This window comes from Nocardiopsis algeriensis, assembly GCF_014203695.1.
GTDB classification, from domain to species: Bacteria; Actinomycetota; Actinomycetes; order Streptosporangiales; family Streptosporangiaceae; genus Nocardiopsis; species Nocardiopsis algeriensis.
Genome location: NZ_JACHJO010000011.1, coordinates 1 through 115,343, shown reverse-complemented (window position 1 = coordinate 115,343; position 115,343 = coordinate 1). Strand labels below are relative to the sequence as shown.

Annotated in this window: 95 protein-coding genes, 1 tRNA gene, 1 pseudogene and 1 riboswitch (1 of these 98 running past the window's edge); of the genes and pseudogenes, 51 read left to right on the top strand and 46 right to left on the bottom strand. The window is 68.8% G+C overall.

What is annotated here, in order from left to right; all coding sequences use genetic code 11:
• Window positions 1-528, bottom strand: the 5' portion of a protein-coding gene (locus FHS13_RS17985; protein ID WP_343065074.1) for an ABC transporter permease. Its footprint begins 312 nt before the window's first position; only the first 528 of its 840 coding nucleotides appear in the window; it begins with the start codon at window positions 526-528; its stop codon lies off the left edge, out of view.
• On the bottom strand, window positions 521-1,321 hold the full coding sequence (locus FHS13_RS17980) for an ABC-2 family transporter protein (protein ID WP_184293105.1): 801 nt from the start codon (window positions 1,319-1,321) through the stop codon (window positions 521-523). Before FHS13_RS17980 ends, FHS13_RS17985 begins: the two co-directional genes overlap by 8 nt.
• 204 nt (window positions 1,322-1,525) lie before the next feature.
• On the opposite strand from FHS13_RS17980, the gene FHS13_RS17975 reads away from it, so the two are divergent.
• A complete protein-coding gene (locus FHS13_RS17975; RefSeq protein WP_184293104.1) occupies window positions 1,526-2,236 on the top strand; it encodes a L,D-transpeptidase family protein in 711 nt (236 codons plus the stop codon).
• An 84-nt stretch (window positions 2,237-2,320) separates the two neighbouring features.
• Here FHS13_RS17975 and FHS13_RS17970 read toward each other — a convergent pair whose 3' ends face one another.
• A complete protein-coding gene (locus FHS13_RS17970; RefSeq protein ID WP_184293103.1) occupies window positions 2,321-3,088 on the bottom strand; it encodes a class I SAM-dependent methyltransferase in 768 nt (255 codons plus the stop codon).
• Window positions 3,089-3,369: 281 nt separating this feature from the next.
• On the opposite strand from FHS13_RS17970, the gene FHS13_RS17965 reads away from it, so the two are divergent.
• Window positions 3,370-4,479, top strand: a complete 1,110-nt coding sequence (locus tag FHS13_RS17965; protein ID WP_184293102.1) for a M20 family metallopeptidase — start codon at window positions 3,370-3,372, stop codon at window positions 4,477-4,479.
• A 147-nt stretch (window positions 4,480-4,626) separates the two neighbouring features.
• Here FHS13_RS17965 and FHS13_RS17960 read toward each other — a convergent pair whose 3' ends face one another.
• From FHS13_RS17960 to FHS13_RS17945, 4 genes are all read right to left on the bottom strand, one after another.
• Window positions 4,627-5,403 carry a class I SAM-dependent DNA methyltransferase gene (locus FHS13_RS17960; protein ID WP_184293101.1) on the bottom strand — a complete coding sequence of 259 codons (777 nt, stop codon included), beginning with the start codon at window positions 5,401-5,403 and terminating at the stop codon, window positions 4,627-4,629.
• 209 nt (window positions 5,404-5,612) lie between these two features.
• The gene (locus FHS13_RS17955; protein ID WP_221443150.1) at window positions 5,613-6,053 is read right to left on the bottom strand and encodes a DUF2269 family protein; all 441 of its coding nucleotides are present in this window, start codon (window positions 6,051-6,053) and stop codon (window positions 5,613-5,615) included.
• 31 nt (window positions 6,054-6,084) lie between these two features.
• Window positions 6,085-8,697 (bottom strand): multicopper oxidase domain-containing protein, encoded by a 2,613-nt coding sequence (locus FHS13_RS17950; protein ID WP_184293100.1) that lies wholly within the window; start codon window positions 8,695-8,697, stop codon window positions 6,085-6,087.
• A gap of 48 nt (window positions 8,698-8,745) precedes the next feature.
• Window positions 8,746-9,444: a helix-turn-helix transcriptional regulator gene (locus FHS13_RS17945; protein ID WP_184293099.1), complete on the bottom strand. Its 699-nt coding sequence runs from the start codon at window positions 9,442-9,444 to the stop codon at window positions 8,746-8,748.
• Between the two features lie 243 nt (window positions 9,445-9,687).
• On the opposite strand from FHS13_RS17945, the gene FHS13_RS17940 reads away from it, so the two are divergent.
• The 7 genes from FHS13_RS17940 (at window position 9,688) to FHS13_RS17910 (ending at window position 19,192) form a co-directional block, all read left to right on the top strand.
• Window positions 9,688-13,416, top strand: a complete 3,729-nt coding sequence (locus FHS13_RS17940) for a nitrate reductase subunit alpha (RefSeq protein WP_184293098.1) — start codon at window positions 9,688-9,690, stop codon at window positions 13,414-13,416.
• Window positions 13,416-14,951 carry a nitrate reductase subunit beta gene (gene narH / locus FHS13_RS17935; RefSeq protein WP_184293097.1) on the top strand — a complete coding sequence of 512 codons (1,536 nt, stop codon included), beginning with the start codon at window positions 13,416-13,418 and terminating at the stop codon, window positions 14,949-14,951. The genes FHS13_RS17940 and narH overlap by 1 nt, the downstream gene beginning before the upstream one ends.
• On the top strand, window positions 14,948-15,613 hold the full coding sequence (gene narJ / locus FHS13_RS17930; RefSeq protein ID WP_184293096.1) for a nitrate reductase molybdenum cofactor assembly chaperone: 666 nt from the start codon (window positions 14,948-14,950) through the stop codon (window positions 15,611-15,613). Before narH ends, narJ begins: the two co-directional genes overlap by 4 nt.
• Window positions 15,610-16,347, top strand: coding sequence for a respiratory nitrate reductase subunit gamma (gene narI / locus FHS13_RS17925; protein ID WP_343065073.1), 738 nt, complete (start codon window positions 15,610-15,612; stop codon window positions 16,345-16,347). Before narJ ends, narI begins: the two co-directional genes overlap by 4 nt.
• Window positions 16,344-17,519: an MFS transporter gene (locus FHS13_RS17920; protein ID WP_184293095.1), complete on the top strand. Its 1,176-nt coding sequence runs from the start codon at window positions 16,344-16,346 to the stop codon at window positions 17,517-17,519. The genes narI and FHS13_RS17920 overlap by 4 nt, the downstream gene beginning before the upstream one ends.
• A 111-nt stretch (window positions 17,520-17,630) precedes the next feature.
• Window positions 17,631-18,398, top strand: a complete 768-nt coding sequence (locus FHS13_RS17915; RefSeq protein ID WP_184293094.1) for a protein phosphatase 2C domain-containing protein — start codon at window positions 17,631-17,633, stop codon at window positions 18,396-18,398.
• Between the two features lie 383 nt (window positions 18,399-18,781).
• A complete protein-coding gene (locus tag FHS13_RS17910) occupies window positions 18,782-19,192 on the top strand; it encodes a hypothetical protein (protein WP_184293093.1) in 411 nt (136 codons plus the stop codon).
• A 434-nt stretch (window positions 19,193-19,626) separates the two neighbouring features.
• Here the strand turns inward: FHS13_RS17910 and FHS13_RS17905 are convergent, their stop codons facing one another.
• From FHS13_RS17905 to FHS13_RS17885, 5 genes are all read right to left on the bottom strand, one after another.
• Window positions 19,627-20,064, bottom strand: coding sequence for a hypothetical protein (locus FHS13_RS17905; RefSeq protein ID WP_184293092.1), 438 nt, complete (start codon window positions 20,062-20,064; stop codon window positions 19,627-19,629).
• Between the two features lie 380 nt (window positions 20,065-20,444).
• The gene (locus tag FHS13_RS17900) at window positions 20,445-20,858 is read right to left on the bottom strand and encodes a hypothetical protein (protein WP_184293091.1); all 414 of its coding nucleotides are present in this window, start codon (window positions 20,856-20,858) and stop codon (window positions 20,445-20,447) included.
• 22 nt (window positions 20,859-20,880) lie between these two features.
• The gene (locus tag FHS13_RS17895) at window positions 20,881-21,306 is read right to left on the bottom strand and encodes a hypothetical protein (protein ID WP_184293090.1); all 426 of its coding nucleotides are present in this window, start codon (window positions 21,304-21,306) and stop codon (window positions 20,881-20,883) included.
• Window positions 21,307-21,412: 106 nt separating this feature from the next.
• Complete coding sequence (locus FHS13_RS17890) at window positions 21,413-22,588, bottom strand: TIGR04053 family radical SAM/SPASM domain-containing protein (protein ID WP_246405407.1); 1,176 nt, start codon at window positions 22,586-22,588, stop codon at window positions 21,413-21,415.
• A 2-nt stretch (window positions 22,589-22,590) separates the two neighbouring features.
• Window positions 22,591-23,775 carry a hypothetical protein gene (locus FHS13_RS17885; protein WP_221443148.1) on the bottom strand — a complete coding sequence of 395 codons (1,185 nt, stop codon included), beginning with the start codon at window positions 23,773-23,775 and terminating at the stop codon, window positions 22,591-22,593.
• Window positions 23,776-23,861: 86 nt separating this feature from the next.
• Between FHS13_RS17885 and FHS13_RS17880 the strand changes: the two genes are divergently transcribed.
• Window positions 23,862-24,665, top strand: coding sequence for a DUF2249 domain-containing protein (locus tag FHS13_RS17880; protein ID WP_184293089.1), 804 nt, complete (start codon window positions 23,862-23,864; stop codon window positions 24,663-24,665).
• A 51-nt stretch (window positions 24,666-24,716) separates the two neighbouring features.
• On the opposite strand, the gene FHS13_RS17875 is transcribed toward FHS13_RS17880, so the two are convergent.
• Window positions 24,717-25,412, bottom strand: coding sequence for a helix-turn-helix transcriptional regulator (locus FHS13_RS17875; protein WP_343065072.1), 696 nt, complete (start codon window positions 25,410-25,412; stop codon window positions 24,717-24,719).
• 177 nt (window positions 25,413-25,589) lie between these two features.
• Window positions 25,590-25,958 (bottom strand): annotated as a pseudogene (locus FHS13_RS17870) (winged helix-turn-helix transcriptional regulator); the annotation flags it as partial.
• Between the two features lie 77 nt (window positions 25,959-26,035).
• Here FHS13_RS17870 and FHS13_RS17865 point away from each other — a divergent pair.
• The gene (locus FHS13_RS17865; RefSeq protein ID WP_184293087.1) at window positions 26,036-26,446 is read left to right on the top strand and encodes a Rid family hydrolase; all 411 of its coding nucleotides are present in this window, start codon (window positions 26,036-26,038) and stop codon (window positions 26,444-26,446) included.
• Window positions 26,447-27,002: 556 nt separating this feature from the next.
• Here FHS13_RS17865 and FHS13_RS17860 read toward each other — a convergent pair.
• The 3 genes from FHS13_RS17860 to FHS13_RS17850 all read right to left on the bottom strand — a co-directional run bounded on the left by FHS13_RS17860 (window position 27,003) and on the right by FHS13_RS17850 (window position 29,439).
• On the bottom strand, window positions 27,003-27,416 hold the full coding sequence (locus FHS13_RS17860) for a PIN domain-containing protein (protein ID WP_184293086.1): 414 nt from the start codon (window positions 27,414-27,416) through the stop codon (window positions 27,003-27,005).
• Window positions 27,398-27,682 (bottom strand): hypothetical protein, encoded by a 285-nt coding sequence (locus tag FHS13_RS17855; protein WP_184293085.1) that lies wholly within the window; start codon window positions 27,680-27,682, stop codon window positions 27,398-27,400. The genes FHS13_RS17860 and FHS13_RS17855 overlap by 19 nt, the downstream gene beginning before the upstream one ends.
• Window positions 27,683-28,437: 755 nt before the next feature.
• Window positions 28,438-29,439 (bottom strand): HNH endonuclease, encoded by a 1,002-nt coding sequence (locus FHS13_RS17850; RefSeq protein WP_184293084.1) that lies wholly within the window; start codon window positions 29,437-29,439, stop codon window positions 28,438-28,440.
• Window positions 29,440-29,661: 222 nt separating this feature from the next.
• On the opposite strand from FHS13_RS17850, the gene FHS13_RS17845 reads away from it, so the two are divergent.
• Window positions 29,662-30,732, top strand: a complete 1,071-nt coding sequence (locus FHS13_RS17845) for a tyrosine-type recombinase/integrase (protein ID WP_184293083.1) — start codon at window positions 29,662-29,664, stop codon at window positions 30,730-30,732.
• A 119-nt stretch (window positions 30,733-30,851) separates the two neighbouring features.
• On the opposite strand, the gene FHS13_RS17840 is transcribed toward FHS13_RS17845, so the two are convergent.
• Both FHS13_RS17840 and FHS13_RS17835 read right to left on the bottom strand, forming a co-directional pair.
• Window positions 30,852-30,927: transfer RNA gene (locus FHS13_RS17840), tRNA-Arg, on the bottom strand.
• A gap of 161 nt (window positions 30,928-31,088) precedes the next feature.
• Window positions 31,089-32,345: an aspartate aminotransferase family protein gene (locus tag FHS13_RS17835; protein WP_184293082.1), complete on the bottom strand. Its 1,257-nt coding sequence runs from the start codon at window positions 32,343-32,345 to the stop codon at window positions 31,089-31,091.
• A gap of 145 nt (window positions 32,346-32,490) precedes the next feature.
• Between FHS13_RS17835 and FHS13_RS17830 the strand changes: the two genes are divergently transcribed.
• Window positions 32,491-33,960 (top strand): NAD-dependent succinate-semialdehyde dehydrogenase, encoded by a 1,470-nt coding sequence (locus tag FHS13_RS17830; RefSeq protein WP_184293081.1) that lies wholly within the window; start codon window positions 32,491-32,493, stop codon window positions 33,958-33,960.
• Between the two features lie 150 nt (window positions 33,961-34,110).
• On the opposite strand, the gene FHS13_RS17825 is transcribed toward FHS13_RS17830, so the two are convergent.
• Complete coding sequence (locus tag FHS13_RS17825) at window positions 34,111-34,785, bottom strand: GntR family transcriptional regulator (protein ID WP_184293080.1); 675 nt, start codon at window positions 34,783-34,785, stop codon at window positions 34,111-34,113.
• A gap of 264 nt (window positions 34,786-35,049) precedes the next feature.
• On the opposite strand from FHS13_RS17825, the gene FHS13_RS17820 reads away from it, so the two are divergent.
• The 3 genes from FHS13_RS17820 (at window position 35,050) to FHS13_RS17810 (ending at window position 38,390) form a co-directional block, all read left to right on the top strand.
• Complete coding sequence (locus tag FHS13_RS17820; RefSeq protein ID WP_184293079.1) at window positions 35,050-36,069, top strand: NAD(P)-dependent oxidoreductase; 1,020 nt, start codon at window positions 35,050-35,052, stop codon at window positions 36,067-36,069.
• A gap of 22 nt (window positions 36,070-36,091) precedes the next feature.
• Window positions 36,092-37,543 (top strand): amidase, encoded by a 1,452-nt coding sequence (locus FHS13_RS17815; RefSeq protein WP_184293078.1) that lies wholly within the window; start codon window positions 36,092-36,094, stop codon window positions 37,541-37,543.
• A 175-nt stretch (window positions 37,544-37,718) separates the two neighbouring features.
• A complete protein-coding gene (locus FHS13_RS17810; protein WP_184293077.1) occupies window positions 37,719-38,390 on the top strand; it encodes a response regulator in 672 nt (223 codons plus the stop codon).
• Between the two features lie 52 nt (window positions 38,391-38,442).
• Here FHS13_RS17810 and FHS13_RS17805 read toward each other — a convergent pair whose 3' ends face one another.
• Window positions 38,443-40,179 carry a GAF domain-containing sensor histidine kinase gene (locus tag FHS13_RS17805; RefSeq protein ID WP_184293076.1) on the bottom strand — a complete coding sequence of 579 codons (1,737 nt, stop codon included), beginning with the start codon at window positions 40,177-40,179 and terminating at the stop codon, window positions 38,443-38,445.
• A gap of 293 nt (window positions 40,180-40,472) precedes the next feature.
• Here FHS13_RS17805 and FHS13_RS17800 point away from each other — a divergent pair, with 293 nt between their 5' ends.
• Window positions 40,473-41,258: a hypothetical protein gene (locus FHS13_RS17800; RefSeq protein ID WP_184293075.1), complete on the top strand. Its 786-nt coding sequence runs from the start codon at window positions 40,473-40,475 to the stop codon at window positions 41,256-41,258.
• A gap of 284 nt (window positions 41,259-41,542) precedes the next feature.
• Window positions 41,543-42,361 carry a hypothetical protein gene (locus FHS13_RS17795; protein ID WP_184293074.1) on the top strand — a complete coding sequence of 273 codons (819 nt, stop codon included), beginning with the start codon at window positions 41,543-41,545 and terminating at the stop codon, window positions 42,359-42,361.
• A 224-nt stretch (window positions 42,362-42,585) separates the two neighbouring features.
• Here FHS13_RS17795 and FHS13_RS17790 read toward each other — a convergent pair whose 3' ends face one another.
• From FHS13_RS17790 to FHS13_RS17780, 3 genes are all read right to left on the bottom strand, one after another.
• The gene (locus FHS13_RS17790; RefSeq protein ID WP_425491184.1) at window positions 42,586-44,067 is read right to left on the bottom strand and encodes an LCP family protein; all 1,482 of its coding nucleotides are present in this window, start codon (window positions 44,065-44,067) and stop codon (window positions 42,586-42,588) included.
• A 704-nt stretch (window positions 44,068-44,771) separates the two neighbouring features.
• The gene (locus FHS13_RS17785) at window positions 44,772-45,467 is read right to left on the bottom strand and encodes a hypothetical protein (protein ID WP_184293072.1); all 696 of its coding nucleotides are present in this window, start codon (window positions 45,465-45,467) and stop codon (window positions 44,772-44,774) included.
• A 283-nt stretch (window positions 45,468-45,750) separates the two neighbouring features.
• On the bottom strand, window positions 45,751-46,941 hold the full coding sequence (locus FHS13_RS17780; protein WP_184293071.1) for an ROK family transcriptional regulator: 1,191 nt from the start codon (window positions 46,939-46,941) through the stop codon (window positions 45,751-45,753).
• A 215-nt stretch (window positions 46,942-47,156) separates the two neighbouring features.
• Here FHS13_RS17780 and zwf point away from each other — a divergent pair, with 215 nt between their 5' ends.
• The 5 genes from zwf to FHS13_RS17755 all read left to right on the top strand — a co-directional run bounded on the left by zwf (window position 47,157) and on the right by FHS13_RS17755 (window position 55,284).
• Window positions 47,157-48,635 (top strand): glucose-6-phosphate dehydrogenase, encoded by a 1,479-nt coding sequence (gene zwf / locus FHS13_RS17775; RefSeq protein WP_184293070.1) that lies wholly within the window; start codon window positions 47,157-47,159, stop codon window positions 48,633-48,635.
• A complete protein-coding gene (gene edd, locus FHS13_RS17770) occupies window positions 48,632-50,458 on the top strand; it encodes a phosphogluconate dehydratase (protein WP_184293069.1) in 1,827 nt (608 codons plus the stop codon). Before zwf ends, edd begins: the two co-directional genes overlap by 4 nt.
• 334 nt (window positions 50,459-50,792) lie before the next feature.
• The gene (eda, locus tag FHS13_RS17765) at window positions 50,793-51,425 is read left to right on the top strand and encodes a bifunctional 4-hydroxy-2-oxoglutarate aldolase/2-dehydro-3-deoxy-phosphogluconate aldolase (RefSeq protein ID WP_184293068.1); all 633 of its coding nucleotides are present in this window, start codon (window positions 50,793-50,795) and stop codon (window positions 51,423-51,425) included.
• Between the two features lie 272 nt (window positions 51,426-51,697).
• A complete protein-coding gene (locus tag FHS13_RS17760; RefSeq protein ID WP_184293067.1) occupies window positions 51,698-53,713 on the top strand; it encodes a hypothetical protein in 2,016 nt (671 codons plus the stop codon).
• A gap of 26 nt (window positions 53,714-53,739) precedes the next feature.
• Complete coding sequence (locus FHS13_RS17755) at window positions 53,740-55,284, top strand: ABC transporter substrate-binding protein (RefSeq protein WP_246405406.1); 1,545 nt, start codon at window positions 53,740-53,742, stop codon at window positions 55,282-55,284.
• 10 nt (window positions 55,285-55,294) lie between these two features.
• On the opposite strand, the gene FHS13_RS17750 is transcribed toward FHS13_RS17755, so the two are convergent.
• From FHS13_RS17750 to FHS13_RS17730, 5 genes are all read right to left on the bottom strand, one after another.
• Window positions 55,295-56,023: a class I SAM-dependent methyltransferase gene (locus FHS13_RS17750; RefSeq protein ID WP_184293066.1), complete on the bottom strand. Its 729-nt coding sequence runs from the start codon at window positions 56,021-56,023 to the stop codon at window positions 55,295-55,297.
• Between the two features lie 117 nt (window positions 56,024-56,140).
• Entirely contained in the window at window positions 56,141-56,713 is a 573-nt protein-coding gene (locus FHS13_RS17745; RefSeq protein ID WP_184293065.1) for a DNA-3-methyladenine glycosylase I, read from the bottom strand.
• Between the two features lie 72 nt (window positions 56,714-56,785).
• Window positions 56,786-57,430, bottom strand: coding sequence for a hypothetical protein (locus tag FHS13_RS17740; RefSeq protein WP_184293064.1), 645 nt, complete (start codon window positions 57,428-57,430; stop codon window positions 56,786-56,788).
• A 67-nt stretch (window positions 57,431-57,497) separates the two neighbouring features.
• On the bottom strand, window positions 57,498-58,673 hold the full coding sequence (locus tag FHS13_RS17735) for an oxidoreductase (protein WP_184293063.1): 1,176 nt from the start codon (window positions 58,671-58,673) through the stop codon (window positions 57,498-57,500).
• A 15-nt stretch (window positions 58,674-58,688) separates the two neighbouring features.
• Entirely contained in the window at window positions 58,689-59,510 is an 822-nt protein-coding gene (locus FHS13_RS17730; protein ID WP_184293062.1) for an SDR family oxidoreductase, read from the bottom strand.
• Between the two features lie 193 nt (window positions 59,511-59,703).
• On the opposite strand from FHS13_RS17730, the gene FHS13_RS17725 reads away from it, so the two are divergent.
• Complete coding sequence (locus FHS13_RS17725) at window positions 59,704-59,955, top strand: hypothetical protein (RefSeq protein WP_184293061.1); 252 nt, start codon at window positions 59,704-59,706, stop codon at window positions 59,953-59,955.
• Window positions 59,956-60,036: 81 nt separating this feature from the next.
• Here FHS13_RS17725 and FHS13_RS17720 read toward each other — a convergent pair whose 3' ends face one another.
• From FHS13_RS17720 to FHS13_RS21205, 5 genes are all read right to left on the bottom strand, one after another.
• Window positions 60,037-60,612, bottom strand: coding sequence for a hemerythrin domain-containing protein (locus tag FHS13_RS17720; RefSeq protein WP_184293060.1), 576 nt, complete (start codon window positions 60,610-60,612; stop codon window positions 60,037-60,039).
• 125 nt (window positions 60,613-60,737) lie between these two features.
• Complete coding sequence (locus FHS13_RS17715; protein WP_184293059.1) at window positions 60,738-61,307, bottom strand: hemerythrin domain-containing protein; 570 nt, start codon at window positions 61,305-61,307, stop codon at window positions 60,738-60,740.
• A 325-nt stretch (window positions 61,308-61,632) separates the two neighbouring features.
• Entirely contained in the window at window positions 61,633-61,815 is a 183-nt protein-coding gene (locus tag FHS13_RS17710) for a DUF397 domain-containing protein (RefSeq protein WP_343065071.1), read from the bottom strand.
• Window positions 61,816-62,114: 299 nt separating this feature from the next.
• A complete protein-coding gene (locus FHS13_RS17705; RefSeq protein ID WP_184293188.1) occupies window positions 62,115-62,300 on the bottom strand; it encodes a DUF397 domain-containing protein in 186 nt (61 codons plus the stop codon).
• A gap of 20 nt (window positions 62,301-62,320) precedes the next feature.
• On the bottom strand, window positions 62,321-62,578 hold the full coding sequence (locus tag FHS13_RS21205; protein WP_246405403.1) for a Scr1 family TA system antitoxin-like transcriptional regulator: 258 nt from the start codon (window positions 62,576-62,578) through the stop codon (window positions 62,321-62,323).
• Between FHS13_RS21205 and FHS13_RS21775 the strand changes: the two genes are divergently transcribed.
• Window positions 62,556-62,684 carry a hypothetical protein gene (locus FHS13_RS21775; RefSeq protein ID WP_281388848.1) on the top strand — a complete coding sequence of 43 codons (129 nt, stop codon included), beginning with the start codon at window positions 62,556-62,558 and terminating at the stop codon, window positions 62,682-62,684. The two genes, FHS13_RS21205 and FHS13_RS21775, sit on opposite strands and share 23 nt — an antisense overlap.
• A gap of 882 nt (window positions 62,685-63,566) precedes the next feature.
• Here the strand turns inward: FHS13_RS21775 and FHS13_RS17700 are convergent.
• Together FHS13_RS17700 and FHS13_RS17695 are read right to left on the bottom strand one after the other, a co-directional pair.
• Entirely contained in the window at window positions 63,567-64,142 is a 576-nt protein-coding gene (locus FHS13_RS17700; protein ID WP_184293058.1) for a hemerythrin domain-containing protein, read from the bottom strand.
• Between the two features lie 332 nt (window positions 64,143-64,474).
• Window positions 64,475-64,783, bottom strand: coding sequence for a hypothetical protein (locus tag FHS13_RS17695; protein WP_184293057.1), 309 nt, complete (start codon window positions 64,781-64,783; stop codon window positions 64,475-64,477).
• Between the two features lie 237 nt (window positions 64,784-65,020).
• Here FHS13_RS17695 and FHS13_RS17690 point away from each other — a divergent pair, with 237 nt between their 5' ends.
• Complete coding sequence (locus tag FHS13_RS17690; RefSeq protein WP_184293187.1) at window positions 65,021-65,413, top strand: nuclear transport factor 2 family protein; 393 nt, start codon at window positions 65,021-65,023, stop codon at window positions 65,411-65,413.
• A 17-nt stretch (window positions 65,414-65,430) separates the two neighbouring features.
• Here the strand turns inward: FHS13_RS17690 and FHS13_RS17685 are convergent, their stop codons facing one another.
• The 3 genes from FHS13_RS17685 to FHS13_RS17675 form a co-directional block, all read right to left on the bottom strand.
• Complete coding sequence (locus tag FHS13_RS17685; RefSeq protein ID WP_184293056.1) at window positions 65,431-66,255, bottom strand: alpha/beta fold hydrolase; 825 nt, start codon at window positions 66,253-66,255, stop codon at window positions 65,431-65,433.
• A 115-nt stretch (window positions 66,256-66,370) separates the two neighbouring features.
• Window positions 66,371-67,684, bottom strand: a complete 1,314-nt coding sequence (locus tag FHS13_RS17680; protein WP_184293055.1) for an LLM class flavin-dependent oxidoreductase — start codon at window positions 67,682-67,684, stop codon at window positions 66,371-66,373.
• Window positions 67,684-68,472 carry a 3-oxoacyl-ACP reductase gene (locus tag FHS13_RS17675; RefSeq protein WP_184293054.1) on the bottom strand — a complete coding sequence of 263 codons (789 nt, stop codon included), beginning with the start codon at window positions 68,470-68,472 and terminating at the stop codon, window positions 67,684-67,686. Before FHS13_RS17675 ends, FHS13_RS17680 begins: the two co-directional genes overlap by 1 nt.
• 52 nt (window positions 68,473-68,524) lie before the next feature.
• Window positions 68,525-68,630, bottom strand: a riboswitch (TPP riboswitch).
• Window positions 68,631-68,763: 133 nt separating this feature from the next.
• On the opposite strand from FHS13_RS17675, the gene FHS13_RS17670 reads away from it, so the two are divergent.
• The 3 genes from FHS13_RS17670 (at window position 68,764) to FHS13_RS17660 (ending at window position 72,476) form a co-directional block, all read left to right on the top strand.
• Entirely contained in the window at window positions 68,764-69,426 is a 663-nt protein-coding gene (locus FHS13_RS17670) for a TetR/AcrR family transcriptional regulator (protein WP_184293053.1), read from the top strand.
• Window positions 69,427-69,460: 34 nt separating this feature from the next.
• Window positions 69,461-71,929, top strand: a complete 2,469-nt coding sequence (locus tag FHS13_RS17665; RefSeq protein ID WP_184293052.1) for an MMPL family transporter — start codon at window positions 69,461-69,463, stop codon at window positions 71,927-71,929.
• Window positions 71,930-72,077: 148 nt separating this feature from the next.
• Entirely contained in the window at window positions 72,078-72,476 is a 399-nt protein-coding gene (locus tag FHS13_RS17660) for a DUF6221 family protein (RefSeq protein ID WP_184293051.1), read from the top strand.
• A 36-nt stretch (window positions 72,477-72,512) separates the two neighbouring features.
• On the opposite strand, the gene nshR is transcribed toward FHS13_RS17660, so the two are convergent.
• Window positions 72,513-73,322: an NshR/TsnR family 23S rRNA methyltransferase gene (nshR, locus tag FHS13_RS17655; protein WP_184293050.1), complete on the bottom strand. Its 810-nt coding sequence runs from the start codon at window positions 73,320-73,322 to the stop codon at window positions 72,513-72,515.
• Window positions 73,323-73,501: 179 nt separating this feature from the next.
• Window positions 73,502-74,212, bottom strand: a complete 711-nt coding sequence (locus FHS13_RS17650; RefSeq protein WP_184293049.1) for a hypothetical protein — start codon at window positions 74,210-74,212, stop codon at window positions 73,502-73,504.
• Between the two features lie 824 nt (window positions 74,213-75,036).
• On the opposite strand from FHS13_RS17650, the gene FHS13_RS17645 reads away from it, so the two are divergent.
• Complete coding sequence (locus FHS13_RS17645; protein WP_184293048.1) at window positions 75,037-75,813, top strand: CPBP family intramembrane glutamic endopeptidase; 777 nt, start codon at window positions 75,037-75,039, stop codon at window positions 75,811-75,813.
• Window positions 75,814-75,983: 170 nt separating this feature from the next.
• Here the strand turns inward: FHS13_RS17645 and FHS13_RS17640 are convergent, their stop codons facing one another.
• Entirely contained in the window at window positions 75,984-77,105 is a 1,122-nt protein-coding gene (locus tag FHS13_RS17640; RefSeq protein ID WP_246405402.1) for a DUF418 domain-containing protein, read from the bottom strand.
• A 281-nt stretch (window positions 77,106-77,386) separates the two neighbouring features.
• On the opposite strand from FHS13_RS17640, the gene FHS13_RS17635 reads away from it, so the two are divergent.
• Window positions 77,387-78,007: a hypothetical protein gene (locus tag FHS13_RS17635; protein WP_184293047.1), complete on the top strand. Its 621-nt coding sequence runs from the start codon at window positions 77,387-77,389 to the stop codon at window positions 78,005-78,007.
• Between the two features lie 122 nt (window positions 78,008-78,129).
• Here FHS13_RS17635 and FHS13_RS17630 read toward each other — a convergent pair whose 3' ends face one another.
• Both FHS13_RS17630 and FHS13_RS17625 read right to left on the bottom strand, forming a co-directional pair.
• Window positions 78,130-80,616 carry a hypothetical protein gene (locus FHS13_RS17630; protein WP_184293046.1) on the bottom strand — a complete coding sequence of 829 codons (2,487 nt, stop codon included), beginning with the start codon at window positions 80,614-80,616 and terminating at the stop codon, window positions 78,130-78,132.
• A 760-nt stretch (window positions 80,617-81,376) separates the two neighbouring features.
• Window positions 81,377-81,958 carry a hypothetical protein gene (locus FHS13_RS17625; protein WP_184293045.1) on the bottom strand — a complete coding sequence of 194 codons (582 nt, stop codon included), beginning with the start codon at window positions 81,956-81,958 and terminating at the stop codon, window positions 81,377-81,379.
• Window positions 81,959-82,586: 628 nt separating this feature from the next.
• Between FHS13_RS17625 and FHS13_RS17620 the strand changes: the two genes are divergently transcribed.
• The 19 genes from FHS13_RS17620 (at window position 82,587) to FHS13_RS17530 (ending at window position 111,849) form a co-directional block, all read left to right on the top strand.
• Window positions 82,587-83,453: a hypothetical protein gene (locus FHS13_RS17620; RefSeq protein ID WP_184293044.1), complete on the top strand. Its 867-nt coding sequence runs from the start codon at window positions 82,587-82,589 to the stop codon at window positions 83,451-83,453.
• A 212-nt stretch (window positions 83,454-83,665) separates the two neighbouring features.
• Window positions 83,666-85,903, top strand: coding sequence for a hypothetical protein (locus tag FHS13_RS17615; protein WP_343065070.1), 2,238 nt, complete (start codon window positions 83,666-83,668; stop codon window positions 85,901-85,903).
• A gap of 25 nt (window positions 85,904-85,928) precedes the next feature.
• Window positions 85,929-89,066: a hypothetical protein gene (locus FHS13_RS17610; protein ID WP_184293042.1), complete on the top strand. Its 3,138-nt coding sequence runs from the start codon at window positions 85,929-85,931 to the stop codon at window positions 89,064-89,066.
• 296 nt (window positions 89,067-89,362) lie between these two features.
• Window positions 89,363-89,686 carry a hypothetical protein gene (locus tag FHS13_RS17605; protein ID WP_184293041.1) on the top strand — a complete coding sequence of 108 codons (324 nt, stop codon included), beginning with the start codon at window positions 89,363-89,365 and terminating at the stop codon, window positions 89,684-89,686.
• Window positions 89,687-89,848: 162 nt separating this feature from the next.
• Window positions 89,849-91,144, top strand: coding sequence for a hypothetical protein (locus tag FHS13_RS17600; RefSeq protein ID WP_184293040.1), 1,296 nt, complete (start codon window positions 89,849-89,851; stop codon window positions 91,142-91,144).
• A gap of 102 nt (window positions 91,145-91,246) precedes the next feature.
• Window positions 91,247-93,043: a phage tail tip lysozyme gene (locus FHS13_RS17595; RefSeq protein WP_343065069.1), complete on the top strand. Its 1,797-nt coding sequence runs from the start codon at window positions 91,247-91,249 to the stop codon at window positions 93,041-93,043.
• Window positions 93,044-93,140: 97 nt separating this feature from the next.
• A complete protein-coding gene (locus FHS13_RS17590) occupies window positions 93,141-94,136 on the top strand; it encodes a hypothetical protein (RefSeq protein WP_184293039.1) in 996 nt (331 codons plus the stop codon).
• Window positions 94,136-94,786: a hypothetical protein gene (locus FHS13_RS17585; protein WP_184293038.1), complete on the top strand. Its 651-nt coding sequence runs from the start codon at window positions 94,136-94,138 to the stop codon at window positions 94,784-94,786. The genes FHS13_RS17590 and FHS13_RS17585 overlap by 1 nt, the downstream gene beginning before the upstream one ends.
• Before the next feature lie 139 nt (window positions 94,787-94,925).
• Window positions 94,926-95,867 (top strand): hypothetical protein, encoded by a 942-nt coding sequence (locus FHS13_RS17580; protein ID WP_184293037.1) that lies wholly within the window; start codon window positions 94,926-94,928, stop codon window positions 95,865-95,867.
• Window positions 95,867-96,508: a hypothetical protein gene (locus tag FHS13_RS17575; RefSeq protein ID WP_184293036.1), complete on the top strand. Its 642-nt coding sequence runs from the start codon at window positions 95,867-95,869 to the stop codon at window positions 96,506-96,508. The genes FHS13_RS17580 and FHS13_RS17575 overlap by 1 nt, the downstream gene beginning before the upstream one ends.
• Window positions 96,509-96,547: 39 nt before the next feature.
• Complete coding sequence (locus FHS13_RS17570; protein WP_184293035.1) at window positions 96,548-97,036, top strand: hypothetical protein; 489 nt, start codon at window positions 96,548-96,550, stop codon at window positions 97,034-97,036.
• 39 nt (window positions 97,037-97,075) lie between these two features.
• Complete coding sequence (locus tag FHS13_RS17565; protein ID WP_184293034.1) at window positions 97,076-98,116, top strand: AAA family ATPase; 1,041 nt, start codon at window positions 97,076-97,078, stop codon at window positions 98,114-98,116.
• Between the two features lie 226 nt (window positions 98,117-98,342).
• Window positions 98,343-100,127, top strand: a complete 1,785-nt coding sequence (locus FHS13_RS17560) for an AAA family ATPase (RefSeq protein WP_184293033.1) — start codon at window positions 98,343-98,345, stop codon at window positions 100,125-100,127.
• 103 nt (window positions 100,128-100,230) lie between these two features.
• The gene (locus FHS13_RS17555; protein ID WP_184293032.1) at window positions 100,231-102,471 is read left to right on the top strand and encodes a coiled-coil domain-containing protein; all 2,241 of its coding nucleotides are present in this window, start codon (window positions 100,231-100,233) and stop codon (window positions 102,469-102,471) included.
• Between the two features lie 166 nt (window positions 102,472-102,637).
• Window positions 102,638-106,639: a type IV secretory system conjugative DNA transfer family protein gene (locus tag FHS13_RS17550; protein WP_184293031.1), complete on the top strand. Its 4,002-nt coding sequence runs from the start codon at window positions 102,638-102,640 to the stop codon at window positions 106,637-106,639.
• A gap of 1,252 nt (window positions 106,640-107,891) precedes the next feature.
• Complete coding sequence (locus FHS13_RS17545) at window positions 107,892-109,505, top strand: hypothetical protein (protein ID WP_184293030.1); 1,614 nt, start codon at window positions 107,892-107,894, stop codon at window positions 109,503-109,505.
• A 44-nt stretch (window positions 109,506-109,549) separates the two neighbouring features.
• Window positions 109,550-109,837 carry a hypothetical protein gene (locus FHS13_RS17540; protein WP_184293029.1) on the top strand — a complete coding sequence of 96 codons (288 nt, stop codon included), beginning with the start codon at window positions 109,550-109,552 and terminating at the stop codon, window positions 109,835-109,837.
• A gap of 110 nt (window positions 109,838-109,947) precedes the next feature.
• Window positions 109,948-110,265, top strand: coding sequence for an HU family DNA-binding protein (locus tag FHS13_RS17535; protein ID WP_184293028.1), 318 nt, complete (start codon window positions 109,948-109,950; stop codon window positions 110,263-110,265).
• A gap of 729 nt (window positions 110,266-110,994) precedes the next feature.
• On the top strand, window positions 110,995-111,849 hold the full coding sequence (locus FHS13_RS17530; RefSeq protein WP_184293027.1) for an NmrA family NAD(P)-binding protein: 855 nt from the start codon (window positions 110,995-110,997) through the stop codon (window positions 111,847-111,849).
• 153 nt (window positions 111,850-112,002) lie between these two features.
• Here the strand turns inward: FHS13_RS17530 and FHS13_RS17525 are convergent, their stop codons facing one another.
• Window positions 112,003-112,935 (bottom strand): LysR family transcriptional regulator, encoded by a 933-nt coding sequence (locus tag FHS13_RS17525; RefSeq protein ID WP_184293026.1) that lies wholly within the window; start codon window positions 112,933-112,935, stop codon window positions 112,003-112,005.
• Between the two features lie 217 nt (window positions 112,936-113,152).
• Window positions 113,153-114,400: an MFS transporter gene (locus tag FHS13_RS17520; protein ID WP_184293025.1), complete on the bottom strand. Its 1,248-nt coding sequence runs from the start codon at window positions 114,398-114,400 to the stop codon at window positions 113,153-113,155.
• Window positions 114,401-114,698: 298 nt separating this feature from the next.
• On the opposite strand from FHS13_RS17520, the gene FHS13_RS17515 reads away from it, so the two are divergent.
• Complete coding sequence (locus FHS13_RS17515; RefSeq protein WP_184293024.1) at window positions 114,699-115,139, top strand: GNAT family N-acetyltransferase; 441 nt, start codon at window positions 114,699-114,701, stop codon at window positions 115,137-115,139.
• Window positions 115,140-115,343 lie beyond the last annotated feature (204 nt).

The following is a 115,343-nucleotide window of genomic DNA, read 5'->3' as shown; positions in this document are numbered from 1 at the left end:
CACCCACACCGAGGCGGCGACAGCGGTCCCCGACACCAGCAGCACCGGCAGCATCAGTACCTTGCCGAGTGTCCAGTCGATGTCGCACAGGTGCAGGGCCGCGCCGGTCGTCACCGCGGCCGGCACGATCTTGCCCAGGCGCCGCAGCGCGAAGTGGTCGGTGGCCAGCTGCACCAGAGGGGGGACCGGGCGCACCAGCATCGTGTCCAGGCTTCCGGCCCGGATGTGCACGCCCAGCCGCTCCACCGCGCCCATGAGCAGGTCGGCGCAGCCGAAGGCCAGGTTGGCCGTGCCCGCCAGCAGCAGCCCCTCGGCCACGGTGAACCCGGCCAGGACCCCGGCGTGGTCGAACACGACCAGGACGGCGAGGATCTCGCTGACCGCGGCCAGCCCGGTGCCCAGGGCCGTCAGCAGCAGCGACACGGGGTACTGGGCCTGGGCGCGCATCCACGTCCGGGCCAGCAGGAGATAGGAGCGGAGCGGCCACAGCACGGAGTCGGCGGCCTGCCGGAACGAGGTGTCAGCCACCCTGGACCACCACCCTGCGCGTGGCCCGCGAGGTGGCCCACGCGCCCAGGGCCAGCAGGAGCGCGGCCCACGTCGCCTGCAGGAGCAGCCCGCCGGCGGCGCCTTCCCCGAGCAGGCCGTCCTTGCCCAGGACGATCTCGGTGGGGATCTGCGCGATCGACGCCCACGGCAGCGTCCGCAGCACGTCGGACACCCCGGGCGGGAAGAGGGGAAGCGGGATCAGCATTCCGGCTGCCACCGGGCCGAACACCCCCATGACCGCCCACACGCCCCGGGTGTCCAGGAGCCAGAACCCGGCCACCTCGTACAGGTAGCGCAGGGCGAAGGAGACCAGCGCGGCCAGCGCGACGGAGGTCAGGACCAGCAGCCAGCGGCCGGCCTCCCCGGGCAGGCGGAGGTCGAACAGCAGCGCCCCGGCTCCCAGGATCGGCGCCGACCGGAAGAGGAGGTTGAACGAGGCCCGGCCCAGGTCCTCGGCCAACCACCAGCCGAGCAGGGACACCGGGCGCAGCAGGTCGGTGCCGACGTCGCCGCTGCGGATGCGCTCACCCAGCTCCAGCGGCGGTCCCATGACGGCGACCACGCCGAGGAGGGCCTGGCAGACGAAGACCTGGGTGACGGCGTCTTCCGCGTCGTAGCCGTTGATCTCGGGACGGGCGGCGAACAGGGCGAGCATGACGGCGGCGTTGATGCAGCCGAAGACGGTGTTGGTGAAGAGCCCGCCGAGCGTGGCCGCACGATATGTGGAACGGCGGCGCAGCCCTCGGACGTACACCTCTGTGTAGACGCGCACGGGAAAGGAATCTCTGTTTCGGAACGTGCAGGGCAGGAAGTCCGGCACGTCCCTGATGCCTTCGTGCTCAGGTCCGGGGCGCCGCAGGGAGTGAACATAGCACAGCCGACCGTGGCCGCGGGGGTGTTTTCCGGTCCGGGGCCTCTTCTGTCCACAGTCGGAAAGTCCCGGAGGAAACGGCGGACATGTGGGTAAGCAGAACGTATGGAAACCCCCCTGTCACTCCCCGTACGGAGAACGGCGACCGCGCTCCTGTCCCTGGTCGCGGCGTTCGCCCTGCTGGCACTGTCCGCCCCGGCGGCGTCCGCCGCTCCGGCCTCGGAACTGCGCCGGGGCAGCAGCGGCGCCCAGGTGATCGAGGTCCAGGAGCGCCTGGCCGACCTGGGCTACTGGATCGACGGTGTGGACGGCGAGTTCGGCCTCCACACCGAGCACGCCGTGGTGGCGCTGCAGAAGGCCGCCGGAATCGCCCGCGACGGGATCGTGGGCCCCGACACCCGCGCCGCGCTCGCCGAGGGCGTGCTCCCGCAGGCGCAGAGCACCTCGGGCGACCTGGTGGAGATCGACCTGGAGCGCCAGCTGCTGCTGGTGGTCTCCGACGGCGAGGTGGAGCGCGTCATCCACACCTCCACCGGCTCCGGCAAGCCCTACGAGGGCTCGGACGGCTCCGAGCGGATCGCCACGACCCCGACCGGCACCTACACGGTTTTCCGCGAGGTCGACGACTGGGACCCCGGGCCCTACGGCGCGCTGTACCGGCCCCGGTACTTCAACGGCGGCATCGCCGTGCACGGCTACCCGGTCGTCCCGGCCCAGCCCGCCTCCAAGGGGTGCGCCCGCGTGAGCCTGGCCGCCATGGACTGGCTCTGGGAGAGCGGAAACCTCGACATCCACACCACCGTCCTCGTCCGCTGATCCGGAAGGCGGATGACGTCACGTCGGCGCTTGCCGCCCATGCCCTTGTCCGACCGGCCCGGAGGGCAGCCGGAACACGATCTCTCAACCCTTGACGCAGAGGAACAGCTCGGAGCGGTAGGGAAGGCCGACCGCTCCGTCCTGTGCGTACTCCTCGCACAGGCTCCTCACGCGCCGGAGGAAGGCATCGCCCTCCCGCGCCACGGCCCGCTGGACCTGGGTCGACGAGGAGGACATGCGCACGAAGTCGTCGACCCCCATCGACCGCGTCCACCGCTCGACCGCGGTCCGCACCCTGCCGCCGGACGGGCGGAAGACCGCCCCGAGTTCCGCCTCGATGTCGAAGTCCCGGTAGTGGCGGCTGTAGCCGGGGCTGTGCTTCTCCAGCAGCTCCTCGTAGGCGTCCAGGAAAGCACTGGCCGAGAAGTCCCGGTTGTTCTGCAGGACGGCCAGTACACCGCCGGGCACCAGCGCCGCGAGGGCGGCGTCGGCGTAGCGCGCCCGGTCCATCCACTGGTAGGCCTGGGCGGCGACGATCAGCTGCACCGGCTCACGCAGATTCTCCAGGAACTCCTCGGCGGGACCGACCGCCCACCGCACCTCCGGAAACTTCTCCCGTCCCCGGTCCACCATGCCCTGGGACACATCGACCGCGAGGTGGCGTGCGGAGCCGCCCAGGGCCGGAATCATTCCCTCCAGGGCGATCCCGGTGCCCGCACCGGTGTCCACGGCGGTCACCTCGTCGAAGGGGGCGAGTTCGTCCGCGACGGCCCGGAGAAGACCGCTCGGATACCGGGGCCGGTACCGGTCGTAGTCGTCCGACAGGCCGTCGAACTTCTGCTGCACGCTCATCATCGTCCTCCCGTGGCCATGTCCCCGTGCGGGAAGGAGGGAAACACGGGAACGTGGAACGAGAAGCCTCCTGCGGTGAGAGGGACGGGCGGTATTTCCTCTGCTCGGTCGGTGGAGCCCTGTCCGCGTCGCCGCCTCTGCCGGGGCCACCGGCCTGCCCGCTGCGGTGGAGGCCCTCTTTCACTGCCACACTGCTGCCGGGCCGCACCTGGTCCTGCGGGCGGTACGCCGGCACCGTTGCCGACAGCTTCTGACCTGACCGCAGGCACAACCGAGAGGACATGGGGATGCACAGAAGCGTCGATGTGAGCGTGGACGCGATGCTCCACGACCTGCGGGCACTTGTCGAGGTCGAGTCCCCGTCGCGTGATCTCGATGCCTTGGGCGCATCGGCCAGGACCGTGGCGGCGGTCATCGAGAGCAGACTGGGTGGTCAGGCCGTTCTGGTGGGAAGTGAGGCGGGGCCGCACGTGCACTGGTCGGGCGGCGGCGAACCTCGGGTGCTGATCCTCGGACACCACGACACAGTGTTTCCGCTGGGCACACTGGAGCGGCGTCCGTTCCGGGTGGAGGGCGGACATGCGACGGGCCCCGGGGTCTTCGACATGCTCGGTGGGCTGGTGCAGGCCGTTCACGGCCTGGCGGCACTGGAGGATCTGTCGGGTGTGGAGATCTTGGTGACCGCCGACGAGGAGGTCGGTTCGGTCTCCTCCCGGCCCCTGATCGAGGAACGGGCTCGTGCCTGTGGTGCCGTGCTGGTGTTCGAGGGCGCGGCCGAGGGCGGAGGGCTGAAGACGGGCCGCAAGGGATGCGGCACGTTCCGGGTGTCCGTCACGGGGAGAGCCTCGCATGCGGGGCTGGAGCCGGCCGCGGGGGTGAATGCGTTGATCGAGGCGGCGCACCAGGTGTTGGACATCGCGGCGCTGAACAACCCGGAGGTCGGGACGACGGTGACGCCGACGGTGGCCTCGGCGGGGACCTCGGACAACGTGGTTCCCGCCGAGGCGACGATCGTTGTCGACGTCCGGGTGGAGTCGGCCGAGGAGAAGGAGCGGGTCGAAACGGCGTTCGCGGCGCTGACCCCGCACCTGGACGAGGCCGAGATCGCGGTCCGAGGGGAGATCGGGCGTCCTCCGATGCAGGAATCGGCGTCGGCAGGACTGTTCGAGATGGCGCAGCAGTTGCTGCCGGGCATCGAGGGGAGAGCGGTCGGCGGTGGCAGCGACGGCAACTTCACGGCCGCGCTGGGAGTGCCGACACTCGACGGTCTGGGGGCAGTCGGCGGCGGTGCCCACGCCGACCACGAGTACCTGGTGGTCGGTGCGATGGAGGAGCGAGCCGAACTCGTCACCGGACTGGTGGACGCGATCCGGAACTCTCGCCTCGAGTGAGAGCGAACGATCTGCCCTCGGTCACAGCCGCCATCTCCTCGTCCTTTGCCGCCCAGGGTGCAGGCGATCTGCCTGCTGTCCATGCCTCCCCGGCCGACCTGCTGTACGTGCTCTCCTCCCGGGGTGTTGCCGCTCGGTGGCCGTACATCATCCGTTGCCGGTGGAGAGAGGACGCGCGAAGGTGATGATCTCCTCGCTGGTGTCGGTGAGCGGGCTCCGGTCCCAGTACCCGTACTGGGCACTCACCCGCAGCCCGGCTTCTTCCAGGAATCCGTTGAGAGTGTCGGCGTCCAGGAACCGCAGCGTGCTGCGGCTGGTCCTGGGGCTGTCCCAGCCCTCGACGCTGTAGTCGGAGGTGAAGGTGATCAGGTCGCCTTTCACCTCACGGAGTCGATGGACGCAGGTGGCCCTGCGTCCGCCGGGACCGTCCACGGTGCGCACCCGCTCAGGGTTCCAAGCCTCCCAGGCCCGCGCGCCCGGGTTGCGGGTCTCGAAGACGAAACGGCCGTCCGGAGTCAGCGCCCGGTGTACGGCTGCCAAGGCTGCGTGCAGCTCCTCGTCGGTGGTGAAGACCTGGAAAGCGTGTCCGGACATGGTGATCAGGTCGAACTCACCGATGAAAGGGGTCCCCTCCCCACGGCTGGGACCCGAGACCAGGTCGCCCTGTATCCACTCGATGTCGTCCCGCTCCCGGCGGCCGATCTCCAACATCGCACCGGCCGGGTCCAGTCCCACCAGCCGCCCCGTGTGCCCGCACTCACGCGCCACCCGCTGGAGCTTGCCCGTTCCGCAGCCCACGTCCAGCGCGCAGCGGGCGTCCATGACCAGTTCCAGGTAGAAGTCGTCCTGGGGTGAGCTCTGCCAAAAGCTGAAGTGGTCGTAGAGCTCGGCCAGCTCCGGTTCGGAGAAGTGTCTGTCAACCATCCAGGGATGGTGGTCAACCGCTGTACCGCAGTCAAAGGGTTTTCCGCTGCCGCTCATGTCGGTCGGCTCCTGCGGGGGTGCCGAGCCGAGCTGCAGGTGCAAGACCATCGAGGTCGGGGCTCGTGCACCTCACCGGGGAAACCGACGGCCGCCCCCGCTCGGGAGGAGTGGTGCGGGGACGGCCTGCTCTGTGTTCTCCGGGTCCGTGCTCAGGCGCCGCCGAGGACGACGGCGACGAGCACCACGCCCACCGAGGCGAACACGCTGGTCAGGGCCAGCACCCGCGCCAGGGTGGGGTGCCCCTTGCTGCTGGCGATGCCGTGGGAGGACGCCGCGGCCATCACCAGGCAGAACAGCAGCAGCTTGGCCACCAGGATGCGCCCGTACCCCGGTTCGGCCAGCGACTCCCAGGTCACTCCCGCACCCCAGGCCAGCAGGGTCCCCGTGATCAGCTGGATCGGCAGGAACACGGCCATGGTGAGCACGCCGAACCGCTTGCCCACCGCGGTGAGCATGGTCGCGCGGTTCTTGTCGTCCAGGCTGCGCGCGGCCAGCGGCCGCACCACCAGGGACACGGCCAGCTGTCCGCCGACCCAGAGCATGGCCCCGATGATGTGCAGGAACCGGACGACGGTCCAGGCGGTGATCAAGGCGTCCTGCCTTCCGTGTGCGGGAGGAACCTCACCGGTCCTCCACCTCGAAGTAGCCGTGCGCGCCATTCTCGGCGTGCCTGAAGTCGTGGTCGACGAACGGGTAGGTGCCCGCCTCCGGGAAGACGGTCTCCACGAACCCGCCCTGCGCGGGCGCCAGGTCCAGGGCCTGCGAACCGCCCGGGTCCTCCGGCCGCAGCAGGTAGTTCCCTTCCTTGTAGACGGTGTCGAAGCGCGCCCCGACGATGTGGAAGGCGGTTCCGCTGGAGGGCCCCGCGGCCACCACCCAGACACGCACCCGCTCGTCGACCTCGGCGGTCAGCGGGGCGTGGCCGTATCCGTTGGCCGATCCGTTGAAGACCCACGCGTCGGGCTCGGCCGCCGCGATCTTCTCCACCTGCTCGGCCCCGCCCGGTTCTCCCAGGTACAGCTCGCCCTGCACCAGAAGGTACTCGCGGTCCACCTCCGGCAGGTCCGGGGGGTCGACGACGACCGCGCCGTACATCCCGTTGCCCAGGTGGTGCGACATCGGCATGGTCGAGCAGTGGTAGAGCCAGGCCCCCGCCATGTCGGCGTGGAACCGGTAGGTGAGCTCCTCCCCGGGCGCGATGGTGCGCATCGGCTCGTCCGGTGCCAGCGATCCGGCGTGGAAGTCGATGCTGTGTCCCATGGTCCCGTCGTTGACCAGGGTGATCTCGAAGACGTCACCGAGCTTGCCGCGCAGCACGGGCCCCGGCACGGTTCCGCCGAAGGTCCACACCGGTTGGCGCACACCGGGGGCGACCTCGGACTCCGACTCGGTCACCACGATCTCCACCTCGTGGACCTCGCCGCCGGGCGCCGGCTCCAGCGCTGCCTCGAAGGGCTCCCAGCCCTCGGACCACTCGCCGCCCGGGTCGATGCCGCCGGAGGTGTCGCCGTGCGCGGCGTGCCCGCCGTGCTCCTCGCCTCCGGCGTCCGCACCGCCGGCCTCCGTGCCGCCCGCGTCGGCCAGGGCGACGTCGTCGCCGGTGGTCACCACGTTCATGGTCATCCCTGCGGCCCGGTGCCCCATGACCGTGCACCAGCCCTCCAAGGGGCCCGTCACCACACCCACCTCGAGGACGGCCTCCTCGCCGGGGGAGAGCAGCGGGGTCTGCACGCCGTTGCCCATGCGCAGGTCGTGCGGCTGGGAGTCGTTGTTGACGACCTCCAGCACGAGGCTGTCGCCCGGGTCGAGGCTGACGGTGCCGGGACTGATGGTCATGGCACCGAGGGACACCTCGACGGTGCGGGTCCGCCCCGTCGGTTCGACGCCCTCGGAGGTGCCGCCGCCGCTGAGGGCCAGCATCAGGGCCAGGGCGGTGGCCGCGGCTCCGGCGGTCGCTCCCATGGCCGTTGCGGAAGGGCGGGGCAGGTGCCCCGAGCGGATGACGGCCGTGGCGGCCAGGACCACGAAGGCCAGGACGGAGGCCGCCACCGCGACCCAGGCGAGGGTGCCCGCGACGCCGGGGAGCAGGGTCAGCAGGAGGGCGGTGTTGAGCACGGCCAGGCGTGCGGGCCACCACTTCTCGACGAGCCCGGAGTTGCGTATCAGCCTCTCGGGGCCTCCGCCCAGCACCACGGGGAGCAGGAAGGTGAGCGAGCCCAGCAGGATCTGCCCCGTGAACCCCACGAGGAAGACCGGAACGTAGGGCCTCAGCACCGTGTACACCTCGTGCGCCGGCACGAGGGAGATGACGGCGGCGTCGGCCACCAGCGCGACCGCGAACCACACCTGCGCGGCCAGCACCGTCCAGGAGGCGGCGGTGTGCGGCCTGCGCCGGAGGGCCACGCGCACCAGGGGCGCGGTGGCCGCCGCGAACGCCGCCGCGTAGACCAGCACGCCCGCGACCGCGGCCCACCGCCATCCGTGGGCGAGGCCGGCCACGGTGGCGGCCAGTCCCAGCGCGGCGGGCAGCAGCGTCCGGTGCGCCGTCTTCTCGCTGCCCTCCGCGACCCGCGTCCGCAGGAGGGTCGGCCAGAGGGTGAACAGCGTTCCGATGACGGCCAGGCCCACCCAGCCCAGCAGAGCGGCGTGCGCGTGCGCGGCGATGAGCTGCTCATGGGTCCGCGAGGACACCGAACCGAACAGCATGACGGCGCCCGGTACCGCTGCCACCACCAGGAACAGTCCGGCGGCGGTGTACCAGCGCGTCACATGGGCGAACCGGCCCCCCATCGCACTGCGGGCCCGCACCACCAGCCATCCGGTGTGCCAGGCGACCGTCCCGGCCACCACGGCCGCACCCGCCAGTGCCGTTCCCAGGACCGGTACGCCACCGGACGTGGTCGACAGCGCCACCGCCCCGGCGATCAGGGCCGCGATCCCCGCGTTCAGGACGGCCAGCCGGACGGACTGCATCCGCGCCGTGGGCTGCGCCATGCGCAGGAGGGCCACCGAGAAGTGCTCGGTCCAGGTGACGATCGCGTTGGTCACCGCTCCCAGCAGGAACAGGTGCACGGGCAGCCAGCGCGGGAGCCCCAGCCCCTCGCCGAACAGCAGCGCGAGCACGGCCAGCGCCGCCCAGGCCAGGACGACGGTGTTGGCGCGCGAGTGCCAGGAGGCCCGGGGCAGCGTCGGCGGCCTCGTGTGGCTCTCGATGCGGATCTGGACAGGAGGCATATCGGTTCCGTTCGGGTGGGTGGATCGCCCGTGGCCGAGGCGGCCGGATCAGGTGACCGCGGGTGGGGACGTCTTCGCGCGGCGGCGTGCGGGTCGCAGCTCCGCGACGCACCGGCCCGGTTCGGCGAAGGGGTGCAGCCCGACCGCCTCGATGGGCGCGCGCAGGCCGCTCAGGACCCCGCGCACCACGCCCAGGTGGACCCCGCAGACCACTTCGGGACAGGTCCGGGTCAGTTCTCCGAAGGGGCAGTGGTGCAGGACGATGCGGCGGCGGTCGGCCGTGGCGTAGGGCCGGAACCCGCACTCACGCAGGACCTCCACAACCCTGTGGACCGCCTCGTCGGCACTCACGGGGTGCTCCGGCCGACCGGAGATCCGCACCCCTTGCGCGTGCCCCGCCGCGATGGCGATCTGCGTCCGGTCACCGTCCATTCCGGAGATGTGGGCGACCAGGGCCTCGGCGAGGATCCGGTAGTCCCTCCAGCCGTTGTCCTTCTCCCGGGTGCTGTAGAGCATGCGGGGCCGCCCGGGACGGTCGCGGGACTCTGGTTCGACCGTCACGAGACCCCGTTCGGCGAGCAGCGCCAGATGAGCGCGGACGGTGTTGACGTGCAGTCCCACGGCTTCGGCGATGGCGCGGGTGTCCAGAGGCCGGTCCGACTGCCGGACCGTCTCCAGGACCGCGACCCGGCTCGCGTCGGCGAACACCCGGTGCTCGCCCGGGTCGATCGCTCTGTGCTCGGTCATATTGCGACGTTTACACGGTGCCAGTAGTAAATACAACGCCAGATGTCAATAAGGGCGAACAATGGGGCCAATTCCGAGCAGAAGGGGTCATCGGTCCCCTGTCTCCCAGGGCCTTCGCAGCTCAGAGGCGGACACATGCCCCTCACGACACGCCGATCTGCGCTGATGGGGTGGTGATGCAGGAGAAGACCGCACCCACACCCATCGGTCTCTCCGGAAAACCGAAGGAGAGAGGACCACCACGTGTCCCGCCGTAATCCGCGCAAAGAAGCCGAGAACGGGCCCGCACCGGGCCTGGACGGTCCGCTCTCGGAAGCCCTCCTCCGCACCCGGAGGTTCCTCAGCCCCGACGAGGTCTCCGAGGACCTGCGCACCGTCCACCGCGTGGGCGGCCGCGACGCCGACACCTTCTACCGGGACCGCTGGAGCCACGACAAGGTCGTGCGCTCCACGCACGGCGTCAACTGCACCGGATCGTGCTCCTGGAAGGTCTACGTCAAGGACGGGATCATCACCTGGGAGGGCCAGCAGACCGACTACCCGTCGGTGGGTCCCGACAAGCCCGAGTACGAACCGCGCGGCTGCCCCCGCGGCGCCGCGTTCTCCTGGTACACCTACTCGCCCACCCGCGTCCGCTACCCGTACGTGCGCGGTCTGCTGCTGGAGATGTACCGCGAGGCCAAGGAGCGCCTGGGCGACCCCGTCCTGGCCTGGGCCGACATCGTGAACGACCCCGAGCGCTCCCGCCGCTACAAGGCCGCCCGCGGCAAGGGCGGTCTGGTGCGCGCCACGTGGGAGGAGGCCCTGGAGATCGCGGCGGCCGCCCACGTCCACACGATCAAGGAGTACGGCCCCGACCGGGTCGCGGGCTTCTCCCCGATCCCCGCCATGTCGATCGTCTCCCAGGCGGTGGGGTCGCGGTTCTACGCCCTCATCGGCGGCGCGATGCTGTCGTTCTACGACTTCTACGCCGACCTGCCCGTCGCCTCCCCGCAGATGTTCGGCGACCAGACCGACGTCCCCGAGTCCGGTGACTGGTGGGACGCCGGCTACCTCGTCATGTGGGGGTCCAACGTCCCGGTGACCCGTACGCCGGACGCCCACTGGATGGCCGAGGCCCGCTACCGGGGCCAGAAGGTCGTCGTGGTCTCGCCCGACTACGCCGACAACGCCAAGTTCGCCGACGAGTGGCTGGCCGCCCGCCCCGGCACCGACGGCGCGCTGGCCATGGCCATGGGCCACGTGATCCTGCGCGAGTTCTTCGTCGAGCGCACCACGCCCTACTTCGACGGCTACGTGCGCCGCAACACCGACCTGCCCTTCCTGGTCCGCCTGGAGGACACCGGGGACGGCACCTACCGGCCGGGCAAGTTCCTCACCGCCGCCGACCTGGGCCAGGAGGGCGAGAACACCGCCTTCAAGACCGTCGTCGTCGACGAGGCCACCGGCGAGCCCGTCGTGCCCAACGGCTCCCTCGGCTTCCGCTACGGCAAGGAGGGCGAGGGCCGCTGGAACCTCGAACTCGGCGACATCCGGCCGCAGCTGACCCTCCACCCGGGTGAGGGGGAGGAGCCCGCCGAGGCCGCCGAGGTGGTCCTGCCCCGCTTCGACACCGGCCGCCCCGAGAGCCTGAGGCGCGGCGTCCCCGTCCGCAGGGTCGGCGGACACCTCGTCACCACCGTGTTCGACCTGCTCATGGCCCAGTACGGCGTGGGGCGCACCGGCCTGCCCGGCAGCTGGCCCGCCGACTACGACGACGCCGACCAGCCGGGCACCCCCGCCTGGCAGGAACTGCACACCGGGGTCCCGGCCGCCCGGGCCGCCCGCATCGCCCGCGAGTTCGCCGCCAACGCCGAGGAGTCGCGCGGCCGTTCCATGATCCTCATGGGCGCCGGCACCAACCACTGGTTCCACTCCGACACCATCTACCGCACCTTCCTCACCCTGACCACGCTCACCGGCTGCCAGGGGGTCAACGGCGGCGGCTGGGCCCACTACGTCGGCCAGGAGAAGTGCCGCCCGGTCACCGGTTACGGCCAGCTCGCCGGCGCACTGGACTGGGGGCGCCCGCCCCGGCAGATGATCCAGACCGCCTACTGGTACCTGCACACCGACCAGTTCCGCTACGACGCGTTCGGCGCCGACACGGTCACCTCCGCCGCCGGCGGCAAGGGCCTGTTCAAGGGCATGACCACCGCCGACGCCATCGCCCAGTCCGCCCGCATGGGATGGATGCCCTCCTTCCCGACCTTCGACCGCAACCCGCTGCGGATCAGCGAGGACGCCGCCGAGGCGGGACTCCCGGTCAACGAGTACGTGCCCCGCGAGCTCAAGGCCGGACGGCTCCGCTTCGCCGCCGAGGACCCCGACGCGCCCGAGAACACCCCGCGCGTCCTCACCGTGTGGCGGGCCAACCTGCTCGGCAGCTCCGCCAAGGGCAACGAGTACTTCCTCAAGCACCTGCTCGGCACCGACTCCTCACTGCGGGCCGAGGAGACCCCGCCCGAGGCCCGTCCCCGCGACGTGGTCTGGCGGGAGGAGGCACCCGAGGGCAAGCTCGACCTGCTGCTGTCCCTCGACTTCCGGATGACCAGCACCACGGTCTTCTCCGACGTCGTTCTCCCCGCCGCCACCTGGTACGAGAAGCACGACCTCAACACCACGGACATGCACCCCTTCGTGCACCCGTTCAACCCGGCCATCACGCCGCCGTGGCAGGCCCGCACGGACTTCGACTCCTTCCACTCCCTGGCGCAGAAGTTCGACGAGCTGGCCGCCGACCACCTGGGCACCCGGACGGACGTCGTCGCCGCGCCCCTGGCCCACGACACGCCCGACGAGATGGCCACCCCGCACGGCGCGGTCCGGGACTGGAAGGCCGGCGAGTGCGAGCCGGTCCCCGGCATCACCATGCCGCGCCTGGTCGAGGTGGAGCGCGACTACACCGCCATCGCCGCCAAGCTCACCTCGCTCGGCCCCCTCGCCGACAAGCTCGGCGCCACCACCAAGGGGATCACCTTCGACCTCACCAAGGAGATCGCCTACCTGGGCGAGAAGTGCGGCATCGTCCGGGGTGGCCCCGCCGACGGACGGCCCTCCCTGCGGCGCGACTCGGACATGTGCGAGGCCGTCCTGGCCCTGTCCGGAACCACCAACGGCCACCTGGCCACGCAGGGCTTCAAGACCCTGGAGAAGCGCACCGGCACGGAGCTGGCCGACCTGGCCGCCGAGCACGAGGGCAAGCAGATCACGTTCGCCGACGTGCAGGCCGCGCCGGTGCCGGTCATCACCTCGCCCGAGTGGTCGGGCAGCGAGACCGGCGGACGGCGCTACTCGCCCTTCACCATCAACGTCGAGCGCGCCAAGCCCTGGCACACCCTCACCGGCCGCCAGCACTTCTTCATCGACCACGACTGGCTCTCCGAGGCCGGCGAGTCCCTGCCGGTGTACCGGCCGCCGCTGGACATGAACGCCCTGTTCGCCGAACCCCGGATCGGTGAGGGCGACAGCAGCGCGGGCGTGGCCGTGCGCTACCTGACCCCGCACAACAAGTGGTCCATCCACTCCGAGTACCAGGACAACCTGCTCATGCTCAGCCTGTCCCGGGGCGGGCCCACGATCTGGATGAGCAAGCCCGACGCCGACCGGGCCGGGGTCAAGGACAACGACTGGGTGGAGGCGGTCAACCGCAACGGCGTCGTGGTGGCCCGTGCCGTGGTCACCCACCGCATGCCGGAGGGGACCGTGTACATGTACCACGCCCAGGACCGGCTCATCGACGTCCCGCTGTCGGAGGCCGCAGGCAAGCGCGGGGGCATCCACAACTCCGCCACCCGACTGCTGGTCAAGCCCACCCACCTCATCGGCGGCTACGCCCAGCTCTCGTACGCGTTCAACTACACCGGCCCCACCGGTAACCAGCGCGACGAGGTGACCGTGATCCGCCGCCGCTCCCAGGAGGTCGAGTACTGATGCGCGTCATGGCCCAGATGGCGATGGTGATGAACCTCGACAAGTGCATCGGGTGCCACACCTGCTCCGTCACCTGCAAGCAGACGTGGACCAACCGGGCCGGTATGGAGTACGCCTGGTTCAACAACGTCGAGACCCGACCCGGCCAGGGCTACCCCCGTACCTACGAGGACCAGGAGAAGTGGAAGGGCGGCTGGACGCGCCACCCGAACGGGCGCCTCTCGCTCAAGGCGGGCGGACGGCTCAAGAACCTGGCGACCATCTTCGCCAACCCGGTGATGCCCTCCATCCAGGACTACTACGAGCCCTGGACCTATGACTACCGGATGCTCACCAACGCCCCGCTCCAGGAGCACACCCCGGTGGCCCGGCCCAAGTCGCTGATCAGCGGCAAGGACATGCGGATCACCTGGAGCGCCAACTGGGACGACAACCTGGCGGGCGGCCCCGAGCTGGCCACGCAGGACCCGGTGCTGCGCAAGATGTCGGAGAAGGTCAAGCTCGAGTTCGAGCAGTCCTTCATGTTCTACCTGCCGCGCATCTGCGAGCACTGCCTCAACCCGGCCTGCGCGGCGGCCTGCCCCTCCGGCGCGATCTACAAGCGCAGCGAGGACGGCATCGTCCTGGTCGACCAGGACAAGTGCCGCGGCTGGCGCAAGTGCGTCACCGCCTGCCCCTACAAGAAGATCTACTTCAACCACAAGACCGGCAAGGCCGAGAAGTGCACCTTCTGCTACCCGCGCATCGAGGTGGGCATGCCGACGGTGTGCTCGGAGACCTGCGTGGGAAGGCTGCGCTACCTCGGGCTGGTGTTCTACGACGCCGACAAGGTCCTGGAGGCCGCCTCCGTCGAGGACGAGCACGACCTCCTCGACGCCCAGCGCGACCTCGTCCTCGACCCGAACGACCCCGAGGTCGTCCGGGCGGCCGAGAGCGAGGGCATCTCCCGGGACTGGATCGAGGCGGCCCAGCGCTCACCGATCTGGCAGCTCATCCACCGGTTCCGGGTCGCCCTGCCCCTGCACCCGGAGTACCGGACCATGCCGATGGTCTGGTACGTGCCGCCGCTGTCGCCGGTGGTCGACTCGGTCGCCCAGACCGGGTTCGACGGCGAGGACGGCGACAACCTGTTCGCCGCCATCGAGAGCCTGCGCATCCCCGTGGAGTACCTGGCCGAGCTCTTCACGGCGGGGGACCCCGCACCGGTCACCGAGGCGCTGCGGCGCCTGGCGGCCATGCGCTCCTACATGCGCGACGTCAACCTCGGACGGGAGAACCCCGACGCGTCGGTGGCCGAGGCGGTCGGCATGAGCGTCGAGGACGTCCACGACATGCACCGGCTCCTGGCCCTGGCCAAGTACGAGGACCGGTACGTCATTCCGGCCGCGCACACCGAGCAGGCCCACCGGCTGGAGGCCATCGCCACCGGCTGCAGCCTCGACGGCGAGGGCGGGCCGGGCATGGGCGGTCCGGGATCGTCCGGCGGCAAGGTCGGCCTGGGCATGCCGCGCCTGCGCCCGGGGAGCAAGCGGTGAACGTGCTGACGCGCCTGGCGCGCAAGGAGCAGGTCCCGGGCACCGCCCGGGACCGGGCCCTGGCCCGGCGGATCGCCGCGCTGGTGCTGGACCACCCCGACGAGCGGCTCCTGGCCGACCTGCCGGTACTGAGGCGGGCCGCCTCGGAGCTGCCCGAGCCGCTGCGCGAGGGCCTCCTGGAGACCATCGTCCACCTGGAGGGCAGCCCGCTGCCGGTCCTGGCCGAGGACTACGTCGAGATCTTCGACATCCAGCGGCGCTGCTGCCTTTACCTCACCTACTACGCCCACGGCGAGACCCGCAACCGCGGCGCGGCACTGCTGTCCTTCGCCAGCACCTACCGGACCGCGGGCTTCCTGCCGCCGACCGACGAGCTGTCCGACCACCTGTGCGTGGTGCTGGAGTTCGCCGCCACGGTCGACCCCGCCACCGGCGAGCGGCTGCTGCTGCGCTACCGGGCCGGCCTGGAACTCCTCCGGCTGGCCCTGCTGGAGGAGGAGTCCCCCTACGCGGGAGCGGTCGCCGCCGTGAGCGCCACCCTGCCCCCGCCGACCGACCGGGTCGCCCGATCCGTCGTCAAGCTCGCCGCCGAGGGGCCGCCCGGAGAGCAGGTCGGACTGGCCCCCTTCGCCCCCCAGGACACAGGGAGAGTGCCTCAGTGAACACGATCGACCTGGTGCTGTGGGTGATCGCCCCCTACACCTGCATCGCCGTCTTCGCGGTGGGCCACTACTGGCGCTACCGGTACGACCAGTTCGGCTGGACGACGCTGTCCTCGCAACTGCGGGAGAGCCGCCTGCTGCGCTGGGGCAGCCCCCTGTTCCACTTCGGGATCCTGGCGGTCATCGGCGGGCACGTGGTCGGCCTGTTCATCCCCAAGTCGTGGACCGCGGCCGTGGGCATCACCGACGAGATGTACCACGTCGGAGCGGTGGGCATGGGCCTGGTCGCCGGTGTGGCGACGGTGACCGGACTGGTCCTGCTGATCATCCGGCGCCGCCTGGTGGGTCCGGTCTTCCGGGTCACCAGCCGGATGGACAAGGCCATGTACCTGGCGCTGGGGCTGGTCATCCTCACCGGGATGATCAACACGGTCCACGGCAACATCATCGGCCACTACGACTACCGCGACGGCGTGGCGGTGTGGATGCGGGGCCTGTTCGTGTTCGACCTGCACCCGGAGCTGATGGCGAAGGCGCCGCTGAGCTTCCAGGCGCACACGGTCGCCGCCTACCTGCTCTTCGCCCTGTGGCCCTTCACCCGCCTCGTGCACGTCTTCAGCGCCCCTGTGGCCTACCTGTGGCGGCCCTATCTGCCCTACCGGTCCAGGGACACCGGGTTCGGCGGGCGGCGTGAGCGCCGCGGCTGGGAACGAATCGACGGGAGCACCCGATGAAGAGCGGTACCACGACCAACCTGGTGATGGCCACGGCGGCGTTCGCGCTCACGTTCTGGGCGTGGAACCTCGTCGGGCCGCTGGCCCCCTCCTACAGCGAGAACCTGGGGCTGAGCCCCACGCAGACCTCGGTGCTCATCGCGTTCCCGGTGCTCATCGGCGCCGTGGGCCGCATCCCGGTGGGCGCGCTGACCGACCGCTACGGCGGCCGCGTGATGATGGCGGCGGTGTGCTTCGTGTCGGTGCCGCCGGTGCTGCTGCTGGGCATGTTCAACGACTCCTACACGGCGCTGCTGGTGCTGGGCTTCCTGCTCGGCGTGGCCGGAACGTCGTTCGCGGTGGGTGTGCCGTTCGTCAGCCGCTGGCACGCGCCCGAGAAGCGCGGGTTCGCCACGGGCGTGTTCGGCGCGGGGATGGGCGGTACGGCCCTGTCCGCCCTGTTCACGCCCCGACTGGCCGAGTCGGTCGGCGTGTTGTGGACGCATGTGCTGATGGCCGCCGCCCTGGTCGTCATGGGTCTGGCGGTGCTGGCGGTGTGCCGCAACGCCCCTGACTGGGAGCCGTCGACCGACCCCGTGATGCCGCGCATCCGCAGCGCCCTGGGACTCAAGGCCACCTGGCAGAACGTGCTGCTGTACGCGGTCGCCTTCGGCGGCTTCGTGGCCTTCTCCACCTACCTGCCGACCCTGCTGGTCAACACCTACGAGTTCGCCAAGACCGACGCGGGTCTGCGCACGGCCGGGTTCGCGCTGGTCGCCGTGGCCGCGCGCCCGGCGGGCGGCATCCTGTCGGACAGGATCGGCCCGGTGAAGGTGTGCCTGACCTCGTTCCTCGGCACCTCGCTCATGGCTCTGGTCCTGCTGTTCGAGCCCCCGGCGGAGCTTCCGGCGGGCACGGTGTTCGTGCTGACGGCGGCCTTCCTCGGACTGGGGACGGGCGGCGTGTTCGCCCTCGTGGCCCAGCTCGTGGAGCCGCGCCAGGTCGGTACGGTCACCGGCCTGGTCGGCGCGGCCGGCGGCCTCGGCGGATACTTCCCACCGCTGCTGATGGGGATCGTGTACCAGTCCACCGGCGGCTACGCCCTCGGCTTCGGCCTGCTGGCGGCGGTCGCCCTCGGAACGGCCGCCTACACCGCCGCCGCGTTCCGGACGAGGAGAGCGGTACCCGCCTGAGAGCAGGGCGCCCCGGAGCGGCCGACCGCTCCGGGGTCCTTTCCGTCCGGGACGTCCTTCCTCCGGGGGACACTCTTCCGGGAGAGCGTCCCCGCGCGGGAAGGAGACCGCATGCCGTTCCTGATCGCCACGGAGCCGGCGGACCCCGGCCGCCCCAACGAGGACTTCGCCGCGGCCGGAGAGCGCTGCGCGGTGGTTCTGGACGGGGTGACCGAGGCCGCCGGCAGCGGCTGCTCCCACGGCGTGGCCTGGTACGTGCGGCGGCTCGGCGCACTGCTGCTGGCCGGAGCCGACACCGGGCTCCCCCTGCGCGAGGCGCTGGCGGAGGCGATCCGGGACGCCACCGCGCTGCACGCCGGCAGCTGTGACACGTCCCTCCAGGAGACGCCGTCCGCCACGGTGCTGGCGGTGCGGGTGGGTGAGAAGGGGACCGAATACCTTGTGCTGTCGGACTCGGTGCTGCTGGCCGAGACCCCGGAGGGGGTCCGGGTCGTGGCCGACACCCGCCTGGAGGAGCTGCGTGCCGAAATTTCCCGGCGCGGCGGGGCGCCCGGTGCGATCGGGACCCTGCGCAACGTGCCGGGAGGGTTCTGGACGGCCGGATCCGACCCGCGTGCGGCAGAGGAGGCACTCACCGGAACACTGCCTCCGGGCCGGCTGGCCCTGCTCACCGACGGGGCCTCCCGAGGGGTGGAGGTGTTCGGCGACCACGACTGGGGCCAGGCGTTCGCCCTGGTGGCGGACAGCGGACCGCGGGCGCTCCTGGACCGGGTGCGCGCCTTGGAGGAGGCCGATCCCGAACAGCGCCTCCATCCTCGCGGCAAGGTGCGTGACGACGCGACCGCGGTGCTCTGGAATCCGGGTTGCGGTCGGTCCTGATCCGAGGCCAGGCCCTCCCTCTGTCCCGAAAGTGAAGAACGTCATACATATTCACCGGGGGTGGTACAAGGGTCTCGAATTCAGGACGGGAGGAAGTTTTCCCTGGCCTTCAGGCCACATTCGACATACTTTTTCAGGAAAGTCAGACAGGAGCCCGGGTACCGGCGCGGACGGGACGGAACGACACCGGGAGCCCCTGACAGCAGGCACTTTCACTTGTCGTGATCATCCGGTAGATTTCCGTGTAACCGATCGACCGGAGCCGCTTCCCGGCCCGGTTCGGATCGTTCTCCCCCGCTTCCCCGCCGCGCGTGCGGCGCACATGCGGTCGTTATGTGGAAGAACGTCGAAGACCCTGTTCCCCGAGGAGAAAAGGAGACGGTGTGAGTCCCACGGGCGTCCTTGAGCCGACCGGCCCGAACCGTGCCCTCGGCGGCACGAGATGGCTGGACCATTTCCTCTCCACCCCTGTCAGCGCGCCCGTCGAGCGTCCCCGGGCGCTCCGCGACCGCGACGGTTACGACCGGCGGCCCAACCCCCTCCACGCCCGCACCACCGCCGAGTTCCTCCTGACGATGCGCCGCTACGTCGTCTGGACGGGTGACTGGTCCTACCGCGAGCTGGAGTACCTGTGCGGCGGAGCGGTCAAGAGCACCACCTTCCAGGAGGTCCTGGAGGGCGACCAGCTGCCCCGCTACGTGTTCCTGATGGCCTTCGTCACCGCGTGCGCCGGCGAGGACGAGGCGGAGCGGCAGCGATGGGTCACCGCCTGGCGCAGGCTGCGCGCCTCCTAGGCTCTGTTTTTTTGGATGCTCTCGCCGTATCGGCGGAGCCGATCCCCCGGCGAACGGTCGGCCAGGTGCTCCCTTGCGAGGCGGGGAGCGCAGCTCAGCCTGGTGGGCTTGGCAAGCTCTCCGACGCGGCAAGGGGGCACCTGGCGGCTGTGCAGCCCGAGATGGTCCAAAAAACAGGTCCCGGTCGTACCGGCCGCGGCGAACAAGACCGCCGGTACGAGCACGCCCCGGGCCCAGGCCCGGTCTCATGAGCGGCGACCTGCCCGCTGCCCGGATCGGGTACCGCGAGGGCGGAGATGCCCGCGCCTTCCTCCGGGCGGATGCACCGAGAGGCCGTTCACCCCGGCCGGGGAAGGGACTCGGCCGCCAGGATCCTGATCACGCCGTGCCCCCTCGCCCCGGGCCCGGGTCAGGAGGTACTGCGGGGCATGCTGTCAGGGGCCCTCCTGGAGCTCCCATTCCTCCACGTCGTCGCCGTCCTTGACCGTCAGGGTCTGCCCGTCCTCGGAGAGGGTCGCGTTGAGGTCCGGCAGGGAGACGACGCACTGGGTGAAGGCGAGAACGTAGGAGCCGTTCCCGAACGGCGACGCGTCCCCGGTGCAGTAGTAGGGGCCGGTCTCCAGGGAGACGACCCCGTGGGGGTAGATCGAGAGCGTCGGCCGTGCACCGTTCTCGTCCTCGGGTCCCCGCCAGGTGCCTTCGAGGGGGTGGGGAGCCTCGGCCCCCGCTGCCGGAGAGGCCTCGGCGAGGTTGGGGGACGACTGCTCCGAAGGAGCGGAGGAGGGAAGGTCGGCGGTAGAACCGCCGGGTCCTCCACAGGCGGTCACCGTGCAGAGGGCGGCAAGGGTGAGGGCGAGCCTTGAGCGCTTCATTCGGTTCTCCGGTGATGGCCACCTGCTGTCCGGGAGAACCCGGGCAGGTTTTTCTGAATTGCGGAAAGAGCGTGCTCAGACTATCCCTGCTTCGGAAGAAGGAACCGGATTCAGCCACCAAGAGTGATGTGACATATGCAAACCCGTGGGAAGCGAGGGGATTTTATCGCTGTGAACTCGCGAAACGTCCTCTCTTTGCCCAAGTGGCCGGAACCGGCCAACTGTAAGGGCTTCCAGGGGTCGAGCCGCTGTGGCATGTGTGCTTCGGATACCTCCGGCAGGACGCGGCCGCCGTTCCGCGAAAAGCGGAAACGCCCGGACCCGATCGCGGCTGGTCACGAATGTGCGCCTTTTCCTCTCCGGCCCCGGAGGGGCCGGGTTCAGCCGGGGAAGAGGTTCAACTCGTACGCGACGATTGGGACGGACAGCGCCGCCACGGCCATCTGCAGGAAGATCGCCCAGACGCGCAGGATGACTCGGGGGTCTCTCTGCGAGAGCTCTTGTTCCGAGGCGCGCCTGATGGCGTTTCCGTGGCCGAGGAGACCGAGTTCGAAGACCAGCAGGAGGTAGGACGCGAGCAGCAGGGCGGAGGACACCATCGGCCCCGGGGGCAGGTGCCGGAAGCCGAGCAAGCACAGCAGGGGCAGGGTCGTCACCATGACCAGCGCGGGAAGGCGTACCCGGTGTCGCCTGCCAGGGGAGTACCAGGAGGTGGCGAGCAGGAAGAGGAATGCTGCCGGCACGGCGTAGACGACCGCGAAGAAGAACGGAGAGGTGTCGGCAATGGGGAACACGGTGGCTCTTTCCGTCGCGAGGTCAGCCGGGGATGTGGAAACCGGGGACGAGATCCCAGTGCCCGGCAGCGAGCGCGATGAGCACCGCCGCCGCGGACATCTGCAGGACGGCGACCCAGGAACGCCTCCTGACCCGCGGGTCGTCCTGCGAGAGCCCTTGCTTTCCGGCCTTCCTGAGGAAGCTCCCGTGGCCGAGGAGGCCGAGTGAGACGACCAGCAGGATGTAGGTCGAGAACACCAGCGCTGCGGACAGCCTCGGCCCCGGAGGCAGTTCCGAGTAGCCGAGCCAGGACATCAGCGAGAAGAACGACGCGATCAGCACGCCGCCGACCGCGAACCACCATCTGTGCCGGGTGATCAGAGAGGCGAGGACCGCGAGCATGATCGCCGCCGCCAGGGCGTGGACGACCGCGAGAAACGCCGGAGGGGTGTCGGCGAGGGGGAACATGGGGCCCTTTCCACCGGGTCGCGCTGCCCGGAGTGTTTCCGTTCCCCTTCAGACCCTCCGCAACCGCCGCTGGTTCCCCGGTTCGGGCCGGAGGAGGGCGGGCGCGCTACAGGGCGTGCAGCGCCGTGATCTCCGAGGAGTGCCCGAAACTGCCGGGTCGGTAGGCGCACCAGGGGTCTTCCGCGTAGGGGTCGCCGCTCAGGGCGAAGGCACGTGAGCGCGAACCGCCGCAGAGGGAGCGGAACTCGCAGGCCCCGCAGCGCCCCTTCAGCTGCCCGGTGTCGCGCAACCCGGTGAACAGCGGCGAGGACCGGTAGATCCTCCCCAGCTCCTCACCGCGCACGTTGCCCGCCGAGAACGGCAGGAAGCCGCTGGGGTGCACCTCCCCCCGGTGGGAGACGAACACGAAGCCGCGGGCCGCGTTGACGTCCATGGGCGGGCGCCGGACCCGGCGCCGCGGCAGGTCCAGGGCGTCCAGCCGCCTTCGCAGGTCCGTGTACAGCGGCCCCAGACCCAGGGCGGAGACGTGGTCCGCGCCGCGCCGCTCGAGGACCTCGCGCTGGAGGACGACACGGCGGAAGTGGTGCGCCTCGGTCGTGCGGGCGGGGACGAAGGCGCCCGCGTCGTGGACGAAGTTCAGCACGTCCTCGACCTGGTGCGGTTCGAGCCCGGGGAGCAGGCGGCCGCGGCCGGTCGGTACCAGCACGAAGGCGCTCCACGTGGTCGCGCCCAGGTCGTGCACCATGCGGACGATCTCCGGGAGGTCGGTGAGGTTGTGCCCGGTCACGGTCGTGTTGATCTGCACTCTCAGGCCCAGCTCCCGGGCCGCACGCCAGGCGTCCACCGTCCAGTCGTACACGCGGGGCGTCGCCCGGAAGGCGTCGTGGATCTCCGCCGTCGACCCGTCCAGGCTCAGGGAGAGGGCCCGGGCGCCGGCCTCCTTGAGGCGCACCAGGCTCTCGCGGGTCAGCGTCGGGGTCCCGGAGGGGGAGACGGCGACGGGGAGGCCGATCTCCGACCCGTGGCGCACCAGGGAGTACAGGTCCGGGCGCTGGAAGGGATCGCCGCCGGTGATGACGAAGAGCGGGGAAGGCGGACCCAGGGCCACCACCTGCTCCATGAGCAGGCGTGCCTCTTCCTCGGTGAGTTCACCCCTGTCCCGGTCCGGACGCGCCTCGGCGCGGCAGTGCAGGCAGGCCAGGGGGCACGCCTGCGTGGCCTCCCAGATGACGATGAAGGGGCGCTCGGCCGTGTCGTGGCGAGGTGTGCGTATGTGGCTCATGTTCATCTCACATCGGTGGTGGACCGCGCGTGCAGGGAGACACCCGCGGCGCACAGCGCGAAGACGAGCAGCGCCGCCCCGCTGACCGCGCCGCCGGCCACGCGCAGCTCCGCCGCTCCGGTCAGGCCTCCGAGGATCCGCGCGGCGAGAGCGGTGTGCAGCAGGACGAGGGGGCCGTACAGCACGGGGTGGTAGGGCAGACGCACCCGCAGGACCGCGGGCAGAATCACCGGCGCGTGGCCGAAGACCATGGAGACCGCGAAACCGAGGAACAGGGCGTGCAGCGCCGCGTCGTAGCCGTCCCCGTTCGCGGGTACGCCCTGGACGGCCCACAGGAGCCCGGCCACCGCCAGCCAGGCGTATCCGGCCAGGAGGCACACGGCGGTGTAGCGCGGCAGACCGCGTGAGCGCACGGTGCGGCGGGCGACGTCGTGGACGGCCAGCCACGCCGCCAGGCCGAGCATGGCCGTTCCGGCGATGCGCCATCCGGCCTCCGGCAGGAGCAGCGACGTCACGGCTCCGGCCCCGAGCAGGGACGCGAGCGCGGTCACGACCGCACCCGTTCCGCGCCGGGCCAGGGTGATCCGCGCCAGTTCGAGCCGTTCGCCGACGATGGTGAGCACGAGGAAGGCAGCCAGCCACGGCACCATGTCGAGGACCTCGCCGCCGCGCAGCCACAGCAGGCCGCCGACGTACCACGCGAGCGCTCCTGCCGCCTCCACGGCCGTCTCCCGGCAGAGGCGGCGGTGCAGCAGGACGAGGTAGACGGCCACCAGCCATCCGCCGGCCGAGGTGAGCAGCACGCGGCCCGGCTGGTCGAACCCGGAGGCGACGGTGATCGCACCCAGGGCGGAGAGCGCCGGAGCCGCATAGCCCCACGGCAGCGCCAGGGCGACCGCGCGTTCGAGGCTGATGAGAGTGCCGAGGAAACCGAGGGCCATCAGAGGCCCGTGCTGGGCGGCGAAGGACACAGGAGGAGGCGGTACCTCCGCCCCCAAAAGCCCCAGCCCGCCCCACATTCCCGCGGCCAGGGACAGCGCCGCGCCCGCGAACAGGGGGAGGCGCCTCAGCCCGGTCATGCGCGCGGCGGTCCGTGCCGGGCCCGTCGCGGTTTTTCCCTCGCGTCGGTGCGCGTCGACACGCACCCGCCGGATCCCTGGGCCCTTGCCGCCTCCGCTGTCTTCCACGCCTTGATTTTGCATGATGTACGTTGTAATTACAACGGAGGTAGTAAAAAAGGTCCGGTGCGGCCGGAAGACAGATCGGAACAGCCATGACACTCTCCGCGAGAGCTCCCCACGACGCCGGCAGCCGCCAGGACGCCACGGTCGCGGCGATCCGCTCCCACCACGGGCGGATCGGCCGGACGGTGGCCGACCACGCCCTGACCGTCCAGAACGCCATCGACCGGCTCTCGTCTCCCGCGGAGCGGCGCGACCAGCTGCTCGACTACTGCGTCACCGAGGTCCTCCCGCACGCGGAGGCGGAGGAGGCCGTCCTGTACAAGGCGGCGGGGCAGCACGACCACCTGCGCCTTCTGGTGAAGGCCATGTGCGACGAGCACGTGCTCCTGCGCGGCCTCGTCGACCGGCTCGCCGCCGCACGGACCCCGGCGGAGGTCGGCGGAGCGGCCGCGGCGCTCGATGCGCTGCTGCGGTCCCACCTCGACAAGGAGAACGACGTCCTGCTGCCCGCCCTGGTCGACGCGGGCACCGATCTGGCCGCCCTGCTGGAGGGGATGCACGAGATCCTCGGCCCGGACGCGGAGGAGGCCGAGGGCGGCTGTGCCTGCGGCGGCTGCGGGTGCGGAGCGGCAGAGGCGTACCCGGCCGACGGCGCCGACGGCACCGGTGGGGCGGACGAGCTGGACGTACGGGTGCTGCCCCACGCCCAGCGCCACGAGCGGATCTTCGCCACGTTCGCGGCTCTGGCGGTCGGCACGTCCTTCGTCCTGGTCAACGACCACGACCCCCGGCCGCTCTACAACCAGTTCGCGGCCAGGTTCCCGGGGGAGTTCTCGTGGGAGTACCTGGAGACGGGACCGCGCGAGTGGCGGGTGCGCGTCGGCCGCCTCTGACCTGGGGGAAGTACCCGGCCCGGGGGTGCGCGGCGGCGCACCCCCGGGCGGTCAGTCCGCCTCGTCGCCGTCCGTGCGCAGCTCGGTGATGCACCGGTCGTTCTCGGCGAACGGACGCAGGCGCACGGCCTGGACGGGTGCGCTCATCTCGGCCAGCGCACCCTGCATGATGCCCAGGTGTACGCCGCACACGATGTCGGGGTTGGCCTCGGCGAGTTCCCGGAACGGGCAGTGGTGCAGGTCGATGCGGGTGCCGCCGTCGCGGGAACGGGGCCTGAACCCGGCCTCGTCCAGGAGCCGCACGACCGTGTCGACCGCGGAGGAGGCGTCCGTCCGGGGAAACGGCCGCTCCCCGCGCACGCTGCGCTGCCCGTAACCGCGTCCGGCGGCGACGGCGGACGCCGCCTGGTCGTCGCTGTGTTCGGAGAGGTAGGCGACCAGCGTCTCGGCGAGCAGCCGGTAGTTGCGGGTGTCACCGCTGTCGACGTCGGCCGCGGAATAGAGCACACGGGGGCGGCCCGGGCGGCTCCGCTCCTCGGGGGAGCCCACCGCGAAGCCGTGCTCGGTGAGAATGGCCAGGTGGGAGCGCACGGTGTTGGCGTGCAGCCCCACCTCCTCGGCGAGCTCCCGGACGGACATCGGTTCCTCCGACCTGCGGAGAGTCTCGAGGACGGCCACCCGGCTCAGGTCGGCGAACACCCGGTGTACGCCCGGGTCGATGCTGCTGTTGTCACGGTGATCAGCCACGCTTCGAGTTTGCACGGCAGCCAGTGTAAATACAACTCATGACGTGAAAACCCGACCCGCGTCGACAGCCGGAGGACGCCGCGATCCGTCCGTGCCACGCCTGTACGGCACAGGAGCAGAGTCGGACACGCCTGCCGGCGCGGTATGCCCGGTGGGCGCAGCGGTCACCCCCCCGTGCTCGGTGTCGAACGACTCCCGGGCGCGCTCCACCTCCGGCATGTTCACCGTCGCCCAGGTCAGGAGTGCGTCGATGAGGTCCTGGAGGGTCTTCCCCAGCGCGGAGATGCGGTACTCGACGGCGACCGGGCGGGTGGTGATCACTAGCCGGTCCACCATGCCGTTGCGTTCGAGCCGGCGCAGCGAAGCCGTCAGGGACTTCTGCGAGACGGTCGGGATCGCGCGGCGCAGTTCGTTGAAGCGCCGAGGTCTCTCGCAGAGCTTGTCCAGCACCAGCAGCGACCACTTGTCGAGCACCTGGTCCAGCAGCTCGCGGTGCTCGCGGGAGATCTGTGAGTGGCCGCCCTCGGCCGTGGTGGTTTCGTCCATGACACCTGGTCTCGTTGAAGTTCCTTTTCTCCCCCAGGTATACATCCGATACCTGGTGTTTGAAGAAAGGGCATTCCGTGACCGTTGAACTTTCCACCCCGGAGGGCATGTTCCAGCCGGTTCCCTACCACCACGTCTCGGTCGCCACCGGGACGCGACATGTCCACATCGCCGGCCAGATCGCGCGTGACGAACACGGGAACAAGGTCGCCCCGGGAGACCTGGCAGGCCAGCTCGCCCATGCCCTGCGCAACACGGCACGGGGCCTGGCCGGCGCGGGGGCGAGCTTCTCCGACGTCGTGCGCCTCCGGTTCTTCGTCACCGACTGGAAGCCGGAGAAGTACACCGACTTCATGGCGGGCATCGAGAGCGTCGCCGACGAGTTGGGCATCCCCCGGCCGCTGCCGCCGCTCTCGGCGATCGGTGTGGACTACCTCTTCGAGCCCGACGTATTGGTGGAGGTCGAGGCGGAAGCGATCCTCGACTGAGACCGGTACCGGCGGAGTCCTTCGGGCCGGGCCCCGCCCGAAGCGGCTCGCTGTTTCCCGGGGATGCCGTCCTCGTTCGAGGACACTTCTCCCTTGTCCTCGAACGAGGACGGAGGATGGGCGATGCCGGAAGAGTTCGCCTTGACAGGTACGAAGTGAACGATTCCCCTGCCGACCCCAGGAACGTGCTGCTCGGCCGGGTTCGAGAGCTGGACGGCGGGCGTGTCCCGGCGCTGCTCCGGTCCAGTACACGCCGGTGCGGCTGTGGACCACAGGTTGCTCACTAGGTTGCTCATTTGCCCGTATGGGCAACCTAATGGGCAACCTAGTGAGCAACCCGGTGACGAGCCACTGGGCTCGGAGCGTGCACGATCCTGGAGCCCGGCCGCCGGAGCAGCATCAGGAGGCGACGACCACCGGTTGGCCAGGACCTTCGAAGCCCCGAATCGGACAAGCACACTTCCCGGACGGGGATCCGTCGCTGCTGGCTCCGCTGGTGGAATGCCGGGAAGTGTCGGTACCGGGCCCGTCGGCCCGAAAGCAGCCCTCTGGCAACTCACACGGAGACGAGGTGGATCCGGTCGCCGCAGAGCTTGGTCATGTCGTCGATGTCGGAGGTCAGCATGATCACCGGCCGGTGCTGCCGGAGTGCGGTCTCGGCCACGGCCGCGTCGATGGCGTACTTGTGGCCGTGCAGCCCGGCCCCCGTCAACAGCGCTGAAGCGGCCTTCGCCTCCTCGTCGCCCACCGGGACGGTACGCAGTCCGGACAGCACCCAGTTCAGCCGGGCCTTGTTCGTGCGGGCGTGCACGGCCTCGATGATGGTGAGCGCGCAGATCACCACCTCCATGCCGCGCGAACGCGCCTCCGCGACCAGGGCCACCACGGTCTCGTCATCGGCGAGCAGCTTGGAGAGCCCTTCGCTGTCCAGGACCAGTGTCCCCTCGTGGCTCAGCCGACGGCGGGCCACTGGTCCTCCTCGGCGAACACCTCGTCGAAGACCTGCCGCGCCTGGGACCTCGCCTGCTCGGATACCGGTCCCTTGCGGTTCTCGTAGTCGGCCAGGTACTCGTCCAGCACCTGTCCCCGCAGTTCCCGCTCGACGGCCGCGGCGATGAACGCGGAGAACTCTCGCTTGCCGACCCGGGCCCGGATCGCCTCCGCGGTCCCCTCGGGCAGGGACAGGCTGACCCGGGTCGCCGGCCCCTCACCGATGCTGTACGTCTTCTCGGACATGATGCTGATTGTGTCAAACAAGTAGGAAACCAACAAGCGTCCGCGAGCGCCGCCCCGGCTGCCGACGATGATCAACGCGGCGCCGTGCGAAGCCACAGAGGTTCGGCTCCCTGCGCGAGAAGCTTGCCCTGCGGCTCTCCGGGGCCCAGAGGCAGCGGGTGATCACGTCCGCCCGAGCGAGACGACCGGTGACCGCGGTCCGATCCGCTTCAGGCGGGAAGGAGATCTTCGGCCAAGAGGTGCTGCTGCGGGTCTACGCCAAGTGCATCGACGGAAACGAGGAACGGGACGAGCGTCGTGGGGCGAAGGGCTCTGAGGGATTCTGCCCATCACGACCCGCATCGATCGACCGCTCCAGGCACAGAAGTGCGTGCGTGGCCAGGCCCACAGGCCGGGTCGGCTGAAGCTGTTCCCGTGGAGGCCCAGGCTGAATTCTCCGCCACGTATCCGCCACAGCCACCCGTGAGCGACCGGATCCGGTCGCTGCCGACCGGATGTCCTGCTCTGGTGCAAAAGAGAACGCCCGGCCTGTTTTCGCAGGTCCGGGCGTTCTCTCCACTGTCTCAAGGTGGCGCACTCGGGAGGATTCGAACCCCCAACCTTCTGGTCTGCCGGTGGGGGTCCGGAGCCTGCGGGGGAGAGGCCGAAATCCGCGCTGACCTGCACGAACGTTCCGAGGGCTTCCCGACGCTACCGGCCCCTTCCCGGAGCCGTGTGCAATGGATGTGCACTGACTCCGGTGCCTGGGGTCTGGATCAGTCCTTCTTCGGGCGCTGCTTCGCCACGAGCGCGCTCAGTTGGTCGACGGTCAGCCAGGGCTTGGACACGTGGACCATGCGGTGGCAGTTGGCGCACAGCAGGGCGAGATCCTCAAGGCGAGTCGTACTCTCCCCTACGTGGTGGAGGGGGACGATGTGGTGCACCTCGATGTAGCCGTCTCCGCGGTCGCCGTAGGCCTCGGCGAAGTCGAAGCTGCACGCCTCGCAGGCGATGGGCCTGCCCTGAGCGCGGGTCTGCTTGATCTTCTGCGTACGGAGCGTGCGGCTGCGCTCGCGGGCGTAGTGCTTGCGGATGAGAAGACGGCCCTCGGGGGCGCTGATCTCCTCGTCTGCTTCCTCCTCGAAGGGGGGAAGCTCAGTCAGTTCCCCGGAGATGACGCCTTCGCGGATGCTCCTGGCCGCGGCGTGCATACGCTCGGGGTCCTCCACGAAAGCCTGGTGGATATCGCGGTCCAGGGCGCTGCCGTTGGTCTTTCTGTTCTTGTTGTCCTTGTGCCAGTTGTGGATGTTGGCCATCTTCAGACGGACGCTGGAGGGGCTGCGGAAGTTGGCGGGGCGCTTCTCCTGCGGGTGCAGGGGGAGAAGTTTCAGGATTCTGGACAGCTCGACCACTTCGGGCCTGGAGGTGTCCAGCGGCGTCCAGTCGTGTCGGGCCAACAGGTCGCAGGCCAGGATCAGTTCGTCCCAGGCCCAGGGGATGCTGAGGTTGGAGCGGACTTCGAAGCCGAGTGCACTGAGCTTCTTGCCCACAGTGGCCGCTCCACCGGAGAACTTCGAAGCGGGGAGGGCCTGTCCGGTGACGTATTTGTGGGCGACGCCGCAGATGGCTTTGGAGTCGTACGTCCTGCCGTTGTGGACGAGGTCGTATGAAACCGCGCGCTTGAAGCCGTAGGTGTCGAGGAAGTCGTCCTGGCCGAGGTCGTCGTACTCCGCGATCGCCTGGAGGACCGCGTCCCGGGTGATGTCCGTCAGGGGCATGGCGCCAGCCTAGACGCGGCAGACGACACCTGAAGGTGTGGAACCGGCCGGATGGGCTGCCGCGGCCTGCGGTCTTCCGGACTTGTGCGCATGGGTCACCACGGCTTCGAGCCGAGGTGCCCGGCAGCGCTGGGGCCGTGACCCCAGACAGTACTTGCCCGCGCTCCGAGAAGCCGCAGGATTCCCGTGTCGTCGGCGATGAACAGGCCGCTGTAGACCAGGATGCCGATCTCTTGTTCCGCTGAGAAGAAGCCGGACGCCGAGAAGCGCCAGACCGAGATCGAGAACAGCCTTCACGAGGGCAGTTACCGCAACCCGCACGACGCCAAGGCCACCGTGGCGGAGATGGCTGAGAAGTGGCTGAGCACGCGCACGGACATCAAGCGGTCCACCTGGTGGAAGTACCGCTCACTCCTGGACACGCACGTCCTTCCCCGCTGGGGAGACCTCCCGCTCTCGGCAGTTCATGGTGAGGACGTGGCCGTGTGGGTGGCGCAACTCCAGAAACCGCGGGACGAGGGCGGCGCGAACCTCGGGGCCTCCCAGACCAGGCGGGCGCACGGGGTGCTGTCGATGGTGTTGCAGTGGTGCGTGCCGCGGCGTCTGTCCTCCAACCCCGCCCGGGGCGTGCCGCTGCCCAAGCCGAGTGAAGCCGAACACGTCTACCTCGACCATGCCCAGGTGGAGGCGCTGGCGACCGCGGGCGGTGCTCTGCACACGAAGTACGGTCAGGTCACCGCCGCCGCACACGCCAACCGCGCGCTGATCCTGTTGCTGGCCTACACGGGTCTGCGCTGGAACGAGGCCGCCGCGCTGCGCGTGGGGCGAGTCGACCTGACCGGGCGGCGTGTGCGGGTGGTGACGGCCTTCGCCGAGGTGGAGGGCGAACTCATCGAACAGCTCCCCAAGACGGGCAGGTTCCGGACGGTGCCCCTGCTGCCGTTCCTGGCCGAGGAGCTGCGCCCGTTCGTCCAGGGACGCCCCGATGACGCACTGGTCTTCACCACGCGGCGGGAGGCGCCGCTGCGGCTGCGCAACTGGCGCAACCGGGAGTTCGGCAAGGCCGTGAAGGCGGCGGGCCTGGACGGGCTCGGGCTCACGTCGCACAAGCTCCGGCACACCGCCGCTTCCCTGGCGATCGCCGCGGGGGCCGACGTGAAGGTGGTCCAGGCGATGCTCGGGCACGCCACCGCGACCATGACCCTGGACCGCTACGGGCACCTGTTCCCCGACCGCCTGGACGAGGTCGCCGAGGCCATGGACGCCGCCCGGACGCGGGTACTCGCCGCCTGAGGGTCCGTGTGCAATGAATGTGCACTGCGGCCCTGATCGCGTCTTCGCACGGGGTGGCACAAAAGAGAGCGCCCGGCCTGTGGTTAGCAGGTCGGGCGCTCTTCTCCACTGTCTCAAGGTGGCGCACTCGGGAGGATTCGAACCCCCAACCTTCTGATCCGTAGTCAGATGCTCTATCCATTGAGCTACGAGTGCTTGTTCTGTTGTCCCGCCCGGGCTTCCTTGCGGCCTCCCTGGCGACGTCTCCGACTCTATCACGGCCATGGAGTGGGTTTGCGCCATGTGCTGCTGTGAGCCGCGCCATGGACCGCCTCGCGGCGGCCCATGGCGGGCCCATGGCGATCCATGCCCGGGAGTCAGCCTCCGACGGCCTCGGCGACGGCGGTCTCCCACAGGGAGAGGGCCGTGTCCACCTGCTCGCCGTCGACGATCAGCGGCGGGATCATCCGCACCACGTTGCCGGCCGGGCCGCAGGTGAGCAGGAGGAGGCCGTGGCGGGCGGCGGCCTGCTGGGCGCGCTGCGCGGTCGCGCCGTCGGGCGTTCCGTCGGGGGCGGTGAACTCGTTGCCGAGCATCAGCCCGCGCCCGCGCACGTCACCGATCTCCGGGTGGGACCCGGCCACCTTCTCCAGTCCCCGGCGCAGTCGGTCGCCCATGCGGGCGGCGTTCTCCACCAGGCCCTCCTCCTTGATCACGTCCAGGGTGGCCAGGGCTGCGGCGCACGCCACGGCGTTGCCGCCGTAGGTGCCTCCCTGGGAGCCGGGCCAGGCCTTCTCCATGATCGCGGCGGGCGCCGCGATGGCCGACAGCGGAAAACCGCTGGCCAGGCCCTTGGCCGTGATGACGATGTCCGGGCGGATCCCCGAGGGCTCGTGCCCCCAGAAGGTGCCCGTGCGCCCGAAGCCCGTCTGCACCTCGTCGGCCACCAGCAGGAACCCGTGCCGGTCCGCGCGCTCGCGCAACCCCTGGAGGAACGCGTCGGGCGCGGGGACGTAGCCGCCCTCGCCCAGCACCGGCTCCACGAACACCGCCGCGGTGTCCAGAGGAGAGGTCACGGTGGCGAACTGGAGGTCCAGTTCGCGCAGTGCGAACTCGGTCGCCTCCTCCTCCGACATCCCCAGCCGGTAGGCGTACGGGAAGGGGGAGACCACCACACCCGGGACCAGAGGACCGATGCCTGCGCGGATCTTGGTGCCGGAGGTGGTCAGCGACGCGGCGCCCATGGTGCGGCCGTGGAACGAGCCGAGGAACACGATCGCGTTCTGCCGCCCCGTGGCCTGCCTGGCCAGGCGCAGCGCCGCCTCCACCGCCTCACTGCCGGAGTTGACGTAGAACAGGCGGTCCAGGCCCTCGGGCAGGACCTCTCCCAGCCTCTCGGTGAGTCGCAGCAGCGGCCGGTGCATCACGGTGGTGTACTGGCCGTGGATGAGGGTTGCCACCTGCTCCTGGGCGGCTGCCACCACCTTCGGGTGGCAGTGTCCGGTGCTGGTCACGCCGATGCCGGCGGTGAAGTCGAGATAGCGGCGGCCGTCCTCGTCGTGGATGTGGACACCCTCGCCGCGCGCGGCGACGACCGGGGTCGCCTGCTTGAGGGCAGGGGAGAGCTCCGCCATGCGATGCCTCGATTCCTTGTCGGGAGTCCGTAGGATTGTTGACAATCGACAGGACCATGGAAACATCCGTGACGCGGCGTGTCCAGGGGGCGCTCCTCGGGCAGGTCTGATCCCACACGAATTCTCTCGACCGGGAGCTGTGAACATGTCGGAACAGGAAGCACGGGTCGTCGCGCAGGTGGAGAAGCGCCTGTTCGTGGGTGGCACATGGCGCGACGCCGCCTCGGGAGCCACCTTCCCCGTCGAGGACCCCTCCACCCGCGAGGTGCTCTGCGAGGTCGCCGACGCGGGCAAGGAGGACGCCTTCGACGCCCTCGACGCCGCGCACCGGGCCCAGGAGAGCTGGTCCCGCACCGCGCCCCGCCACCGCAGCGAGATCCTGTACCGGGGCTACGAACTGCTGATGGAACGCCAGGAGGACCTGGCCGTTCTCATGACCCTGGAGATGGGCAAGCCCGTGGCCGAGGCCAAGGGGGAGATTGCCTACGCCGCCGAGTTCCTGCGCTGGTTCTCCGAGGAGGCGGTCCGCATCGGGGGCGGTTTCTCCGTCGCGCCCGACGGCAGGTCGCGCTTCCTCGTCATGCGCCAGGCCGTGGGCCCCTCCATGCTCATCACCCCGTGGAACTTCCCCATGGCGATGGGCACCCGCAAGATCGGCCCGGCCGTCGCCGCGGGGTGCACCATGATCCTCAAACCCGCCCAGCAGACCCCGCTGTCGGCCCTCGCACTCGCGGGCATCCTCTCCGAGGCGGGCCTTCCCGAGGGCGTCCTCAGCGTCATCCCCACCACTGATGCCGGCGGGATCACGGAACCGCTGCTCACCGACGGCCGCATCCGCAAGGTCTCCTTCACCGGCTCGACCCCCGTGGGACGCAAGCTCATCGAGCAGAGCGCGCCCCAGGTCCTGCGCACCTCCATGGAGCTCGGCGGCAACGCGCCCTTCCTGGTCTTCGACGACGCCGACCTGGACGCCGCCGTCGACGGAGCGATGCTCGCCAAGATGCGCAACATCGGCGAGGCCTGCACGGCGGCCAACCGCATCTACGCCCAGGCCGGCATCGCCGAGGAGTTCTCCCGGCGCCTGGCCGAGCGCATGGGTGCCCTCCGCGTGGGGCGCGGCCTGGACGAGGGCGTCGACGTCGGCCCGCTCATCGACGAGAAGGCCCTCCAGAAGGTGCAGAACCTGGTCGACGACGCGGTCTCGCGCGGTGCCCGCGTCGTCGTGGGCGGTGGCGCCGGAGAGGGCCCCGGCCACTTCTTCCAGCCGACCGTGCTCGCGGACGTGCCCGTCGAGAGCGAGCTCTCCACCACCGAGATCTTCGGCCCGGTGGCGCCCGTGCTGCCCTTCGAGACCGAGGAGGAGGCGGTCCGCCTCGCCAACGACACCGAGTACGGCCTGGTCAGCTACCTCTACACCCGCGATCTCGACCGCGGGCTGAGGGTGAGCGAGAACCTGGACGCCGGCATGGTCGGCCTCAACCAGGGCGTGGTCTCCAACCCCGCCGCTCCCTTCGGGGGTGTCAAGCACTCGGGCCTCGGCCGCGAGGGAGGCAACGTGGGCATCGACGAGTTCCTCGAGACCAAGTACGTGGGCATCGGCGGCCTGAGCTCCTAGGCCCTGAACTCCGATGATCTTGTACTTGCGGCCAAGTTCGATGCCTTGGGCCGGGCGCCAAGGCTGCAGACTCCGGAGACTTTCTGCTCCGGGTGTGCCGTGGACACAAGACCACGGGGAGCGGGGGAGGACTGCCGCTCCCCGTGGAGTTCAGGAGTCCCCGGCGGCCTCGCCGTTGATGCGCTCGACGGCCTCGAGCATGTGGGCCTCGATGAGTTCCAGGAGCCGCTCCTCGTCGCCGTCGGCGATGGCGTCGAGGATGCGGCGGTGCTCCTCCAGGAGTTCGCCGGGCTCCGGGTAGGCCTGCTGCATCGCCGCCAGGCACATGCGCGTCTCCACCAGCAAGGTCTGCGCCATGCGCTCGAGCCGGGTGTTGCCCGAGCAGCTCACCAGTGTCCGGTGGAACTCCTGGTCGGCGTCGCTCATCTCGTCGCGGTCGCCGGTGCCGGCCGCCTCTGCCAGCCTCTCCACGGCCGGGGTGAGCCGGGCCACCGCCTCGCCCCGGTTGCCGCGCACCACCAGCTCGCACGCGGCGCGCTCCACCGCGAGCCGGGCCACGTAGATGTCGCGGACGTCGTCCGGGGTGAGCTCGCGCACGAACAGGCCCCTGTGCCGCTCGCTGCGCAGCAGTCCTTCCTGGGAGAGCCGCTGCATGGCCTCGCGCAGCGGGCCGCGGCTCACGCCCAGCCGCGCAGCCAGGTCCACCTCGCCGAGCTGGTCCCCCGGGGCGAGCGAGCCGTACATGATCGCCGACCGCAGCTGGTCGGCGATCAGTTCGGCGGTGGACCGCCGGGGGACAGGGCTGAGTCGGCCTCGGGCAGACATGGGCCGCCTTCCTTCCTGGGGGGACGGACGATCCGGGATTGTCTATTGTCGACAATGGTACAAAACCTCCTCCGGGGGCGGCCATAGACCCCCGTGTTCGGGGCAGTGATGCCCGTGAGGGGGTTCGGAAAGAGCGTTTCGCCCGAGACATCCAGATTGTCGATTGTTGACAATCACATGTCGGCTACCTAGCGTGGCCGGTGCGGGACACCTCTGCCCGGACGACCTCCCACAACCGCCGTCTCACACCGGAGAAACAAGCCCGTGAACAGTTCCACCCCGCCCGCCGACACCAGCGTTCTCGTCCTTCACGGGGATGCCCTGCCGCCCGGGCACGAGAAGATCGACAGCTTCCCCGGCCTGGGGCGGGTCGACTACGCCACGGCCGACGACCTGGCCGCGAAGCTGCCCGGAACACACGTCCTCCTGGTGTGGGACCTCTTCTCCGAGGCGCTCGCCGACGCCTGGTCGGCCGCCGACTCCCTCCGGTGGGTGCACTCCGCCACCGCCGGGGTGGACAACCTGATGTTCCCCGGCCTGATCGGCAGCGACACCGTGGTCACCAACTCGCGCGGCGTCTTCGACGAGCCCGTCGCCGAGTACGTCCTCGGACTCGTCCTCGCCTTCGCCAAGGACTTCCACCGCACCTGGCGCTTCCAGGAGGAGCACCGCTGGGAGCACCGCGAGACCGAGCGGGTCGCCGGCAAGCACGCCCTCGTCGTGGGCACCGGGCCGATCGGCCGGGCCGTCGCCCGCAAGCTCCGGGCCGTGGGCATGACCGTGTCCGGCGCGGGGAGCCACGCGCGGGGAGGAGACCCCGACTTCGGCGACGTCGTGCTCTCCAGCACGGCCGGAACCGCCGAGGCGGGGGAGTCCACCCTCGTCGAGGTGCTCCCCGACGCCGACTACGTGGTGATCGCGGCGCCCCTCACCGACGCCACGCGCGGTCTGGTCGACCGCCGGTTCCTCGAACTCATGAAGCCGACCGCCCGCTTGATCAACGTCGCACGCGGTCCCGTCGTGGTCCAGCCCGACCTGGCCGCCGCCCTCGACTCCAGGAGCATCGCGGGTGCCGCCCTCGACGTGTTCGAACGCGAACCGCTCAAGGCGATCAGCCCCCTGTGGGGGCTCCCCGGGTCGGTGGTCTCTCCGCACATGTCCGGCGACGTCGTCGGGTGGCGCGAGGAACTGGTCGACCTGTTCCTGGACAACCTCGCCCGCTATCTGGACGGTCGCGAGCTGCGCAACGTCGTCGACAAGGACCGGGGCTACGTGCCCGGCTGAGGTCCGCACCAGGGAGGCTGAAGTGACGATCCGTTCCACACGGGCCGCGACCGGTGGGGAGACCGCCCCCGCCACTCCGGCCGACCTGTCCGCCGAACGCCTGCTCGCCGCGTACGCCACCGGGGCGCTGTCCCCGGTGGAGGCGGTCGACGCGGTCCTGGACCGCATCGCCGAACGCGACCCCGAGCTCAACGCCTACTGCCTCGTCCTCGAGGACGAGGCGCGCCGGGCCGCCCGCGCCTCGGCCCAGCGCTGGCGCCGCCGCGAGCCGATCGGCCCCCTCGACGGCGTGCCGACCGCGGTCAAGGACGTCCACCTGCTGCGCGGCCACCCCACGCTCAAGGGCTCGGTCACCACGCCCCGCGGCGGCCCCTGGGACGAGGACTCCCCGGTGGTGGCGCGACTGCGCGAGGCAGGCGCCGTGTTCACCGGCAAGACCACCACCCCCGAGCTGGCCTGGAAGGGGGTCACCGACAGCCCGCTGACGGGCATCACCCGCAACCCCTGGGACCCCTCCACCACCCCGGGCGGCTCCAGCGGCGGCGCCTCGGCTGCCGTCGCGGCCGGAATGGGGCAGCTGGCCACCGGCACCGACGGCGGCGGCTCGATCCGCATCCCGGCGAGCTTCGCCGGTATCTTCGGGATCAAGCCCACCTGGGGCCTGGTCCCGCACTACCCGGCCAGCCCCTTCGGCTCCCTCGCCCACACCGGGCCGATGACCCGGACCGTCGGGGACGCCGCGCTCATGCTGGAGGTCGTCTCGGCAGCGGACTCCCGGGACTGGGCGGCGCTGGCTCCCCCGGCGCCCGGACTGGCCGAGGTGCGGCTGCGCGACGACCCGGCCGAGCTCGCCCGCGGCCTGCGGATCGCCTACAGCCCCACGCTGGGCGGAATCGACGTCCACCCCGAGGTCGCCGGAGCCGTCGCCGACGCGGTCGCGGTCCTGGCTGCCCTGGGGGCCCACGTGGACGAGGCCGAGCCCGGCCTGCCCGACTCGCGCGACGCGTTCGAGGTCCTCTGGTACTCCGGTGCGGCCAAGGCCACGGACCGGCTCTCCCCGGAGGAGCGGCAGCTGCTCGACCCCGGGCTGAGGGAGATCGTGGAGAGGGGGCTCACCCTCTCCGCGCAGGACTACCTCACCGCCATGGCGCTGCGCATGGAGATGGGTGCCCTGATGGGCCGCTTCCACGAGGGGTACGACCTGCTCATCACCCCGGCGACGCCGTTCCCCGCCTTCGCCGCGGGCCTGGAGTCGCCGCCGCACATGGCGGGGGAGAGGTGGACCGCGTGGGCGGGGTTCAGCTATCCCTTCAACATGACGCAGCAGCCGGCGGCGAGCGTGCCGTGCGGATTCACGTCCGAGGGGCTTCCGGTGGGCCTCCAGGTGGTCGGCCCGCGCCATGCCGACGTGAGTGTCCTCGCTGCCTGCCGGGCCCTGGAGCTCGCCCGGCCCTGGGCGGATCAGCGCCCGTGATCCCCCTCATGGCAGGAACTCTGTCCACAAACAGGGAATTGTCAGAGTGTAGGACCTTTGTCGGAGCACTTGTGTGCCATAAGACCCCCGCACCGTTCGTGGAGCGTACTACCGTTCTACGTCGGAGACGTGTCGACACGTGTCGGCGGCAGTGCAGGGGATGAGGAGGCTCGGTATGGCGGGCGGAGGAACCGAGGGCGCCCACGGGCAGATCAGGGTCTTCCTCGTGGACGACCACGAGGTGGTCCGTCGCGGGGTGGCGGCCCTGCTGGAGACGGAGGAGGACATGACCGTCGTCGGCGAGGCCGGGACGGCGGAGCAGGCGCTGGCGCGCATTCCGGCCGTGGTGCCCGACGTCGCCGTCCTCGACGTCCGCCTTCCCGGCGGTTCGGGTGTCCAGGTGTGCCGGGAGATCCGCTCCGGACATCCCGGGATCGCCTGCCTGATGCTCACGTCCTTCGCCGACGAGGAGGCCCTGTACGACGCCGTCATGGCGGGCGCCTCGGGGTACGTGCTCAAGCAGATCCACGGAGCCGACCTGGTCGGGGCCGTGCGCACGGTCGCCTCCGGCGGCTCCCTGCTCGACTCCGGCAGCACCGGCGCGATGATGGAGCGCCTGCGCGGTGCCCAGTCCGAGCCCGACCCCCTGGCCGAGCTCACCCCGCAGGAGCGCCAGATCCTCGACCTCATCGGCGAGGGTCTGACCAACCGGCAGATCGGCGAGCGCCTCTACCTCGCCGAGAAGACCGTGAAGAACTACGTGTCGGCCCTGCTGGCCAAGCTCGACCTCAAGCGCCGCACCCAGGCCGCCGTCCTCGTCGCCGAACTCCGTACCCGCCGCTACTGACCCCACCGCTGCTGAACCCGCTGCGGCCGGCCCCGCCACCGGCCCGCAGCGGTCAGAAGGCGTCCACCGGAAGGCTGTCGTCGGGGACGGGGACCCTCCAGGACAGCACCGTGCCGCAGGTCTCGCCGCGGCGGGCGAAGAACTCGCCGTCGAGGGCCCGGGCCCGGTCCTCCATGTTGCGCAGGCCGCTGCGCCGTCCCTCCTCCGGAAGGCCCACGCCGTTGTCGGTCACCGTCAGGGCCAGCGTGGCGGGGCGGCCGGCGTTCTCCTCGACCGCCACCGACACGTGCACCTCGGTGGCCCGCGCGTGGCGCGCCACGTTGCTCAGGGCCTCCCCCAGCACCGCCAGGAGCTGCTCCCCGATCTCGTCGGGCACCGAGGCGTCGATCGGCCCGTCCAGGCCCACTCCCGGGTGGCAGCCCAGGCTGTAGGCGGTGCTCTCGGCCAGCTTGAGGATGCGCTCGCGCAGCGACGTGTCCTGGTGGCTCGGCGGGTTCTGCAGCGCGAAGATCGTCGAGCGGATCTCGCGGATGGTGGAGTCGAGCTCGTCGATGGTGCGCCGCACCCGCTCCTCCGCCTCGGGTGAGGAGAACAGCCGCATCGTGCTCATCAGGGTCATCGCCGAGGCGAACAGACGCTGGATCACCACGTCGTGCAGGTCCTTGGCGATGCGGTCGCGCTCCTCCAGCACCACGAGGCGCTCGGAGGCGCGGCGGGCCTCGGCCAGTTCGAGGGCGACCCCCGCCTGCACCGAGAACGCGTGGAGCATCCGCCGGGTCGAGGCCGTGAACGGCGCTCTCTCGGCGAGCTTGCCGAGCAGCAGCACGCCCCGGGTGTTGCCCGGTGTACCGAGGGGGACGGTCAGGCCGGGGCCGTACCCCCGGTGGGTGAGCATCGGGCAGTTGGCCTGCCTCAGGTCGGGAATGCCCTTCGGCTCCCCGGACTCGTACACTTCCCCGCACACGGAGTCGTGGATGTCCACGGCGGTGCCGAGGATCTCCTGGGCGATGGGCCCGTCGGCGATCTCCGCGAACAGGTGGCCGCGGGCGCGCGGGTCGGGGAGCAGGATCGCGGCGGTGTCCGCGCTGCCGATCTCGCGGGCCTGCCGGACCAGGTAGGCGAGCACCTCGGGGCTGTCGGCGCCCGAGAGCAGGCGGGTGGTGATCTCGGTGGTGGCGGCCAGCCACCGCTCGCGCTGCCGCGCCTCCTCGTACAGGCGGGCGTTGTCGATCGCCACGCCGGCGGCGGTGGCCAGTGCGCTCACCATCACCTCGTCCTCCTCGTCGAACTCCGCACCCCCGGACTTGTCGGCGAGGTAGAGGTTGCCGAACACCTCCCCCCGCACCTGGATGGGCACGCCGAGAAAGCTCGACATGGGCGGGTGCCCGGCGGGAAAGCCGATGAACTCGGGGTGCTCGCGCAGGTCGGCCAGGCGCAGGGCCCTCCGCTTCTGGAGCGGGACACCGAGGACGCCCTTGCCGTGCGGGAACCGGGTGATCTGCTCGGCGTGCTCCTTCGTGAACCCGACGGGGATGAACTCTGCGAAGCTGCCGTCCTCATCCACCACGCCCAGTCCGGCGTAGGCGGCGCCGACGAGCTGTGCGGCCGCCTCCGTGAGCCGCCGCAGCACGGTCTGCAGGTCGAGGTCGCTGCCGATGGCGAGGACCGCCTGGAGAAGGGAGTGCATGCGCCCCTGGTCCGACAGGCGGGGGGACAGGGAGTGCACTTCGGTCAGGAGGTCGTCCAGCCGTCTGTGGGCCAGTTGGGGGCCCTGAGGGAGTTCGGTCATGTCTCGGTCAACCTCCGCGGAGCCGATCGGTCTCGCAAGGTGTGTTTTTCCTTGAAGGGCAATCAGGGGAATTGTCGTTGGTTTTATCCGGGTCTGCCACATCTGGCTGCGCAGACACTGCCCGACCCGACCGGGGAATTCCTGAAGAAGCGGGGACCGGCCGATCAATTCATGCTAACGTCGCGACCAGTCGGCGACACGAGGACCAGGTGTTTTTCCCGGTCGCCCCCTTGAGTCCGGTGCATCGCGCCCCGCGCGCCGGCTCCCTCGTCCCACGGTGGAAGGAACCCCCGGTGTCTGGAACCCACGGCTCCTCGAGCGCTCCCGGCGCTCGCGCCGCCGTGCTGTCCGCACCGCTGCGCAGGGCCTTGCTGCTCGCCGCGGCCGTGGCCGGGGTGCTGTTCACCGGATGGCTCGCCTCGCCCGACCCGGCGAGCGCGGACGAGATCCCGGGCGTGGTGCCCGCCGTCGACGAGGTGATCGGCCGGACCGCGGCCGTGGAGGATCCGCTCACCACCGCGGTCACCGGGGCCGACGACGGCCTGGACGACGTCGCCGCGGTGCCCGACACACCCTTGCCCCTCGTCTCCGTCACGCCTGCCGCAGAGATGGCCGAGCACGTCCTCGACACGGTGGGCGACGTGTACGGCGGCGGAGCCGACCGGGCCCGGCCGAAGACCGCGCCCGAGCCGGTCGAGCCCGGGCCCGTCACCGAGGCCCCGGCTCCCGAGCCCGCCGCAGCGGTGGTGGAGCGCGATGACCCCGGTACCGCCCCGGCGTCCGTCGGCGACACCGCCGCGGAGGGCGCGGTCTCCGGCGACGCGGCGACCCCCGAGCCGTCGGCAGGCTCGGCGGGTTCCACCGAGGGCGCGCAGCTCTCGGGCGGTGAACGCGCCCCGCAGCACGGCGGCAGCACCTCCGCGCCCTCGTCCGCCTCCTCCGGCGCCCCGGCCGTCGCCGCTCACCTCCCCACCGCAGGTGCTCCCGCACCCGAGCCCGGCCAGGTCCAGGCCGCCCGGCACGTCCTGCGCTCGGTTCCCGCCGAGAACGCGGACGAGCCCACCTTCTCCCCGGACTAGCGCAGCCCTCCCGGTCGCGTCGCGACCGCCTCCCCGGCATGCCCTGCCCAGTCCCGGGACACCCTTCTCCCGACACGGAGAGAAACCACTCCCGTACTCCCTGGGGATCGACGTGAGCCCCGTTCCGCGAGGTTCACGCCGGTCGACGGCCCGCCAGGTCGAGGACCGAGGGCCCGCGTCCGCCCGTTCCCGGCGCGACCGGCCACTCCGTGAGGAGCCCCTCCCGCGAGGGAGGGCTCCCTCCCCCGAAGAACTCCAGACTCCGCAACCCGGAAGGACACTCCATGCACACCGCCACCCGTATCCCGGCCAGGATCCTGCTGCTCTCCGTCGGCGCGGCCGGCTTCGTCGCCCTCGGTTCGGGCATCGCCGGTGCCGAGACCCTCGACGGGACCGACGGCCTGCCCCTCGACGACCTGGGCATCCAGGTCTCCGACACGCTGCTCGACGGCTCCTCCACGCCCTCCGGCGAGCTGGTCCGGGTCGAGCCGAAGCAGTCCGGCGACGACGTGCAGCACCAGTCGAGCCCCGCCCCCGGCCAGGAGGGCGGCTCGGACCAGGGATCCGGCTCCACCGACCTGGTGGACGGTCTGCCCCTGGTGGAGAACCTCGTGGGCGGAACCTCCACGATCCCGATGAGCGCCGCCTCCGGTGACCCCTCCCTGGAGGAGGCCGGCGGAAGGCTCGGCGAGCAGGCCGGGGCCTCGGGCCACGGCAGCCACGAGGTCCGCCCCGACCTGTACGGCCTCGACGCCGGGGGATCCTCCTCGGGCGGCGCCACCGTGAGCCAGTCCGCCACCGCCTCCGACGGCACCGCCTCCGAGGGCGCTCCCTCCTCCGGCGGCACCACCACGGAGCGGCTCCAGGAGACGGCCGGCGAGCTGGACGGGGCCGTCCCGTTCTCCGACCTGCTCGGTGACTCCGTCGAGGTGCTGCCCATGGCCGCCTCCTCGGAGCCCTCGTCCACGCTGCCCGCCTCCGAGGAGGAGAGCTCCTCCGAGGTGCTGCCGTCGGCCGGTTCCTCCGAGGACAGCTCCCTCGGCGGGCTGCCCGACACCTCCGCCGCGCTGTCCGAGATCACCGGGACCCTCGGCCTGGCCTGAGCCACCTGAAGGTGCGCCCGCCGCGCGGGCGCACACCGTCCCGGGTGGTGACCGGGTCGCCGACCGGTGCGCCGGGAGACTGTGGGGGGCTCCGGCGACGGCGGCAGGGGAGACCGGTCCCCGCCCGGGACACACCGCGGCCCCGGGCCCACTGCCAGTGGGCCCGGGGCCGTTGCCGTGCTCCGGAGCGGTCCCCGTTCCGCGGACCGCCTTCCGGGCCTCGGTCAGTCCTCCTCGGTGCCGAAGCCGAGGCCGTCCTGGCAGGGGTTCGACGTGGCATCGCGTCCGCCACCGGGAAGTGTCTGCACGTCCTCCTCCGGAGTCTCCGTCGGCACCTCCACAGGTGACGGCGAGGCACCCGGCGGCTCCTGCGGCCCGTGGGAGTCGTCCGCCACGGACAGCGACGGCAGCGGCCGGTCCTCGCGGACGGCGGTGAACAGCTCCGCGGCCTGGTCCTCGTACCAGAGGATGCGGTTGGGGTCGAAGGGCGCCTGGTACCAGGGCACCGTGTGGAACTCGATCTCGGTCAGCTCCACGTCGGAGAGGGAGACCGCGACCGACAGCATCCGGTCGAGCGTCAGCTGCTCGTCGGTGGCGCTGTGCTCGGCCACCGACCTCAGGACGCCGTTCAGCTTGGTGGGGCTGGTCAGCACGTCGTTGCTCATCACCTGGTCGGCGAGCGCGGCGAGGAACATCTGCTGCCGGTCGATGCGTCCGATGTCCCCGCCGTCACCGATCTGGTAGCGGGCCCGGACGAACGAGAGCGCCTCGTCGCCGTCGAGAGTTTGCTGACCGGCGGGCAGGTCGAGCTTGGCCCGCTCGTCCTTCATGGGCTCGGGGATGCAGATGTCGACGCCGCCGATCGCGTCCACCACGTCGCGGAAGCTCATGAAACTCAGATGGACGAAGTGGTCGATGCGGATGTCGGTGAGCGACTCGATGGTGCGCACCACGCAGGGCGGACCGCCGTGGTACATCGCCGCGTTGATCATGCCGAAGTAGCCGTAGGTGCCCTCGGTCGTGCCGTAGGGGTCGCACTGCGGCAGGTCGACCAGGGAGTCACGCGGAAAGCTGATGACGGAGACGCGGTTCTCGGGTGAGATGTGCGCCAGCATGATCGAGTCGGAGCGCTCGCCCTCGAACTCGGTGGTGTAGGCGGTGCTGCCCTCCTCGTAGCCGTCGGAGCCGATGAAGAGGATGTTGACCGCGTCGCTGATCTTCTCGGGGCGTTCGGCCTCGTCCAGCAGGCCCTGGAGGTCGTGCCGGACCATGCCGGAGCGCAGCGAATGGTAGTAGCCGTAGGCGGTGGCGGCTCCGGCGACCAGGGCCAGGGCCAGCCCCGCGGCGGTCCACAGGAGGACTCGGCGCAGGCGTCTCCTGCCCCTGCCGGACGGATTCTGCCCGTCGTCGGAGGAGCCGTCCCCGCCGCCTCCGCCGGTGCCCCCGCCTCCGGACGATCCGCCGTCCCCGGGCGGCGCGGTCCGCGGAGCGGTGGAGATGACGACGACGGAGGGCTCCTTCCCGGTCGGCGCCTCTTCCTCGGCGGGAGGCTCCTTCCCGGTCGGCGCCTCTTCCTCGGCGGGAGGCTCCTTCCCGGTCGGCGCCTCTTCCTCGGCCGGCGGTTCCTTCCCGGTGGGCGGCTCCTCCTCGGCCGGCGGTTCCTTCTTCTCCGACCGGTCGTCGGCGGTGGCATGGACGAGCGCCATCACGTCGTCCTCCTCGCGCGTCGGGGCATCTGCCCTCTCGAGCCTTCCGGCCTTCCCGATCCGCCATGAGGCCTCGGGCCTGTGTGCCCGGTCCCGGGGAGCGGCCGCAGCCTTCTCTGCCGCGGCGGAGCCGTCTCCCGCGGTCTGCTCTGGTGTGGTGTCCGCGCGCAGGTCGGCGGAGGATTTCTCTTCAGAGTGCATCGTGCAATCTCGTCTGTTCGGACAGCGGGACGTGCCGACGGCCGGACACCGGACCGGGAGGAGAGTCACGCGTCCGTGTTCGGGGAGGGCGGAGGTCGCGCAGGGTGGCGGCACGGGGCACCGCGCTGCCGGGCGTCGCGGCGGCCGGTGGACCGGGGGAAGGGGGAGGCGCCGCGAAGGGGGAGCAGCCGTCGGCACGGGAGCCCGTGTGCGGCAGAGGACCCGCGCCGTGTTCCGGGGGTGCGTGCGCGCCTTCCGGCGGTACCTGGGTGCTCTGCGGAACACACCCTAGATGATGATCCCTGCGGCCGCGCGTCCGGGATGTCGTTGAACAAGGCTGCTGACCGCAATTGTCCCCCACATTTTCCTTCGCGGTTTACTCGTCGGTCGGCACTCGTGCGCCCGACTTTCTCACCAGTGCCCGCAAGGAACACATCTGACCCGCCGCCCCTGACCAAGGTTTGGGAACGGCGGGTCAACTCAGGAGAGGGAGGCGAAAGGGATCAGTCGTCCCAGAAGGCACTCTCCTTCTCGGACTTGTCCTCGGTGGCCGCCGAGCTGCGGCTGTTCTTGGCCGTGGTCTTGGAGGCGGTTCGCGGAGAGGAGCTCTTGGTGGTCTTGCGGGCGGTGCCTCCGGCGCTGCCGGTGCTCCCGGCCTTGGTTCCGGTGTGCCGGGGACGCGGGGTCACCGCACCCTTGGGGATGGACCCGTCCGGCTTCGGGGCCTCGCCCGAGCGGATGCTCAGCGCCTCCTCCTCGACGCTCAGCATCCGGCGGATGTCGGCGGACAGCTCGGGGATGCGCTCGGAGCGCAGGTGGGCGCCGAGGACCTCCAGCGCGTGGTCGCACAGCAGCCGGCGCGCACGGTCGGCCTTGACGCCGCTGAGCTCCTCGACCTCGGGCAGGGAGCGCTCGCGCAGCAGGCGGATGACGTCGCGCAGCCGATCGCGGGTCTTGCGGTCGGTCATCGTCATGACGGTCATCTCCGCCTCGGCCAGGAAGCTCTCCCCGTTGCCGTCGGAGTCGCGTTCGGCGATGAAGGCGCTGGTCAGGCTGCGTGCGGAGGAACGGGAGGAGTTGCGTACGTCACTGCGCCGCAGGAGTCGGGCCTGGAAACCGGTCACGGCGACGCTGGTGACCAGGCTGATCGCGGCGCCGAGCAGGATCAGGGCGACAGGGTTCTCGAGAACGTCAGGCACGGATTCGGGGACCTTTCCGGGCGGTGGTCCGCACGGGACAGGGTCACGGGCGTGACGGAGTGTGCGGGGGTGGCGTCAGTGCCAGATGGTGCGCGACTATCTGACACGAAAGGGGTTCTTGTCAAGGGCAGGCAGAGGCCCGGCGCCCGCTCGACGCCGCGTCGGTACAGGTGGCGGACGTGTTCGGGAAATCGGCGGGGACATCGGCGAACAGGGTGTCCGGGGGCGCGGACCTGCCTCTGGGTGAAGGACGTCTCCGGGCGAAGGTGCCTTCTCCTCGTGTCTACCCCGCCAGGAGCTTGTTCACCGCCTCGGGGGAGAGGATTTCCTCGGTCACCATGGCCGCGCAGCCGCGCACCCCCGCCTCGTCCCACAGGGTGCTGGCCACGACGCGCAGGCGGCGGGTGGCGAGTGCGGTGCACTGCTGGAACACCACCTCGCGCACGCCCGCCACGAGGTGGTCGTAGGCCTCCGACAGGTCGCCGCCCAGCACGATCACGTCGGGGTTGAGCAGGTTGACCGCTCCGGCCAGGGCCTCGCCGAGCCGCCGCCCGGCCTCGCGGACGAGAGTGACCGCGACCGGGTCGCCGGAGACGGTCAGGGACACCAGCTCCTTGAGGTCGGAGAGCTCGCGCCCCTGCTCGGCGGCGAGCGCCAGCAACCGGGGGCCGCCCGCGACGGTCTCCAGGCAGTCGGTGTTGCCGCAGCGGCAGGGCAGCCCGTCCCCGTCCCGGACGGGGACGTGTCCGATCTCCCCCGCCGCGCCGAGGGCGCCGCGCAGGAGGCGGCCGCCCGAGATCAGGCCGGCGCCGATACCGGTGGAGATTTTGACGAACACCATGTCGTCGGTCTGCCCGTGGCCGCCCGCGAGGTGCTCGCCCAGTGCCATGACATTGACGTCGTTGTCGACCAGGACCGGGACGGGGAAGCGCTCGGCGATCAGCGGGGCCAGTGCCACGCCCGCCCACTTGCCGAGGAAGGGGCGGTCGTCGGCGCGCCCCGTGTGGAACTCGACGGTGCCGGGCAGGCCGATCCCGGCCCCTCGCACGTCGGCGGGGTCGCGCCCCAGGGAGCGGATCTGCTCGGACCAGGTGTCCAGGAGCCAGGGGACGGTGGCGTCGGGGCCCAGGGACATGTCGGGGGAGCCGGGGGTGCGGGCGAGCACCTCGCCGTTCAGGTCGCAGACGGCGGCCTGGCTCCGCGCCATGCCGAGGGCGGCGGCGAGGACGAGGCCTCCGGCGGCGTTGAACTCCAGGACGGAGGGTGGGCGCCCGCCGCTGGAGACGGTTCCGACGCCTTCGGTGACCAGCCCGCCCTCCATCAGTTCGGCCAGGCGCAGGGCCACCGAGGGGCGGGAGAGCCCCGTGGCCCGGGAGAGCTCGGAGCGACTGGTCGCCTCACCCGCTCGGATGAGCTCCAGGATGTGACCGCTCGTGGTCGCGGTGGAGGACAGCCGTCCAGGAGTTCTCGCCATACCTCATTCAACCACTCAGTCTAGTTGTGAAACGTGGGATCTTATGTAAATAAGTGTTCTAAAGTGTGCTTGGTTTTTTACCATAGTCGGGCTTAAGGTCGAAAGGGACGAACGGACCACACCCCTGGCGTCCGGCCTCCTCCGCGCCCACGACGCGCGCATCACCCCCCGACGCCCATCCCGTCACCTCCCCCTTCACGCTGGAGCAGACTGAAATGCCGCAGTTGTCCGATCCCCGCCCCACCGATCTGGTGGTCTTCGGAGGCACCGGCGACCTGTCCATGCGCAAACTCCTCCCCGCCCTGTACCTGCTGGACCGCGACGGGAACCTGGACGGCAGGACCCGGATCGTCGCGGTGTCGCGCAACGGCCTCACCGATGCCGACCTGCGCGGAAAGGCCGAGTCCGCCGTACGCGGCCACCACGCCGTCCAGGTCGTCGAGGCCGGTGTCCTCCGGCGCTTCCTGGACCGCCTCTCCCACGTCACCGTCGACCCGGGCGGCGACCCCTCCGGCTGGACCGACCTGGCCGCCGCGCTCCTCCCCGGCCGCGACCGCGTCTTCTACCTCGCGGTCCCCCCGATGGCGTTCGGTGCGATCTGCACGGGCCTGGACGGGGCCGGCCTGGTCACCCCCGACTCCCGCGTGGTCATGGAGAAGCCCCTCGGCCACGACCTCGCCTCCTCGCAGGCCCTCAACGACGAGGTCGCCCGGGTCTTCCCCGAGGACCGGACGTACCGGATCGACCACTACCTCGGCAAGGAGACGGTGCAGAACCTGCTGGTGCTGCGCTTCGCCAACGTCTTCCTCGAACCGCTGTGGAACTCGCGCTGGATCGACCACGTCCAGATCACCGTCACCGAGACGGTCGGCGTCGGCGGGCGCAAGGGGTACTACGACACCTCCGGCGCCATGCGCGACATGGTCCAGAACCACCTGCTCCAGCTGCTGTGCCTGACCGCCATGGAGCCGCCCGCCAGCTACGACCCCGACGCCGTGCGCGACGAGAAGCTGAAGGTCCTCCAGTCCCTGCGACCCATCACCGGTGAGCAGGTCCTCCAGGACACCGTGCGCGGCCAGTACGGGCGGGGCGTCGTCAACGGCGTCGAGGTCCCCGGCTACCTCGACGAGCCGGGCGGCTCCGACACCAGCAACACCGAGACCTACGCGGCCCTGCGCGCCGAGATCTCCAACTGGCGCTGGGCCGGCGTGCCCTTCTACCTGCGCACCGGCAAGCACCTGGACCGCGCCCGCTCCGAGATCGTCATCCGCTTCCGCGAGGTTCCGCACCCGATCTTCCCCGGCACCAACGCCGCGGGCACGGGCAGCCTCGTCATCCGCCTCCAGCCGGACGAGGGCATCAACCTCACGATGCTCACCAAGATGCCCGGTGCCGGCGCGCTCCAGCTGCGTCCGGTCCCGCTGGAACTGAGCTTCGCCGACACCTTCGCCACCCGCTCGCCCGAGGCCTACGAGCGGCTTCTGACGGACGTGCTGGCCGGGGACTCCACCCTGTTCATGCGCCGCGACGAGGTCGAGGCCGCCTGGCGCTGGGTGGACCCCGTCATCGAGGCCTGGAACGGCCTGAGCACCGGACCCGAGACCTATCCGGCCGGAGGCGTCGGCCCCGCGGGCGCGCACCGGCTCATCGGCCGCACCGGCCGTACCTGGTACGAAGAGGAGCAACCCCGATGACCGCGCACACCCCCGCAGTCCACCCCGTCGTCTCCGAGGTCACCCGTCGCCTGGCCGAGCGCAGCGCCGAGTCCCGTTCGGCCTACCTCGCCCGGATCGACGAGGCCGCCGGCAAGGGCCCGGCCCGCTCCGCGCTGGGCTGCGCCAACCTCGCCCACGGCTTCGCCGCCTGCGGCGTCTCCGACAAGCTCGCGCTGTCGGGCGACGCCACCCCGAACCTGGCGATCGTCTCCTCCTACAACGACATGCTCTCGGCCCACCAGCCCCTGGAGTCCTACCCGGCGGTCATCAAGGCCGCCGTGTCCGGGGCGGGCGGCGTCGCCCAGTTCGCCGGCGGGGTGCCCGCCATGTGCGACGGCGTCACCCAGGGCCGCCCGGGTATGGAGCTGTCCCTGTTCAGCCGGGACGTCATCGCGATGGCCACCGCGATCGCGCTGTCCCACGACATGTTCGACGGCGCGCTCATGCTCGGCGTCTGCGACAAGATCGTGCCCGGACTGCTCATCGGCTCCCTGTCGTTCGGCCACCTGCCCGTGGCGTTCGTGCCCGCCGGCCCGATGCCCTCCGGCCTGCCCAACAAGGAGAAGGCCCGGGTGCGGCAGCAGTTCGCCGAGGGCAAGGTAGGCCGCCGCGAGCTGCTCCAGGCCGAGTCGGCCGCCTACCACTCGCCCGGCACCTGCACCTTCTACGGCACCGCCAACTCCAACCAGATGCTCATGGAGGTCATGGGCCTGCACCTGCCCGGTGCGAGCTTCGAGCAGCCCGGCACCCCTCTGCGGGAGGCGCTGACCGCCGAGGTCGGCCGCCGCGTCCTCGGCCACACCGCCCTCACCGGCGAGTACACGCCGCTGGGCCGGCAGATCGACGAGAAGGCGGTCGTCAACGCGGTCGTCGCCCTACTGGCCACCGGCGGCTCGACCAACCACACGCTGCACCTGGTGGCCATCGCCCGCGCCGCCGGGATCGAGCTGACCTGGGACGACTTCGCCTCGCTGTCCGAGGTGGTGCCGTCGCTCACCCGCATGTACCCCAACGGCTCCGCCGACGTGAACCGCTTCCACGAGGTGGGCGGCATGGCCTTCCTCATCGGCACCCTGCTTGACGCCGGGCTGCTGCACGAGGACGTGCACACGGTCATGGGCCGGGGTCTGAGCGCCTACCGCCAGGTCCCCCAGCTGGTGGACGGGGTCCTGACCTGGGTGGACGGGCCCAAGGAGAGCGCGGACACCACCGTGCTGCGCGGCACCGACGATCCCTTCGCGGCCGACGGCGGCCTGCGCATGCTCTCGGGCAACCTGGGCCGCGGCGTCATCAAGGTGTCGGCCGTCGACCCCTCCCGGCACGTGGTCGAGGCGCCCGCCCGCGTCTTCTCCGACCAGGCCGAGCTGCAGGCCGCCTTCACGGCCGGCGAGCTGACCGGTGACTTCGTGGCGGTCGTGCGCTTCCAGGGCCCGCGCGCCAACGGCATGCCCGAGCTGCACAAGCTCACGCCGCCGCTGGGCGTCCTCCAGGACCGCGGCCAGAAGGTCGCCCTGGTCACCGACGGCCGCATGTCCGGCGCGTCCGGCAAGGTGCCCGCTGCCATCCACGTCTCCCCCGAGGCCGAGGCCGGCGGGCCGCTGGCCTACGTGCGCGACGGCGACCTGATCCGCCTCGACGCCGGCGCGGGAACGCTGGAGGTGCTCGCCGACCTCTCCGGCCGCGAGCCCGCCCGAGCGGGCACCGACTCCTCGACCGGGACCGGGCGCGAGCTGTTCGCCGCCCTCCGCGCCTCCGTCGGCCCGGCCGAGGCCGGAGCCGGGGTCTTCGGCCTCCAGCTCTAGGCCCTGTTTTTTGGATGCTCTCGCCGTATCGGCGGAGCCGATTCCTCGGCGAACGGCCGACCAGGCGTTCCCGTGCAAGGCGGAGAGCGCAGCTCAGCCTGGCGGGCTTCGCAAGCTCTCCGGCGCTGCAAGGGGGCGCCTGGCGGCCGTGCAGCCCGAGATGATCCAAAAAACAGGGCCTGGGCCGTGATCGTGTACGGGTGGCTCAGGTTCGGCGCCCGGTGTCCGGCGGATGCCGAACGGCGAGCGCCGAGCCGTGCCGCACGTACAAGATCACCGAAGTCCGAGGCCTTTCGACCACACCTGTCGCACACCGACACAGGAGAGACAACCCATGACGACGACGCCCCGCTCGGGTGCGGACATCCTCGACCTCGCCCCGGTCATGCCGGTGGTGGTCATCGACGATCTTGAGGCCGCTGTGCCCCTGGCCCGGGCACTGGTGGCGGGTGGACTCCCCGGCATCGAGGTGACCCTGCGGACTCCGGCGGCGCTCTCCGCGATCGAGCGGATCGCCGCGGAGGTCCCCGAGGCCGTGGTGGGTGCGGGAACCGTGGTCACCCCCGACCAGGCGCGGGCCGCGTCCGACGCCGGCGCTCGGTTCCTGGTCAGCCCCGGCTGCACCGCCTCCCTCGCCTCGGCCATGGCCGACACGGGCCTGCCGTTCCTGCCCGGTGCGAGCACCGCCTCCGAGGCCATGGCCCTGCTGGAGCGCGGTCTGACCGAGCTGAAGTTCTTCCCGGCCGAGGCCTCGGGCGGCGCCGCCTTCCTGAAGTCGCTCCTGGGCCCCCTGCCCCAGGTGCGCTTCTGCCCGACCGGCGGAATCACCTCCGCATCGGCGCCGGACTACCTGGCCCTGGCCAACGTCGGCTGCGTCGGCGGCAGCTGGCTGACCCCGGCCGCCCTGGTCGCCGAGGGTGCCTGGGACCGCATCGAGGCCCTGGCCCGCGAGGCCGCCGCCCTCTGAACCCCTGTGCCGCGGTTGTGGGACGCCGCGGCACAGGCACAACACGGCACCGCCCCGGCCGCATGGTCGGGGCGGTGCCGTGTTGTGTCCTGTACGCCAACCTTGTTTTCTCGGACCTTTTCTGCGGCTGAATTAAACAACTGTCTGTTTTGTCGGAATTAGATTCCTCCATAACGCATGTAGCATAAGCTGCTGAAACTGTTATAAATCAAGAGAAAATGCGCATCATGGGTCGATGGTGAGCAGGTACCGGCGGAGGAGAGGACCGGGTTGTGGCGAGGGGCGCGGTACCGACCGCGAACGACGAGGTGCCGGTGGGGCAAGAGCTCCAGGAGGTCGACTACCAGGAGCTCGTTGACCCGAGGTGGTCCGGGCCTGTCGGGCTGAGGCGGCCGATCCTCCTGGTCCACGGCCCGCAGGGGTTCGGCAAGTCCCACTTCCTCCTGTTCAAGGCACACGAACTCGAGCGCATCAGGATCCCCTACGCCTATCTCGACCTCGCCGACACGCGGTACCGCACCAGCGCGGAGGACGTCTTCACCGCCATCTCCTCGCACCGGGAACGGGGACTGGCCCGCGTTCGCGACTTCTATCCGGGCATGAGGTTCCCCCTGCTCTGGATCGCCTTGATGACCGCCCGGCTGGAACTCGAGGGTGGGCCCTCCGAGGAGGACGGCACCGACAAGGCACGTGCCGAGATATCCCAGCTCGTGGACAGCGTCTGGCCCGGTGGCAGCCAGGGGTGGTTCGGTCGGGCCGGCGGTTTCCTGGGCCGCCTCGGTGAAGCGCTCCCGCCTCCGGAGATGGCGGAGGCAGCCGCGCTTCCCATCGAGACTGCCAAGTGGGTCGCCTCGGTCTCCCAGATCGGCGGAAGCGGCCTGGACCGGGCCTTCGAGTGGATTCGGGGACGAGGACAGGGCGCCCAGGGCAGGGAACAGGCCACCGACTCCCTCTACCACCTGTGGCTCCAGGCGCAGGAACCCGACGAGGTCGACCCCGTCACCGGTGTCTCCAACCGGGAGAAGACAATCCGCTTCCTGTGCGAGGCCCTGTACGCCGACATCCAGAACCTGCCGAAACAGGTCGGTCGGCAGCCCACCCCGGTCCTCCTGCTGGACAATGCCGACCAGGGAATCGGACCACTCGTCCTGCGCTGCCTGGCGGCGGTTCCCGCTCCCTCTCCCGGGCGCGCTCTTCCCGGCAGCAACCGGTTCCCTGAACCGCTGACCGTCGTCGCGGCCACCGGAGAGACCGTCGAGGGCCTGGACCTGGACACGCACTTCCGGGACACCCGCCAGTACATGCGCTTCTCGGGTCTGACCCGGCTCCAGCGCAGGCACGTGAGCGAGCTGTTCTCCCGCTCGGCCGGCGGCGATCGCGTATCCGGAGAGGTGGTCGAACTTCTCGCCGACTTCACCGGCGGACACCCCGGCACCACCGCCCAGCTCGTCGAGGCGTGGGTCGCGGTCAAGGGCAGCAGTCTGCACGGCGCTCTCACCCACCGCCTGGCGGATCCTGCGAGCGGGCTCGAGTCTGCCGTGACCGTCGAGGAGCGTATGCTCGCCACCGCGCTGGGTGCCGACCCCGGCGATCTCGACACCGGGCTCCGCGAGGCCCTCACCACCTGCGCTGCCGCCCGCGACTTCGACGCAGGTCTGTGGCTGCACCGCTCCAGCGATCTCATCGGGGAGGTCGACAGGGACCGGCTCCTTGCCCATCCGCTGTGGGACGGCGAGGGCCCCGAACGGATCACGGTGCTGCGTCGCCTCCTGCTCCGGCGCCTGGCTCGACGCCCCGAGAGCGACCCTGCTCACTGGAACGCCGTCCACCAGGCGCTCGCCGACCACTACCGGGATGGCGGAGCGGGTGTCCCTGACGCTGTCGAGCGTGAGGCCTACCACCGGCTCTGCGCCGGCCAACTCGGCTGGGTGGCCCGGCACCTCGAGGACTGGCTGGCGACCTCCGACATCGACGGTCAGGAATGGGTTCGCCGGCTGAGAAGTGTCACCGCGGCGCCGATGCGTACGCGCCCGGCCCTGCCGCTCGTGGACTCGTGGAGCGCCGCGTGGCAGGCCGAGGCCGAGGCGGGGACGGACACCGAGACCGTCCTCAAGCTCGTGGCGGCCCGGCAGATCCTCGGCGACCCGGATTTCTTCCGTACCAGGGACCTGCACGCGCGCTGCCACAGCGCACTGAGTGAACTCGCCGAGCGGATACCGGTGGGGGCGGTCCACGTCTTCGACGAGGCGGCCTGGCATTTGCGCCAGGCCAACAAGTTCGACAACTAAGCGGACACCAGGGAAGAGAGGCGACCTTGCCTTCCGAAGAGAGAGCCACGACTCCGGCCAGACCCGGAAGGCCCCGAGAGCCCCGATCCCGGTCGGCCGCCTTCCTCAAGGGGTGGTGGCATCTCCTCACCCTGGGCCTGGTGCTCGTGCTCGGGGCGGCCACGTTCCTCTACGGGAATGTGCTCACCTGCGGAGGCCCCGGAAGCGGGGTGCGCTCGGTCGGCGGCCAGTGCGTCGGTGTCACCGACGGCAGCTACGTCTACCACGACGACTTCCACCGGATCCAGGAGCTCATCACCAAGGAGAACGACCGGGTCGCGGGCCTGACGGACCGCCACGTCGTACGCGTGGCGCTCCTGAGCACATTCACCTTCGGCGACGTCAGCCCCATGGACCCGGGGCGTATACGGCGTGCCCTGGAAGGTGCCTACACCGCACAGATGCGGGCCAACCACACTCGCCGGCTCGGTGACAGCAAACCCGCCCTACAGCTGTATCTGGCCAACACAGGAAGCCGACAGGAGCACTGGGAGCCGGTCGTGGACGATCTCGTCGCCATGACCGAGGACGAGGAGAACCCGCTCGTCGCTGTTGTCGGGATGGCGGTCAGTATCGAGTCCACCCAGGAAATGGCCACCCGCATGAGCCGGCACGGCATCCCCATGGTGTCGACCTCGGCGACCGCCGACGGACTGGAACACGGCTCCATCGACGGGCTGGTGCGTGCCGCGCCCAGCAACACCGAGATGGTGCGAGCACTGCGTCGCTACCTCGACGGGTTGGAGGAGCCCGCACGGGCCACCCTGGTCTACGATTCCACCGAACCCGATCTGTTCACCACCACCTTGCGCGATGCTTACCAGACCCACCTCGGTGGATACATGGAGGGCCACCCGCAGGAGTACGCCGGCACGACCGTCGGGGACACTCCCCGGGCCGGTTTGTTCGACACGGTGACACTCAACGTGTGTGCCTCGGAGACCGACACGGTGTTCTTCGCCGGCCGTGCACCCGATCTCTGGGAATTCGTCGCCTCGCTCGAGAGCAGGGGCTGCTCCGACGACCCCCTCCGGGTGCTCTTCGCCACCATCGGCCTGACCGCCATGGACGACGAGGATGCCATGGGCATGCTGCGCGACAGCAACATCACGCTGGTCTACGCATCGGGGATCGACCCCCGATGGGGCGATCCGAAGGCTGGAGAGGACGCGCCCCCGCACTACGGGCACTTCACGGAGGCCTTCGACGAGTACGTGGGGGACGAGGGCGGTTCCGCGTTCAACAACGGGTACGCGCTGGTCCACCACGACGCGCTCGCCGTCGTGGCCCGGGCCGTGAGGATGACCAACGGGATGGACCTCGGCGACAGGCCTCCTCGGGCGGAGGACGTCCTTGCCCAGCTGATGCTGGTCAACACCGCCCACGAGGTGCCCGCCGGCGGCGGAACGCTCAACTACAGCGACGAGCACGGAGGCGAGGCGGTGGGCCGGTACGTGCCCGTGGTCGAGCTGCCGATGGAGGGCGAGCGGCCCGCGGCCGACCCCTATGTGATCGGCGGCACCGGGCCGTGACCGCCGCCGGTCAGTCGAGGGGACCGCGCTGCCGGGGCATCCGGAAGTAGATCATGGGGTTGTTCCTGCCGGTGTGCACGGGCTTGTCCAGCCCCAGTTCCTCCCGCAGCTCCAGGAGGGCGGTGTGGGGAGCAGGCGCCCTCCTGCGCGAGGGGGTGAAGAACTCCGTGTCCCTGCCGCGCAGCCAGGACAGCACTGCGGCGCCCTCGGTCAGCGGCAGGGCGTACCTGCCGTGGAAGACGTCGTGGACACTGACGGGGGTGCCGGGAGCGATCATCGGGAACAGCTCGGCCAGGTACCACTTGGCGAACCTGCCGTTGTGGGCGGCGTCCACGAACAGGTACTCGATGCTGTCGGGCACGGAGGCCAGGTTCTCCCGGATGTCGCCCTTGTGGAACTCCCAGCGGCCCAGGGACAGCTCCTCGGGAACGTTGGCGACCACGTTGTCGACGATGTCGAAGGAGTGCAGGGTGCCCTTGCCGTTGTCGCGCAGCGCCGACAGGATCCAGGTGGTGGACCAGCCGTGGAAGGTGCCCAGCTCCATGACGGTCTCCGGGCGGGTCTCACGCAGGAGCAGGTAGGTGATCTCGGCTTCGATGTCGTCGAGCTGGGGCGTCATCCTTCCCCGCATCCCGTCGAGGAAGGCGCGCTGGGCGTCCCGGACCTCCGCCAGGGGGTCGCGGTACTCGCGGTACAGGCTTCCGATCAGCCTCAGGTCGATCTCCGTTCCGGCAACCATGGCAGCCCCCTCGTCCCCGATCACACTCTCACTCTGTGTGATGACGTTTTTACTGTATCTGCTGCGTGTTTTTTCTCCACCGTTCCCCAGGTGCGTTTCCCGTGTGCTTTCCCGGTGTCAGGAGGGTTTGGCCGGGCAGCCGATCAGATGGTCGTCCACCACCCCGACGGCCTGGAGGTAGGAGTAGACGATCGTGGTGCCCACAAAGCTGAAACCGCGCTTCTTCAGGTCCTTGGAGATCCGGTCGGACAGGGAGGTGCTCACGGGTACCTCTGCCTGCTCGGTGAAGCGGTTGACGACGGGCTCGCCGCCCGTCCAGCCCCACAGGTAGTCGGCGAAGCTGCCGTACTCCTCGCGCACCTCGCCGAACGCCCGGGCGTTGCGCACGAGGGAGGCGACCTTGAGCCGGTTGCGGATGATCCCCGGGTTGCGCAGCAGCGCGTCGAGCTCGTCCTGGCCGTAGTCCGCGATCCTCTCGTGGTTGAAGCCGTCCAGCGCCTGGCGGTAGTTCTCCCTCTTGTTCAGCACCGTCGCCCACGACAGGCCGGCCTGGGCGCCCTCCAGCACGAGCATCTCGAACAGGTGCGCGTCATCGCGCGAGGGGCGCCCCCACTCCTGGTCGTGGTAGGCGGTCATCAGCTCCGAGGCGCCCCGCGCCCATCCGCAGCGGCGCTCGTCGGGTTCGGTCATGGGGAGGTTCTCCTTCGGTGTGCGGCCGTGGCCACCCCATCCTGCCCGCCCCCGCAGACGGTTCCGAGGCGTTCAGGCCACCGCGCCGTACCCGGCGCGGAATCCCCGGGCCTTGCGGATCCAGTACCAGGAACGCAGGTTGAACCCGACCAGGAAGAAAAGGAGGAGGGGGAAACCGGCCAGCATCATGGCATGGGCGGGGTCGCCGGCCAGGATCGCTCCGGCCATGAAGGGGAGGACGAGCAGGGTGGCGAACAGCACGGCACCGGCCAGGACGGCGGTGAGCGGTCCGACGAACGCGGCAAAGGGGTTCTTCAGGAAGAGCTTGGCCATCTCCCCGGCGACCAGGACGGTCCGGGGGTCGGCCTCCGCTGTGCCGGTGCGGAGCAGGCCGTGAGCGGCGCGCACCTCCTCGGGGGTGGTCCCCGCAGGCAGAAGGCGGGGGCCGGGCCAGTGCCCGATGAGAGAGTGGATCGCCATGCCGGTTCCGGCGACCACGATCGGGTGTGCGTAGCAGAGCAGGGTGCCGAACTCGCTCCGCACCTGTGCGCGCCGGCCGGGGAGGGGCGCCGCCAGGTCGGGCAGGAAGAGCCCGAACACGAACGTGCAGATCATGACGCCGAGCATGACGAAATAGAGGACGCCGACGACGGCGATGCGCAGGCGGAACGCCCGCGTGTACTCCGGGGAGGCGCCTGGGACGGGGGAGGACGGCACGGTTTCTCCGGTCTTTCGGGGGGAGGGAGCGGAGCGGCCGCCCGCCGGAGCGGGCGGCCGGAGGCCGTCAGGCCAGGACGCAGTGCGTACCGCTGAAGATGGTCGGCATGCACTTGTTGCAGTGCACGCACAGAGACCTCGTCCCCGGTTCGTCCCGGAGCCGGTTGACCAGGTCCGGCTCGCGCAGCAGCGCGCGGCCCATGGCCACGAACTCGAACCCCTCGGCCATCGCCGCCTCCATGGTGGCGCGTTCCGAGATGCCTCCCAGCAGCACCAGCGGCAGATCGACGGCGGCCCGGAACTGGCGGGCGCTCTCCAGGAGGTAGGCCTCCCGGTAGGGGTAGCTGCGGAGGAAGGCTCCCCCGGCCAGCTTGACGCCCAGCCGCAGCGGCTGGGAGACGGCCGCGGCGAAATCCTCGAGCGGTGCCTCCCCGCGGAACAGGTACATCGGGTTCAGCAGCGAGCTGCCCGCGGTCAGCTCCAGCGCGTCGACGCTGCCGTCGCGCTCCAACCGGCGCGCCACCTCGACGCTCTCGTCGAGCCAGAACCCGCCGGGCACACCGTCGTCCATGCCGAGCTTGGCCAGGATCGCGATGCGGTCGCCCACCGCCTCCCGGACCGCGCGTGCGACACCGAGCGCGACCTTGGCCCGGTTGTCCAGCGAGCCGCCGTACTCGTCCTTGCGCTTGTTGATCTTCGGGCTCAGGAACGAGCTGGTGAAGTAGCTGTGTCCCATGTGGATCTCGACCGCGTCGAAACCCGCCTCGACGGCGAACCTGGCGGCGTCACCGTGGGCCCGGGTGATCCGCTCGATGTCGTCCTTGGTCGCCGCGCGGACGGTACGCATGCTCTGACGGCTGAACAGGCGGGAGGGGCCCAGAGCGGGAGCCCCCGTCGAGGCGCTGTTGGCGACCGGGCCGGCATGGCCGATCTGAGCCGAGGCGGCGGCTCCCTCGGCGTGTACGGCGTCGGTCAGGCGGCGCAGACCGGGAATCGCCTCGTCGCGCATCCAGATCTGGTTGCGCTCGGTGCGCCCCTCGGGGGCGACGGCGCAGTAGGCCACCGTGGTCATGCCGACGCCGCCGGCCGCGTGGCGGCGGTGGAACTCGACGAGTTCGTCGGAGACCACGGCATCCTTGGTCATGCCCTCGAACGTGGCGGCCTTGAGGATGCGGTTGCGCAGAGAGACCGGCCCGAGCTTGGCGGGCGCGAAGACATCGGGGACGGGGGAAGTGGGGGGCACGGGTTCTCCTGGGGATCAGAGGGTCATGGCCGAGGGCTGGGCGTCCGGGCGCATGGCCGCGTCGGTCCCGCCGTCGACGTAGAGGATGGAGCCGGTGGTGAAGCGGGCCTCGGGCCGCAGGAACTGGTGGACCCAGAACGCGATGTCCTCCGGCTTGCCGAAGGTACCCAGCGGCATCGGGGTGTGGAAGGAGTCGGGGTCGAGGTCCTCACCGGTCGAGCTGAGCATGAGCGGGGTGACCACCGCGCCGGGGGCGATGGCGTTGAGCAGCACGCCTTCCCGTCCCCACTCCGGGGTGACCGCGGTACGCCGCACCCAGTGGGCGAGCGCCAGCTTGGAGGAGGCGTAGGCACTGATCGAAGGCGCGAAGGCCGTGACCTCCGCGGGCATCGCCGCCTGGGCCTCGCGGGCGTGCCGGCGGGCGCTCTCCTCGTCGCCCTTCAGGCAGAGTTCCACGAGGGCGTCGTCGACGAGGGGCACGGTGCTGGCCGAGTTGGAGCTGATGACCACGGCGCGTCCGGCCTCGGAGCGGGCCAGCGCCAGCCGCAGGCCCTCCAGGAGGGCGACCGGGCCGAAGTGGTTGACCGACACGACGGTCGCGGCGTCCTTCATGCTGGCGCCCACGCCCGCCACGGCGGCCACGCCGTCGAGTGTTCCGCCGCAGGCCCCGAGGATCTCCTCGACCGCTGAGGCCCGGCCCTCGGCCGTGCCCAGGTCGGCGATGACGTCCGCGTCGCGCAGGTCGACCCCGATGACCGTGTGTCCTGCCTCGGTCAGGAGGGCCGCACTCGCGGCCCCCATTCCGGACGCGCTTCCGGTGACGGCGTAGGTTCCCAAAGCCCTTGTGCTCCTTCGCTTTTCGTCGGCATTTCCTTCAACGGTTGAAAACACTAGGGCATGGAATTCGGGTCCGCCCGGTGCCCTCCCTCCCGCGTTTCCATGTGTGTTCGGACAGGCCCCGGGTAGTCGCAGGACACGGTGGCGCCCCGACGGAAGAGGGCTGTCCGCACGTACTGACCAGGGGGTAGTGATGGGCATCATCCGCGCCGAACACGTGGCTCGACTGCTGTGCGCCGAGGACGGGAACCCGGTGCTGATCGTCCACGGAGGGCGGGCCGACGTCATCTCCGCATCGGATCTCGACGACCCCCGCTACAAGGGCGCGATGCGCCTGGCTGACCGCTCCGACCTCGTTCCGGCCCAGGGCGGCGAACCGACCGACGCGGAGATCGAGGCCCTCGCCCAGCGGCTGGACACCGCCGTGAGCCGGCAGGGCGGCTGACCGCGGCGCCGCGCCCGGTACCCGTGCCGCGGCCCCGCCGGGTCGGAACCCGGCGGGGCCGCCGTGCGCTCGGGGAAGGCGTCAGCCCCGCTTCGCCTTCTCCTTCTTGATGGCGTCGACGAGCTCCTCCTTGTTCATGTTGGAGTGCCCCTTGATGCCCAGTTCCTTGGCCTCGTCGTAGAGCCGCTGCTTGGGGATCTGCTGCATGGACCCTTCCTCGTGCTTGCGCATCTCCTCGGCGCGCCGCTCGTCGAAGGCCCGGCCCAGCTGGCGGAGCATCGAGGCGTCGACCGCCTCCTTCAGCGCGGGCAGGACCTCGTTCTCCTCCTCCTCGACGTGGTGTTTCACCGCGCTGACGAACTTCTCCAGGAGCTGGTCGAACTGCTTGCTCTGGGAGTCGGTCTGCTTCAGCTGGTCGAGGATCTCCTCGGCCTCGTGGTGCTCGTCGGCGCCGTGGTGGACCTCCTCCTTCTCACCGGCCTCCTCGGCGATCGTGGGGTAGACCTTCTCCTCCTCGGCCCGGTTGTGGGCGAGGAACATGGCCTCGACCTTCTTGAGGAGCTGGGGACGGTGGTCGCGCTCGGTCTTGAGCCGCTCGAACAGCTTCTCCATCTCGCGGTGGTCACGGGTGATCAGGGTGATGGCGTCTTCGGCCACGGTTGCCTCCGGTCGGCATCGGGTTACCTGCGAAGCACCCCACTACCCAGGGCCTCGGCTTCCTAGCACCGGTACCCGAGCCCTGTACTCCCTTGACCGGGATTTCAACCGCGTCTCCGAGGCGGTCAGTCCCGCCTGGCCCTGTTGATGGCGTCGACGAGCTCCTGCATGTCCATGCCGGAGTAGTTGTCGATGCCCAGTTCCTTCGCCTCGTCGTAGAGCCGCTGCCTGGGGACCTGCCCTGTCGAGGTGCCGCCGAACTTCCGCATCTCCTGGGTGCGCTGCTCGTCGAAGGCCCGGCCCAGTTCGCGGAGCCTCGTGTCGTCGACCGCCTTCTTCAGCGCGGGCAGGACCTCGAGTTCCTCCTCCTGGACGTGGTGGGTGACCGCGGTGACGAACGCCTGCAGCCGCTTGCCGAACTCCTTGCTCTGGGGGTGGGCCTTCTTCAGGCGCTCGAGGAGTTTCTCGGCCGCGTGGTGCTCGACGGCACTGGTCTTCATCCCCTTGTCCGGATCGCCCTCCTCGGCGATCACCGGGTAGACCTTGTCCTCCTCGGCCCGGCTGTGGGCGACGAACACGGCCTCGAGCTCGTCGAGGAGCTGGGGCCGCTTGTCAGGCTCGAGCCTGAGGCGGGCGAACAGCTCCTCCATCCTGCGATGGTCACGGGTGATCAGGGTGATGGCGTCTTCGGCCACGGTCGCCTCCGGTGGGTGTCGGGTGCCTGCGAGGCAGCCCACTACTCCCGGTCCCTGTTTTCCAGTACCGGTGCCGAGGCCTGTGCTTCCTTTGCCCCGCCTTGGGTGCCGGCTGGAATGCACCGCACGGCGTCACCGGAAGAGCCGCGACCTCACCGGTTCACCGACTCACCGGCCCGGGCCCCGCCCGGCATGTGCCCGTGGCCGACGCCCGCTCGGTGACGGTTTCCCACCCTCTCAGGGCACGGCATCGGCGGAAGGACTTCCACGGGTATGAGTGCGGGGAAGCTCCATCCGTCCGGGTAGGAGCTTCCCTGTCTCGCGTTCAGAACTCCTCGCGAGTCGCCCGCACCGCCGCTGCCCACTCGGCGCTGGGGAAGGCGAGCGCTTCAGCGTGGCGGTGCTGGGTATCGCGGACGATCGAGGCTCGAGGAGTGTCGGCCACCTCTGCACATGCCGACTCGTTCGCGCTGTAACTGCTTTTGCGGAAGCCCAGGGATGAAGACACAGAGGTTCTCCTCTACTCGGCGATGAGATTCTTCAGCAGCTCGATCGTCTCGGCCTCGGGCAGGGACTCGTGGTGGTCGACTACCTGGTCAACCGAGCTGCCGGGAGTCATCGACCGACAGGGCGGTTGCGGTGATGTGCCTCCACAGGCTCTCGTACCGGGGCACTGAAGAAGTTCTTCCCTGCAAGTCCGAAGCTGGTCGGTTGACAGCGCCCAGGGGTACAGTGAGTGCGGGACATGCATCGGGTATGCATGACGCGAAACCCCCGGCCAGAACTGGGGGTTTCGTGTTGCTGGGCCTATCGGCGAGTGGCTATGAGCAGCGCTGACCACTCCTGCTTCGGGAACGTGAGGTGCCCGAGAGAGCGGTTCTGTGTGTCGCGCATGGCAGCCCCGGAAGGGGTTTCAGCGACCTCGACGCAGTTCTCCTGCCGACCGCTGCTGTAGCTGCTCTTATGGAACGCGAGTTCGTGTTCGTAGGGCATGTCGAGCATGGGAATCCTTCTCAGGTCACGGATTCCAGCACCTCAGCGATGAACGCCATGGAGTCGTCCACCGAGAGCGCCGAGGCCTGGGCGTAGTCGTACAGCAGCTCGTGCTGTCGGACGTCGTCATCCTCCTCCAGGAAGAGGGTGTTCACCCCGCTGGTCTCCAGGTATACACAGCTCGGGTCCTCAGGAAAGTACCGTGGCCCGCCGTCCTGTGGGTTGGAGTGGAGCCGGGGCCCGTACGATCGGTTGGTGGCCGATGACCACGCCGCCATGCGCCGCTTGTTCACCCAGCGCTACACCGCAGAGCAGGACACCACTCCCACGCTGCGGGGGATCGGACGGCAGTTCCCCGCTCTGGGAGGGGCAACGAGCTCATGAACACCATTGCCTCCCCGGAGCGGGCGGCTGTCATACCGCCTGAGCTGTGCCCACGCAAGGCCCATGACTCTGACCCCGGTGACGGCCTCAAGCCCGAGCCCGCGCGCATCCCCCGGCCTCGGCGTGAACAGAAGCTAGCCCCGTCGCTGCCGCGCAGGTCTGACCGGCGCCGCTCCGGCCTGCCGCCTCGTCCGGCCAGTCACCGCAAGCCCAAGCCCCGCCGCACGGGCATGACCTTGGCCGGTTACGTCCTCGCCTCGGTGTTCGGTGCGCTGGGCCACCACCTCTACGGGCTGCTGTAACCTCCGCGGACAGCCGCACAGGCGGAGCGCCTCACATTCGGGCGGGGGAGCGGAATAGCCCCCGGGGACCTTCCGTTACACCTTTCGCAGGCTGGTGCGGTAGCAAGTGTCCCCCGGGCTCCAACTATTGCCTTCACGGAATACCGCGCCCTTGTGGTGGTCAGGAGCCGTGTTGTGCCCCGCGCCGAGAGGCGACCGCCGTACCGGCCTCGCACACGTGGCGGCCCCGCCGAGTTCCGACTCGCCGGGGCCGTTGTGTTTCGGGCGCCTTGGTCCGGCGACCCGGGTTCAGAAGGCCCGCTTCCGGGCCTCTGCGTGGGGAGCCACGAGGACGGTGATGTCGGATGCGGACGGCGGAATAGCTCCCGGGGGTCTCCCGTTACACCTTGCGCAGGCTGGTGCGGTTGTAAGTGTCCCCGGGGGCCACCCATTGCCTTCACGGAATACCGCGCCTCAGGGCGGCAGGAGCCGTGTTGTGCCTCACCCTGGAGGTGACCGCCGTACCGGCCTGTCGCACGTGGCGGCCCCGCCGAGTTCCGACTCGGCGGGGCCGCTGGTGCATCTGCCTCCCGTGGCGGGCTCAGTCGAGTTCGCGCCGCGCCTCGTCCACCGCGCCGGGGAGGTCCTTCGGGTCCAGCTCGGAGAGGTCCTCGAACCCCGCTTCCCGGGCCTCCGCGTAGAGCTGCTGGTCGGGAGCCTGCTGAGCGATGCGCTGCTCGTGTGCCCTGATCTCCTGGGCCCGCCGCTCCTCGAACACCCGGCCCAGTTCGCGGAGCCTCGCGTCGTCGGCCACCTGCTTCAGCGCGGGCAGGACATCGCTCTCCTCCTCCTCGACGTGGTGGTTGACCGCGTCGACGAACTCCTTCAGCCGCTGGTCGAACTCCTCGCTGTCGGGGTCGCACTCCTTGAGGCGGGCGAGGAGCCGTTCGGCCTCGTGGTGCTCCTCGGCGCCGTGGTGGGCCTCCTCCTTCTCCCCGGCCTCCCGGGCGATCACCGGGTAGACCTCCTCCTCTTCGGCCCGGCTGTGCGCGAGAAACATGGTCTCGACCTTGCCGAGGACGTGGGAGCGTTCGGCGCGGTTGGTCTCGAGCCTCTGGAACATCCGCTCCATCTCGCGGTGTTCGCGGGTGATCAGGGTGATGACGTCTTCGGCCACGGTCGCCTCCGGTGGGTGTCGGGTGCCTGTGGACCACCCCACTACCCACGGCGTGCGGTTCTCCAGCACCGGTTGCGGAATATCGCTCCGGGGGTGTCCGTTGCACCCTTCGCAGGCTGGTACGGAAGTGTCCCCGGGCTCCAACTATTGCCTTCACGGAATACCGCGCCTCAGGGCGGCAGGAGCCGTGTTGTGCCCCGCGCCGAGAGGCGACCGCCGTACCGGCCTCGCACACGTGGCGGCCCCGCCGAGTTCCGACTCGGCGGGGCCGCTGCTGTTTTCCGCACCGTCTTTCCCGGGCCCGACCGGCCTCGCGGTCCGCGGCGGGACACCTATTTCTCCGGAGTGCCTTCCGGCCGGGGCCGGACGGAGAACCGCACCCCCGCCCACAGGGCCGCTCCGATCACGGCCAGGGCGAGTGCCCACGACCCCACCGGCGCCATGACCGTGTCGCACGAGTCGATCCAGGAGAGTCCGTCCCTGGGCAGCTCCTCGTAGGCGAACCAGCCGAAGACGGCATCCCCACCGAGCGGTGGTCTCCACCACCCGGCCCCGCACGATCCTGTGGGAACCAGCCCGAGCGCTCCGCCGCCGGCGATCAGGGCGACGGCCACCGTACGGACGATCTGGACAGGGGACATGGGAACTCTCTTCGACGCAGGGGGTCTTCGATCGCCTCCACAGTGGCACGGCCACCGCTCGCAACAGCACGGTGTGCACGGTCGAGGGGCTGAGCGGCAGGGAGGGGCGTTCCGACCGCCGACAGGAGAATCCCGGCGGATCGGTCGCCGACTCCTTCCGGGCCTCCCGGGCCTTCCGGACCGAACACCGTTCGCCTAAGGTCGTTGCCCACTGGCCGACACGTCGAGGAGAACGCGATGCACCCCTTCCGCAAGGCTGTTGAGGAGCGCGACCTGGAGGCCGTCGAGGCGCTGCTGGCCGACGACGTCGTCTTCACCAGCCCCGTCGCCTTCCGGCCCTACCCCGGCAAGGCCGTCACCGCGGCCATCCTGCGCGGTGTGCTGCGTGTCTTCGAGAACTTCCGCTACGTCCGCGAGATCGCCTCCGCCGACGGGCGCGACCACGCTCTCGTCTTCAAGGCCGAGGTCGACGGCCGAGAGGTGCACGGCTGCGACTTCCTGCACTTCGACGACGATGGCCTCATCGACGACTTCACCGTCATGGTCCGCCCCCTGTCGGGCGCCACCGCCCTCGCCGAGGCCATGGCCGCCCAGTTCGACCGGATTCAGCAGGAGGCCGCGGGGAGCTGACTCCGTCCGCCCCCGGCTCAGGAGCCCTCGACGGAGCCGAGAAAGGACTCGAGCAGCCTGACGACGGCATCGGGTTGTTCCAGAGTGCTGCTGTGGCCGCAGTCGGCGATCACCTCCAGGCGGGCGCCGGGAACGGCCTCGGCGATGCGGCGCGCCTTGTCGGGCGGGGTGGCGATGTCGTCGGCGCCGACCGCCACGAGGGTGGGAACGGTGATGCCGGGGATCTCGGGACGGATCGGCTTGCGGTCGGCGACGCCGAGGACGGCCTTGCGGATGCCGGCGCGGTCGCAGGAGCGCAGGCGCGCGGCCCACTCGTCGGCGATGGCGCGGCCCTCCGGGGAGGACCGGAAGGAGGGGCCGAACATCAGGGCCTCCACACGGCCGCGCACCGGGGTGAGGCCGGCGACCCGGTAGAGGGCGGCCATCAGCCGGTAGCTGCCGGATCTGCTCGGGTCCTCCTCGTCGGCGCTGGTGTCGAGCAGGGTGAGCGAGCGCAGCAGGTGCCCGTGGCGGGCGGCGATGCGCTGGCCGACGAACCCGCCCATGGACAGCCCCACGTAGTGCACGGGCGCGGCACCGAGCTCTTCGATCAGGGCGACGGCATCGGCGGTGAGGGTGTCCATGTCGTAGCCCTCCCGGGAAGCGGGTGTCCCGCCCTGGCCGCGCCAGTCCAGGGTGACGCAGCGGTAGCGGTCGCGCAGTGCCTCGACCTGGGGGCGGAACATCCAGCCGCCGAAGAGCAGGCCGTGGCCGAACACGACGGTGGGGGCGTCGGGGCGGCCGGCAGGTGCTCCGGTGTCGGTGTAGGCGATCTGGACGCCGTTGACGGTCGTCAGGGGCATGGGGGGACTCCGTTCCGCCAGCGGTCGGGCACCGTGGCGGCACAGCGTACGCCCTTCCCGAATCCCGTTCAACGGCCGGCCCGGGACGGCGCCCCGCAGGGCGCCGTCCCCCTGGCTACAGCGGCGAGGCGGGGCGTTCCAGACCCAGGTGGCCGCGCAGTGTCCGCGTCTCGTACTCGCGGCGGAACCGGCCCCGCTTCTGCAGGACCGGTACCACGTGGTCCACGAAGTCCTCGATCCCTCCGGGCAGGGACGGCGGCATCAGGTTGAACCCGTCCGCGCCCTCGTCGTCCACCCATTCGGTGATCCGGTCCGCGATCTGCTCGGGCGTCCCGACCACGGTGCGGTGTCCGCCGCCGGCGGCCAGGCGCCCCAGCAGCTGCCGTACCGTCGGCCTCTCGGACTCGATGATCCGCAGGACCGTGGCGTAGCGGCCCTTGGGGCCGGTGAACTCCTCCAGCGGGGGCAGCTCGGGGACGGGGCCGTCCAGGTCCCAGCCCGTGCAGTCCTGCTCCACGAACATGCCCAGCTGCCGCAGCGACTCCTCCACCGGAAGGAGCATGTCCAGTTCGCGCTGCTTGGCCCGGGCCTCCTCCTCGGTGGAGCCCACGTACGCGACCAGCCCCGGCATGATCGCCACCGACCGGGGGTCGCGGCCCGCCCGGCGGATCCTCGACTTCAGGTCCCGGTAGTACTCCTGGGCGCCGGCCAGGTCGTAGGCCACGGAGTAGATCGCCTCGGCGCGGCGCGCCGCCAGCGCCCGGCCCTGCTCGGAGGCCCCCGCCTGGAAGAGCACCGGGTGCCCCTGCGGCGGGCGCGGTACGTTCAGCGGGCCGTCGACCCGGAAGTGCTCCCCGCGGTGGTGCACAGGCCGCACCAGGCCGGGGTCGGCGAACACGCCCTCCCGGTCGTGGCGCAGGGCCGTGTCACCCCAGGAGTCCCACAGCCGCAGCACCACGTCCACGAACTCCTCCGCCCGGGCGTAGCGCTCCTCGTGAGCGGGCATCGCCTCGTATCCGTGGTTGCGGGCCTCGGTGTCGAACATCGAGGTGACCACGTTCCACCCGACCCGGCCGCCCGAGATGTGGTCCAGGGAGGCCAGCATGCGCGCGGCGTGGAACGGGGTGTAGAAGGTGCTGGAGACCGTGCTGACCAGGCCGATGCGCTCGGTGGCCCTGGCCATCGCGGCCAGGGCGGTCAGCGGCTCCAGGAACCACCACGGCCCCTCGGCCACGGCGCCGGCCGCATGGCCGTCGGCGAAGAACACCGCGTCCAGGCAGCCCCGCTCGGCGGTGCGGGCCAGCTCCTCGTAGTAGCCGATGTCCCCCATCCGCTCGGCGGGGGAGTCCGGATGGCGCCAGGCCGCCTTGTGGTGGCCGGAGCCGAAGATGAACAGGTTCAGGTGCACCTGGCGTTCGGGGGCGGGCATCAGCCGTTCACCAGCCCGCCGTCGACGACGAGGTTCTGCCCGGTGACCGCCCGCGCCCAGGGGGAGGCGAAGAACAGGGCGGCGTCGGCGAACTCGGCCGGGGAGGTGACCCGGCGCAGCGGGGTGCCCGACGCGATGAGGTCGAAGACCTCCTCGGGGGTCGCCGAACTGGCGTCGGTGGTGCGCAGCAGGCCCCCCGAGACCATGTTGACGGTGATGCCGTCGGGGCCCAGGTCGTGTGCGAGCGTGCGGGTCAGGGACAGCAGCGCCGCCTTCGCCGCGGTGTAGTCGTGGTAGGGGACCACGGGGTGCTGGAACAGGTTGGTGCCCACGTTGACCACCCTGCCGAACCCGGTCCGGCGCATCCCGGGGAGCGCGGCCTGAACGGTGTTCAAAGCGCCCTGGACGGTGCCGCTGAACTGCTGCTCGAGGTCCTTCCAGGTCAGCGTGTCGGCATGGGGTCGGGCGTCGCCGTTGAAGGAGAAGTCGACGAGGGCGTTGTTGACGACGGTGGTGACCGGTGCGCCGAAGTGCGCCTCGGCCTCGTCCGCCATCGCGGCCACCTGCCCGGCGTCGCGCACGTCGGCCCGGACCGCCAGGGCCCTGCCGGGGTGCTGCCCGGCCAGGGCGCGGGCGGCCGCGGAGCTGGAGAGGTGGTTGACCACCACGCGGGCGCCCTCGCGCAGGAACGACCGCACGAGGTGGGCGCCCAGGCCCCGGGCTCCGCCGGTGACGAGGACGATCTGCTTGTCGAGGGGGATTGCTGCGGCCGTGGAGTCGGAAGGCATCGGCTCCCTTTCTGCTCACGGCAAAGGGGGCCCGTACAGACCGACCGCCCGTCGGAACGGGCGTGGACATCCCTTCGCCAGCTTTACCTGGATCAGGTTCGACGGGTGTCATCTCAGCCCGGTGTCCCCGTGGGACCCGAGCACCCCGTGTCACTGCCGCACAACCTAGCCCAGCGAACCCGGCGGGTCCACCCCCGGGGAGGACTCTTCACGGGGCCGCCGGGGGATACGTGATTCATTGCACTCGGTGCTTCGATGCACTCAGTGCAAACATGCATTTAGCGTAAGAACATGGATGATCGAATCACCCCCCCTCGGAGCCGCCACGCCGCGCTCAAGGCGCGGCACCGCCGAGCGATCATCGATGCCGCCGCAGCTCTCATCCACGAGGCGCAGGGGCCGAGCTTCACCGTCGACGCACTGGCGGAACGGGCCGACGTCTCCCGGCGCACGGTCTTCAACCACTTCGCCTCGGTGGACGACATCGTGCTCGAGGTGTGCGGCGAGGTCATCGAGGCGGTCACCGACAGCCTCGAGGCCGACCTCGCGGCCCGCGCCGCCGGAGGAGCCGGCTCCGCTTCGGTGTTCGACCAGGTCGCCGACGCCCTGCGGGAAGCCGATCTCGTTCCGCCCATCACCTACCTCACGAGGATCCTCGGCAGCGAGGACCGCGAGCCCTCACCCAGGCAAGCGGCGCTGCTCGAGCGCGTGATGGGCGATCTCAGCGCACGTCTCGCGGCGACGGTGACACGCCACCACCCCTCGACCGACACGCTCGTGGTGGACCTGATGTTCGCCGCGCTCGTGAGCGGCCTGCTGGTGATCCACCACCGCTGGAACGCGGCGACCGGAGGCGTCGACACCGAGGAGTCCAGGCGGACGTGGGCGGAGCTGCTGGAACGGCTGATCGAAATGACCCGCACCGGTTACGGGGCGGTCGGCCCCGGCCTCTGACCGCACACTCTCTGCGCAAGCACCTGAAGGAACCATGGCTGAATTTCTCTACCGACTCGGCTCGGGCGCCGCACGGCGCGCCTGGGCCGTGATCGCCCTCTGGCTGGCGGTTCTCGTCGCCGCCGGAGCGGCGTTCGCATTCTTCTCGGGGGAACTCGAGGAGAGCTTCTCCATCCCCGGCACACCCACCTCGGAGGTCAGCGACCGGCTCTTCGAGGAGTTCTCCGGCCTGGGAGGAGGGACCGGTACGGTCGTCCTCCGGACCGACGACGGGTCGGCCTTCACCGAGGAGCAGCGCTCCGCGATCTCCGAGAGCGTCGCCGAGGCCTCGGACCTGAGCGGTGTCGAGGCCGCCGTCGACCCGTTCGTGACCGAGGCGGCCCGCGCCGAGCAGCAGCGGGAGATCGACGAGGGGCGGCCCGAACTCGAGGCCGGCCTCGAAGAGCTCCGCCTGGCCCAGCAGGGGCTGGACGGGCTCCGCGAGCAGGCCGAGGCGGCCGGCACGCTCGAGCAGGTCGAGGCCGGACTCGAACCGCAGCAGACCGAGATCGACGAGGGCCTCGCCGAGCTGGAGAGGCAGCAGGCGCTGCTGGAGGAGGGCGAGAGCCTGCTGGAGATGTCCTCCGAGATCCGCACGGTCTCCGAGGACGGCAGCACCGCGCTGGTCACCGTCGCCTTCACCGAGGCCCAGGAGGACATCTCCCAGGAGACCCGGGACGCCGTGGTCGCCACCTTCGAGGACGTCCCCGCCGAGGGTGTCACGGCCGACTTCGGCTCCGACATCACCACCGGCATGCCGAACCTCTTCGGCATCGGCGAGATCGTCGGCCTGGCCGTGGCGGCCGTGGTTCTGGTGATCATGCTGGGAACCCTGGTGGGTGCGGGCCTGCCGATCCTCACCGCGCTGGTCGGCGTCGGCGTCGGAACCCTGGCCGGAATGGCCCTGTCGGGCGTGTTCCCCATGGCCTCGGTGACCCCGATCCTGGGCGTCATGCTCGGCCTCGCGGTCGGCATCGACTACTCGCTGTTCATCATCAACCGGCACCGCCGCCAGCTGAAGCTGGGACAGGACGTCAGGGAGTCCATCGGCCTGGCCAACGGAACCGCGGGCAACGCCGTGGTCTTCGCCGGCACGACCGTGCTCGTCGCCCTGCTGGGCCTGAACCTGACCGGGATCGGCTTCCTCGGCCTGATGGGCACCGTCGGTGCGATCTCCATCCTGATCGCCGTGCTGGTGGCGGTCACCCTCACCCCGGCCCTGCTCTCCCTGGTCGGCACGCGCATCCTCTCCCACCGCGAGCGCGCGGCCCTGGACGCGGCGCCGTCCGGGAGCCAGGACGCCGGGACCGAGGTCCGTCCGATGTCGACGGGCAAGGCGATCGGCAGTGCCCTCCTCGGCACCGCCGCGCTGCTGCTCGTCGCGGTGCCGGCGCTCGACGTGCGCCTGGGCCTGCCCGACGGCTCCTCCGAACCGCACGAGTCGACGCAGTACCAGGCCTACGCGACGATCTCCGAGCAGTTCGGCGCCGGCCAGAACGGCACGCTCCTGGTACTGGCGGAGCTTCCGGACTCCGCCACCGAGGAGGAGGCCCTGGCCCACCAGGCCGAGGCCGCCGAGGTGATCCACGGCCAGGACTCCGTGACCGCGGTCGCACCCATCGCGCTCTCGGACGACCGCTCCCTCGCGACGTTCCAGGTCGTCCCGGCGGAGGGCCCGACGAGCGAGTCCACCGAGGAGCTCGTCCACACGCTGCGCGGACTGTCGCCCTTCGACGACGGCGGCACGCTCGGCGTCGCGGGCACGGCCAGCGGCAACATCGACATCTCCGACAAGCTCAGTGAGGCGCTGCCCACCTACCTCGCCGTCGTCGTGGGCTTCTCGCTGATCATCCTGGCCCTGGTGTTCCGGTCCGTCTTCGTGCCGGTCGTCGCCACGCTCGGGTTCGTCCTGTCCTACTTCGCGGCACTGGGCGGTGTCGTCGCCATCTACCAGTGGGGATGGCTCGGCGGTGTCTTCGGAGTCGACAGCCCCGGACCGATCCTGAACTTCCTGCCGACGATCCTCGCCGGCATCCTGTTCGGCCTGGCCATGGACTACATGCTCTTCCTTGGCACGGGCATGCGCGAGGCCTACGTGCACGGGGCTCCGGCGCGGACCGCCGTCGTGCAGGGCGTGCACGCGGGACGGGCCGTGGTCACGGCCGCCGCGATCATCATGATCTCGGTGTTCGGCGGCTTCGTCTTCTCGCACAGCGCGATCATCCGGCCCGTCGGGTTCGCCCTCGCCTTCGGCGTCCTGCTCGACGCCTTCGTCGTGCGCATGATGCTGATCCCCGCCCTCATGCACCTGGCCGGGGACAAGGCGTGGTGGCTGCCCCGCTGGCTCGACCGGATCCTGCCGGACGTCGACGTCGAGGGTTCCGCCCTCGCCCGGCGCCACGCGCAGGACTCCCCGGCCGAGAAGGAGCTCGTGGACGCCTCCGCGGGGACCTCGAAGGACTGATCTCCGCACCGGACGCGGAACGGCGGCCCCGCCGGGCACCTGCCCGGCGGGGCCGCCGCGCGGGTTCCCGGATTTCCGGGGAAGCACTCCGCCGGTCCGCTATCTTCTGGGGGACGACTCGGCACCCCGCCCCCCGGAGGTTCGGCGCATGACCCTCATCGAGTTCCTGAACGCCCGTCTGAACGAGGACGAGGCCGCGGCGCGCAAGGCCCTCCCCGGGCCCTGGCACGTCGTCGACGGCGACACCGATCGCGCGCAGGTGCGCGACTCCTCCGGCGGGTACGTCGCCGCGACCGGGAGCGCGGAGGCCTCCGAGGAGAGCCTTCCCGCGCCCGGCACTGCCGCCCACATCGCCCGCCACCACCCGGAGCGGGTGCTGCGCGAGGTGGCCGCCAAGCGGGCGGCGATCACCGAGATACAGCAGCACTCCGACTTCTTCGGCCGCAAGAGGAAGCCCGTCGAGGAGGGCCTGACCGGCTACACCCTCCGCGTGGCCGCTGCCGCCTACAGCGACCACCCCGACTTCGACCGGGAATGGGCCCTCTGACCCGCACGCCCCCGGTCCGCCTCGGGAAGAGGCGCATCACCGCCGGGCCGCGAAGTTCCTCTCGCTCCGCTCGTGCAGCGCGATGCCGACCGACACCGAGACGTTCAGCGACTCGGTCGAGCTGAGCATCGGGATGGACACCGTGGCCGAGGACGCCTCGTCGAAGACGTCCGAGGGTCCGCCCTTCTCGCTGCCGAAGAGGAGGGCCAGCTGCTCGTCCGCCTTTCCGAGGGACTTGAGCTCGACATCGCCGTCGGCGTCGAACACCACCAGCGGAATTCCGCGCTCGCGGACGAAGGAGATCGCGCTCTCGCGGGTGGAGAGGACGACGGGAAGGGAGAAGATGTATCCCCGGCTCGCCCTCAGCAGGCGCCGGTCGGCGATACCGGCGAGGTCGCTGTCGACGAGGATGATCCCCGAGGCGCCGAGCGCGAGCGAGGAGCGCACGATCGCGCCGATGTTCCCCACGATCTTCACCCCGTCGAGGACGACGATGTCACCGCCGCGCTCGGGGATGTCGCGGAGCTTGGCGGGCCGGGGGACGCGCGCGACACCGAACGTCTTGGGCTTGCGCTCCCCCTTGAAGACCTGGTTGACGACCGTCGATTCGACGAGGCGCACCGGAATGCCGCGCTGTGCGCACAGCTCGAGCAGCTCGGGCGAGACCTGAATACTGTCGCTGGCATAGATCTCGATGAACTCCACTCCCGCGCGAATGCACTGGAGAAGGGGTTCGGCATCCTCGATCAACGTGGTTTTCACGTTGGCCCGCGAATTCTTGGTGATATCGACGATGCGCTGAATCGCGGGTTCGGATATACTTGAAATTGTTTCCAATTCACTCATGTATCGATTCTAACAGGGGATACACGGTGGCGCGGTGGAGTCGGATACCCGAAGCCGCGTTCATGGCGAAATCGGATTGTGTGCTCCCTCGGAAGCAGCATCGGCGCGTCGCGACTTCCCGCCCCTCACCGCAAGATCTCCGGGCCGGGTGGCTCCTGCCGGCACCCCTGGAAGGGCCCTCAGCGCAGGGTCTCGTCCTCAAGGGCGAGGCACGCCGGCACGTCGTCGTTGACCGCCTGCTGGAGGCCTTCCGCGTGGGCGGCGTGCTCGTCCGCATCGTGGTCGGTGAACGAAACCAGGTACTGCGCGTAATCTCCGTAGACCTGTGCGTTCGGGGTGTCGGTCTGCCCCAGCTCGCCGTAGCCTTCGACCATCGCGCTGCTGATCTGCTCCGGATTGGTGACGAACCCGGTGGCGGGCGCGGTTTCGGCGACCTCGCTCAGCACACGGCAGAACTCCTCGTCGAGGAGCCCCGTGCTGGGGCTCTCGGCGATCGCCTCACGCAATTGTTCCCGGGCCTGCTCCTCGGCAGCCGCCAGCGCCTCGATTCGGGCCACTTCGTCCTGATAGCCCAGATAGATCAGCACCCCGCAAGAGCTCAGCACCGTCATGGTCCACCCGGCCCTGATTGCCAGCCGAGAGAGGCCGAGTCGCCAATAGGTGCGTCGCACCGCGATGTGGCCCAGTACTGCCCCCGCAGGCGGGACGAGAAAGGCCAGGATTGCGGCGAGCGCGGGCAGCCGCGTGGGTGCCAGGTCCGCGGCCGGCTCCACGGTGTCTCCCGTACCGTCTTCGGGCGTACGGTCCTCACCGAGGTTCTCCGCGGCCTTCTCCGCCGAGGCCTGGTCCGGACTCCGGTCCGCTTCATCACCCATGTCCGTCATCGCCATTTCTCTGTGCCCTTCCACGTGTGCTGCGCCATGGCGGCTGTGCGGCGTGCTGCTGTGGTGTGCCCGCTCTTCCTGGCCCACCGTGCCGCCACACTGCTGGGAGGAAAGGGCCCGGCCCCCACCTTTCGGGTGAGCTGTGGAATCCATCATGGCACCTCGGGGGAAGAGAAAAATGGTCGGCGCCGACCCCGGAACGGAAACAGGAACGGCTCGACGCCCCTCGCGGCACCCTCGTGCACGACACCGGAAACCTTGACCACGGCCCGGGGACGGCAGACTGTGTTGCGTCCTCGCGCGGCTGCTGCCACTGCCTGCTCGGCGCCCTTTCCCGCGACAATGCCCGCCTGGACCGTTACAGCCGCCGCTTTCGCGGACCCTGCCCGGAAGAGACGAACCGATGAGCCCGGATACGACGGAGAAAACCGCAGCACCGGTCCGACCGGTGAGCGCGTACACCCGCAGATCGGTGTGCCACACCCCCCGGCCCTCGGACTTCGGCCGAGCTGATGGTGGAGCTCGGTCCTCACCGTCCGGTCGCGGGCGCAGGGGCCTCGGCCCAAGCGGCCCTCCCGTGTGTCCGGTGGCTGCCACGGGCAGTCGGCCAGGGCCGCAAGCGCGGCCTGATCGGTCCCCCGGCATACCGCGACTTGCCTGCCGGACGAGTGTCCGGACCACAGCAACGCTTGCCCGGCCCGGAGCGGGGGCCTGGCGCGGCTTCGTGCGGGGACGATGCTCCGCGGCTCCGACGGCATCGTGTTCCTACGGGTCCTTGGCCGGGATCTCGCGGAAGACCCTCGGGGAGACGACGAGGCCCGGGAGCGCGGATGAGTGACCGTGGCAGCCGGTTCCGGTCCTGGCCGGCGATCATCGCCTTGTGTGCTGCCGGGCTCGCCCTCTACGTCATCGCGTCGTTCGCGGCAGGGCTGCTCTCGGGCTCACCGGTGCTCGGCGCAGCCGTCGCGGGCCCCGTGGTGCTCGGCGCGGTCGCGATCTGGCGACGCCGGACCTTCGGCGCATGGTCGTCCCGAACCGTTTCGGGACAGGCACAGGAAGCCCAGTTCTGGGTGTTCGCCCTCCTCGGCCTGATGATGTGCTTCCTCGGCGGGCAGTCCCTGGCCGTATGGCTCTACGCCCGATACGGCTCTCCGGTGTTCGACGCGGCCCAGAGCGCTCAGGGTGCGGTGCCGGCGGCTCTGCTGCTGTTTGCCCTGATCGTGGCCGCCCCGGCGGGTGAGGAGGCACTCATACGCGGTCTGATCCACCCGCTGCTGCGGTGCCGTTGGCCGGTGCTGCCCTCGGCGCTGGTCAGCTCGGTCGTGTTCGCCGCCCTGCACGGCAACCTCGTGCAGGTTGCCGTGGCACTGCCCCTGGGGATGCTGTTGGCCTTCGTCTACGAGCACGTGGGAAGGCTCTGGCCGGTGGTCGTACTGCACGCGCTGTTCAACCTCACCTCGGTCCTGGTGCCCGTTCATCTGGTCGAGGCGATGGCGACCCCGGTGGTGTTCTCCACCGCACTGGTGGGCGCGGCCTCGGTCCTGATGGTGCTGCACCCGGCCCGTGGCAGGGGCGATCGTGACGAGAAGACCCCTTCTCCGCGGTGACCGTGTAGCGGAACCCGTGTCCGAGTCGGGTTGCGGAACCCGCCACTCACCTCGGACACGGCAAGAGGACGCGAACCGGCGCCCTGGCTTGCCCAGGACGATCGGCCGCTACGGGCCATGCCGTGGGGACCTGGTCGGCCCTGGTCACCGTGCGGCGCAGAAGACCGTCATCACCGCACACCCGAGGCCGCCAAACGGCGCAGCACCTGTTCAGCGGGTCCCTGAACTCCGTTTCGCTCCATGAGGGAGCAGGTGAGCACCGAGGCCGACCAGACGGCGGCTGCGACGCACAACTGCCAGCTCAGGGCCAACGCCCCGACACCGCATACGCGCAATGTTCCGGCCGTGAGTGCCAGGAGCACGGTCTGCGACAGATAGGCCGACAGGGAGCGCTTCCCGGTGGCTGCCAGTGCCCGGCTGAGAGCTCCCGTGCCTGCTGCGCGGTAGGAGGCGGACAGAGCGATGAGCGCCAGGTAAGCCGTTCCCGCCATCAGTCCGGCCAGGCCTTGGTGCCAGGCGACCAGGGACCGTGCCAGCACACCGGTTCCGCCCATGTCTTCCCAGAGCAACAGGAGGACCGCTGTGGGCACGATCAGCCCGACCAGAACCACTCCGGCAAGCTCTCTCCGGTATCGGTGCGGCTGCTCGATCGGTCCCCGGCCCGCCAGCCACGCCCCCAGCAGTGCGCTGGGCAACGCCATCGAGGACAGGACCGTTGCCGGTGTCGCGACGGTCCAGATCACCAGGTTGGCCGCGACTCCGACGAGCTGCTCGTCGAACAGGGCCTGAGCCGCCTGACCGTGGCTGCGGGCCAGGACCGCCTCGGGCCCGACCACCGCCAGGAAGGAGGTCGACAGCGTGCAGACGAGGACGGCCAGTACCAGTGCGGTTCGCCGACGGGCGGAGGCGACAACACCGGCGACCAGCACCGTGATGAGCCCGTAGGTGCCCAAGATGTCCTGGGTGAAGGCGAGGGCGTGCACAGCTCCGAAGGCCAGTAGCCACAGGCCCCGCCTACGCAGCATCTCTGCGGCGCGTCGCTCGGCCTGCTTGCTGTCGAGCCCCGTGGCCAAGCCCGCCCGGATGGATCCGTGAGCGCTCCTCGCCAGGCCGAAACCGAGCAGAAGCGCGAAGACCGGGTAGACCCGCCCGTCGACCAGCAGGTTCATCAGGGCCGAGAGGAGACCCTCGTAGATTTCGGATGCTTTTGGGTCCGGCCGGAACCAATAATGAGTATTGGCCGCAGCAATGAGGGCCAGCATCGCTCCTCGCGCCAGGTCCGGTACGAGCATGCGCCTGTCGAAAAAGTTCCTGGTGGCTGGTGCAGGCGTTCTTGCTCTTTCACCAGGGCACATGGCGAAAAGCTACCAGATACGCGTATCTTGGACAGCTGTGCGGCATGGCAAGGCCGATGAGCAGACCTTCTGCGGAAGCCCTTCGTCCTTCGTGGAACTTTCAATGTCGATATGGCATTTTCGGCACATCATGTCCGAAGCACCAAGAACGTGTCGACACGGCAAACCAGGCGGAGCTGGAACCACTGGCTTTCCACCAGACCAAGGAGACCCCCACCGTGACCTCCTCCGACAAGACCCCCACCAGGACACTCGCGGCCGCAGGTGCGGCCGCTCTGCTGGCCCTGACCGGGTGCTCGGGCGGAACAGCCGTCTTCGACTTCACCGAGCCCATGGTGGAGCCGGCGCAGAGCATCGAGTTCCGCGTTCCGGACGAACTGATCGAGATGAGCGAAGACTACGCCGAGATACGCGTGCAGGAGTCCATCACCGTGAGCTCGGTCGAGTCCGAGGATCCCTCGCAGTGCGCCGTGGGATACCGGTTCGAATACGTCGACGGCGGCTTGGAGCGCCTCCTCGCCTACCTCGAGGAGGAGGGCGAAAAGGACGAGAGCGAGGAAGAGCGGATGGCTTACGCCCTGGTCGGCGAGCCGCTGGATTCGATCGAGCTCAGCGAGGACTACAGCTCCGCGGTGGTGCCCGTGGGCTGTGCCGTTTCTCCGAACGACACCGAGAACACCGTGAAAATATGGTTCGAGCAGACCCCTGAGAGTGGGGAAAGGAGTTTTGCCTGGGCCGAGATCACCGTCATGAAGAGTGGTGATCTGTTCGTTCACGAGTCCGAGATCATCGATGGCTGGCAGCCCGACTCCGACGGCAACTGGATCCAGGTCGACTAGACCCCGGCCTCAGCTGGTGAGAAACACGGTCGTTGTTCCGTGTGACGGGAGCGCCCCCGCGCAAGGGTGCGGGGGCGTTCGTCTGTCGGGGCTTGCCGGGACGCGTTGCAGCCCGTGGACCGCTACTCGCCGTACCCCCGATCGCCCGACTCGGCCTGGTGCTGGTCACGTTCGTATGCCGCGCCTGTGCTCGGGTGCAGCAGTGCTTCGTAGGGGCCGGGTGCCTTGGACGGTGTTCTCACCGTGAGCGTCCGGTGGCGCCGCCCGTAACCGTGCAGATCGTCGTAGAGCGCCCATTCGGTCCTGTGCGCGACCAGCGACTTGATCGGCGGCTTCGGTGTCTCCCAGATCGCGCTGGCAGTTCTGGTCCCGGACCGGAGGTCCGCGTCCTGGTGGTGTTTCGGGGTGTTCTCGGGCTTGTCGGACAGTGTCTGGGAGGCTCGGAGGGGTTCCGGGACCATGGCCGGCTGCTGCGCCCTCTCCGGGGAGGTTTCCGGGGTGGTGTGCTCGGCCCCGAGGCCGGCCTTGCGTTCCCGTGCGGTCTCCGGTTTGCCCAGCGCTTCCCATGCGGAGATCGCAGCAGCGGTTTCCTCCTCGCTCATGCCCGTGAGCAGCATGTCGAATCGGGAGGCTTCACGGTGACCGCGCTGTGCGAGCAGGTCGTTCACGACCACCCGGTCGGCCAGCGCGCGCTTCTGCTCCTGCCCGACCGCGTCTGTCTGCCGTTGTTCTCCAGGGGTGTGCGAGGGCCAAGGCTTGTCGGTGTTGTGGATGATCCAGTCGGTGTCGCGGAAGTGACCGGAGATGCTACGGCCGAATTTGGTCGCGTTGATGGGACCGCTGGACTCGAAGGCACCCAAGGAGAGCTCCCGGCCCAGCTTCTTCTCCCATCTCTTCGCCCAGCTGGCCAGTGACGGGAAGCTGTCGTGGACCGCCTGCTTGTCCAGGTACCCGTGCCCGCCCATGAAGTCACCCGGGTATCGGTCGGGATGCTGCTCTCGCCAGTACCTGCGGGCGATCCGGATCATGTGCGTGCTGTTGATGTCGAGGTCGAAGTCACTGGGCACCGATTCGAGGCCAAGGCGCCACATGGCGTCGTGCGGGCGACGCAGCGGGCGGTCCCGGCTGTCGCCGAACCATTCCCGGAGGTGCTGTGCCGCCTCGGGGGCGTCTACCAACTCCTCTTCCCTGGGCAATGTCTTGTGCATTCCCGAGAAGAACTCGGCACCGGTTCCCTTGAGTCGGATGTCAACCGTCGAGGGGTCCACCCCGTCCTGGCGCAGGGCTTCCAGCATCTCCGTGCCGAACTGCTCGTAGAGCTCCGGCGTCATCCCCATCGGGGCCTTCCGCTCGGCGAGCCACTTTATCTGGACCGGGTCGATGCCGAGGAACTCCAGGTCGCGCTTGGTGACGGCGTATCCGGAGTCGTCGCGCGGCCACCAGTCGGGGTAGGGTTCCTCGCCCTCGAGAACCCGGATCATCCGGCTGTCGAACGGATCGGTGGGATCGAGCCGATCCGTGATCTCGAGCGGCTGCCACCGAGGGGTCGGCCCCGGACCCTGCCCGTCCGGATGGCCCGCGGAGGCGCTCAGCAAGGTTGTCGCCTCGACCCCCAGCGCGGGTGCGCCGACGTTGACGCTGCTTGCTGCGGTCTGCTCCGCAGCGAGTTCCTGGCTCCTGCCCATGGAGACGCCGTCAAGCGTGCTCGGGCGGTTGCCGGGCAGGGTAACCCATTCCTTCTGCCCAAAATACCCCATGCCTGTCATCGGGATGGACAGAACGTCCCGTGCGGGCGTACGGTCGACCAGGATCACGCCGGGACCTCCACGTGTCTCCAACCAGTCGGCGACGATTCGGCGGTCCGCCGACCAGCTCGCCAGCGGTCGGTGGCGAGCCTGGAAGCTGTCGCCGACATCCAGGTCGAACCAGTCCGGCCGGGGCGCCCCCTCCGGCCAGCTCATGGCCCGGTAGCCGATCAACTCCGAGATGTCGCGCTCGGCAAGGACCTCCTGGGTCATCTCGTACTGGGTGCGCACGAAGTCTTGCAACGTGTCGCTGTTGTAGTTGAGTTCTCTTCTTACCGCCCGGCGTGTTCGTGCGTCCATGGTCCAGTCCAGGGCCTGGGTGAGACCGAACTCCTCCTTGGTGGCCTCCTGCAGCGCGAGCACGCGCACGTTGTTGTTGGAGCCGTAGGCCCAGGCTCCCATGATTTCGCTGACCGAGATCTGGCGAACCAGGGTGTCGGCCTCTGGCTGATCCATCCGCACGACCCTGTCAGGAGCGTGTTCGGGCCGATTCGGGTCGAGCTCGTCGACGTGGAGGACGTCGGCCCCCATGGAGGGGTAGCGCTCGTTGTGCGGAACAAGGACGTATCGATGGTTTCCCAACCTCTCCGACATGTCGGTTCCGACATTCAGGCCGATCGCCGCACTGACGAGCTGGCTGGTCGAGGACCGCATGCGCCTGGCGAGGGCTTCGATGGCGATGGTTTTGGCCTGGCTGGTGTGCCTGATACGACCGTCGTCGCTCAGCAGGGCCTCGCCGATGTGCTGCTGTCGAATTCGTTCCGGCGAGTCCTGAGTGGGCGGGGGAACGTACGGCTCGGACACGGGGCCGTGCTGCTTCTCTGATTCACGTTCTTGAGGAGGCACAGGTGTCTTCTCTGGTAACTGGGGGGCAGAGGATCAGAAATTCAGGGGACGGGGGGTCTTACGAGGAGGATGCTGGAGCCCGTGCGCTGGTTCTGCTGCGGGGAAACAGGCACAGGAACCGAAGGGGGAGCCTGAGTATTTTTGGAGTGGTGCTCACGTTTTTACGCTTGTGGTGGTGCTCGTGGACAAGGTCAACCCCGGCGAAGTCAGGCGACGTTGGGCGGGCTTGAGAAGAATGGGACATGGGTTCTGGGAGGGAGGTGACGGACGGGAGGGCTTGATGGTGCCCGTGGCGAGTGCTGATGCCCTCGTGCATATGCCTGACGCACCCAGCATCATGGAGCACCCGCGCTGACACATGGTGCTGTGCGCGGTTCTGTCGGACTGGCGAAGCCACGTATCAGCCGAGCCGATAACCGCAGGTGCAGAGGACACTGGATGCGGGGGTGGTCTGTGCGGAGAGTGGGCGAGAAGGCACGGCACAGGGGCTCATGCACTGCCCGGTGACTGGGTGTCCGGGTACGGGCGATGGTGGCCCTGGTAGCGCGCCGTCACCGGGGGAGCAAACGGCTTTCGCGGTCTTGGCGGAGGCGCAGGTCGGGTGCCCATGACGTTACGGGCACCCCGTCGGCCGGGTGGCAGCGGAACCATCCGGCCGACCACCGGCTCGCCCGGGAGTAGCCGAACTGCCATCCGGACGCCGGTCCCGTTCCTGCGGTCAGATGCCGCGGAGGAATTCCTCGGCCTCGTTGCGGAGGCGTTCGGGAGCCACGGACCAGACCCGGGTGCCCATCACCTCGCGCAGCCTGACCGCCTTCACCTCCCGGGGAGCATCCCTGGGCAGGCCGAGGTGGAACCACATGTGGTCGAGCCTGTCGTAAGGAAGGTCCCAGACCGGGGCGAAGGAGCCCTCCTCCGGGTTGCCGGGCTGCGGGTCGACGAACATCTTTCCCACTTCGTCGGCGGTCGCGGGCGGTTCGATCTCGAGGAGTGTGAGCCCGAGTTCATCGATGAGGCCGCGAAAGAGCACCCGGTGGTTCTCGACGAGCTCGCTTGAGGGACGCCCGCCCTTTTCGAACCACAGGGCGAACACCCATTCTGTCTCATCTGTTCGAGCGAGTTCCAGGATCAGGGGGTGCCCCTCTTCATCGGTGAAGGGGCGGTGCGCGATGCTCGGCTTCGCTCCGTAACCCTCGGTGCGGGGTGTGTTCTCCTCGAGTTGGAGTGCATCGTGCAGCCGCCGCACCTGTTCGGGGGTCAGGTCTCCGGAGGAGAACGCCATGAGCGCGGGCAGGAGCATGAGGGGTTCCTTCTTCGTTCTGGTGTGTTCGGAGGCTGGGAGGGCCAGGCCGATCGATGGGGTTTCCTGGCAGCGTGGTTGCCGTTCATCTTGGCCGCTACTCCGTGGAAAGGGAGGCGGAGAGCGGTGTGGCGGCACTCAGCGTACTGACACGGGGACCGGATCGGAACTCCTCCGCTCATGCTCTCCACGGCAGGCGACCATCCTGCCCCCTGTCCTTGGGGCACTGCAAGGGCCGATGGCCCATGGAGTGTCTTCCCGATGTTTTCCTGTCACTGTCGAGTTCTCGTACCGGTCTCCCTCGGCCGAACCATCGCACCGGCTTCGGCATCTCCCTTGTAGCAACCCCCTGCCCCCTGTCCCTCCCTCATGGAGAAGACACCTGTGCCTCTTCGAGAACGCGAACCGGAGAAGCGGCACTTCCCGGTATCTGAGCCGTACTTCTCCCCTCCGTCAGGACTTGCCGGAGCGCATTCGACAACAGCCGGCCGACTCGGTGATCGATCCGGGCCCGGCCTCCGAGGTGTGGGCCGGTGGCGGTGATGTGCCGGTAAAAGAGCACCTGTCACTGTCCGACCACAAATGTAAGGTGTTGCTCATAGACGAGCAGAAGCGGAGTGTCTGAGCGATGGCCAAGAGCGTCTTCAAGATCCCCACCAGCCTGGATCGGTCGTTCCTTGACCATGAGGTCTCGCTGTCGGGTGGCGGATGGCAGGTGCGGCCGCTGCCGATGAAGGTGATTCTGTTCTGGGCAGGTTCTCTGCTGCTGCTGTTTTGGGTCACCACCTCCACCTTCGTCTCCAGCGCCGAGGGGTGGCTCATCCTCCTGGTGGTCGTCTGGTGGCTGGCGACCACAGCCTTCTTCGGCCAGTACTCCAAGACCAAGGAGATGCGCTTCACGTCCCTGCCTGCGCTCCTGGAGTACCTGCCCCGGCCCGCGCGCCGCGTCATGACCCGGCGCGGGTCCAATCCCAGTGGCTTCTACTCCATCCTGGGTGTCAAGAGCATCGACGAGACCGGCTATATCGAGTGGTTGGACGGCACCGTCGGCCAGGCCTACCTCGTCGTCGGGTCTGCCTCGGTACTGGTTTTCGACGAGGACAAGAAGGCCATCCTCAACCGGGTCGACGCCTTCTGGCGCAAGGTCGACACCAACGCCGAGTTCATCTGGGTCACGACCAAGGAGCCCCAGCGGGTCTACCGCCAACTCGGCAACCTGGAGCTGCTCAACCGCAACCTCGAAGTCCGCGATCCCGAACTGTTCGATCTGCTCGACGAGCGGTACTCGATCCTCAAGGACTACGTGGGCGGGCAGTTCACCTCCATCCACCAGTACCTGGTGATCAAGGGGGACAACCTGGAGGCGCTGCGCCGGGCGCACGCCCTGGTGCGGGCCGAGGCCGAGGGGTCCAGCCTCATGATCAAACAGGCCGTGATGCTCGGCGCCGACGACCTCTACGACATGCTGCGGACCGTCTACACCGCCGCACGGTAGGGAGACCCCGACGACGCACGGGTGCCGGAACACCCCGGTGGCAGCGGCGTGGAGCATCGAATGTCCACCGATGTACAAGGAGAAGGTGAGGGGCGCGGATGACCGGTTCACCGTACCGAAGCAGCGCGACCGGGACCTCGCAAGGGCACCTGCCCGGCTCGCTCTCGAGGAGCGCCCGCGTATCGGGGCAGACGGACGGGACCACTTCCGGTGTGAAGGAGAACGAGGAGGGCGCCGCGAGCGTCCCGGTCCCCGGCACCTTGTTCTCCCGACTGAGGGAGAGCGGGAAGCAGGAAGCCGGGCAGACCGTCCAAGGTGAACAGGGCGACGACCCGTCCACCGGAATGAGTGCTGCCGAGCGCCGAGCAGAACGGAAGAAGGAGCGCCAGCTCGGCGGTACCTTCGACGACCACCCGCATCTGCTCGCGCTCAAACCGCGAGAGCGCTACGTCTTCCGCAGCGACTACTTCCAGATCGACGACCACCACGCGTGCGTCCTCGGCTTCTTCCACGACGACGGTGCCCGCGACGACTTCAGTGCGTTCTGGGGCATCAATCGCATCCCCGCCGGCCTGCCCGAGGACGTCACCGTCGTGGTGCTCGAACAGGTCCGACGCATGGGCGAGAAGTGGATCGAGGACCGGATCAAGACCGCGGAGAAGCTCGACCGCCTGGAGGAGGGAGAACAGGCCCAGTCAGGCACCATGAGCTCGCGGCGCAGGGCCGCCAAGGTCAGTGACGACATCGAGATCGTCTCCGGCGAGATCCAGGACGGTGCCAGCTACCTGCACGTACACAACCGCCTTCTGGTCAAGGCCCCCAGCCTGGAGGTCCTCGACGACGCGGTCGAGCGGATCGGGCGCCTGTACATCGACCGGTTCGGCACCCTCAAGGTCGCTGCCTACCCCGGCGAGCAGCGCCAGGAACTCAGCAATCTCTTCGGCAAGAACGAACGCAAGCGCGGCAGGGGCTTCCATTTCACCAGCGTGGAATTCGCCGGATCCCACTCTTTGGTCACCAACGGGCTCAACGACCCGGCCGGCGAATACGTCGGTTTCATGGTCGGTGACGTCAACAACTCCGCGGTGCTCTTCGACGTCAACGCCTACGATCACCACGTGGTCGTCGCCGACAGCACCGTCAACCCGGTGCTGGACCGGGCACACGTACCCGACATGTGGGGGTCGAAGATCTCCCAGGCGGCCCTCCTGTCCAACGCCCGCACCGTACACATCGTTCTGGACGGTGCCCGCCTGGACGATCTGGGTCCGCGGTTGGACGCCCTCACCGCACGGCTGGACATGAACTCCGGCGACATCAACATGTTCGAGATGTTCGGTTCCCAGGAGAACGAGCTCAGCATCTTCCCGGCGCACCTGGAGAAGGTCGTCCTCATGGCTGAGCAGGCCTACGAGACGACCGACCAGGACCGCTCCATCATCCGCGGTTCCCTCAAGGAGACGCTGACGCAGTTCTACATCGACAAGGGCATGTGGGCGCGCAATGCCAAGCACAACCGGGACCGCCTGCGGGTGGTGGGCGTACCTCATACCCAGGTGCCGCGCCTTCAGGACATCGTCACCTATTTCGACACCCAGTACCGCGCGTTGGCCAATTCCACCGCGCGCGACGACGAGGCACTGCACGCCTACAACATTCTGCGCCTGGTGTTCAAGGACCTGCTCGACAACAACGGCGACCTGTTCAACACCCATACCAACGACGAGATCGACGGGGTGGCGGATGCCCGCCGCGTGCTCTACGACTTCTCGCGGCTGCTCAAGCGCGGCAAGGGGGTGGCGATGGCCCAGCTGGTCAACGTCATCGGATTCGCCGTCGACAACCTCGGCCTGGGTGACACGGTGATCATCCACGGCACCGAGAGCATCGACAACCGTGTCAAGGGCTACCTCACCGAACAGTTCGAGCACCTGTTCCTGCGCGGCGGCCGGGTCGCCTACCTGTACAACGACGTCGACAAGATGCTCGCGGACTCGGCGTTCAACCGCTTCGACGCCGCCGACTGGACGGTGCTGGGGCCGATGCGTGACGCGACGGTCACCGAGTACCAGCGCCAGCTGCACCAGGACATTCCCCCCGATCTGGAGCGTCTGGTGACCACACGCGGTGAGAACCTCGCCTACCTGCGGCGGGGACACACCAACGTCGTGTTCCACATGGACCTGGCACTGGGCGTCAACCCGGCTCGGGCAGAGCGGCGGGCCGAGCTCCTGGCGGCCGGCCGACGCGGGCGGACCGAGAGGCAACAGTCCTCGGCGGTCATGGCAGCCAAAGGTGAAATCGCCGAGCAGCGCGCCCAGCGCGTGGCCGCGACCGGGGCGGAGGCGCGGCTGCGCGCCGAGCGTATGAAGCCGGCCAGGAAGCCGACCCGGCGACTGGGCAGGCAGGACCAGTTGAAGCCGGGCGACCGGACCATACGCGACCAGTGACGACGCGAGAGGGAAGGAACAGATGATGGAGCAGGGCGTCCCCTCGCGCGTACGGCGAGGCGTGTCCTTCCGCGGGAAGGGCCCCGACCTCCTTGCACGCCTCATCGTGTGGGCACTGGTGTTGGTGTTCCCGCTGACGCTGTTACTGGGGACGACAGGTACCGCGCATGCCGACGACAAGGACGACCTCGACCGTTTGTCGTTCTACCGGCTCTCCTCGTCGATGACGGCGCTGTTCTCCACTGCGCAGGAACCCGGCAGCGAGATCAACCTCGAGGAGGACGGTTGGTACGAGCTCCTGGACAATCCGGCCAGCGCCGGGTCGATGCTCGGCTATGCCGACTCCAACTACAACCCGATCATGGGATGGCTCAACTCCCACATCGCCCAGTCGTCGGACAGCGTCGGTTACGACACGCTGATCGGTACCGAGGACGCAGGGATCTCCGGGGTACAGGGCGCGCGTGAATATGCGCTGTTCGGCGCCACGCTCAACGGGTTGGGGCTGGATTCCACCAGTACGGGGCTCTCGCTGGGGTTCTTCAACATGGTCGCGGGCGGGATCATCTTCATCCTGTTCATGTGCACCGCCGCCGTCGATCTCCTGTGGTCGGTCCTCATCTCCGGGCTGGCCTGGCTCAACCCCTTCAAGCTGTTCTACGGGGCGATCCATGTGCTCAACCCGGAGTTCGCGAACGGGATGACCGGAGGAGAGGGAGGGCCCCCGGGGTTTCTCACCAGTCTCTCCGAATGGCTCGGCTCCTGGTATCTGGTCCTGGTCGAACTGTCGTGGATGGTGATGGTCCCGCTGTTCATCGGTACCTTCCTGTTCAGCATCGTGATGTTCAAGAAGTTCGACAAGGGCTCGGCGCTGAAGAAGTTGTTCATCCGACTGCTCTTCCTCGGGCTGGGGTTGCCGCTTCTCGGATCGATGTACACCGGCATGCTCGACGCCATGAAGCAGGCTACCGAGGAGGGGAATTCGGGCTCCACACGCGTGGTGCTCTCCACGTTCGTCGACTTCGAAGGTTGGGCGATGCAGCAGCGCCTGCGCGTGCCCGACCGGGATACCCATGACGTGCACATCGAATGGGACCACCGCAGGAATGCCCCCTCCGGACGCTCACAGGCGAGCGTGCGCGAACTGGCCCTGCTGATCAACGCCCAGGTCATGGGGCTGGAGGGCCGGATCGACCCGGTGACTGCCGGCGACGGCGGCTCGTGGAACCAGACCGCGCTGGAACCGGCTGCGGAATCGTCCTTCACCGCGAGCGAGTACTCCCGGGTCGCGGACATCCTCTTCCGGTACATGGGCAATGCCCATGTATCTGCCTCGTCATTCGAGACCCAGTCCAAGGCCACTCTGGACTGCGATGGCGACGAATGCAAGGCGCGTGACTGGTTCGAAGACTACATCGGAGATCCGGAAGACGTCGCGAAAATCGATGCAAAGGAAGAGGTTGAGGTCACCAAAAATCCATTGATCTGGGTGAACGAAAACACGGGCCTGGGTGCTTACCGGGAGATGCCGGATGAGCCCATCGAATCCTTCTTCGACTTCTTCACCATCTTCCGGTACACCAGTTTTCACACCAGGGGTGACGTCAGCGACTGCGGATTGAGGTTGGCCAAGCCCGATGGTTCTCCCGAAGCTTGCAATCTCGCGCCGCTGGCGATGTACAACTACCTCAACACCGATTTCGGTCCGACGTCCTACACGGCCTATTCCTCAGGAAAAACTACCAGCGAGGCCACCCGGTCCATCCACAACTCGGTGTCGATGGTGGGCACCGGAACGATGAGCTTCGTGTACTGGACCAACGCTGTCGTGCTGCTGGGCGCGTTCATCACCATCGGCTTCGGTTACGCCATCGCGATGCTGATCGGCAACATCCGCAGGAGTTTCCAGCTGATGACAGCGATTCCGTTCGCGACACTGGGCGCTATGGCGGGTATCGCGAAAGTGATCATCTACTCGATCGCCATGATCATGGAAGTCGTGATCACGCTCTTCCTGTACAAGTTCGTGCAGGAGTTCCTGCTGAGCATTCCGAACATCATCGAGATCCCGTTCTCGCGGGTCCTCAACAGCAACGGCGAGGACGATGATCTGGGGATGATCGGCTTTCTGATGTCCGGAGGGTTTGTCGCCATGGTCGTCACCTTGGTGTCGATCATCGTGGTCGTCCTCTTCACGATCATGGCGATGCGCCTGCGCAAAACCTTGGTCAAGGCCGTGGAGGAGGCCTCCACCAAGCTGGTCGAGAAGCTCACCGACTCCCAGGTCGCCCCTCCGGGCGGCGGGGGCGGTCGGATGCTGCCCGCCATGGCCGGAGGAGCCGCCGGCGGCGCCGGTTCGGCGATGGCCAACCGGATGGTGGGCGGTGGCACCCCTCAGGGCGGGAGGAGCCCGAACGCGGGCGGCACCAACGGCGGAGGCCCCGAGGGCATCAGCACTTCGGCGTCGAACAGCAGCGACACCACGGTCGGTGGAGAGGTGGACACGGACGGAACGCTGGAGGGGCCCGAAGGCGGTGGCGGTCAGGACGACCGCCAGCCGGGTCCGGGTCTGGATCTCGGTGGACAGGAAGGGGACGCCGAGCGGGAGGCCAGACTCGGCCGGCACGTCGAATCCCACGGCCTGTCGCTTCCCCCGGGCAGCGACGAGCCCGGGCCTTCCGACCCGGACAACCCGCGTGTCGGTGACGACAGCGATCCGATGGATGTCGCGGTCGGCTCCGCCCAGCAGTCCGCCGACAGCTACAGGGAGTCCGACCAGGCGAGGCTCGGCGCGGCGAAGGACGGTGCCGCGGCGGGTGTCCATGCCGGGGTGGCTGCCGGCCGGGCTGCGGCAGGCGACAGTGCCGGCGCGGCCAAGTCGGCAGGTGAGGCCGCGAACAAAGGTGGTTCGGCCATGGCGAAGAATGCCCAGGCGGATCAGCACAAGGAACAGGCCGGAAAGTCCTCCCTCGACAACCCGGCTCCGAACCCCAAGCACGAACGGCGCATTCAGCAGGGACAACAGATCTCACAGGCCGGGCGCACCGTGTCCGACACCGCGGGTATGGCCGGCGGAGGCACCGGTGGCAAACCCGATGGCGGTGGCCCCAAGCCGAGTGGTTCCACTTCCCCGACCGGCCGAAATACAGGTAAATCGAGCTGAGGCAGGAGAAGGGGAACGCAGGGGCGGACGAGGAGTGGGGGCGGAGTTTGCAGGCCCCGCCCCACTCGGGTCCTTGCGCCGAGCCGGTACCGTTTGTCCTCATATTTCATGTGACAAGGTATAAAAGAGAGTTGTTGGCATCTATGTTCGATGGATAGAATCGACCTATATTCCGATTAGTTCCCTACCCCCGCCCCCCGTAACCCCCAACAGATCCTCATCAGACTTCGCAGGGCTTTGCTGCGCCTTCCGCTGCCCTGCGTTATGTGAAGGATCCGAACAGGACAAGGACAAGCATGAACATCACCAATCTCCCCGCTGCGGGTTGGGACCTCGTCTCCTTCTTCGAGAACGCCCGCGAGTACGTGGGCACGGCCGGCGGTGGTCTCCTTGCGCTGATGGGCACCGTCGGCGTCGTGTGGGGCGGCGTCCTGCTCATCAAAAAGTTGATGGCGTCGCATCAGGACCAGACGAGCTGGATCAAGATCATCAGCCTGATCCTCATCGGCGGCGCGCTCATGGTGGGTGGATTCTCCCTCATCTCCAACATCGCCGCGGGCGGCCGCACCACGATCGAGGACCTGGGGGGCGGCATGATCCTCCTCCAGAGCCTTCTCTGACCCACGGTCCGGCCGAGCCCCGATCGGCACATGCGGGAGGGCCGGCGGTCAACGAGGCCGTCGGCCCTCCCGTGCCTCCGGAGCCTTCCGCCGACGGGACAGCGCTGCCGGGGCACCGACAGGCCACATGCACCTGAACAGCGGAGCAGTAGAAGGGCTGGCATGAAAGAGACCGCGAAGACCTACGCGGCGAAGTTGAAGCTGGGTCCCCACCATGCCATCGAGCGGTTCGGGGTCGTCACCGGCGTCATCGCCACCACGTTCGCGATGCTGCTGGTGGGCACTCTTGTCTCGGCCACCGCCAACAACAGGGCCCGCCTGGACGAGACCGCGCTGTACACGCCCTCCTTCACCACGTCCAGGACCGAGCTGTCCGGCAGCGTCGACGGGGTGTACACCAACGGCGAGCGCACCCGCGCTCTGGTTCTCATGCGGTTCGACAGCTCCGCCGCCGGGTCGTTCTCGACCGACGCCGCCAACTACCAGGCCTTCCTCACCGGTTCCAACGAACAACTCGACACCCAGGCGCTGGCGACCACCATCACCGGCTCGATCATCGTGTTCGGCTCCACCGGTTACCTGGGGGTGGTGCTCGACTCCGACGCACCGTTCGAGCAGCAGATCGCGAGCCTGACCCTGCGGGCCAACAGTGAGCTGGTCTACAAGGAAGGCTCGGGGCGCGAGCTCCGCGAGGACCTGAAGGACGACGGCAGCTTCACCGAGTTCGACCAGTGGCGGCTGTTCATCAACCCCGGGGCCTCGGGTACCGAAGAGGCGGAATCGCTGGACAGCGAGCGCATCGACCCCGCGGCCCTGTACTACGAGCTCGTGGTCGCCGAGCAGGAGCAGGAGATCCGTGAGTCGATGGACGAGCAACTCATGGAGATGCGCGCCGTCCTCAACCGGATCGACGAGTACGACGGCGAGATGAGTCGGGTCAACGTCGACGGGGTGTTCATCGAACCGCCTGCGGTGCCGGTGCAGGTCGACGGGGACACCGTGACCGGTGATCCGGCCGATGACGAGGCCGAGTCCACACTCTCGCTGGAGAGCGCATGGGTGGACCCACGGGGTTACGACTTCGACTGGCGTTCGGGCTCGGTCGAGGAAGGCTATCTGGACGCGATCATGCCCCCGGGCGAGACCTCCTACGTCACGTTCCTGGGAGACAAGGCCCGTGCGGAGGACGAGGAGAATCCCGGGTTCGCGGCCAACGACATGGAGTGGCTTCTCACCGACGGCAGCAACCTGAAGGAGTACGGGCAGACGAGCCAGGCGATGGAGCCGCTGGTCAACATCATGAACAACACCACGCAGGCCTACCAGGACTACTACCACATCAAGACCGCCTACCAGGTCGACTCCTACAGCGAGTTGCTGGAGCTGGAAGTGATGTTGCGCGGTGTCGACTCGTCCGGATCGGTCAACGCGGACGAGGAGGCCCTGCTCACATACTGACGCGAGGCGGTACGGGCGCGGTACAGGGAATGCGGACGAAGGCGTCCAGAGGTGAGAGGAGAGGGCGCCATGGCGGTGACCGGTGGTGGCGGGGCAGGAGGTGTGCAACCTCCGGGTTCCGCTTCGGACGCGTCGGACCAGGTCGGCCAGGCCGCCCGGAAGGTGGCGCCCGATGCCGGCGATACCGCTCGCACCGATGGGGCACAGGGTGTCCCGGGAACAGAAGGGGCCGACACCGAGCAAGCGGCGAATCCTCTGAAGGACCCGACCGGGGCTGCAGGCCGGGACACCCCCGAGCTGGGTGCCGGGGGCACCTCCGAGGCGGCCAAGGGCGGTCCTGAGTCCGACAAGGGCGGCGTCGCCAAGGGAGCGGGCGCGGTCGCTGCGGTTCCGGCGATCGGTGTCGGTGCTCAGCTCATGGTCCTCATGATGTTCCTCAACTGGCTCAAGGGCCTGCTGCTCGCGATCGCGGCCATGGTCATGAACCTGTTGAACCTGCTCTGGACGCTGGTGGTCGCGGCCTTCAAGGCCGTCGCGGGTTTCGCCCTTGCGGTGGGCGCGGCCATCGCCTCGGCCGTGGGCGGAGCGATCAGCGCGGTCACCGGCGCAGCTCTTTCGATCGGTGCGGCCGTCATGGCCGTGATCAGTCTGGCCGTCGGCACCTCGCACACGGTCCAGGAGGGCCAGGCCATCGCTCAGCGCGACGCCCTGCCGGAGGATTGCCGTCCCATGACGGAGGCGACCGTGCGTGAGATCGATGGCAACACCCGGTCCGGGGCCGATACCGCGGACATGGAGGCGACGGCCGAGGAGATCTATTCGATCCTGGCGGGGATGGGCATGCAGGACGAGAACATCGCGGGCGTCCTGGGCAACTTCCAGCAGGAGTCGAGGATCGATCCGACGGCCGTCGAGACGATCTACACCGAGCCCTACAAGGTCGGCCCGCGCAAACGAGAAGCCGAGGAGAACGGTTTCCAGGTCGAACTGATCGACTCCGACTACGCCGCGACATGGCCCGCCATCGACCTGGTGGGCATCGGTCTGGGTCAGTGGACGAACGGCCGCAACACCATGCTCACCGACTACGCCGACAGCACCGGCGGGAAGTGGTGGGATGTCGAGACCCAGCTCAGCTTCATGATCTCCGACGACGACCCCGCGCGTGTGCGCTTCGTCAAGGAGCTCATCGAGGACTCCTCCGGCTCGATCGAGGAATCGACCCGGGACTGGATGGTCGAATGGGAGGGCCTGTCACTGAGTGTCGCGGTGAACCGGCCGCGGCTCACCGAACGCCAGGAGTACGCCGCCGTGTGGTTCGCCAAGATGGAGGACTGGGAGGCCGACAAGGAACGGGCCGGGTCCATCCTTGACCAGGCCCGGACCACGGTCGACGCCGCCAACCAGGATCGCCGCAGCGCTGTGGTGCAGGAGTGCCGCACCGCCGATGTCGATGGAGCCAAGGGCGACGTGGTATCGGCCGGCGAACAGATTCCCTGCGCCTCCCTGGGACGCATGCACCCGGACGCCTGCCGGCTGCACGAGCACCTCCAGGAGGAGTTCGGCGGCTTCTTCCTGTCGGCCGGCGGCCAGCGCAACGAGCAGGGCAGCAACCACAACAACGGTCAGGCCATCGACTACATGATGGCGCCGCTCGGCTCCGTCCCCAGTGAGGACATGCACGAGACAGGGATGACGATCGTCAACTACCTCATCCCGCGGGCCGAGGAGTTCAACATCAAGGGCATTCTGTGGGACGGCCGCAAATGGGCCACCGGGAACGACCCGGTCGGGCCGTGGAACAACGAGACCACGCGGTACGCAGGCGGGCGCGGGAACAACACGCAGAACCACGTCGACCACATCCACATCAGCGTAGGGCCCGACCGTTTCATGTAGCCGGGCCAGGGCGGTCCTGCAAACGGAGAGGAGCGGTGGAACGGGTCGGGACTTCCTCCGCGCCGGGACCGAACACCAGCAGGGAAGGAGCGCGGCGATGGCCGACAAGGGCGCACCGGACAGCGGTGGCGGTGCTTCGCGGGAGACGGCCCCGAGGAAACCCTGGCGCGAGATGAGCAGAGAGGAGGTGATGGAGCGCCTCGACGCCTACCACGCCGAGCAGCGCGCCAGGCGAAGGCGGATGACCGGTGACGACGTGCAGGAGATGCTGCGCGATCGCCGCGCCAGACGGCAGGAGCGCAAGCGTGAGCGCGCAGAGCAGCGAGACAGCGGCCAGGCGATCCGGCGTGAGCCGGGCCGAGTCGTGCGCCTGGCTCTGGGCGGTGTCTTGATGGCCGGCGCCATCGGGACCGGGGCGCTGGCCGCATCCAGTACCGATGCCGCACAGGTCCGGAGCGAGAACAACGATCTGGAGATCGCCCTGCTCGAAGGCGAGGTCCGTGCCTTGGAAGCCGCCTCGTGGAACGACGAGGACGCCGTCGCGCTCGAGGAGCAGCTGGACCAGGCCGTGGCGCAGGCCAGGGAGAAGGGCGAGGAGGTCGCCGAGCTTCAGAACGCCTACCAGGAGATCCTCGCCGACCTCAACGACGTGCAGCTGCCGGGGGACGGAGACGGGAGCGAGGCGTTCGCACCCGTGGGCGAACTCCGCAAGGAGCTTGTCGACCACTTCGACGAGTCGGCCCGGATCATCGAGGACGAAGAGTCCTACCGCCCGGGTGCGGATGTTCCGTACGGCCCTGGCGAGATCGATGTGCTCTCCCCCTGGTACATCCGCTACACGGACGAGAACCGCAGTGAGTACGCCGAGGCGTCACTGAATTCCTGGGCATTGGTCTCGGCCACACCTCAAGCGGAATCCCCCGGAGCCGTGAGCGTGGCCTGGCTCAACCGCGACGACTCCAGCGGTGACCTGCTGGCCTGGGCCCGGGGCGTCTACGACGCCGACGCGGGAACGTTCCACAGCCTGTACGTCGGCCAGACCACGCTCGGCGACCTTCCCGCAGACAAGGCGGACGAGGGGGGCCAGAGCTGATGGGGTTTCTCCGACGCAACGCCTTCCCGTTGACCGCGGCCGCGCTGCTACTGGTGGCGGGTGGTTCCTTTGCCGCCACCCGAGGGGAACAGGAGGCGTCCCTTGTCGACCAGGAGCGGCGGATCGAGGAGCTGCTGGTGCGCAAGGCCGAGCTCGAGGAAACACAGGGGGAGAGGGAGCGTGAGGTCGTCGGCCAGGTCATGGGCGCCGACCGCGCACGGCTGGACGCAGACGAAGAGCTCATCGGCCGCTTGCTGGACACCGCTCTGACGTGGGAGAGCCACGCCGAGTACGTCGACGCGCGCAGCTCCATGGTGTCTGTCTACGGCCTCGCCGAGGACTCGGCGTTCATGACCGTCTTCCTGCCCGAGCCGACGGTGAACGTCGATGCCGAGGGCACCGAGTACGCGCTGATCGACCTGCTCGGGCTGGACTCGCGAGTGGAGGACTTCCGTGCGGAGCTGTTGTCGGTACGGGGCACCGAGTACAGCTACTTCCTCCTGGTCGACGTTCGGAGCACCTCCGACGACGGCCAGGCCGGTGCCCGCAGTACGTCGGCAGTTCTGCTGACCACCGACGGCGACGGTGGCGTCTCCGGTGTCGAAGGCTATGCCTCCACGTCCCGGGTGCGCTCCTCGGGTCCTGACTGATGTTGTGCGGACCTGGCGGTACAGCGACCCCCGGCCTGGGATTCGCGGCAAGCCGATTGTCGTCCGTCGGTGGTAGAACTGTGTTGGTATACGAGGAAAATATGAGTTCTACCATTGCCGGTGAGGGGAGGAGGGCGACGTGACCGGCAGCTCCCCCGACCCGGGCCAGGGCAGCCGCCTGGCCCGACGCCTGGTCGCGGCCTCCCAGACGGAGCAGGACCAGAGGAAAGATCCTTCACCGCGTCGTCCGAGCTCCGGGGCCAGAGTCCTTCTGCTCCGTGTCGGGTACTGGTCGGCCACCGTCCTGGCGATGCTCGGCGCGCTGGTGCTGATGGCCATGGCCGGCACGATCAGCACCCAGCACCAGGACGAACTCGAGGAACAGGCCCAGGACGGCTTCGACGCGCAGGACCGCACCATCGCTGCCCGGCAAGGACTTGAAGGTCTGCCCAGCAGCGGTGAGGCCCAGCGCTGGCTGCTCCAGGCCGCGACCGCGGGCGAGAACGTCGCCGCGGCACAGAACATCTACCTGGAGAACGCCGGGCCGATCAACGCCGACGACCTGCCCGCACAGACGCCGGGGCTGGGCGAACACGACGAGTGCACCCCCTACCTCGGCCCCCCTCCGCCCAGTAGACGTGAATACACCGAAGAGGAACACATCACCTGTGCCGAAGGACTGCGGGAGAGCGCCGTCAGCGGTCTGGAACGAAAGCTGACACCGCACTTCGCAGCCGGTGCTCGAGATTCCGACGGCTTCAACGCCGTGAGCCAGTGGCACTCGTGGGTGTCCACCCTCGACGACGACGCCTCGCTGAGCGGGTACACGTGGGTCGCCCACCAGGCCCAGGTCTTCGAGAAGGACATGACGATCCACATGGTGTGGACCCTGGCCGAGGACGAGACGGGCCGGACCGTCGCCTGGCTTCGGGGCCGGTACGACCCGGTGGTCAAGAAGTTCGACGACCTGGTGCTCGGCACCGTCGCCGATGGTGAAGGCGCTGGTGAGGACGATACCGGCAGCCCTGTCGAAGACAGCAGGGAGGACGCGCAGAGCGACGATCCCGAGGGCGGTGAGTGATGAGTCTGGCAGAGATCGAGGCCTACGAGCGCGAGCGCCGGCTCCGCCGCCAGAGAATTCGGCGCGCCGTGTCCTGGGCCCCGTTGGCGCTGGCTGTCCTGATGCTGGCTGCGGGTGGGCTGTTCCTGTGGTCGGCCTCCTCCGGCCACGAAGCCGACCGTGCCGAGGTCGCGGCCCTGGTGGAGGAACACCGGACCGAGGCCGAGGAAGCGGAGGAGGAGTTCCACGCTGCCTGGTCCGGAGTGCTGGAGAGCTCTTCGGCGGTTCGCGTCGAGCGGCTGGAGAGCGACGGCGAGGCGATGCGCGATCTGCTGCACGAGACGGTTCTGGGAGGCGGGACGGTCCCGGCGTCGCCGGCCGTGACGGGCGACGGGGAAACCTCGGACCTGTGGGAGGACCTGGCTCGCGACGGTGTTCCTGGTGCGGACGACGCCTCGCAGGCGCAGCTGGGACCGTTCGAGCCGGTACTGGTCGGCATCGAGGGCACCACCTACGCCTATTTCGCGTTCGTCGAGGTCTACGAGGCCGGTGCCGGGGAGCATCCGATCGCGGCGCTGTCGGTGGCGTGGTCGACCGACACCAGGGGCGCGATCACCCGGACCGACGCCCACTGGACCGAAGGGCCCCTCGAACGCTCCTAGAGCACATACCTGAGACGTCACTCCCAGACAGGAGAACCGATGAGCACCACCGGCACCGGGGCCAAGGGCAAGCGGAAACCGCGAGCGAGGAAGAGCGCCGCGCAGCGGGCCGCGGAGGCCAAGCAGGCCGACATCGGCGGCAGCGCGCCGTCTCTGGGTACTCGCATTCGTGCGCGCGTGGGGGATTCGGGAGCGCGCTCGGTCCTGGTGGCTGTGCGTGCAGGCCTCGCCATCGCGTCCGGCCTTGCCGGCTACGTGTTGGCGATGTTCGCGGCGGTGACCGTGGTGCCCAACCTGTTCGTCGTGGTGTCGACCGGAACCGGAGTCGGTCCGACATCTCCGCTGGAGCTGCAACTGATGCACTGGCTGGCACCGTCGCTGTTCCTCATCGGCCTTGTCTTCGTCCTGGTACTGGTCGCGGTGCGCTCGCTCTGGTCCGCTCAGCGACGCCTGGGCGATAAGGCCCGGAGCGCCCTGCTGGGTGACGAGGCGGACCCAGCCCCGGCCACCGACGGCGCCGGCAGCTGACAGGTCAGCAGAACTCCGACACGAAAGCGAACCCCCCGCATGAAGATCGCGCCTCTGAAGGCCACTGATCCCTGGTTCCACCGCGTGGCTCGGCACGGCAAGGCCGACGTGCAGACTCTGAGTGCTGTGTCCTGCGACATTGCCGTGCGTATGGAGGCCGTGTCGCTCCTGCACCACGGAGCGGACCAGAACTACCGTCCCTACCTGCACCTGCGAGGTCGGCTCACCCAGATCCAGCCCGACGTCGAACTGCCTTACGGCATCACCGGACTGCCGTTCCACCGGGGATCCGAACCTGTCGTCGACGCCTTCTACGAATTCGATTCCGCCCAGCTCGCCGAGCTGGTCAGCAAGGGCTACTTCAGTGCCCGGTTCCGTGTGCCCGAGTCGATGGTCGGCATCGTGTGGGAACTACCTGCCGAGGTGGATTTCCTCGTGGTCGCCCCGGAGAGCGCCGAGCAGCCTCCGATCGTGTTCGTCGACGTGCGCGACCAGAACAGTGCCGTGCTCACCGAGGAGACCAGCGGCTACAGCCTCGCCGAATATTTCCCGGACTATTCCTCTGAGGACCTGGTACAGGCCTCGGCGGTGAGTGAGACACCGGTGCCCACCCATTCGGGCGCGATCCAGGACCTGTTCGCCGATGAGGAGTTCGAGGACGTCGAGTACAGCCGGCCGACGGAGCCGGACCACCTCGGCACGGCTTCGAGTCGGGCCGGGCAGGTCCCGGAAGGGGTGTTCGACAGGCTCATGGCCGAGGTCGAGGCCCGGCGCCGGGTCGAGGAGAACGCGAAGGAACCCGAGGTGGACTACGACCCGGAGGCTCCTGAAGGTGTGCTGCGGGAGAGGATCATCCCCGGCGTGGAGAAGGCGCTGTCGGGCATGCCCGAAGAGATTCTGGTCGACTCCTTGAGGCGCAGCACCGAACATACGCGCTCCGCGGCCTCCGGGACCGGTCTCCTCGACCTGGAGGAGGAAGACACGGCCGAGGCCGGCGCCGCCCCGGCCCGTGCGAGTGTCCACGAGAGGGTTGCAGGCGAGCGGCAGCTCGAGATGGACGACCACCAGCCGGGAGACTGATCTCCGGTCGCAGCCTGTGCTGTGCTCGGACCTCCCTTTTCTCCCCTGCGCCTGTCCGCGGATCGTCGCCCACCTGGTGGAGAAGGGGTCCTCCGCTGCATTTCAGGTCATGACCGAAAACGCTTTGAACCTGGTATCTAACGTGCGTAAAATATTGAAACAATACTGGTTTATGAGCAAGGGCGAGACGAGCCCGTGTTCCTTCCGTCCGTGGAGGCGGTAGCAGTTGTTCACCAGGTCGGACGGTTCCCCCGATGACAGGCTCAACGAGCGCTACCCCAAGTTGGCCCGGTACAGTGACCCCCTCAAGGCCCCCGAGCGGGAGATCGTCGGCCGCGAGCGTGAGATATCCCAGCTCATGGCCGCCATGGCTCGACCGGAATTGTGCAACGCCCTGCTGCTGGCCCCGGCCGGCGCGGGAAAGACCGCTCTGGTCCAAGCGGCGATGCTCGAAGACACCAAACGGGTGTACATGGAAGTCGATCTGGCCCGGATGATCGCGGGACTGAGCACACCCGACGAAATGGCAGCGCTGCTCAAGGGACTGTTCGACGAGGCCGAAAGATTCAGCGCCGACGAACACGTCGAGCTGGTGCTGTTCATCGACGAGTTCCATCAGGTGGTGCAGCTCAGTGCCGCCTCCGTCGAAGCGCTCAAACCGGTTCTGGCAGCCTCCGGTGCCCGCGGCATCCGCGTCATCGCGGCCACGACCTTCGACGAGTTCCACAAGTACGTGGCGCCGAACCAGCCGCTCATGGAACGCCTCCAGCGCATCAACGTCAACCCGCCTGACCAGAAGACCACGGTCGAGATCCTCAAGGGAATGGCCAAGCGCTACGGGGTGGCTGAACAGTTCTACGACGACCACATCTTCGAGCTGATCTATGAATACACCAACCGCTATATTCCGGCCTCGACGCAGCCGCGCAAATCAATTCTGGTACTCGACTCGATGGTGGGTTGGCATCGCTACAACGGCCGACCGATGGACCGGAACCTCCTGGCCGATGTCCTGATGGAGTCGACCAACGTCAACGTGGCATTCCGTGTCGACGCGGTACAGATCAAGAACCAGCTCGACAGTGCGGTGTTCTCCCAGGACTTCGCCACCAGCGTGGTTGCGAAAAGACTGCAACTGTGTGTCGCGGACCTGAACGACAAGACGAAGCCCATGTCTTCCTTCCTTTTCACGGGAAGCTCCGGAGTGGGAAAGACCGAGCTCGCCAAACAACTTGCCCGCCTGCTTTTCGGTGACGACCAGCGCCATTTGGTCCGCTTCGACATGTCGGAGTTCGCGCGTGAGGAGTCCCTGGATCTGTTCCGATCGGAGCTGACCAAGCGCGTGTGGGACATGGGGCACGCTGTACTGCTGTTCGACGAGATCGAGAAAGCCGCATCGGCGATCACGCGTGTGCTGCTCCAAGTGCTCGACGACGGCAGACTCTCCGACGACAACGGCCGTCAGGTGTCGTTCCTCAACACCTACATCGTGCTCACGACCAACGCGGGCTCGGAGATCTACGAGACGATCGCCCAATACAACGTGGACGACAGCGGCTCGGGCAAACAGTTGGTGGAGAAGATGAAGGAGATCCGTCGTTCCATCTCTACCACGCAGGGTGACAACAAGTTTCCACCCGAGCTGCTGGGCCGCATCGACGTCATCGTCCCCTTCCAGCCGCTTTCACGCGAGACCCAGCGCAAGATCGTGAAGAACAAGCTGCGTCAGATGCGGCGTGAGGTCATGGTCAAGCACGGTGTCAGGGTCGAGATCGCTGAACGGGTCCTCCAGTACCTCATCGACGACCATGCCGACACCGACTCCAACGCCGGTGGCGCGCGAGCGGCTATCGCCAAGATGACCGACGAGGTCACCACCGCCGTCGCCGCGTTCGTCAACGCCCATGCGCACGAGAGGGTCCTGCGGGTGGACGTGCGCGGCACGATGCGCAGCGAGGACAAGGGCCTTCTCAAGAGTGAATCCCACATCGAGGTGGCTGCCGCACGCTGAGGCGGCATGTGGGGCAGCAGTGGGGCATCGAGTGACGGGTGCCTGATACAGCTCGGCAGACGAGCGGTCCGATACGCCATGGCCAGAACGAGAGGATGTGCCGATGGGTCTCATCGACAGCATGTGGAAGAAGGGGACGGTCGACAGCAGGTCCTCGGACGGCTCGAAAGATGTTGCTGCGTCGAACGGTGACAGCGGGAAGCGGGCCAGGCGGCGCAAGCCTGAGGAGATGCTGGCGAGTGTGGTGCGGGAGAGCACCGTCAACGCCGCGATCGACCTGCTGAGCCGTAACGATCCCTTCGTCCTGCCCGGGCGCAACTCCTGGGTGGTCCTGGCCCTGCCGGTGGAGAACATCGGCGGACTGAGCAAGAAGCAGCAGAGGGACGAGGCCAAGGGCTCGCTCATCGAGCTCATCAACCACGACCACATCCAGACCATCACCACCCGTCAGCTCCTCGACGAAGAGGTCCTCGGTATCATCCCCACCCCTCAGACGCTGGAGCGTATGGGGGAGTACTCGCTGCTCACCGGCACCACGTACTACTGGATGATCCTGGGCCCGAGCCAGGACCGCCAAGAGCTGCTGGTCAATGCCGTCATCGATGAACCGGTCTCCTACACCGAGGCGGTGAGCATCTCCAGCGGCGACCGGAGCCTGGCCGACCGGTTGCCGCAGGTATGGGCCTGGACCCAGGCCATCGAAACGACCGCGACCTCCGTGGACACCGAGGACAGCGCTGACGCCGATGCGTTCGATGATGCCGTCGCCACGGCACCGCAGCCCGCTTCGGCCACCGAAGGCGAAGACGTCCCTCCGGCCGGGCCGGAGGCCGCGATGCCTGCCCAGGACGAGGACATCGACCGCCACGAGCTGGAAGACGATTCCCCGGCGGTCGGTGAGTCCGCGGCGACCACGTTCGACGAAGAGCCGAGCGAGGATGTGGCATCTTCGGTTCCCGAGAACCTGGACGGTGACGGAACCGGTGGCCTCGAGCACGAGGACGAGGACTTCACGACGGGGAGTGCGCAGGAGCCGGCTCCGCCTTGGCGGGACTATGCCGAGCAGCACCAGGAGCAGGAGTTCACCGAAGAGCAGGTACGTCTTACCATCGCGCGGCGCTTCCTCCCCGACGACCTGGACCTGGAGATCCCGCTCGCCGACTTCGAGGCCACGTTCGGTACCGGGGCACGTCCGGTACGGCTGGAGTTCAGTGACAACTCCAGCGACTGGCTCGGCGAGCAGGTCGCCCTCATGGCAGGCCAGGCCAACGCCGAACTGGAGAAACTGCACAGGGACCACCGCAAGGATCTACGTCAGTTCTTCGTCGAGACGATGAGCCTGCATGCCGAGTCGGTGATGCGCGAGGTCGACGAACGGCGCGAAGGCACGGTCTACCACATGCTCTCGAAGGCGGCCGAGGAGGAGTTCGCCGAGCTCAGGTCCAGAGCACACGAGGAGGTCAGCGCCCAGCGCGCGGAGATCACCCGGCGTTACGAAAAGGACGCCAGCGAACGAGCCGAGGTTGCCGCGGCCCAGGCCAGACAGGCGTTCTGGGACCGGTTCCGCCCGGAGCTGGAACGCAAGATAGCCGACGTGGCCCCCGAGATCGAGCGTCGCAACGAGGAGCGCTACGCCCATCAGCGCCAGCTCGTGCTGGAGATGCGCCGCAAGGACGCGCACACGCGGATGCAGCTGGGCACCACACGCGCCCTCCGGCTTCTCTCCGAGCGCGAAGCGGCACAGCGCGAAGCAGAGATGGAGTTGCTGAAGCAGTGGAATGCCAAGGTGACGCGCTTCATCGACGACAACCGCAAGCACGACATCGTCCGCGCCAAGGCGCTGTCGGAACAGCTGCGGTTGGACAACCGGATCGAGGAGATGCAGGCCGAGCACTCCGCCCGGGTGAAAGAGCTCAAGGCCGAGCAGGAGGACCAGGCGCGCAAGCTGGGGGCCGAACTGGAGCGCGATCGCGAGCGGGCCGAGGCACGGTTGCGTGAGCGTGAAGGGGAGTGGAAGCACGAGATCGACATCAGGGACGAGAAGCTGCGCTCGGCCCACCAGCTGTACACGGACCTGCAGGCGCAGATGCAGGACATGGCCGACAGCATGCACCGGCAGTATCGCAGCAGGATCGAGGAGCTCGAGGGCGACAAGCGCTCCTATGCGGAGGAACTGAATCGGACCAATCGCGTCCACAGCCGCTTCAACAAACTTCTCCTGGTTCTGGCAGCGGTTCTGGTGCTGATTTCCATCGCCGTGGGAGTCATCCTCGGATGGACGATCGGATACGGGTCGGCCGGCACGGCCGTCAGCGCGATGGCCGTTCCCGTACGGTCCGTCTAGGGAAGCCGTGCGCCGCGGTATGTCCCGCAGCAGGGCACCGCCTTCATCGATGAAGGCGGTGCCCTGTTCTTTGTGAATCGCAGCATCCGGACAATCTGTCATATCCACTGATAAACCAATAGAATCAGCGAATCGCAGTGCGCATGTCAACAGAAAGGCGCGCCTCATGGCCAGGAGGAGTTCCAGTCCCAAGGCGAGCGCATGGGACAAGCTCTCATCGCGCAAAGCCGGGGAGACGCTCGCCAATCGCGACATCTACGAATCCCAGCAGCTCGACCGCAGTCGCATCGGACGCAAACGGACCCGCACCACACGCACCGTCCTCGCCGTTGCAGCGGGGTCGATCATCACCGTGCTGATGTGGGCGCTGTGGTCGACAGGCCAGTTCACTGCGAGCATCGCGGCAGCCTCGTTCAGCGGGCCTGTACCTCCCGATTTCGTCGAACGCGAGAAGCTGTCAGCGGCCCAGTACTGCTACCGGGTTCTCGACGAGACCGGGCAGGCGGTTTCCGACCAGCCGTGCTACGACACGGAGGACGAGGCCCGGCAGAACCCGCCGCAGTGGGTGCTCGACGACGTCGCCGAGCAGCAGGCGGAGATCGAAGCCGAACGTGAGGGCGAGCCCGACACGCTCCTGGGGTGGTTCCTCCACCTCACCTGGTTCAAGCTCACCGTCTCAGTCGGTACGGGCCTGTTCACGTTCGCCGTGCTGTACCTGTGGCTCATGCGCAACCGGGATGCGCAGAACCTCCTGCACGACACCAGCGACATCAACCAGTATCAGGGTGACCAGCACATCGCCCTGCCGGAAGAGATCGTGCGCAAGTTCGACTGGTTCCCCGACGTGGGTGCGCACAGCTCCGTACAGCCCTCGTCGATGATCAGCCACGTCATGGTGGCCCGCAAGGGCATCAAGTCGATCGAGGTCGCCCAGCGTGCGGAAGAGGACGTCCTCGACTCCGAGGGTGACGTCGAACACCTCAAGGGCGAGATCCTGCGCGACGAAGATGATCGGGCGATCACCAAGAGGATGCCGCTCGTCGACGAGAAGTTCGGTGATGACCTGTTCGAGGCCTCGGGGCTGCCGAAGGACAAGAACATCCGCAAACGGTTCGACACCACCAAGATCCCCTACAACCCTGAAGGCAAGGACCGGGACAAGCTCGGGGCGCACAAAACCGTCGCGGACATGATCAATGACGACTGGGAGTTTCCCGAATACGAGGTGCAGCGCCCGGCAGGTGCTTACATCGTCGACACCGCTCCGGTCAACACCATGGTGCTGGCCATCACACGTGCCGGCAAGGGGCAGACCTACATCGAACCGATGATCGACATGTGGCTGCGTGAGAAGCGCCCCAACAACATGGTCATCAACGATCCCAAGGGCGAACTGCTGGTCAAGAACTACGTGCGGGCCACGATGCGCGGCTTCCAGGTGGTGCAGTTCAACCTCATCAACGCGATGAAGACCGACATCTACAACCCGCTCGGTATGGCAGCCGAGGCCGCTCGGGAAGGTGACTCGACCAAGTGCGCGATGTATATCGAGAACATCGCCGATGTCTTCTTCCCACTCGACGGCGGTGAGGACCCGGTGTGGCCCAACGCTGCCAACAACGCCTTCAAGCGCGCCGCCTATGGGCTCATCGACTACTACCTGGAGGAAGAGCGCGAACTGCGTGCTTATGCCGCCCGGGTGGACATGGACCCTGCGGTGCTGGAGACCAAGCTCGACGAGAAGTGGGGCAAGGTCACGCTGTACAACTGCTACCAGCTGTTCGTACAGCTTTCGGCGAAGAAGGTGAAGAACCCGGTAGACCTGATCGAGGAGAAGATCCAGGCGGGCGAGTTCGGAAACCTGGAGGACGGCACGTTCCGCGAGGCGGAGGCCGAGGCCGCGCTCGAAGAAGCGGAGAGCAAGAAGTTCCTGTGGGAGGACAAGAAGGAGCTGGACATGCTCACCTTGTTCTTCAATGCCACCAAGGCCCTGCCGACCAACTCGATGCGCACCCTGGTCGGTAACGCCGACAATGCGCTGCGGGCGATGGGCGCGGCCGAGAAAATGCTGGCGAGTGTCTACGGTATCGCGATCACGGCGATGAGCTTCTTCACCGATCCGACAATCTCCACGCTCACCTCCGGCACCCCGAGCCAGAACACCGACCTGGGAGGGTTGAGCTTTCCGCGCCGCATGGGTGTTCGCTTTTCCGTGAACTACCTGAAGCGTGACCATTTGATCGGGGCGCAGGCCAAGTGGGACGCTTATGCCGACGAGAAGTACGAGAGGGAACTCGGCGAGGACTTCGAGCACGAGGACATCGTCTCCCGTGAGGGATGGGCTCGCTACTACTTCAAGGGGAAGTTCTCAGGGAATGTCGCCTACATCCGGTTGCGGCTGTTGAACCCGCAGACCGGTATGCTGATCCGGACTTTCTACTTCAAGTTCACCAAGGGATACCAGACCTCTCTCAACGGTCGGTTCTACGTCACTGACCCGGTGACCGGTGAGAAGATCATCAGAAACGGCATCCTGCTGGAGTTGAAGAAGCAGGGAGACGGTTCGTTCGCACCCGGTCACACCACTTATCCGCAGATGCGCCTGACCAACATCACAGAGGAACTGCCGAAGAAGGAGATGGGGCAGGCCAACGCGATCACGCAGACGATGGTGCGCTATTCGGAGCAGCCCAAGGCAGTTTTCCTGGTGACGCCGCCGCACCTCATGAAATATGCCAAGCTCATCCTCATTCTGGTCAAGCAGCTGGTCGATCTGAACTTCGACAAGTCATACATGACCAAGGAGAACCAGAAACCGCTCTACAAGACCCGGTTCATGCTCGATGAGCTGGGCAACCTCCAGTCGGAGGGGCACGGTATCGCCGGGTTCGAGACGATGCTCTCGATCGGGCTGGGCCAGGAACAGCAGTTCACGCTCATCCTCCAAACCCTTCAGCAGCTGCGCGACGTCTACGGCGAGTCGGTGGACAAAATTGTGCAGGGAAACACCTCCAACATCGTTTTTCTCAAGAGCACCGATGACTCGATGCTCGACACATTGGAGAAGATGTCCGGCAAGCGCCACACCACCTACATGGACTCCAAGACCGTGACCCAGGACAAGGGGCAGCTGGTCAAGGGTATGAGTGTGGAGGGCAAGGTCTCCTACACCATGTCGACCAAGGAGGAGCCGGTCATCTCCTACAACGACATGGCCTTCATCTCCGAGCGCAACTCGATCGTCTTCAGGGCCGGGGACCCGCCGGTGTGGAACCGCAACGAGACGATCCTGCCGATGTCGTGGCGGATGTTCAAGGACACGATCGTGCACCCGGGACACGACTACACGCTCCAGACCATCCCGACGCTGTCCAGCGCGGTGGACTTCGACGTACGCATGAACCAACCCGACTTCGAGGCGATGCTGGCCAAGCGCATGCAGCAGGCCGAGCTGACCGTCGAATGCCGGGAGAAGTACAAGACGGCGCACGGCCTCACCGAGGTCGACGTCGCGCGGCTGGACCCCGACACCTACGCCAACGAAGTCATGGAGCTGGTTGATGCCGCCCGCGGTGAGGCCTACGCCGAGGAGCACGACCTGGGCGGTTCCGACGAAGTCGACCTCGAGGATCTGGAGGGGGCCATCGACCTGGACATGTCCTGGGAGTACGACGTGGCGATCCAACAGGTTGTCGACATCCAGAAGGGGAGGATGGACGAGTTCCGCCAGATGCGCTATGCCGACAAGCTGATCAGCCGCGACATGCTGGTCCATTTCTCCTCCGATCCGGGGCGGCCTCACGCGGGTGCGCTGGACGGTCCTTTGGACACTCAGATCACAGAGGCGTACAAGGCGGTACGTCCGGCACTCGAACGGGACAGCGCCCATTTCTCGGTGGGCGGCGACGGCTCACTGCGCAGCGCTGACGGCTCGCGGGTCTACATCTCCCCCCAAGACGAGTCCGAGGCGATGCAGCGGCTCCAGCAGGCCGGCGAGAGCGAGTCCGAGCGTGTGTTTGCCGAGGACCCCGAGCAGCTGACCGACCTGCACGGATTCCGCGTGCACGGAGCGTTCTACGAGTTCCTCGCTGAGCAGGAGAGCTGGCTGGGCCTGGCACGCGGAGAATTCGACCGGGCCATGGCCGACGTGATGCGCAACCAGGGATAAGGGAGGCCGGTGGGCAAGGGCGGGGTCCGGAGCTCCCCGCCCTTGGCTGCTTCCTCGATGTTTCGCGAAGAGTTGGGTGCGGATGTATATGCCGGGGAAGGCCTCGGCCTCTCGCCCGATCCCGATCACGCAGAGGGCTTGTCTCCGGGCTGCGCGGAAACGGTTTCGAGGGCCTGGCCGAGGTGGTGAAGAAGAACGTGGGCATGTTCACTGGTGGGATGAGCCAATGATTCACCTCGTGCCAGGCGCTGGGACGGGACGGAGAGGAGAGGGACCGGAGCCACCGGATGATACGGGATCAGAGATACGCAGTCCCTTTGTGAAGCAGAGCCAGGGGTGGTGACGAGCCTGCGGGCAACTGTGCCTGCGGTCCGGAACGGGCGTCGATCCAGGTCATACGCAGTGGTGTCAGGAACGTTCCTGCCGGGGCCGCGGCAGCAGAACATTGCGGGTCAGCCGGGCGTGCGTGCCGATCGGGATGCTCCGGAGAAAAGCATCCTGGTGAAACTCCACATTCAGCAGCGACCGGAAGAGATCCATTTATTCTGATACCGATGGACCCGAGTGCACAGCCCAGTCCCGGGGTAGGGTAGGGGACGGTGAGCGAGTTCATATGCCACAAGAAGGCGGTGGGCACATCGGTGCACCTCCAACCGATGGGGGCCGGGGCCGACGATGGGAGTTGCCTCCTCGTTGCCGATTTCGGTGGTGAATGCTTTTACGTGCAACGCAGCGGGCTTCGCGCACGGCGAGGTGTGTTCTCCGCCAACCGGACCGTCCGCGATGGAGCAGCCGACCTCCGAGATTGCTCCAGGAACTGGGGAGCGAAGTTGTCCCGATGGACGACAGGAGCGAGCGACCGACGTGTCGGGGAGCAGTGCACACCAGGACCGTCGGCGCCTCCTTTCGAAAATGGTGGCCTCGTTCTGCCATTGCCACGGCCCCAGGTACTGGACCGTGTTCGTGAGCAGCGGATATTCGTGCCGGGGCTGCGTCAGGCGCGGTCTGAGAGGGAACGGATCAAAGCTGCGACAACGGACCTTCGCTGAGCTGAGACGAGACAGGAGAGGTCGTGGCGACGGGGAAGAAAAGGACGTTAGGCGCTGAAAGGTACCCGAACCCGGACGAGGCAGTCGGTGAACGGAAGGCCGGCTCCCGAGCCGGTGAGCGGGTACGTCGGCGTCGCAAGGAGCATGAGACCAGCGCCCCGCAGGGCCGGCGCAGACAGCACGAGCGCGGACAGCGGCAGAACATGCGCGGCACGTTCGGAACCGACGGTGACCAGATTGCTCGGCTCAAGCTCCAGACACAGCTTGCACGGGATCAGTTCATCAACAGTCTGCGGGCCTCGGGCATCACCTCGTCGGCCGAGGCCAGGCCTACCCAGCGCAAGAAGATCAGCGACCTGCATCAGGCCTACGTCTCGATGATGGTGCTTCAGTGCCTGGATCCGCTCAAGCGCGGAGTCACCGCAGAGAACGTGCTCCGCACGGTGGGCATGGGTACGGCGATGTGGCTGCTCTCGTCCAACTTCCGCGCCCAGGTGGGGGACCAAGCGGGAAAGATGGCCACCGCTGTCGGAGCCCGTCTGGACCTGCGGGCCCGGCGCGAGGCGAAGATCGCTGCCAAGGGCGAGAAATCACGTGAGAAAGAAGCCCGGCACTTCAACAGGACCGGCCAAGGCCGTGAAGACATGCGAGGCCTGTCCGGATGGCGCCACCGGAGGCGCCTGGAACGCGTCGAACGGATGGAACGCGGCGGCCGCGACCTGTTCACCGAGCACAGCGCCGCACTGACACACGTGGGTATCGCCCAGAGCGCCTACGACGAGATGCGCAAGCCCGGCGCCGACCGGGAACTGATCAGGCGGAACTACGAGAGCGCCCTCAGCGCACTCTACGGCTACGTGGACGACGACGGCTTGGATCGCAAGGCAGTGGCGCGCAACATGCGTGTCATTGTCGGTCAACTCGTCGAGCAGAACCCTGAGCAGGCGGCGGTCTTCTCCGAACTGGGTCACGGGCAGTTCGTCAAGACCGAACCGCAGAGGTTCGTCCTGCCGGGCACCACCCAATGGGTGACGGCTTGGACCGGTGACTACGTCGACGCCTACCGCGGTGATGTGATCACCGACGGAACCTTCGCCTTGCGTGATCCGATGGAAGCCGATGAGCACCGGAGCGCGGTGGCTCGGACCATGTACGGCGAACTCGTCAGCGCAAAAAACCCGGACGAGTTCAGCGAGGTGATGGAGCAGTACGTCATCGGCTCCGTCACTCGAAAGTATCCCGAAGCGGTCGAGCTGACCGAGGATGCCGCGGAACGGGCACGACTCAACCGGTCCCGGGCGATGTTCGCGTCCATGCGCGGGGACGGACTCAGCGAACAGGAACAGAAACTGGCCTATGTGGGTGGGTTCGTCGAATCCTTGCGGGTTCTGGGCCGTACGCACCCACAGACGGTGGCCCAGTGGCGCCGGAACCTGACGCCCGAACGGGAGCAGCGAATACGCGATCTGATCGCGAGGTACAGCGATTTCGGTGAGCAGTTGGCACGTGACCACGGGCATGCGGGAGAGCGAGACCGAAATGGACCAGGGGAGACCTCTCCCCCTGGACCGGAGGAAGCCGATATCGTCGATGCCGTCATCGTCGACGATGCGCCGGGGGGTGGCCGGCAGAATTCGTCACCGACTCCAGCCGCAGGCTCTTCAGGAGCCATGGAGGTGTATTCGAGGACTCGTGCCCCGGAGGGGATCGATGTGCGAGACGCAGGGAGCACGGAGAGGAAGAAGTCGGTCTCTTTGCGTCGGGCATCAACCTCTGCTTCCCCAGAAGCAGGAAGTAGTCCAGAGTTCGAGGGCTGAGCGGTTGCTCGAACAAAAATATGGAAAAAGAAGGAGAAAAATAAATGCATGAGATCGATTGGCTGGACGTCTTCGGTGTAGGTCCTGAGGACCGCAAACGCTGGGAGGAGATGGAGGCTGTTGCGCAAAAGCGCATCGAGCGGGGGGGAGGCATTATTTCCTTTGCCAAGGAAGCGGCTGATTCGGGTCTGAACCTGGCACAGCAGGCGGCCGAGGCGAAGACGCAGGCGGCTCAGAGCGCACGGCGGGACGATGCGCGCGCAACGCGGCCCAGGCGCCGAGTGGTGGAAGAGCGAATCGAGTTCCTCGACGATGACCCCGAGTTCGGCTGAGAGTCCGACCGGCGCGCGGAGCAGTGCTTTGCCCCTTCCAAGCGGCGCTGGATACACTCGTCTACGAGTGAAAGACGACATCATGCCCTGATCGACACGGAGGACCGGCCATGGCGGCGCCCCAGACTCCCGCAGACCCGGAACGCGTGACCAAGCGCGTGTACATCGCTTCGGTGGCGCGCCGTGCCGGGTTGCCGAAGAGGGTTGTCTCGCAGGTCTACGACGCTGCCATGGCCGAGCTCCTGGACGTGGTCGGCCGAGGCAGCCGCCTTGTCCTGACCGGCTTCGGAAGTTTTGAGCGACAGTGGCACAAGGGGCATCCCGTGAGGTTCACCGGGGCTGGAAATACCAGGGTCGACGACTACTCCGTGCTGAAATTCAGCGCGACTCGACAGACAAACCAGTACATCGGGAAAGATTCATGGTGATGGAGCTCAGGTCGCCTGAGATCGCCAGAAAAAGGCCTCTGGCAAATTAATTTCTTCGCCGCCCTCTCTGGGGGGCATTTCCTCCCTGCCTTCAAGGGTGCTGCTGTGGTCCCTTGGGGGCTCGCATTTTTGTGAGTGCCACGGAGTTGGAATTTCCTTCAGGTTCTGCTGTCATTCTTTTTTGAGAAGATGCTTGATGCAGTTCTTGACTTTCCTCCTTGGGCTCCTGGAAAATGCGGGAACTTATTCCCGGGCATGCCTGAAGAGATCGAGAAGAAAAATATTTTCTGTTGAGCTATCATTATTCGTATGGTCGTAGCGGCATTCCCCTCCGGGGTCGGAACGTGGCTTCCGAAGAAACTGTTCCGTTGCTGCCCGGTCAGCCGAAGCCGGATGGATGTGCTCGGTCGAGCTGTTGTGCTGAGGTTGCTCCCGGTCCCCGTCGTCAAAGCAGGGGAGCCGACTGAGCGGGGCGGTGTCACCTGGTTGGTGCCGCCGACGCAGCAGAAGGAGGTGTCAACTTCTTCTGTGAAGCCGATTGGGATCCGTGGGCCTTCTGCCCGCAGTGGTCCGGGGATTCTTCTTCCGAGTCGTCACCGATAGCGAAGATCGGTCGGATGCATGCACCCATCTCGTATCGAGATCGATGGAATGAAGAACATACATTGGACTCATTCGCCGTCGGCAGCGATGCTTGTCCCTGGACAGCAGCGGCGAAAGGATGTCGGCGTGCAGGAAAAGAAAACGGTGTTGGTCACGGGTGCGACCGGTGGCCAGGGCGGTGCCGTTGCCCGCAGGCTGCTCGACGGCGGCCAGGCGGTGCGCGCCCTCGTCCGCGACACCGGGAAGGCGGAGGCCAAGGAGCTCGGCGCGCTCGGTGCGGAGCTGGTCGCCGGTGACCTCGACGCCCCCGAGTCGCTGAGGGAGGCGGCGCGGGGCGTGGACGGGGTCTTCGCCGTGGTGCCCGCCGATCTGGGGAACCCGGAGCCGGAGGTCGAGGTGAGCCGGGGCAGGCACCTCGTCGACGCCGTCCGGGACGCGGGCGTCGGCCACCTGGTCTACAGCTCCGTGGGAGCCGCCGGGCACAGCTCCGGCGTCGCCCACTTCGAGACCAAGACGGAGATCGAGGCGTACATCGGCACCGCCGGTGTTCCGACCACGGTGCTGCGTCCGGTGTTCTTCATGGAGAACTGGCGGTACATGCTGCCGGCGGCGGAGAACGGGGAGCGGGTCGTCCCGTTCGCCCTGGGCGCGGACACCTCGTTGCAGATGATCGCGCTGGAGGACATCGGCCGGATCGCCGCCGAGGTGTTCGCCGAGCCGACCGAGTTCCTCGGCCGGAAGATCGACATCGCCGGCGACGAACTGACCGTGCGGGAGATCGCCGAGGTGTTCACCGGGGTCGACGGTGTCCCGACCCGCTTCGAGCAGCAGCCCATCGAAGAGGTGCGGGCCGCCAGTCAGGAGTTCGCGGCGATGTTCACCTGGCTCGGCGACAAGGGATATCAGGCCGATGTCGCCGCGCTCCGCGAGCGGCACCCCGGACTGCTGACGCTGGAGACGTGGCGGCGCCGGGAGACCTGACGCCCCTGCGGGCCGACGGGGCGGGGTGTCAGGGACGGCCTCGCGTCCGAGGGAGCGAGCCCTGGGAGGTGTGCCGGCCGGGCCCGCACATGTCCGGTTCCTGGCAGGGCGGGAGCCTGTGTCCGTGAGTGCCGGAACGGCCCGACCGCGGTCTCACTCCGCAGCCACGCGTACGCTGCTGCCCGGCACGGGCCCACGATCCGGGGTCCCCGGCCCGGTGGAGATACCGAGGATGGCGAGGAAGGCACTGGCCGCAGGCGTGCACACGGTCCGGCTCCAGATGACGTACTCGGCACGGCTCGGCGCGTCGATCACCTCGATGGTGGTCACACCGGTCAAGCGGGGCACGTAGGCGGAGGGGAGCAGGGCGATACCGAGGCCCTCCCCGACCAGGCGGGCCATGTAGTCCGCAGAGGTCACCTCGAAGGCGACGTCGCGGCTGAGCCCGGCGGCGGAGAAGGCCAGGTCGGACTGGATGCGCCCCGCTGTTCCGGCAGGCATGTCCACGAACACCTCGGCGGAGAGGCGCCGCAGGTCGACCGTCGACTCCTCGGCGAGCGGATGGTCCGGCGCGACCACGGCGACGTGCCTGTCGCGCGCGAGCTCGTAGGTGTTGACGCCCTTGGGGACCACCGTGGTCGGCAGCCCCAGGAAGGCCACCTCCAGCGCACCCTCCCGGACCTGCTCGACGAGGTCGTCGCTCGCGCCCACGCACAGGCCGATGCGCACGTGCGGATATTTTTGGCGGAAGTCGCGGAGAGCGCCGGGGACGTCGACCGCGGCGACGGTGGGAATGAGGCCCACGGCGAGCCGTCCGCGTACTTCACCGACGGCAGCGGCGGCCTGGGCGGCCGCGCGCTCGGCGGCGTCCAGGCACTGGCGGGCGGCGGGCAGGAACGCGGCACCGGCGGGGGTCAGCCGTACCCGGCGGCTGGTGCGCTCGAAGAGTTTGGCACCCAGCTCCCTTTCCAGACGCGCGATTTGATGGCTGAGCGCGGATTGGGCGACCAGGCAGCGTTCAGCGGCCCTGGTGAAGCTGTTCGTCTCGGCGATGGCGACCACATAGCGCATCTGCTGGAGTTCCATGGGCTCCTCGTATCGGCCGTCCTCCCCTCGTCCCGCTGCTTGGAAACGGTCGGAGAACGAGAGGTTCGGCGGAGTCGTACGGATCTTATGGCTGTGCCTCCGGATCGGAGCCAGAGTTTTCCTTCGGTCCACGGCAGGTGCGAAAGCTTTCGGAGAGCCGCGGGATTTTTGTCATCCGGGAAAATCGGTGACAGGGAGGTCAAAGAGCCTCTGTGTATCAGGGCCTGAGGACGTGGCGCGTGCCGTGTTCCCTCTGCCCGTGGCGGTGCGTGAAAGCGGCGGCAAGCAGGCCGAGCCCCGTGATCGCGACACCGAGCAGGCAGGTTCCCGTCCAGTGGGCACTGACCCAGACGATGGGCGCGAGGACCCCGCCGACGGCGCCGCCGGCGAAGAACAGGGTCATGAAGACGGCGTTGATCCGGCTGCGCGCCTCCGGTCGCAGCTCGTAGCAGGTGGTCTGCGACGCGTTGAGCATGGCTGTCTGGCCCACGTTGATCAGGACCACGCCGACGACGAGCCAGAAGACCTGACCGTTCTGCGCCGGCAGCATCACGGCCCATCCCGCAGCGGCTGAGGCCAACCCCGTGAGGAGGACGGCCCGCGAGTGCCCGCGGTCGACGAAGCGTCCGGCCAGCGGCATGCAGAGGGGGCCGAGCACGCCGAGGAGGCCGATGAGCCCGATGGCGGCGGGGGACCATGCGTAGGGGCGGCTGATCAGGAGCAGGCTGATGGCCGTCAGATGGATGGTGAAGGAGGCCATGGCCAGCGCCGCGATCGCGATGGGCCATCGCAGCGCGGGGAGTTCGACGAGCAGCGTCGCCGTGGACCGCCACAGACGGAGCGGCCGGGTCGCGTCGCTCGTGTCGCGCTCGCCTTCCGGCAGGGCGCTCAGGACGACGAGGGCGATTCCCACCAGCAGCGCGGCGGTGATCCAGTAGACGGCACGCCATCCGGCGAGTTCGGCCACGATGCCGGAGAAGGCGCGGCCGATCAGCCCACCGGCGAGGACCCCGGCCATGACGACGCCGATGCTGCGGGCCCGGCGGTCGGGAGGGCTGATCTCGGCGGCGAACGGGACGAGGACCTGTGCGCCGACCGAGGTGACGGCCGCCAGACCGGTGGCCATCAGCAGCACCGAACCGCCGGGCGACGCGCCGGCGACCCCCAGGAGCAGACCGGTGCCTGCCAGCAGAACCGCGGCGAGGCCCCGGCGCGAGTACCGGTCCCCGAGGGGGACGAGAAGTCCGAGCCCGACCGCGTAGCCGACCTGGGCCATGGCGACGGTGAGGCCGGCGGCCGTGGTGCTCATGTCCAGCTCGGAGCGCAGCAGCCCGAGCAGCGGCTGGGCGAAGTAGTTGCCCGCCACCGACAGGCCCGCCGCCACGGACATGATCAGCAGCACGAGCACCGGGCGCGGTGCACGGGCCGGCACCGATATGCCTGCGGGGGCATCGATATTGGTCATGCCTCCATAATCGGCAGGGCGCGACCGCGGGTCCAACGCATTCTCTTCATGGATGGCATCTCGGTTTTCGATGCTTGGGCGGTACGTGCCCGAGTTCTCCGCGCGACGGGTTCGAGGATGTCCGCTACGAATGCGCCTTCCCTGTGGAGGTGGGGTGATCAGCCCAATCCTTCTCGGGGGCGGAACGGATGTGACCTCTCCTCGCCGCGACGGGAAAGAAACCCTTCCGTGATATCCGGAGATTTCCGTTACGCTGATCCGGCGCGTTCGGCCGGGAAAAAAGAGGAGGACCGGAGCGGTGGCGGAATATTCATGGGACCACAGCCTGGACACCGTGGACTTCGAGGAGCTGTCGCAGCTGTACCGGATCGCACCGCTGGGGAACAAACCCCCGGAGGAGCTCGAGGTGGTGTTCGGGAACAGCAGGTTCTTCTGCTTCGTCCGGGACGGCGGGGCGCTCGTCGGTGCCGGACGGGCGCTGGCCGACGGCAGGGACTGCGCCTACATCGCCGACGTGGCGGTTCACCCGTCCCACCAGGGGCGGGGCCTGGGGTCCGACATCGTCCGCGGGCTCGTGGAGCTCGCACGCGGCCACAAGAAGATCATCCTCTACGCGAGCCCCGGCACCGAGGCCTTCTACGAAGAGCTCGGCTTCCTGCGCATGAACACCGCGATGGCGATCTGGAACGACCCGGACCGCGCGGTCCGGTCCGGTCTGCTCGGCCGGAGCCCTCGGTAGCGCGGCGGGGGAGCGTCGGGCGGGCTGCGGTCGTCCACTGTCGTCCGGATCGCTCATCGGCACGCCCCCGGGCAGGGCTTCTCCGGTGCCGGCGTCTCCCGCCCTTCCCCAGGGCTGTTTCATTCTCGGCATGCAGTAACGTTCGCGCTGGTCACGGCAACCCGATCACGTCTAGCGGGCGGGTGAACGCCTCATACGACACCC

Excerpts from the sequence above, each read along its gene's own strand:
- FHS13_RS17970 (WP_184293103.1), bottom strand. The coding sequence starts at position 3,088 with ATGAGCGTGCAGCAGAAGTTCGACGGCCTGTCGGACGACTACGACCGG.
- FHS13_RS17805 (WP_184293076.1), bottom strand. The coding sequence starts at position 40,179 with ATGACCGAACTCCCTCAGGGCCCCCAACTGGCCCACAGACGGCTGGAC.
- FHS13_RS17750 (WP_184293066.1), bottom strand. The coding sequence starts at position 56,023 with ATGGTTGCCGGAACGGAGATCGACCTGAGGCTGATCGGAAGCCTGTAC.
- FHS13_RS17650 (WP_184293049.1), bottom strand. The coding sequence starts at position 74,212 with ATGGCGATGACGGACATGGGTGATGAAGCGGACCGGAGTCCGGACCAG.
- FHS13_RS17965 (WP_184293102.1), top strand. The coding sequence starts at position 3,370 with ATGGGGATGCACAGAAGCGTCGATGTGAGCGTGGACGCGATGCTCCAC.
- FHS13_RS17600 (WP_184293040.1), top strand. The coding sequence starts at position 89,849 with ATGAAAGAGACCGCGAAGACCTACGCGGCGAAGTTGAAGCTGGGTCCC.
- FHS13_RS17585 (WP_184293038.1), top strand. The coding sequence starts at position 94,136 with ATGGGGTTTCTCCGACGCAACGCCTTCCCGTTGACCGCGGCCGCGCTG.
- FHS13_RS17745 (WP_184293065.1), bottom strand. The coding sequence starts at position 56,713 with ATGACCGAACCCGACGAGCGCCGCTGCGGATGGGCGCGGGGCGCCTCG.
- FHS13_RS17780 (WP_184293071.1), bottom strand. The coding sequence starts at position 46,941 with ATGGCGAGAACTCCTGGACGGCTGTCCTCCACCGCGACCACGAGCGGT.
- FHS13_RS17550 (WP_184293031.1), top strand. The coding sequence starts at position 102,638 with ATGGCCAGGAGGAGTTCCAGTCCCAAGGCGAGCGCATGGGACAAGCTC.
- FHS13_RS17920 (WP_184293095.1), top strand. The coding sequence starts at position 16,344 with ATGAAGAGCGGTACCACGACCAACCTGGTGATGGCCACGGCGGCGTTC.
- narH (WP_184293097.1), top strand. The coding sequence starts at position 13,416 with ATGCGCGTCATGGCCCAGATGGCGATGGTGATGAACCTCGACAAGTGC.
- FHS13_RS17520 (WP_184293025.1), bottom strand. The coding sequence starts at position 114,400 with ATGACCAATATCGATGCCCCCGCAGGCATATCGGTGCCGGCCCGTGCA.
- FHS13_RS17950 (WP_184293100.1), bottom strand. The coding sequence starts at position 8,697 with ATGCCTCCTGTCCAGATCCGCATCGAGAGCCACACGAGGCCGCCGACG.
- FHS13_RS17680 (WP_184293055.1), bottom strand. The coding sequence starts at position 67,684 with ATGCCCGCCCCCGAACGCCAGGTGCACCTGAACCTGTTCATCTTCGGC.
- FHS13_RS17620 (WP_184293044.1), top strand. The coding sequence starts at position 82,587 with ATGGCCAAGAGCGTCTTCAAGATCCCCACCAGCCTGGATCGGTCGTTC.
- FHS13_RS17575 (WP_184293036.1), top strand. The coding sequence starts at position 95,867 with ATGAGTCTGGCAGAGATCGAGGCCTACGAGCGCGAGCGCCGGCTCCGC.
- FHS13_RS17675 (WP_184293054.1), bottom strand. The coding sequence starts at position 68,472 with ATGCCTTCCGACTCCACGGCCGCAGCAATCCCCCTCGACAAGCAGATC.
- FHS13_RS17685 (WP_184293056.1), bottom strand. The coding sequence starts at position 66,255 with ATGCCCCTGACGACCGTCAACGGCGTCCAGATCGCCTACACCGACACC.
- FHS13_RS17645 (WP_184293048.1), top strand. The coding sequence starts at position 75,037 with ATGAGTGACCGTGGCAGCCGGTTCCGGTCCTGGCCGGCGATCATCGCC.
- FHS13_RS17565 (WP_184293034.1), top strand. The coding sequence starts at position 97,076 with ATGAAGATCGCGCCTCTGAAGGCCACTGATCCCTGGTTCCACCGCGTG.
- FHS13_RS17895 (WP_184293090.1), bottom strand. The coding sequence starts at position 21,306 with ATGTTCCCCCTCGCCGACACCCCTCCGGCGTTTCTCGCGGTCGTCCAC.
- FHS13_RS17850 (WP_184293084.1), bottom strand. The coding sequence starts at position 29,439 with ATGCCCCTGACGGACATCACCCGGGACGCGGTCCTCCAGGCGATCGCG.
- FHS13_RS17670 (WP_184293053.1), top strand. The coding sequence starts at position 68,764 with ATGGATGATCGAATCACCCCCCCTCGGAGCCGCCACGCCGCGCTCAAG.
- FHS13_RS17960 (WP_184293101.1), bottom strand. The coding sequence starts at position 5,403 with ATGGTTGACAGACACTTCTCCGAACCGGAGCTGGCCGAGCTCTACGAC.
- FHS13_RS17830 (WP_184293081.1), top strand. The coding sequence starts at position 32,491 with ATGTCGGAACAGGAAGCACGGGTCGTCGCGCAGGTGGAGAAGCGCCTG.
- FHS13_RS17795 (WP_184293074.1), top strand. The coding sequence starts at position 41,543 with ATGCACACCGCCACCCGTATCCCGGCCAGGATCCTGCTGCTCTCCGTC.
- FHS13_RS17825 (WP_184293080.1), bottom strand. The coding sequence starts at position 34,785 with ATGTCTGCCCGAGGCCGACTCAGCCCTGTCCCCCGGCGGTCCACCGCC.
- FHS13_RS17705 (WP_184293188.1), bottom strand. The coding sequence starts at position 62,300 with ATGCCCTACGAACACGAACTCGCGTTCCATAAGAGCAGCTACAGCAGC.
- FHS13_RS17610 (WP_184293042.1), top strand. The coding sequence starts at position 85,929 with ATGGAGCAGGGCGTCCCCTCGCGCGTACGGCGAGGCGTGTCCTTCCGC.
- FHS13_RS17540 (WP_184293029.1), top strand. The coding sequence starts at position 109,550 with ATGCATGAGATCGATTGGCTGGACGTCTTCGGTGTAGGTCCTGAGGAC.
- FHS13_RS17810 (WP_184293077.1), top strand. The coding sequence starts at position 37,719 with ATGGCGGGCGGAGGAACCGAGGGCGCCCACGGGCAGATCAGGGTCTTC.
- FHS13_RS17725 (WP_184293061.1), top strand. The coding sequence starts at position 59,704 with ATGGGCATCATCCGCGCCGAACACGTGGCTCGACTGCTGTGCGCCGAG.
- FHS13_RS17845 (WP_184293083.1), top strand. The coding sequence starts at position 29,662 with ATGCCGATCTCTTGTTCCGCTGAGAAGAAGCCGGACGCCGAGAAGCGC.
- FHS13_RS17660 (WP_184293051.1), top strand. The coding sequence starts at position 72,078 with ATGACCCTCATCGAGTTCCTGAACGCCCGTCTGAACGAGGACGAGGCC.
- zwf (WP_184293070.1), top strand. The coding sequence starts at position 47,157 with ATGCCGCAGTTGTCCGATCCCCGCCCCACCGATCTGGTGGTCTTCGGA.
- eda (WP_184293068.1), top strand. The coding sequence starts at position 50,793 with ATGACGACGACGCCCCGCTCGGGTGCGGACATCCTCGACCTCGCCCCG.
- FHS13_RS17690 (WP_184293187.1), top strand. The coding sequence starts at position 65,021 with ATGCACCCCTTCCGCAAGGCTGTTGAGGAGCGCGACCTGGAGGCCGTC.
- FHS13_RS17590 (WP_184293039.1), top strand. The coding sequence starts at position 93,141 with ATGGCCGACAAGGGCGCACCGGACAGCGGTGGCGGTGCTTCGCGGGAG.
- FHS13_RS17855 (WP_184293085.1), bottom strand. The coding sequence starts at position 27,682 with ATGTCCGAGAAGACGTACAGCATCGGTGAGGGGCCGGCGACCCGGGTC.
- FHS13_RS17975 (WP_184293104.1), top strand. The coding sequence starts at position 1,526 with ATGGAAACCCCCCTGTCACTCCCCGTACGGAGAACGGCGACCGCGCTC.
- FHS13_RS21205 (WP_246405403.1), bottom strand. The coding sequence starts at position 62,578 with ATGGCGGCGTGGTCATCGGCCACCAACCGATCGTACGGGCCCCGGCTC.
- FHS13_RS17625 (WP_184293045.1), bottom strand. The coding sequence starts at position 81,958 with ATGCTCCTGCCCGCGCTCATGGCGTTCTCCTCCGGAGACCTGACCCCC.
- FHS13_RS17915 (WP_184293094.1), top strand. The coding sequence starts at position 17,631 with ATGCCGTTCCTGATCGCCACGGAGCCGGCGGACCCCGGCCGCCCCAAC.
- FHS13_RS17535 (WP_184293028.1), top strand. The coding sequence starts at position 109,948 with ATGGCGGCGCCCCAGACTCCCGCAGACCCGGAACGCGTGACCAAGCGC.
- FHS13_RS17570 (WP_184293035.1), top strand. The coding sequence starts at position 96,548 with ATGAGCACCACCGGCACCGGGGCCAAGGGCAAGCGGAAACCGCGAGCG.
- FHS13_RS17905 (WP_184293092.1), bottom strand. The coding sequence starts at position 20,064 with ATGAAGCGCTCAAGGCTCGCCCTCACCCTTGCCGCCCTCTGCACGGTG.
- FHS13_RS17665 (WP_184293052.1), top strand. The coding sequence starts at position 69,461 with ATGGCTGAATTTCTCTACCGACTCGGCTCGGGCGCCGCACGGCGCGCC.
- FHS13_RS17555 (WP_184293032.1), top strand. The coding sequence starts at position 100,231 with ATGGGTCTCATCGACAGCATGTGGAAGAAGGGGACGGTCGACAGCAGG.
- FHS13_RS17890 (WP_246405407.1), bottom strand. The coding sequence starts at position 22,588 with ATGAGCCACATACGCACACCTCGCCACGACACGGCCGAGCGCCCCTTC.
- FHS13_RS17640 (WP_246405402.1), bottom strand. The coding sequence starts at position 77,105 with ATGCTCGTACCGGACCTGGCGCGAGGAGCGATGCTGGCCCTCATTGCT.
- FHS13_RS17790 (WP_425491184.1), bottom strand. The coding sequence starts at position 44,067 with ATGGCGCTCGTCCATGCCACCGCCGACGACCGGTCGGAGAAGAAGGAA.
- FHS13_RS17835 (WP_184293082.1), bottom strand. The coding sequence starts at position 32,345 with ATGGCGGAGCTCTCCCCTGCCCTCAAGCAGGCGACCCCGGTCGTCGCC.
- FHS13_RS17880 (WP_184293089.1), top strand. The coding sequence starts at position 23,862 with ATGACACTCTCCGCGAGAGCTCCCCACGACGCCGGCAGCCGCCAGGAC.
- FHS13_RS17695 (WP_184293057.1), bottom strand. The coding sequence starts at position 64,783 with ATGTCCCCTGTCCAGATCGTCCGTACGGTGGCCGTCGCCCTGATCGCC.
- FHS13_RS17545 (WP_184293030.1), top strand. The coding sequence starts at position 107,892 with ATGCGCGGCACGTTCGGAACCGACGGTGACCAGATTGCTCGGCTCAAG.
- nshR (WP_184293050.1), bottom strand. The coding sequence starts at position 73,322 with ATGAGTGAATTGGAAACAATTTCAAGTATATCCGAACCCGCGATTCAG.
- FHS13_RS17605 (WP_184293041.1), top strand. The coding sequence starts at position 89,363 with ATGAACATCACCAATCTCCCCGCTGCGGGTTGGGACCTCGTCTCCTTC.
- FHS13_RS17525 (WP_184293026.1), bottom strand. The coding sequence starts at position 112,935 with ATGGAACTCCAGCAGATGCGCTATGTGGTCGCCATCGCCGAGACGAAC.
- FHS13_RS17945 (WP_184293099.1), bottom strand. The coding sequence starts at position 9,444 with ATGACCGAGCACAGAGCGATCGACCCGGGCGAGCACCGGGTGTTCGCC.
- edd (WP_184293069.1), top strand. The coding sequence starts at position 48,632 with ATGACCGCGCACACCCCCGCAGTCCACCCCGTCGTCTCCGAGGTCACC.